General features: G+C 61.1%; 111 protein-coding genes (2 of these 111 cut by a window edge). 57 read left to right on the top strand and 54 right to left on the bottom strand.

The window, feature by feature from the left end; all coding sequences use genetic code 11:
* The 5 genes in view from CKA81_RS01370 to CKA81_RS01350 are tightly spaced (at most 43 nt apart) and all read left to right on the top strand, a layout consistent with a single transcriptional unit that may run on beyond the window.
* Positions 1–33 carry the 3' end of a DUF2946 family protein gene (locus tag CKA81_RS01370; RefSeq protein ID WP_128353693.1) on the top strand. The gene continues 603 nt to the left of window position 1, outside the view, so 33 of the gene's 636 nt are visible here — the last part of the coding sequence; its start codon lies beyond the left edge, outside the window; it ends in the stop codon at positions 31–33.
* Positions 33–620: an NUDIX hydrolase gene (locus CKA81_RS01365; RefSeq protein WP_128353692.1), complete on the top strand. Its 588-nt coding sequence runs from the start codon at positions 33–35 to the stop codon at positions 618–620. The genes CKA81_RS01370 and CKA81_RS01365 overlap by 1 nt, the downstream gene beginning before the upstream one ends.
* A gap of 12 nt (positions 621–632) precedes the next feature.
* Positions 633–1,373 carry a leucyl/phenylalanyl-tRNA--protein transferase gene (aat, locus tag CKA81_RS01360; protein ID WP_128353691.1) on the top strand — a complete coding sequence of 247 codons (741 nt, stop codon included), beginning with the start codon at positions 633–635 and terminating at the stop codon, positions 1,371–1,373.
* A gap of 43 nt (positions 1,374–1,416) precedes the next feature.
* Entirely contained in the window at positions 1,417–2,145 is a 729-nt protein-coding gene (locus CKA81_RS01355; protein ID WP_128353690.1) for an arginyltransferase, read from the top strand.
* Positions 2,146–2,148: 3 nt separating this feature from the next.
* On the top strand, positions 2,149–3,192 hold the full coding sequence (locus CKA81_RS01350) for a quinone-dependent dihydroorotate dehydrogenase (RefSeq protein ID WP_128353689.1): 1,044 nt from the start codon (positions 2,149–2,151) through the stop codon (positions 3,190–3,192).
* A gap of 88 nt (positions 3,193–3,280) precedes the next feature.
* Here CKA81_RS01350 and CKA81_RS01345 read toward each other — a convergent pair whose 3' ends face one another.
* From CKA81_RS01345 to CKA81_RS01330, 4 genes are all read right to left on the bottom strand, one after another.
* The gene (locus tag CKA81_RS01345) at positions 3,281–3,862 is read right to left on the bottom strand and encodes a phasin family protein (protein WP_128353688.1); all 582 of its coding nucleotides are present in this window, start codon (positions 3,860–3,862) and stop codon (positions 3,281–3,283) included.
* 187 nt (positions 3,863–4,049) lie between these two features.
* The gene (locus tag CKA81_RS01340) at positions 4,050–4,853 is read right to left on the bottom strand and encodes an IclR family transcriptional regulator (protein WP_228255819.1); all 804 of its coding nucleotides are present in this window, start codon (positions 4,851–4,853) and stop codon (positions 4,050–4,052) included.
* A gap of 72 nt (positions 4,854–4,925) precedes the next feature.
* A complete protein-coding gene (locus CKA81_RS01335; protein ID WP_128353686.1) occupies positions 4,926–5,732 on the bottom strand; it encodes a competence/damage-inducible protein A in 807 nt (268 codons plus the stop codon).
* Between the two features lie 14 nt (positions 5,733–5,746).
* Positions 5,747–6,541 carry an EI24 domain-containing protein gene (locus CKA81_RS01330; RefSeq protein WP_128353685.1) on the bottom strand — a complete coding sequence of 265 codons (795 nt, stop codon included), beginning with the start codon at positions 6,539–6,541 and terminating at the stop codon, positions 5,747–5,749.
* Positions 6,542–6,607: 66 nt separating this feature from the next.
* Between CKA81_RS01330 and CKA81_RS01325 the strand changes: the two genes are divergently transcribed.
* Complete coding sequence (locus CKA81_RS01325) at positions 6,608–6,994, top strand: thioredoxin family protein (RefSeq protein ID WP_128353684.1); 387 nt, start codon at positions 6,608–6,610, stop codon at positions 6,992–6,994.
* On the opposite strand, the gene CKA81_RS01320 is transcribed toward CKA81_RS01325, so the two are convergent.
* The 3 genes from CKA81_RS01320 to CKA81_RS01310 all read right to left on the bottom strand — a co-directional run bounded on the left by CKA81_RS01320 (position 6,991) and on the right by CKA81_RS01310 (position 9,541).
* Positions 6,991–8,370, bottom strand: coding sequence for a DEAD/DEAH box helicase (locus CKA81_RS01320; RefSeq protein WP_128353683.1), 1,380 nt, complete (start codon positions 8,368–8,370; stop codon positions 6,991–6,993). The genes CKA81_RS01325 and CKA81_RS01320 overlap by 4 nt on opposite strands.
* 140 nt (positions 8,371–8,510) lie before the next feature.
* On the bottom strand, positions 8,511–8,852 hold the full coding sequence (locus CKA81_RS01315) for an AzlD domain-containing protein (RefSeq protein WP_128353682.1): 342 nt from the start codon (positions 8,850–8,852) through the stop codon (positions 8,511–8,513).
* A complete protein-coding gene (locus CKA81_RS01310) occupies positions 8,849–9,541 on the bottom strand; it encodes an AzlC family ABC transporter permease (RefSeq protein ID WP_128356446.1) in 693 nt (230 codons plus the stop codon). Before CKA81_RS01310 ends, CKA81_RS01315 begins: the two co-directional genes overlap by 4 nt.
* A gap of 137 nt (positions 9,542–9,678) precedes the next feature.
* Here CKA81_RS01310 and CKA81_RS01305 point away from each other — a divergent pair, with 137 nt between their 5' ends.
* The 4 genes from CKA81_RS01305 to CKA81_RS01290 are packed head-to-tail and all read left to right on the top strand — an operon-like array spanning position 9,679 to position 12,394.
* Positions 9,679–10,599, top strand: a complete 921-nt coding sequence (locus tag CKA81_RS01305) for a branched-chain amino acid transaminase (RefSeq protein ID WP_128353681.1) — start codon at positions 9,679–9,681, stop codon at positions 10,597–10,599.
* A 10-nt stretch (positions 10,600–10,609) separates the two neighbouring features.
* A complete protein-coding gene (locus CKA81_RS01300; protein ID WP_128353680.1) occupies positions 10,610–10,822 on the top strand; it encodes a zinc-finger domain-containing protein in 213 nt (70 codons plus the stop codon).
* Positions 10,823–10,870: 48 nt separating this feature from the next.
* On the top strand, positions 10,871–11,293 hold the full coding sequence (locus CKA81_RS01295; protein WP_128353679.1) for a YybH family protein: 423 nt from the start codon (positions 10,871–10,873) through the stop codon (positions 11,291–11,293).
* A gap of 9 nt (positions 11,294–11,302) precedes the next feature.
* Positions 11,303–12,394, top strand: a complete 1,092-nt coding sequence (locus tag CKA81_RS01290) for a YheT family hydrolase (protein ID WP_128353678.1) — start codon at positions 11,303–11,305, stop codon at positions 12,392–12,394.
* A gap of 33 nt (positions 12,395–12,427) precedes the next feature.
* Here the strand turns inward: CKA81_RS01290 and CKA81_RS01285 are convergent, their stop codons facing one another.
* The 4 genes from CKA81_RS01285 to CKA81_RS01270 form a co-directional block, all read right to left on the bottom strand.
* Entirely contained in the window at positions 12,428–13,936 is a 1,509-nt protein-coding gene (locus tag CKA81_RS01285) for a M48 family metalloprotease (RefSeq protein WP_394342524.1), read from the bottom strand.
* Between the two features lie 21 nt (positions 13,937–13,957).
* A complete protein-coding gene (locus tag CKA81_RS01280; RefSeq protein WP_180013730.1) occupies positions 13,958–14,830 on the bottom strand; it encodes a cytochrome c oxidase assembly protein in 873 nt (290 codons plus the stop codon).
* Positions 14,831–14,851: 21 nt separating this feature from the next.
* Entirely contained in the window at positions 14,852–15,187 is a 336-nt protein-coding gene (locus CKA81_RS01275) for a hypothetical protein (protein WP_128353676.1), read from the bottom strand.
* Between the two features lie 312 nt (positions 15,188–15,499).
* Positions 15,500–15,937 (bottom strand): NINE protein, encoded by a 438-nt coding sequence (locus CKA81_RS01270; RefSeq protein ID WP_128353675.1) that lies wholly within the window; start codon positions 15,935–15,937, stop codon positions 15,500–15,502.
* Between the two features lie 91 nt (positions 15,938–16,028).
* Between CKA81_RS01270 and CKA81_RS01265 the strand changes: the two genes are divergently transcribed.
* Genes CKA81_RS01265 through ruvA form a run of 6 tightly spaced genes read left to right on the top strand, consistent with a single transcriptional unit; the run spans position 16,029 to position 21,274 of the window.
* Positions 16,029–17,189 carry an FAD-dependent monooxygenase gene (locus tag CKA81_RS01265; protein ID WP_128353674.1) on the top strand — a complete coding sequence of 387 codons (1,161 nt, stop codon included), beginning with the start codon at positions 16,029–16,031 and terminating at the stop codon, positions 17,187–17,189.
* A 40-nt stretch (positions 17,190–17,229) separates the two neighbouring features.
* Positions 17,230–18,240 carry a tRNA dihydrouridine synthase DusB gene (gene dusB, locus CKA81_RS01260; protein WP_128353673.1) on the top strand — a complete coding sequence of 337 codons (1,011 nt, stop codon included), beginning with the start codon at positions 17,230–17,232 and terminating at the stop codon, positions 18,238–18,240.
* A 34-nt stretch (positions 18,241–18,274) separates the two neighbouring features.
* Complete coding sequence (locus tag CKA81_RS01255) at positions 18,275–18,514, top strand: helix-turn-helix domain-containing protein (protein WP_128353672.1); 240 nt, start codon at positions 18,275–18,277, stop codon at positions 18,512–18,514.
* A 23-nt stretch (positions 18,515–18,537) separates the two neighbouring features.
* On the top strand, positions 18,538–20,130 hold the full coding sequence (purH, locus tag CKA81_RS01250) for a bifunctional phosphoribosylaminoimidazolecarboxamide formyltransferase/IMP cyclohydrolase (protein WP_128353671.1): 1,593 nt from the start codon (positions 18,538–18,540) through the stop codon (positions 20,128–20,130).
* Positions 20,130–20,675, top strand: a complete 546-nt coding sequence (ruvC, locus tag CKA81_RS01245) for a crossover junction endodeoxyribonuclease RuvC (protein ID WP_128353670.1) — start codon at positions 20,130–20,132, stop codon at positions 20,673–20,675. Before purH ends, ruvC begins: the two co-directional genes overlap by 1 nt.
* A gap of 23 nt (positions 20,676–20,698) precedes the next feature.
* Positions 20,699–21,274 (top strand): Holliday junction branch migration protein RuvA, encoded by a 576-nt coding sequence (gene ruvA, locus CKA81_RS01240; RefSeq protein WP_128353669.1) that lies wholly within the window; start codon positions 20,699–20,701, stop codon positions 21,272–21,274.
* Here the strand turns inward: ruvA and CKA81_RS01235 are convergent.
* Positions 21,271–22,239, bottom strand: a complete 969-nt coding sequence (locus tag CKA81_RS01235; RefSeq protein ID WP_128353668.1) for a threo-3-hydroxy-L-aspartate ammonia-lyase — start codon at positions 22,237–22,239, stop codon at positions 21,271–21,273. The two genes, ruvA and CKA81_RS01235, sit on opposite strands and share 4 nt — an antisense overlap.
* 138 nt (positions 22,240–22,377) lie before the next feature.
* Here CKA81_RS01235 and ruvB point away from each other — a divergent pair, with 138 nt between their 5' ends.
* The gene (gene ruvB / locus CKA81_RS01230) at positions 22,378–23,442 is read left to right on the top strand and encodes a Holliday junction branch migration DNA helicase RuvB (protein ID WP_128353667.1); all 1,065 of its coding nucleotides are present in this window, start codon (positions 22,378–22,380) and stop codon (positions 23,440–23,442) included.
* 20 nt (positions 23,443–23,462) lie between these two features.
* On the opposite strand, the gene recQ is transcribed toward ruvB, so the two are convergent.
* Both recQ and CKA81_RS01220 read right to left on the bottom strand, forming a co-directional pair.
* The gene (recQ, locus tag CKA81_RS01225; protein WP_128353666.1) at positions 23,463–25,280 is read right to left on the bottom strand and encodes a DNA helicase RecQ; all 1,818 of its coding nucleotides are present in this window, start codon (positions 25,278–25,280) and stop codon (positions 23,463–23,465) included.
* Between the two features lie 2 nt (positions 25,281–25,282).
* Entirely contained in the window at positions 25,283–26,428 is a 1,146-nt protein-coding gene (locus tag CKA81_RS01220) for a fimbria/pilus outer membrane usher protein (RefSeq protein WP_128353665.1), read from the bottom strand.
* Positions 26,429–26,734: 306 nt separating this feature from the next.
* Between CKA81_RS01220 and CKA81_RS01215 the strand changes: the two genes are divergently transcribed.
* A complete protein-coding gene (locus tag CKA81_RS01215; protein WP_128353664.1) occupies positions 26,735–27,436 on the top strand; it encodes a response regulator in 702 nt (233 codons plus the stop codon).
* Positions 27,436–28,827, top strand: coding sequence for a HAMP domain-containing sensor histidine kinase (locus tag CKA81_RS01210; RefSeq protein WP_228255817.1), 1,392 nt, complete (start codon positions 27,436–27,438; stop codon positions 28,825–28,827). The genes CKA81_RS01215 and CKA81_RS01210 overlap by 1 nt, the downstream gene beginning before the upstream one ends.
* Here the strand turns inward: CKA81_RS01210 and CKA81_RS01205 are convergent.
* Together CKA81_RS01205 and CKA81_RS01200 are read right to left on the bottom strand one after the other, a co-directional pair.
* The gene (locus CKA81_RS01205) at positions 28,824–29,891 is read right to left on the bottom strand and encodes a cytochrome d ubiquinol oxidase subunit II (RefSeq protein WP_128353663.1); all 1,068 of its coding nucleotides are present in this window, start codon (positions 29,889–29,891) and stop codon (positions 28,824–28,826) included. The genes CKA81_RS01210 and CKA81_RS01205 overlap by 4 nt on opposite strands.
* Positions 29,888–31,228 carry a cytochrome ubiquinol oxidase subunit I gene (locus CKA81_RS01200; RefSeq protein WP_128353662.1) on the bottom strand — a complete coding sequence of 447 codons (1,341 nt, stop codon included), beginning with the start codon at positions 31,226–31,228 and terminating at the stop codon, positions 29,888–29,890. Before CKA81_RS01200 ends, CKA81_RS01205 begins: the two co-directional genes overlap by 4 nt.
* Positions 31,229–31,340: 112 nt before the next feature.
* On the opposite strand from CKA81_RS01200, the gene CKA81_RS01195 reads away from it, so the two are divergent.
* The 4 genes from CKA81_RS01195 to minE all read left to right on the top strand — a co-directional run bounded on the left by CKA81_RS01195 (position 31,341) and on the right by minE (position 35,114).
* Positions 31,341–33,107 carry a glutamine--tRNA ligase/YqeY domain fusion protein gene (locus tag CKA81_RS01195; protein WP_128353661.1) on the top strand — a complete coding sequence of 589 codons (1,767 nt, stop codon included), beginning with the start codon at positions 31,341–31,343 and terminating at the stop codon, positions 33,105–33,107.
* Positions 33,108–33,119: 12 nt separating this feature from the next.
* Positions 33,120–33,920 (top strand): septum site-determining protein MinC, encoded by an 801-nt coding sequence (minC, locus tag CKA81_RS01190; protein WP_128353660.1) that lies wholly within the window; start codon positions 33,120–33,122, stop codon positions 33,918–33,920.
* A gap of 116 nt (positions 33,921–34,036) precedes the next feature.
* Positions 34,037–34,852: a septum site-determining protein MinD gene (gene minD / locus CKA81_RS01185; RefSeq protein WP_128353659.1), complete on the top strand. Its 816-nt coding sequence runs from the start codon at positions 34,037–34,039 to the stop codon at positions 34,850–34,852.
* A gap of 1 nt (position 34,853) precedes the next feature.
* Positions 34,854–35,114 carry a cell division topological specificity factor MinE gene (gene minE / locus CKA81_RS01180; protein ID WP_128353658.1) on the top strand — a complete coding sequence of 87 codons (261 nt, stop codon included), beginning with the start codon at positions 34,854–34,856 and terminating at the stop codon, positions 35,112–35,114.
* Positions 35,115–35,194: 80 nt separating this feature from the next.
* Here minE and CKA81_RS01175 read toward each other — a convergent pair whose 3' ends face one another.
* The 3 genes from CKA81_RS01175 to ettA all read right to left on the bottom strand — a co-directional run bounded on the left by CKA81_RS01175 (position 35,195) and on the right by ettA (position 37,775).
* Complete coding sequence (locus CKA81_RS01175; RefSeq protein WP_128356440.1) at positions 35,195–35,416, bottom strand: glycine zipper 2TM domain-containing protein; 222 nt, start codon at positions 35,414–35,416, stop codon at positions 35,195–35,197.
* 121 nt (positions 35,417–35,537) lie between these two features.
* Complete coding sequence (locus CKA81_RS01170) at positions 35,538–36,080, bottom strand: isochorismatase family protein (RefSeq protein WP_128353657.1); 543 nt, start codon at positions 36,078–36,080, stop codon at positions 35,538–35,540.
* 21 nt (positions 36,081–36,101) lie between these two features.
* On the bottom strand, positions 36,102–37,775 hold the full coding sequence (gene ettA, locus CKA81_RS01165) for an energy-dependent translational throttle protein EttA (protein WP_128353656.1): 1,674 nt from the start codon (positions 37,773–37,775) through the stop codon (positions 36,102–36,104).
* 112 nt (positions 37,776–37,887) lie between these two features.
* Between ettA and CKA81_RS01160 the strand changes: the two genes are divergently transcribed.
* Positions 37,888–38,391 carry a hypothetical protein gene (locus tag CKA81_RS01160; RefSeq protein ID WP_128353655.1) on the top strand — a complete coding sequence of 168 codons (504 nt, stop codon included), beginning with the start codon at positions 37,888–37,890 and terminating at the stop codon, positions 38,389–38,391.
* Positions 38,392–38,416: 25 nt separating this feature from the next.
* On the opposite strand, the gene CKA81_RS01155 is transcribed toward CKA81_RS01160, so the two are convergent.
* Complete coding sequence (locus tag CKA81_RS01155) at positions 38,417–39,352, bottom strand: glycosyltransferase family 2 protein (protein ID WP_128353654.1); 936 nt, start codon at positions 39,350–39,352, stop codon at positions 38,417–38,419.
* A 149-nt stretch (positions 39,353–39,501) separates the two neighbouring features.
* Positions 39,502–39,630 carry a hypothetical protein gene (locus CKA81_RS17405; protein WP_257791477.1) on the bottom strand — a complete coding sequence of 43 codons (129 nt, stop codon included), beginning with the start codon at positions 39,628–39,630 and terminating at the stop codon, positions 39,502–39,504.
* Positions 39,631–39,777: 147 nt separating this feature from the next.
* Between CKA81_RS17405 and uvrA the strand changes: the two genes are divergently transcribed.
* The 3 genes from uvrA to CKA81_RS01140 are packed head-to-tail and all read left to right on the top strand — an operon-like array spanning position 39,778 to position 46,883.
* Positions 39,778–45,513 (top strand): excinuclease ABC subunit UvrA, encoded by a 5,736-nt coding sequence (gene uvrA / locus CKA81_RS01150; protein WP_128353653.1) that lies wholly within the window; start codon positions 39,778–39,780, stop codon positions 45,511–45,513.
* A 10-nt stretch (positions 45,514–45,523) separates the two neighbouring features.
* Positions 45,524–46,207, top strand: a complete 684-nt coding sequence (locus tag CKA81_RS01145) for an aminotransferase class IV (RefSeq protein WP_128353652.1) — start codon at positions 45,524–45,526, stop codon at positions 46,205–46,207.
* Positions 46,179–46,883: a glutathione S-transferase N-terminal domain-containing protein gene (locus CKA81_RS01140; RefSeq protein ID WP_128353651.1), complete on the top strand. Its 705-nt coding sequence runs from the start codon at positions 46,179–46,181 to the stop codon at positions 46,881–46,883. The genes CKA81_RS01145 and CKA81_RS01140 overlap by 29 nt, the downstream gene beginning before the upstream one ends.
* On the opposite strand, the gene CKA81_RS01135 is transcribed toward CKA81_RS01140, so the two are convergent.
* Together CKA81_RS01135 and CKA81_RS01130 are read right to left on the bottom strand one after the other, a co-directional pair.
* Positions 46,884–48,287 carry a PepSY-associated TM helix domain-containing protein gene (locus CKA81_RS01135; RefSeq protein ID WP_128353650.1) on the bottom strand — a complete coding sequence of 468 codons (1,404 nt, stop codon included), beginning with the start codon at positions 48,285–48,287 and terminating at the stop codon, positions 46,884–46,886.
* 39 nt (positions 48,288–48,326) lie between these two features.
* Entirely contained in the window at positions 48,327–48,746 is a 420-nt protein-coding gene (locus CKA81_RS01130) for a DUF2946 domain-containing protein (RefSeq protein WP_128353649.1), read from the bottom strand.
* Between the two features lie 114 nt (positions 48,747–48,860).
* Here CKA81_RS01130 and CKA81_RS01125 point away from each other — a divergent pair, with 114 nt between their 5' ends.
* Complete coding sequence (locus CKA81_RS01125) at positions 48,861–49,505, top strand: VOC family protein (RefSeq protein WP_199287558.1); 645 nt, start codon at positions 48,861–48,863, stop codon at positions 49,503–49,505.
* Here the strand turns inward: CKA81_RS01125 and CKA81_RS01120 are convergent.
* A complete protein-coding gene (locus tag CKA81_RS01120) occupies positions 49,502–50,326 on the bottom strand; it encodes a tRNA threonylcarbamoyladenosine dehydratase (protein WP_128353648.1) in 825 nt (274 codons plus the stop codon). The genes CKA81_RS01125 and CKA81_RS01120 overlap by 4 nt on opposite strands.
* 164 nt (positions 50,327–50,490) lie before the next feature.
* Here CKA81_RS01120 and CKA81_RS01115 point away from each other — a divergent pair, with 164 nt between their 5' ends.
* From CKA81_RS01115 to purU, 4 genes are read left to right on the top strand one after another with little or no spacing between them, the layout of a single operon-like run.
* Positions 50,491–51,132 (top strand): gamma-glutamylcyclotransferase, encoded by a 642-nt coding sequence (locus CKA81_RS01115; RefSeq protein WP_394342523.1) that lies wholly within the window; start codon positions 50,491–50,493, stop codon positions 51,130–51,132.
* A 35-nt stretch (positions 51,133–51,167) separates the two neighbouring features.
* Positions 51,168–51,797, top strand: coding sequence for a pyridoxamine 5'-phosphate oxidase (gene pdxH / locus CKA81_RS01110; protein WP_128353647.1), 630 nt, complete (start codon positions 51,168–51,170; stop codon positions 51,795–51,797).
* Positions 51,798–51,812: 15 nt separating this feature from the next.
* A complete protein-coding gene (locus CKA81_RS01105; RefSeq protein WP_128353646.1) occupies positions 51,813–52,334 on the top strand; it encodes a flavin reductase family protein in 522 nt (173 codons plus the stop codon).
* 23 nt (positions 52,335–52,357) lie between these two features.
* Entirely contained in the window at positions 52,358–53,212 is an 855-nt protein-coding gene (purU, locus tag CKA81_RS01100; RefSeq protein ID WP_128353645.1) for a formyltetrahydrofolate deformylase, read from the top strand.
* A gap of 22 nt (positions 53,213–53,234) precedes the next feature.
* Here the strand turns inward: purU and ggt are convergent, their stop codons facing one another.
* Together ggt and CKA81_RS01090 are read right to left on the bottom strand one after the other, a co-directional pair.
* On the bottom strand, positions 53,235–55,037 hold the full coding sequence (gene ggt, locus CKA81_RS01095; protein ID WP_128353644.1) for a gamma-glutamyltransferase: 1,803 nt from the start codon (positions 55,035–55,037) through the stop codon (positions 53,235–53,237).
* Positions 55,034–55,933, bottom strand: a complete 900-nt coding sequence (locus CKA81_RS01090; RefSeq protein ID WP_128353643.1) for a LysR substrate-binding domain-containing protein — start codon at positions 55,931–55,933, stop codon at positions 55,034–55,036. Before CKA81_RS01090 ends, ggt begins: the two co-directional genes overlap by 4 nt.
* A 127-nt stretch (positions 55,934–56,060) precedes the next feature.
* Between CKA81_RS01090 and CKA81_RS01085 the strand changes: the two genes are divergently transcribed.
* Both CKA81_RS01085 and CKA81_RS01080 read left to right on the top strand, forming a co-directional pair.
* Positions 56,061–57,758, top strand: coding sequence for a thiamine pyrophosphate-binding protein (locus CKA81_RS01085; RefSeq protein WP_128353642.1), 1,698 nt, complete (start codon positions 56,061–56,063; stop codon positions 57,756–57,758).
* A gap of 65 nt (positions 57,759–57,823) precedes the next feature.
* Complete coding sequence (locus tag CKA81_RS01080) at positions 57,824–59,017, top strand: acyl-CoA dehydrogenase (protein ID WP_128353641.1); 1,194 nt, start codon at positions 57,824–57,826, stop codon at positions 59,015–59,017.
* A gap of 61 nt (positions 59,018–59,078) precedes the next feature.
* On the opposite strand, the gene CKA81_RS01075 is transcribed toward CKA81_RS01080, so the two are convergent.
* The 5 genes from CKA81_RS01075 to CKA81_RS01055 all read right to left on the bottom strand — a co-directional run bounded on the left by CKA81_RS01075 (position 59,079) and on the right by CKA81_RS01055 (position 65,038).
* On the bottom strand, positions 59,079–59,528 hold the full coding sequence (locus CKA81_RS01075) for a MaoC family dehydratase (RefSeq protein WP_128353640.1): 450 nt from the start codon (positions 59,526–59,528) through the stop codon (positions 59,079–59,081).
* A gap of 88 nt (positions 59,529–59,616) precedes the next feature.
* Positions 59,617–60,882 (bottom strand): benzoyl-CoA 2,3-epoxidase subunit BoxA, encoded by a 1,266-nt coding sequence (boxA, locus tag CKA81_RS01070; RefSeq protein WP_128353639.1) that lies wholly within the window; start codon positions 60,880–60,882, stop codon positions 59,617–59,619.
* Between the two features lie 15 nt (positions 60,883–60,897).
* The gene (boxB, locus tag CKA81_RS01065; protein WP_128353638.1) at positions 60,898–62,325 is read right to left on the bottom strand and encodes a benzoyl-CoA 2,3-epoxidase subunit BoxB; all 1,428 of its coding nucleotides are present in this window, start codon (positions 62,323–62,325) and stop codon (positions 60,898–60,900) included.
* Positions 62,326–62,366: 41 nt separating this feature from the next.
* On the bottom strand, positions 62,367–64,025 hold the full coding sequence (boxC, locus tag CKA81_RS01060; RefSeq protein ID WP_128353637.1) for a 2,3-epoxybenzoyl-CoA dihydrolase: 1,659 nt from the start codon (positions 64,023–64,025) through the stop codon (positions 62,367–62,369).
* Positions 64,026–64,147: 122 nt separating this feature from the next.
* Positions 64,148–65,038 carry a helix-turn-helix transcriptional regulator gene (locus CKA81_RS01055; RefSeq protein WP_128356434.1) on the bottom strand — a complete coding sequence of 297 codons (891 nt, stop codon included), beginning with the start codon at positions 65,036–65,038 and terminating at the stop codon, positions 64,148–64,150.
* Positions 65,039–65,235: 197 nt separating this feature from the next.
* Here CKA81_RS01055 and CKA81_RS01050 point away from each other — a divergent pair, with 197 nt between their 5' ends.
* From CKA81_RS01050 to CKA81_RS01020, 7 genes are all read left to right on the top strand, one after another.
* The gene (locus CKA81_RS01050; RefSeq protein ID WP_128353636.1) at positions 65,236–66,795 is read left to right on the top strand and encodes a benzoate-CoA ligase family protein; all 1,560 of its coding nucleotides are present in this window, start codon (positions 65,236–65,238) and stop codon (positions 66,793–66,795) included.
* A complete protein-coding gene (locus CKA81_RS01045) occupies positions 66,792–67,613 on the top strand; it encodes an alpha/beta fold hydrolase (protein ID WP_128353635.1) in 822 nt (273 codons plus the stop codon). The genes CKA81_RS01050 and CKA81_RS01045 overlap by 4 nt, the downstream gene beginning before the upstream one ends.
* A gap of 75 nt (positions 67,614–67,688) precedes the next feature.
* Positions 67,689–68,846, top strand: a complete 1,158-nt coding sequence (locus CKA81_RS01040; protein ID WP_128353634.1) for an ABC transporter substrate-binding protein — start codon at positions 67,689–67,691, stop codon at positions 68,844–68,846.
* A 21-nt stretch (positions 68,847–68,867) separates the two neighbouring features.
* Positions 68,868–69,749, top strand: coding sequence for a branched-chain amino acid ABC transporter permease (locus CKA81_RS01035; RefSeq protein ID WP_128353633.1), 882 nt, complete (start codon positions 68,868–68,870; stop codon positions 69,747–69,749).
* Between the two features lie 7 nt (positions 69,750–69,756).
* Positions 69,757–70,752 (top strand): branched-chain amino acid ABC transporter permease, encoded by a 996-nt coding sequence (locus tag CKA81_RS01030; protein ID WP_128353632.1) that lies wholly within the window; start codon positions 69,757–69,759, stop codon positions 70,750–70,752.
* A 2-nt stretch (positions 70,753–70,754) separates the two neighbouring features.
* On the top strand, positions 70,755–71,504 hold the full coding sequence (locus CKA81_RS01025) for an ABC transporter ATP-binding protein (protein WP_128353631.1): 750 nt from the start codon (positions 70,755–70,757) through the stop codon (positions 71,502–71,504).
* Positions 71,501–72,211, top strand: coding sequence for an ABC transporter ATP-binding protein (locus CKA81_RS01020; protein ID WP_128353630.1), 711 nt, complete (start codon positions 71,501–71,503; stop codon positions 72,209–72,211). The genes CKA81_RS01025 and CKA81_RS01020 overlap by 4 nt, the downstream gene beginning before the upstream one ends.
* Before the next feature lie 27 nt (positions 72,212–72,238).
* On the opposite strand, the gene CKA81_RS01015 is transcribed toward CKA81_RS01020, so the two are convergent.
* The 10 genes from CKA81_RS01015 to tkt form a co-directional block, all read right to left on the bottom strand.
* Positions 72,239–73,258 (bottom strand): L-threonylcarbamoyladenylate synthase, encoded by a 1,020-nt coding sequence (locus tag CKA81_RS01015; protein WP_128353629.1) that lies wholly within the window; start codon positions 73,256–73,258, stop codon positions 72,239–72,241.
* Entirely contained in the window at positions 73,255–74,433 is a 1,179-nt protein-coding gene (locus CKA81_RS01010; protein WP_128353628.1) for a 5-(carboxyamino)imidazole ribonucleotide synthase, read from the bottom strand. Before CKA81_RS01010 ends, CKA81_RS01015 begins: the two co-directional genes overlap by 4 nt.
* A gap of 12 nt (positions 74,434–74,445) precedes the next feature.
* A complete protein-coding gene (gene purE, locus CKA81_RS01005; RefSeq protein ID WP_164878311.1) occupies positions 74,446–74,970 on the bottom strand; it encodes a 5-(carboxyamino)imidazole ribonucleotide mutase in 525 nt (174 codons plus the stop codon).
* Between the two features lie 7 nt (positions 74,971–74,977).
* On the bottom strand, positions 74,978–75,859 hold the full coding sequence (locus tag CKA81_RS01000) for a phosphoribosylaminoimidazolesuccinocarboxamide synthase (RefSeq protein ID WP_128353627.1): 882 nt from the start codon (positions 75,857–75,859) through the stop codon (positions 74,978–74,980).
* On the bottom strand, positions 75,860–76,924 hold the full coding sequence (gene fba / locus CKA81_RS00995; RefSeq protein ID WP_128353626.1) for a class II fructose-bisphosphate aldolase: 1,065 nt from the start codon (positions 76,922–76,924) through the stop codon (positions 75,860–75,862).
* A 35-nt stretch (positions 76,925–76,959) separates the two neighbouring features.
* Positions 76,960–77,595: a molybdopterin adenylyltransferase gene (gene mog, locus CKA81_RS00990; RefSeq protein ID WP_128353625.1), complete on the bottom strand. Its 636-nt coding sequence runs from the start codon at positions 77,593–77,595 to the stop codon at positions 76,960–76,962.
* A gap of 26 nt (positions 77,596–77,621) precedes the next feature.
* Positions 77,622–79,055 (bottom strand): aldehyde dehydrogenase family protein, encoded by a 1,434-nt coding sequence (locus CKA81_RS00985; RefSeq protein WP_128353624.1) that lies wholly within the window; start codon positions 79,053–79,055, stop codon positions 77,622–77,624.
* Positions 79,056–79,118: 63 nt separating this feature from the next.
* Positions 79,119–80,312 carry a phosphoglycerate kinase gene (locus tag CKA81_RS00980; protein ID WP_128353623.1) on the bottom strand — a complete coding sequence of 398 codons (1,194 nt, stop codon included), beginning with the start codon at positions 80,310–80,312 and terminating at the stop codon, positions 79,119–79,121.
* Between the two features lie 94 nt (positions 80,313–80,406).
* A complete protein-coding gene (gap, locus tag CKA81_RS00975) occupies positions 80,407–81,420 on the bottom strand; it encodes a type I glyceraldehyde-3-phosphate dehydrogenase (protein WP_128353622.1) in 1,014 nt (337 codons plus the stop codon).
* Positions 81,421–81,435: 15 nt separating this feature from the next.
* Positions 81,436–83,481, bottom strand: coding sequence for a transketolase (tkt, locus tag CKA81_RS00970; protein ID WP_128353621.1), 2,046 nt, complete (start codon positions 83,479–83,481; stop codon positions 81,436–81,438).
* Between the two features lie 87 nt (positions 83,482–83,568).
* On the opposite strand from tkt, the gene CKA81_RS00965 reads away from it, so the two are divergent.
* Positions 83,569–84,303, top strand: coding sequence for a 16S rRNA (uracil(1498)-N(3))-methyltransferase (locus tag CKA81_RS00965; protein ID WP_128353620.1), 735 nt, complete (start codon positions 83,569–83,571; stop codon positions 84,301–84,303).
* Between the two features lie 23 nt (positions 84,304–84,326).
* Here CKA81_RS00965 and CKA81_RS00960 read toward each other — a convergent pair whose 3' ends face one another.
* The 4 genes from CKA81_RS00960 to CKA81_RS00945 form a co-directional block, all read right to left on the bottom strand.
* Positions 84,327–84,782: a barstar family protein gene (locus CKA81_RS00960; RefSeq protein ID WP_128353619.1), complete on the bottom strand. Its 456-nt coding sequence runs from the start codon at positions 84,780–84,782 to the stop codon at positions 84,327–84,329.
* Entirely contained in the window at positions 84,779–86,008 is a 1,230-nt protein-coding gene (locus CKA81_RS00955) for a patatin-like phospholipase family protein (protein ID WP_128353618.1), read from the bottom strand. Before CKA81_RS00955 ends, CKA81_RS00960 begins: the two co-directional genes overlap by 4 nt.
* Positions 85,983–88,277: an NADP-dependent malic enzyme gene (locus CKA81_RS00950; RefSeq protein WP_128353617.1), complete on the bottom strand. Its 2,295-nt coding sequence runs from the start codon at positions 88,275–88,277 to the stop codon at positions 85,983–85,985. Before CKA81_RS00950 ends, CKA81_RS00955 begins: the two co-directional genes overlap by 26 nt.
* A gap of 86 nt (positions 88,278–88,363) precedes the next feature.
* On the bottom strand, positions 88,364–89,290 hold the full coding sequence (locus CKA81_RS00945) for a hypothetical protein (protein WP_128353616.1): 927 nt from the start codon (positions 89,288–89,290) through the stop codon (positions 88,364–88,366).
* Positions 89,291–89,378: 88 nt separating this feature from the next.
* Here CKA81_RS00945 and CKA81_RS00940 point away from each other — a divergent pair, with 88 nt between their 5' ends.
* A complete protein-coding gene (locus CKA81_RS00940) occupies positions 89,379–90,539 on the top strand; it encodes a pyridoxal phosphate-dependent aminotransferase (RefSeq protein ID WP_128353615.1) in 1,161 nt (386 codons plus the stop codon).
* A 9-nt stretch (positions 90,540–90,548) separates the two neighbouring features.
* Here the strand turns inward: CKA81_RS00940 and CKA81_RS00935 are convergent, their stop codons facing one another.
* On the bottom strand, positions 90,549–91,343 hold the full coding sequence (locus CKA81_RS00935) for a lytic transglycosylase domain-containing protein (RefSeq protein WP_128353614.1): 795 nt from the start codon (positions 91,341–91,343) through the stop codon (positions 90,549–90,551).
* 80 nt (positions 91,344–91,423) lie between these two features.
* Between CKA81_RS00935 and ubiD the strand changes: the two genes are divergently transcribed.
* A complete protein-coding gene (gene ubiD / locus CKA81_RS00930; RefSeq protein ID WP_128353613.1) occupies positions 91,424–92,968 on the top strand; it encodes a 4-hydroxy-3-polyprenylbenzoate decarboxylase in 1,545 nt (514 codons plus the stop codon).
* On the opposite strand, the gene CKA81_RS00925 is transcribed toward ubiD, so the two are convergent.
* The 6 genes from CKA81_RS00925 to dacB form a co-directional block, all read right to left on the bottom strand.
* Entirely contained in the window at positions 92,969–93,292 is a 324-nt protein-coding gene (locus CKA81_RS00925; RefSeq protein WP_228255760.1) for a hypothetical protein, read from the bottom strand.
* 8 nt (positions 93,293–93,300) lie between these two features.
* Positions 93,301–93,717, bottom strand: a complete 417-nt coding sequence (locus CKA81_RS00920; RefSeq protein ID WP_128353611.1) for a phage holin family protein — start codon at positions 93,715–93,717, stop codon at positions 93,301–93,303.
* 12 nt (positions 93,718–93,729) lie between these two features.
* A complete protein-coding gene (locus CKA81_RS00915; RefSeq protein ID WP_128353610.1) occupies positions 93,730–94,047 on the bottom strand; it encodes a DUF883 family protein in 318 nt (105 codons plus the stop codon).
* A gap of 62 nt (positions 94,048–94,109) precedes the next feature.
* Positions 94,110–94,832, bottom strand: coding sequence for a hypothetical protein (locus tag CKA81_RS00910; RefSeq protein ID WP_128353609.1), 723 nt, complete (start codon positions 94,830–94,832; stop codon positions 94,110–94,112).
* Between the two features lie 119 nt (positions 94,833–94,951).
* Entirely contained in the window at positions 94,952–95,590 is a 639-nt protein-coding gene (upp, locus tag CKA81_RS00905; RefSeq protein ID WP_128353608.1) for a uracil phosphoribosyltransferase, read from the bottom strand.
* 13 nt (positions 95,591–95,603) lie between these two features.
* Entirely contained in the window at positions 95,604–97,001 is a 1,398-nt protein-coding gene (gene dacB / locus CKA81_RS00900; protein WP_228255816.1) for a D-alanyl-D-alanine carboxypeptidase/D-alanyl-D-alanine endopeptidase, read from the bottom strand.
* Between the two features lie 200 nt (positions 97,002–97,201).
* On the opposite strand from dacB, the gene queA reads away from it, so the two are divergent.
* The 5 genes from queA to secF all read left to right on the top strand — a co-directional run bounded on the left by queA (position 97,202) and on the right by secF (position 102,705).
* Positions 97,202–98,239 carry a tRNA preQ1(34) S-adenosylmethionine ribosyltransferase-isomerase QueA gene (queA, locus tag CKA81_RS00895; RefSeq protein ID WP_128353607.1) on the top strand — a complete coding sequence of 346 codons (1,038 nt, stop codon included), beginning with the start codon at positions 97,202–97,204 and terminating at the stop codon, positions 98,237–98,239.
* On the top strand, positions 98,236–99,372 hold the full coding sequence (tgt, locus tag CKA81_RS00890) for a tRNA guanosine(34) transglycosylase Tgt (RefSeq protein ID WP_128353606.1): 1,137 nt from the start codon (positions 98,236–98,238) through the stop codon (positions 99,370–99,372). The genes queA and tgt overlap by 4 nt, the downstream gene beginning before the upstream one ends.
* 55 nt (positions 99,373–99,427) lie before the next feature.
* Complete coding sequence (gene yajC / locus CKA81_RS00885; RefSeq protein WP_128353605.1) at positions 99,428–99,769, top strand: preprotein translocase subunit YajC; 342 nt, start codon at positions 99,428–99,430, stop codon at positions 99,767–99,769.
* 62 nt (positions 99,770–99,831) lie between these two features.
* Positions 99,832–101,709, top strand: coding sequence for a protein translocase subunit SecD (secD, locus tag CKA81_RS00880; RefSeq protein WP_128353604.1), 1,878 nt, complete (start codon positions 99,832–99,834; stop codon positions 101,707–101,709).
* A gap of 60 nt (positions 101,710–101,769) precedes the next feature.
* Positions 101,770–102,705 carry a protein translocase subunit SecF gene (secF, locus tag CKA81_RS00875; RefSeq protein WP_128353603.1) on the top strand — a complete coding sequence of 312 codons (936 nt, stop codon included), beginning with the start codon at positions 101,770–101,772 and terminating at the stop codon, positions 102,703–102,705.
* Between the two features lie 710 nt (positions 102,706–103,415).
* On the opposite strand, the gene sorU is transcribed toward secF, so the two are convergent.
* Positions 103,416–103,751: a SorU family sulfite dehydrogenase c-type cytochrome subunit gene (sorU, locus tag CKA81_RS00870; RefSeq protein ID WP_128353602.1), complete on the bottom strand. Its 336-nt coding sequence runs from the start codon at positions 103,749–103,751 to the stop codon at positions 103,416–103,418.
* Positions 103,752–103,851: 100 nt separating this feature from the next.
* Positions 103,852–105,066, bottom strand: a complete 1,215-nt coding sequence (sorT, locus tag CKA81_RS00865) for a SorT family sulfite dehydrogenase catalytic subunit (protein ID WP_128353601.1) — start codon at positions 105,064–105,066, stop codon at positions 103,852–103,854.
* Positions 105,067–105,273: 207 nt separating this feature from the next.
* Between sorT and miaB the strand changes: the two genes are divergently transcribed.
* From miaB to CKA81_RS00825, 8 genes are all read left to right on the top strand, one after another.
* Positions 105,274–106,689 (top strand): tRNA (N6-isopentenyl adenosine(37)-C2)-methylthiotransferase MiaB, encoded by a 1,416-nt coding sequence (gene miaB, locus CKA81_RS00860; RefSeq protein ID WP_128353600.1) that lies wholly within the window; start codon positions 105,274–105,276, stop codon positions 106,687–106,689.
* Positions 106,686–107,705: a PhoH family protein gene (locus CKA81_RS00855; protein WP_128353599.1), complete on the top strand. Its 1,020-nt coding sequence runs from the start codon at positions 106,686–106,688 to the stop codon at positions 107,703–107,705. The genes miaB and CKA81_RS00855 overlap by 4 nt, the downstream gene beginning before the upstream one ends.
* Positions 107,695–108,189 carry an rRNA maturation RNase YbeY gene (gene ybeY, locus CKA81_RS00850; protein WP_128353598.1) on the top strand — a complete coding sequence of 165 codons (495 nt, stop codon included), beginning with the start codon at positions 107,695–107,697 and terminating at the stop codon, positions 108,187–108,189. The genes CKA81_RS00855 and ybeY overlap by 11 nt, the downstream gene beginning before the upstream one ends.
* 60 nt (positions 108,190–108,249) lie before the next feature.
* The gene (locus CKA81_RS00845) at positions 108,250–109,134 is read left to right on the top strand and encodes an HlyC/CorC family transporter (RefSeq protein WP_128353597.1); all 885 of its coding nucleotides are present in this window, start codon (positions 108,250–108,252) and stop codon (positions 109,132–109,134) included.
* Positions 109,127–110,758, top strand: a complete 1,632-nt coding sequence (lnt, locus tag CKA81_RS00840) for an apolipoprotein N-acyltransferase (RefSeq protein ID WP_164878310.1) — start codon at positions 109,127–109,129, stop codon at positions 110,756–110,758. Before CKA81_RS00845 ends, lnt begins: the two co-directional genes overlap by 8 nt.
* A 9-nt stretch (positions 110,759–110,767) precedes the next feature.
* Complete coding sequence (locus tag CKA81_RS00835; RefSeq protein ID WP_128353596.1) at positions 110,768–111,481, top strand: GntR family transcriptional regulator; 714 nt, start codon at positions 110,768–110,770, stop codon at positions 111,479–111,481.
* Positions 111,482–111,603: 122 nt separating this feature from the next.
* On the top strand, positions 111,604–112,572 hold the full coding sequence (locus tag CKA81_RS00830) for a Bug family tripartite tricarboxylate transporter substrate binding protein (RefSeq protein WP_128353595.1): 969 nt from the start codon (positions 111,604–111,606) through the stop codon (positions 112,570–112,572).
* A 3-nt stretch (positions 112,573–112,575) separates the two neighbouring features.
* Positions 112,576–113,403: the 5' portion of a sulfatase gene (locus CKA81_RS00825; protein WP_128353594.1), read on the top strand. 720 nt of this gene lie beyond the right edge of the window; the window shows 828 of its 1,548 coding nt (coding positions 1–828); it begins with the start codon at positions 112,576–112,578; the stop codon falls past the right edge of the window.

Here is a 113,403-nt window from a genome sequence, read left to right as displayed (position 1 = left end):
GTCCGGCATCCCGCATTGAGTAGAATCGCTTAATGACCACGCCCGCACCCAGCTTTTACTTTCCCGCTCCTCGCGCTCAACGGTACTGCAGCCAGTGCGGAAAACCCATTACACAGCGCATCCCGCCGGACGATAATCGGCTGCGCGCAGTGTGTGAGCATTGCGGCGCCGTGCATTACCAGAACCCGCGCAATGTGGTGGGCGTGCTACCCGTATGGCAAGACAAGATCTTGCTGTGCCGTCGGGCCATCGAGCCGCGCTACGACAAATGGACACTTCCGGCGGGCTTTATGGAGCTGGGCGAGACAACGGCCCAGGGCGCCATGCGCGAAACCCAGGAGGAAGCCGGCGCACAAATCGAGCTTGGCCCCCTCTATACCATCATTGATGTGCCGCACGCCGAACAGGTGCATTTCTTTTATTTGGCCAAGGTGCTCAGCGAGAAGCTGTATCCTGGCCCCGAAAGCATAGAGGCGGGCTTCTTCAGCGTAGAGGACATCCCCTGGCAAGAGCTGGCTTTCCGCACGGTAAGCACCACGCTGGAACACTATATCGCCGACCGCGCCACCGGCGTGTTTCCCATGCATCATTACGATATCCCGTATCCGCCGCCGCGCTAGGCAGGAGCAACCGTGAGTGGTTTGATCTGGCTTGACGACACGGACCCGTTTCCGGATCCCGCTGCGGCGCTGCCGGAGGGTTTGGTGGCTGCGGGCGGTCGCCTGTCCATAGAAAGGCTGACCGAAGCCTATGCGCGCGGTATCTTCCCATGGTTCAACGACGGCGATCCGATATTGTGGTGGAGCCCCGATCCGCGCATGGTGCTGGCCTGTGCAGACTTGAAGATTTCGCATTCGCTGGCCAAGAAACGTCGACAAGTAGCGCGAACCGAACAATACGCCGATGCCCGGGTAAAAGTCACGACGGACATCGCATTTGCTTCTGTCATTGCGGGTTGCGCAGGCAGACGCCAAACGCAAGACGGCACATGGATTTCTCCGGCCATACAGGCCGCCTATACGGCCTGGCACCGCGCCGGTGTCGCGCACAGCATAGAAACCTGGGTTGATGGCGAACTGGCCGGCGGGCTGTATGGCGTATGCATGGGTCGCTTCTTCTTCGGAGAATCCATGTTCGCGCGGGTGTCGGACGCCAGCAAGCTGGCATTGACCTACCTGGTGGACTTTCTGTCTATTCGTGGCATTACACATATAGATTGTCAGCAGCAAACCGCGCACTTGGCCAGCATGGGAGCACGACCCGTGGGCCGCAGCGATTTCCTGGCTCTGTTGAAGCGCACGGTGCATGGCGAAAGTCCACCCTGGCAGCCGGGCCAGATACTTGCAGGCGGTCGGCTTGCACCCCTGGCATGAATAACGCCATAATGAAATCGCATAGCAACATCGAGCCTGAGTCATGAGCCACCCCACCGAACCCGGCTTTAAAACACTGCAGTTTTATTCCACTGCAATCTACCCGTGCAGCTACCTGCCGGGCCACGATGCGCGTTCTCAGGTGGCGGCGCCCACGCACCTGATCGATGCCGACACTTATTCGCAGCTGGTGGAACAAGGCTTTCGGCGTAGTGGCTTATTTACTTACCGCCCTCATTGCGATGCCTGCCGGGCCTGCCTGCCCATACGCGTCGATGCGCGCCGATTCCAGAAGAATCGCACGCAGCGCAAGGTGTGGCGTCATCACGAAGACCTGGTCACGCACATCATGCCCTTGCATTGGGACGCCGAGCATTTCGAACTTTACGATCGTTATCAGCATGGACGCCACCCGGGCGCCGGCATGGATGAGGACAGCCAGGCGCAATACACGCAATTCCTGCTGACCAGTCGGGTGGATTCACGCCTGGTGGAGTTTCGCCTGCCATCGGGTGAACTCCAGATGGTGTGCATGATAGACATTCTGCAAACCGGCTTTTCATCGGTCTACACCTTCTTCGAGCCGGACGCAGCCGGCAGCCTGGGCACCTACGGTGTACTGTGGCAATTGGAGCAATGCCGCAAGGTGGGACTTCCCTGGGTATATCTGGGATACTGGATACAGCAAAGCCGTAAAATGTCTTATAAATCTCGCTACAAACCCTTCCAGCTCCTGCAGGACGGCGTCTGGGCCGAACCTGATCCTTCATAAAACATGACTCTCCTGTTCCAAGCTTATCCGCTGGCCCGTTCAGCGCTGTTCACCATGGACGCCGAAGCGGCCCACGAGTTGACCCTCAAGTCGCTGCAAAAGGCCTACGACTGCGGGCTTACACGCAGGTTGATGGGTGCCCGTCCGCAAGCACCGCTTACCCTCATGGGCATGTCGCTGCGCAACCCCGTGGGCCTTGCAGCCGGACTGGACAAGAACGGGGCCCACATCGACGCCCTGGGCAACCTGGGCTTCGGCTTTGTGGAAGTCGGCACCGTAACGCCCCGCCCCCAAGCTGGCAACCCGAAGCCGCGCATGTTCCGCCTTCCGCGTGCCGAGGCCTTGATAAACCGCCTGGGGTTCAACAACCAGGGCCTGCAATCGTTCATTAACAATGTGCGCGCCAGCACGTGGCGACAGGATGGCGGGATACTGGGATTGAACATCGGCAAGAACGCCGACACTCCCATCGAACGCGCCGTCGACGACTACCTTATCGGACTTGAAGGCGTGTATGCCCATGCCGATTATGTGACGGTCAATATTTCTTCCCCCAATACCCAGAACCTGCGCGCCTTGCAAGGGCAAGACGAACTGGCCGCCCTGCTGCTGCCCTTGCAGGAGAAGCGCAAGGCACTGGCCGACCAGCACGGACGGCATGTGCCTATGGTCGTCAAGATCGCACCCGATCTGGAATTGGAACAAATCGATGCCATTGCCGAGTTACTGCCACGCTATGGCGTAGACGGCGTCATCGCGAGCAACACCACACTCTCGCGCGAATCAGTGCAAGGACTGCCTCATGCAAAGGAGGCTGGAGGCTTGTCCGGCCCACCCGTGCACGAATTGTCGCTGCGCGTTATTCAACGGCTACGCGGCCAACTGGGCGCGGGCTACGCCATCATCGGCGTTGGCGGAATCGCCTCGGCCCGCCAGGCGCGCGAAAAAATCGCTGCGGGGGCCAACGCCATCCAGTTGTACACGGGTCTGATCTATCGCGGCCCGGCCCTGATTGCCGATTGCGTGCGCGCCATACCGACGCGCTGAAAAAGAAACGCCCCGCAGAGAATTTTCTCTTTGCGGGGCGCTGAACTGCTGCAAGGCTTATGACCTTGCGGCTAGCGGTACAACTAATTTAGCTGGCGTTGCGACGTGCGCGAGGAGCCGATTTATTGGCAGCCTCGGCGGCGTCGTTCGCTGCCTTGAACGTGGCCGAGGTGGCCGCGTTGATGTTGGATTCAGCAGCGTCGGCGGCCTGGCGGGCAGCTTTGGCAACCGATTCGTAAGCACTGTTGGCCGTGGCAAGCGAAGACTTGAGCAAAGCAACAGCGCCTTCAGAGCCGGTAGGCGCGTTTTTCGCGATCTGGTCCAGCGCTTCAGTGACTTGTTGCTGGCCTTCAGCGATTTGCGCTTCGGTCAGCTTGGAAAGATCGCCTTGCACACCGGCAACGATGTCATAGACATGCTTGCTGTAGGCCAGCGTTTTCTCGGCATTGGGGCGAACCAGGGCCGTGGTGAATGCCAGGGCTTCCTGGGGATCTTTCACTTCAATGGCTTGCTGCGACGTCTGGGCAACTTCGTCCATCGTCGCTTTGATGACTTTCAGGTTCAGGTCGACCAGTTTTTCGAAACCGCCGAAAAAGGCGCCTTGGATGGCCAGCAGGTTGTCCAGCGAAGTCTTTTGGCTCGCCAGAATGTTTTGAGGGATTGCGCTCATGATGTGTCCTTTATAAGTGGACCGGTGTGGTCCGCGATACCTGGGATCAATCCAGGCGTAAAAATAAAGAAGGCTAAACAAATCACCATCACACCGCGTGAAAACCTTCTATGCTGCATCGCACAATTGCAATTCTACGCTGTTTATCAACGCAGTCAAGCATTATTTGTTGCGACGCAACAAATAGCTATTGCATCGCCTCGTAGCCCAGGGCTTCGGAGATTTGCGCTGCAGTACGAAGCAGAATGGGTATCCATTCGTCGCGCAGGCGTTCGGCGGGCGCCGATATGGAAAGCCCTGCCTGCAGCTTGCCGGTATCGTCGTAGACGCCGGCCGCGATGCAACGCACACCCAGTTCCAGTTCTTCGTTGTCGCGGGAATACCCGTGGCGGCGCACCAGAGCGAGATCGCGTTCAAGCTGGTCCGCCTGGGTGATGCTGTTGCGGGTCGTGCCAGCCAGACCGGTACGCATGGCGTACGCCCTGACCTGGCGTGGGTCGATTACCGATAAAAACAGTTTGCCGGTGGACGTCAGGTGTAGCGGCGCGCGACCACCTATGGCGCGTACCACCTGCATGCCGGAGCGTTCGCTCCACGCACGTTCGATATAGACGATTTCGTCGCCCTGCTGCAAGGACAAGTTGACGGTCTGACCCGTGATCTTGTGCAACTCGCGCATGGGTTCAAGCGCCACTTGGCGTACATTAAGCCGGCCCTTGACCAGCGAACCCAGCTCCAGCAGGCGCATGCCCAACTGGTATAAGCCGCTATCGACCCGCTCCACATATCGCCCCACCACCAGATCGTTCAAGATGCGGTGCGCGGTGGATGTGTGCAAGCCGGTGGCGGCGGCCAGGTCTTTAAGAGGTACGGGGTCGGAACGCTTTGCCAGCACGTCCAGTAATAGCATGGCTCGCTCCAGTACCTGGATGGTAATGGGCGATGGGCTGACGGGGTAAGCCCATTGGGTGTGGCGGTTACAAGAGCGGATCGGGACATAGTCTTCGTTTTGACGCAACGCAACAATTCCATAATATGAAATAAGTGCCTCTGCTGGCAAGACTTATTTTTCGGGGGGAGTCAGCTCTCCTCCGAGGCGCAGCGCTTCGGCGCGCAGATAGGCCAGGGCCTCGGCGGCCGCCGCGGGCTCGCCCTTGACGCCCAGATCGATATGCGGATGGCCGGTCTCGCCCATGCTGGGCAAGCTGAAAGCTTTGATGCCGGGCCAACGTTGCTCCAGTTCTTCCAGTGCCGGGGTAATCCGGGATTCGGGAAGCCGAAACACCAGGAAGGAGTGCTCTACATGCACGACCTGGTGCTGGAAATGCCGGTAGCGGGTGTCCAGCGTCCACGCCATCATGGGCCAGGCGATCACAGGAAAGCCCGGCATGAAAGTGTGTTCGCGGATAAAGAAGCCAGGGATCTTGTTGTAGGGATTCGGGACGATCTCGGACCCAACCGGAAAGACGCCCATCTGCAGGCGCTGCTGATTCTCGGGTATGGACATATCGGCACTGCCCTGCCCGCGTTGCGCGCTATCGGCGCAGCGCTCGGCAATAAGGCGCTCTGCTTCGGGATGCAGCGCGAGTTCGACCCCCAGCGCCTGCGCCGCCGCCTGGCGGGTTTGATCGTCCGGGGTGGCGCCTATGCCGCCGCAACAAAAGACGATGTCGGGTGTGGCGAAGCTGCGCGCCAAGGCCTCGGCCAGTGTGTCGCGATCATCGGGCAGGAACTCTGCGCCGCCCAGATGCATGCCGCGTTGCGACAGCAAGTCCACAAAATGGGCAAAGTGCTTGTCTTGCCGGCGTCCGGAAAGAATCTCGTCGCCGATTATCATCAAGCGTATCTTTGGTATGGCCTTGCCTGTCATGCCTTGTTCCTGTGTTAAGCCTCGATAACCGTCTGCCCGCGCAATTGACGCAGCGCCTCGAGACTGAAGTGAGCATATACCAGTGCGGAGAACACCGGCAAGACCAGCCACGCGGGCGGAAACAGATTGAGCAGGGCCAGCACCACACCGATCAGCCACAGTTGGCGGTTATGGCGTCGCCACAGCAGTCGCCGCTCTTGCGGACTGGCGTGTTCGACGATGGCATCCACGCGCAGCATGCGGGTAAAGGCAAAGGCCCACCAGAAAATCGGGAGCAGTAGCGCAAAGGGAGGGATAAGCCACAAAGGCATGGTGACGACCCAGCCAATCGCAAACAGTACGCCGACCACAATGGCGTTCCAGGCGCCCACAGTCGTCGAAAACTTACCCTGGCGGCGGATACCGGCATATTCGCGCTGCTCGAGATGCCGCAAGGCAATAGGCATCACGAATATGGCGGCAATAACCAGCCCCAGGATGCCCGACAAGGGCAGCAGTATGACAACCGCCAGCATGGGAATCAAATACAGCTTGATGGAGAACAAGCCGATCGCCACCAGCCACTGATCGACCTGGTTGACGAACTCCCAGTCGGCGGCCTGCATGTTCAACCACGCAGTAAGCGGCGTCCAGAAGGCCCAAAGCAATACGATGGCACCTAGCAACGCAATAATAAAAGGCAGGAAAAGAGCCGCCAGCATCTTGGGGTGGCACTGCGAGGCCAGGGCTCGCTTGAATGCCACCGCAACGGCGGCCAGTCCGGTGACGCCCAGTGCACGCGGGCGGACTGCGAGGTTGGATTCGCTCATCGAGAAAACCTTAAGTTCAAGACACGACTATCATAGTCAAACCTGAACACATACGCTTTGTATTTTATGCCCGTATTCGACCCGCAAAACGACATGGGGGCCTTGCAGGCCCGCCTGGAAAAATCGTCGGAACTAACCATAGTATGCTATTGCGCCGCCTGGTGTGACACCTGCACCCAGTATCGGCCCGGCTACGAAGCGCTGGCTGCACAGTATGAGCAGCACACCTTTGTTTGGGTTGATATCGAAGAGCATCCCGAGTTGCTCGAGGATGAGGACGTAGAAAACTTTCCGACCGTACTGATCCAGGCGCCGCGAGGCAATCTTTTCTACGGCGTGCTGCAACCCCATGCGGTACATCTGGATCGCCTGATCAGCCGCTGCGATGCTGACGCCGCCGTGACAACGGCCGGGCCCTCAGCATTGCTGCAGTTATTGCGGCAAGGCGCCTAGCGCCCGCCACCCAGTAATACGCCGATGGACTTCTTGCCTGATTCGGCCGCGGGCTTGCTGCGCTCGGGCGTCGCCGGGCTGCTGACCGTGTTTGAGGGCACGTAAGGCTTATCGAAGAAATCGTCGACGGCGCGTGTCGGTGCACTGCCGGGCGTATAAGCGCGCCGCTCGCCGCGGACCGGCGCTGCGGGCCGACGCGACACTGCGGGCAGTGCCAGGTGTCCACGGGGTATCTTGCTCTTGATGAGCTTTTCGATGTCCTGCAGATAACGCTCTTCTTCGGGTGCGTAAAAGGCAATCGCCTCGCCCGACTTCCCTGCTCGCCCGGTACGGCCTATGCGATGGACATAATCTTCGGCACTGTGAGGCAGGTCGTAATTGATGACGCAAGGCACGCCGGCAACGTCCAGCCCCCGAGCGGCCACGTCAGTGGCGACCAGCACTTCCAGTTCGCCCGCCTTGAAGGCGTCCAGCGCTTTCATGCGATCCAGTTGGCTCTTGTCGCCATGGATGGACTCGGCCTTGACACCGTCACGCACCAGCTCGCGAGCGAGCCGGCTGGTACCGATCTTGGTATTTGAAAATACGATGACTTGATTGAAGCCTCGCGACTTGACCAAATGCACCACAGCGGCACGCTTCTCGCTGCCCGCCAATGGGTAGGCAATCTGGGTGACGTTCTCTGCAGTCGCGTTGCGCGCGGCAACTTCGACTTCAGCCGGATTGGTCAGGTAGCTGCGGCCCAACTTGCGGATTTCATTGCTGAAGGTCGCTGAAAACAACAGACCCTGGCGTTTGGCCGGCAGCAGGCGCACGATACGATCGAGGTCGGGAAGGAAGCCCATGTCCAGCATGCGATCGGCTTCGTCCAGCACCAATATGCCGACCTGACCCAGGTTGACGTTCTTTTGCTCGACATGATCGAGCAGTCGTCCCGGCGTGGCGATCAGGACCTCGCAACCACGACGCAAAGCCTCGCGTTGCGGGCCGATATCGACCCCACCGAATACCACGGTCGACCGTAATGGAGTCGACTTGCTATAGGTGATGACACTGTCTGACACCTGATCGGCCAGCTCACGCGTGGGCGTGAGGATCAGTGCGCGCACCGGGTGGCGGGCAGGAGACGCGCTGGTATTGGCATACTGCATCAGGCGATGCAGTATGGGCAGCGTAAACGCCGCCGTCTTGCCCGTACCCGTTTGCGCCGCGCCCATCACATCGCGCCCGTCCATAACCAAAGGCATGGCTTCGGCCTGGATGGGGGTAGGAGTGGTGTATCCGGTTTCGGCGACCGCTTGAAGGATGCTGGGATGCAGGCCGAAATCAGTAAAAGTCGCGGCGGGGGTATCGGGAGTTTGTATAGTGTCTGTCATTGAAGGTGGGTGGCGCCGGGCGCGGGAAGATCCCGTGAGTGGCATTTATAACCGGCTTATTTTACAGCACGCAGTCCATGCAGCCGCCATTGGTGGCGCCACACGACCCGCCACGGCCCGTATCATGGCGCTAAGTGTCGTTAAAAGCCGACGCTTTGTGCCAGGGCGCGCAGCACCCAGTATCCCACCATGCCACCGACGATCACCATCACCGTGCTGCGTGTGCGCCAGAATACCAGTATGGCGACCAAGACGGCGCCCACACGCAAATCCAGCAAACCGCCGATGCCTGACTGCCATGGCAGCAGCTCGGGAACGATGATCGCCGCCAGAGCGGCGGTAGGCGCGTAGCGCAATGCGCGTAGCAAAGAGTCGCTGAGCGGCAGATAGTCCCCAAAGAGGAAATAGCCGGCGCGGGTCAGAAAGCTGGACACTACCAGGACCGCGATAACCCCCAGAATATAGAGTTCGTGCTCTGTCATGCCCTCCCGCCCCTTCGCTTCGCTAACGCGCGTTCGGCCAGCACGCCGGCCGCCACACCGCCGATGACGGCCGCAATCAAGCCCAGGCGCAAGGGCAAGGGCTGTCCTATCCAGGCAATGCTCGAGGCGACCAGCAGACACAGGACCATGGGCCGCGTCTTCACAATCGGGATAAGTACCGCCAGCAGAGCCAGGATGGCGGCAAAGTTCAGCGACCAGCTCTCGGGAACGAAAGACCCCAGGTAGATGCCCAGTAAAGAGGAACTGTTCCAGACGATCCAGCCGGGCACGATGATGCCCAGGTAGTACCAAAGCTGTCCCGAGGTACCCTTGCGTCGGGATTCTCCGTAGCGGCTCATGAAAAGCACGAAGGAAAAGTCACTGGACAAGAAGCCCAACACCAGTCGCTTGGGCCAGGCCATGTGCCTGAAAAATGGCTGCAAGGCCGCGCCAAAGATCAGAAATCGGATATTCACAACCATGCCCGCCGCAAAGATCAGCCATATCGGCGCACCCGATTCGATCAATGGCAAGGCGGTCAATTGTGCCGAACCGGCATACACGGTCAGCGTCATCAGGACCGCCATATTCTCGGTGAGCCCGGAATTGATCAGTGCGATGCCCGTCACGAAACCCCAGGTCCCCGTGGCAACGAAGGCCGAAATAGCGTCCTTGAAGCCCGTCAGCAACAAGCCTCTTTGACTGCGATCCGGCCACCACGAGCGTATTATCGACTGCACGGCTGCCCCACGCTCCCGACGAAAAAGCGGCTATTGTAAGGCTTGTGCCCTTGGTACAATCGGGGCCTCATCTTCAGGAGACCTTTATGTCAATGTCTGATCGCGACGGATTCATCTGGTATGACGGCAAACTTGTGCCGTGGCGCGATGCCACCACCCACGTCCTGACTCATTCATTGCATTACGGCCTGGCGGTCTTCGAGGGCCTGCGCGCCTACAACACCAGCCTGGGCACTGCCATATTTCGGCTGCAGGACCACACCAAGCGCTTGTTCAACTCGGCGCACATCTACCAAATGGAGATACCGTTCGACCAGGACGCCATCAACGCCGCCCACTTGCAAGTGGTGCGCGAGAACAAGCTGGAATCCTGCTATATACGTCCGCTGGTATTTTACGGCTCGGAAAAAATGGGCGTATCGCCCAAAGGGGCGCAGGTTCATGTGGCCATCGCTGCCTGGCCCTGGGGTGCCTACCTGGGCGAAGAAGCGCTGCAACAAGGCATACGGGTAAAGATCTCATCCTATGCCCGCCAGCACGTCAATGTGACCATGCCGCGCGCCAAAGTGGCCAGCACGTATGCCAACTCCATCATCGCCAACGCCGAGGCGCTGGACCATGGCTACGATGAGGCCATTTTGCTGGACACTGACGGTTTCGTGGCGGAGGGCTCTGGCGAGAATATCTTCATCGTCAAGGATGGCGTCATTCTCGAACCCGAAATCGCATCGGCCCTGACCGGCATCACGCGTTCGACGCTGCATGCACTGGCCGCCGACCTGGGCCTGCAGGTGGTCACCAAGCGCCTCACGCGCGACGATCTCTACATTGCCGACGAAGCCTTCTTTACCGGCACGGCGGCCGAAGTCACCCCCATCCGCGAGGTCGATCGCCGCATCATCGGCCAGGGCAGCCGCGGGCCCATCACACAGAAACTGCAGCAAGCCTTCTTCGACGTCGTCAACGGCAAGAACGCCAAATATCATCACTGGTTAAGCAAAGTCTAAAGGATCTACCATGAGCAGTGCCTCCGCACCCGCCGCCCCACAGGGCGACACCGTCTTTATCGGCGCCGACGACCTCCCGCTGTTTTGCCCCGGCCCCAAAGCGCCACTCTGGAGCATGCATCCACGCGTGTATATTGAAGTGGTCAAGACCGGCAAGGCCATTTGTCCCTACTGCAGCACGTCCTACCAACTGAAGGAAGGCACGAAGATTCACGGCCACTGATCCGGCGTCCTGGCCGCATACGGCGGCCATCCACAGGGTTCTCTGTTTATGTTTACAACGCCACAAGAAGCCGAGCAGGCTTTTTACCAAGCGCTAAGGCAAGCCGACCTGGGACTCATGATGCGCGTATGGGCCGACGACGAGGACGTCGTGTGTGTCCATCCCGGCGGCATGCGTACCGTGGGGCACGACGCCTTGCAAAGCGCGTGGCACCAAATATTTGCCAACGGCCCAGTTACCATACAACCCATAAGGCCCCTGATCATGACCACCGTCATGAGTTCGGTGCATGTGCTCATCGAGCAGATCACTGTCAGTACCGCGAAGGGCGAACAATCAGCCCACTGCTACACCACCAATATTTTCCATAAGGGGCGCGCAGGCTGGAGGATGGTCTTGCACCATGCTTCGCACGCGCCGCAAGATGCGGGGCTCTTCGATCTCCAAGACCGACCCGATATTTTGCACTGAAGGCGGTCCGTGACTGCACAGATCGACACCTCACCCTGCCCCACGCCTGCCTGGTTGCCTGGCAGCCACCTGCAGACCCTTTACGGTGCGCTGGCGGCCAGTCACCACCATATCGCTTTCGTACGTGAACGCGTCGATACGCCGGACGGCGACTTCCTGGATTTCGACTGGACGGGGCCCGGGCTGTTTTCGGATCGCCTGGCAGGCGGGCAGGCCTTCACGCCCGAGCCCCAGCTTGCCAGGACAGCCGCGCGCCGCTGGATGCAGGACGATGACTGGGCGTGCCTGCCCACTACCCCCGACACCCCCGCCCTGGTGCTGTTTCATGGTCTGGAAGGCAGCAGCCGCAGCCGCTACGCCCAGGCCATCGCACAGCATTTCCGTGCACGGGGTTGGGTTGTCGTGATCGCCCACTTTCGCAGTTGCTCCGGATTTCCGAACCGCATGGCCCGCGCCTATTACTCGGGCGACTCGGAAGACATCTCCTTCATCCTGGCTACCGTACGCCAGCGACTGCCGAATGCGCGCTGGCACGCGGTTGGCGTGTCGCTGGGCGGCAATGCGATGCTGAAGTATGTCGGAGAACAAGGCGATGCCCTATCGTGGCTGGCGGCTTGTGCTGCCGTATCCGTACCGATGGATCTGGTCGCTTGCGGTACGCGCCTGTCCGAGACCCGTTTGGGCAAGCATTTGTATTCGCGCTACTTTCTGCGCACCATGAAGCCCAAGCTGCAGGAAAAAGCACGGCGCTATCCTGCCAATATTGACTTGCTGCGGTTGGGCCAGGTTAAAAGCCTGCGCGAATTCGACGACCTGTATACCGCCCCCATGCATGGCTACAAGCATGCGCTCGACTACTGGACCCGTGCGTCCAGCAAGCCTCACCTGAAAACCATTACCGTGCCCACGCTGGTGCTGAACGCCAGGAATGATCCCTTCATTCCCGAGCCCTCCTTACCGGGCTCGCAAGAATGTTCATCCAGCGTATTGCTTCATCAGCCAGCGCAAGGGGGGCATGTTGGATTCGTCACCGGTCCATTCCCCGGAAATATCGGCTGGCTGCCGATACGGCTCGCACGGTTTTTTGAACTGCGCAGCTAACGCCCCGCAGGCTTCAAGCCCCGGCCGCAAACTTCACGATTTAAATCGTTCGAGCAGTGCGCGATCGGCCTTGAGACGTTCCTTCAGCATGCGTATGCGCACATCCAGCTCGGACTGCACATAGAAGTCTTTGGACATGCTGCGCGCCTGCTGCAATACCTCCACGGCGGTCGGCAAGGCACCCGTCAGCTCGTAATAAGTAGCCATGCTGCGGCGCGCATCGACACGGTTGGTCAGGCGCTCGTAGCTTTGTGCCTGCAACTGATGCAGGCGAGGCAGCTCGGGCCATTGCGCAATAAGTTGCGTCAAGAACGCCACTGCCTGCTGGTCCTGTCCGGTTTTTTGCAGCGCCTCGGCGCGGGCCAGGGCTATGCCTTGGCTGTCCGGCCAGCGCTGCCATGCTGCATCGGCCAATTCGCGGGCTCGTACGGCCTCACCCTGATCCAGCGCAAGGGAGATCGTCAGACTGGCCAGTTGAGCGGAGTCGCGTCCACCTTCACGCGCACTGTTCAACGCCCGTCCGGCACCCGCGTAATCCTTACGCTGCCAGGCCGCGTAGGCCAGGCCATACCAGGCGGCGGACTGTTCCACGCCCGTAGCGCGTTGCGCGTCCAGCTGCAGTTTGTCGATGGCATTGCGCAAGGCCTGGCTGTCTCGTGCCTGGGCCACCCGCAACTTGGCGCGTATATACCAAAAGTCATCGGCGTCCCGGCGCGGAGCCGTCGCGACCTCGCGTACCCGATTCTGGATGTCCGACATGCGCTGGATGGACAGGGGGTGAGTGCTGGCGTAGCCGCCATCGCCCATGCCCTCATTCAGCCGCGAGGCGTTGCCCAGCTGTTCAAACATACGGACCATGCCGCGCGGGTCGTAGCCGGCGTGGCGCATCATCTCGAAGCCCGAACGATCGGCCTCTTGTTCGGCCTGACGGGAAAAGCCCAATTGCCGGTCAATGGCCGCCGCCTGACCAAACGCGGCGACGCCCATGGCCAGGTCGCCACTGCCTGCCAGCGCGGCCAGCAAGGCACCAGCCAGCGCGGCCATCATCACGCCGCTGCTTTGCGAGCGCTGGGTCATTCCTCTTGCAATGTGACGCTGCACCACGTGACCGATTTCGTGCGCAACCACAGAGGCCAGTTCGGACTCGCTGCGGGCGCTGACGACCAGACCGCTATTGATGCCGATGTAGCCCCCGGGCAAGGCAAAGGCGTTGATCTGCGCGTCTTTGATGGCGAACACAGAAATATGCTGGCCAGTTGCGCTGGGAGCATGCTCGACCAGTTGGCGCCCCATATCGGTAAGGTACTGGTTTACGTCCGGATCGGAAATATAGGTTGGGTCGCGCCGGCCCTGCTCCATGATGGCATCGCCCAGCGTGCGCTCGAGCGCCGGGGAAAGCTCGGCTGAAGAGGCCGAGCCCATGCTGGGGATGCCGGTGGGCTGGGCCTGCGGCGCTGTAGCCGTGCACATGAGCGCGGCAAGACCAGTACAAATCAACTTGCGCAGTACGCTAGCGCGAAAACCAGGTTGCTTGTGTGTCATGTATGGGCCGTACCACCCTTTCTAGGAAATAGGCGCCGCGAGCGACGTTCGTCCCCGCAATTTATCCTGTTTATTGGGCAAGCGGTTCTTGGCCGACAGTCGCATCAGGGTAGCCAGCGCAAACAACAGGCCGAACACCTCGATGAAACCGGCGAGCACCCACATGGTAAGCCCCCCAATAGCCTGGTCTGTTACTGCCGTCATGCCCGGTATGGCGCGACCGCAAAGATCGAAAATGGGATAGAGGTCGCGCTCGGTAAAGGTAATGATGGCGCCGACGATCATTTGCGGCACCATGGTCACCACGGGCGAAATGATGCGCCCTCCTGGTGAGAGCACCGCCGGCGGGCTGGGGCGGCGATCCAGGATGAGATTCCAGTACATGAAGCCGCTGATCACCACCGACCAGTTCATGAGACGGTACAGACGCCAGTCGAGCATGGAGTAGAACTGCACCGTGGGGATCAGGAAGCCAATGACCAGAACGACAAAGAGAACCGGGACGAGGATCTTATTGGTAAGGACTGCCTGAGTGATTTGGCCACTGCGGCTGTTGCGGAAGTCGCGCAAGCGCAGCCGCCATGACATGGGCAGGCCGGCGCGCAACACTTGGCCCGGATAGGCACCCATGATAAACAGCGGTCCCAGGTGGTGCAGCACCAAGTGCTGCAACCTGTGTATGAAGAACATGCGCTCGGCGTAATAATCTACCCGCGTGTGCAGGGACAGATAAAGAAAGACGATGCCGATCCAAAAAAAAGCCTGGCGGACCTTGCTTACGCGATGCACCCGGGTACCGCGCACGAACAGGACAATACCCACGAAGAACACAAACAACAGCGTCGGTGAGAACTCCCAGGGCGTAAGCCAGTCGATCAAAAGCATGGATGAAATGTCCGGTAAGCGCCAACCCGCTTAGTTTAAAGCAATATGCCGCCGGTCACCCCACTGCACCTGATGCACACCCGGGTAGGCACTAAGCCGTCGCGCTTGCGTCATCAGTACCGAGCGCAGCTCTGGCGGACAGTTGACGCTGATGCAGGCGCGCGCCAGATCGTGCTGGCTGGCCTGGTCGACCATCAGTGCGGCTACGCTCAGGCCGGCGGCTTCGAAGTCCAAGTAAATTTGCTTGCGGACATCAGCCAGAATATTGCGAGGGCAAACCACGGTAAGCCGCGATATCGAACGCGGCTTGCGCACGGGTGCTGCTTGCACACCAGCGCGGCGGAGGAATAGATTGAATAAACGCATAAAACCCCCTTTTATGCGCGCCGGCAACGCGGCGCTACCACCTGCTGTCCGGCATGGACAACAGGCTTGCACTAAAAATACGACGGGAGTTTGAATACGAAGGTATTCGTAAAAACTGCCACGCCCTTGAAACAACCAGGGCGTGACGTAAGCTGTGCTGAAAGCTTAAGCCTGAACGCGCCTGGTGACTGAAAAGCCGATATAAGATCGACTGCAACTATCGCCGGGGTCGGGATTCACCGCACAGCTCCTGTAAAATTATCAACAAGTATTGTAGCCCTGATGCCCACTAGGGACAACCCTTATCGCGCTCTAATAGACGTAACCGTCCAGCCAGCCCATGGCCGTGTAGACGTGCATCACGATCAGGGCAATGCCGAACACCATCGCGGTACCGCCCATGAAGGTCGTGAAGATGGCAGCCAGGACGGCACCCCAGCCGGTGCGAGTTTGCCGACCCGAGTTCGGGTTGTAACGGGCATCGAAGGCTTCGTCGGAACGCAGGGCAAAGACCAGGGCCTCGATGAAGCCTTCAGTCATGGGAATAATAAGGACGAGAAAAGCCGGATTGTCCCACCACACCGGATATAGCTGCGCCATCAGCAGCATCAACACCGAGAAAGCGGTGAACAGCCAGGCGTAGCGCCGTTCCATATACCACCAGTGGGCCCCAAAGACGCCCAAAAGGCAGGCTAGCCAGGCAGCCGCCACTTTGCTTTTATGCCGGGCGGGGGTGGTAAATTGCGTCATGCGGGATCTCGGTTTGCGCGCCACAGATACGGCAGGCGCTGAAGCCGTAAAATTCTTATGCGCCATTGTAGTAGCACAGCCTGGAACATGCATGGACACGCCCACATACGACATCACCATCAGCGGAGCCGGCCCCGTAGGCAGCGCGCTCGCCCTGATGCTGGCAGCCAAAGCGCCCCAGCCGGAACGAATTGCGCTGGTGGGTGGGACATTCGCTGACTCGCCCACACCGCCTGCGGGCGCCGCACGGCCCGATCCACGCACCTTGGCGATGAACCACGGCAGCCGCGTGCTGCTGGAGCGCCTGGGCGCCTGGCCCCGCGTCTCGGCCGATATCTGCACGGTGCACGTGTCGCAACAAGGACGACTGGGCCGCACGCTTATCGAGCATGCAGACCTGGGCGTTCCGCGCCTGGGCAACGTCGTCCTTTACGATGTGCTGCTGGCGAGCCTGCACTCGGCCCTGCGCGACAGCGGCGTGACGCTCAAGCAAGGCCTGCCGACCCGAAACGCGGCGTCCGGACGCATCGAGTGGGCCCTGGGCAACGAGCAATACTCCAGCGCCTTGTGGGTCCAATCCGATGGCGCCCGACCGCAGGGCATCACCCGCGAGTATGGGCAGCGTGCCGTGCTGTCGACCGTGCGCGCGACCCGCCCTCTTCCGGGCTGGGCCTTCGAACGCTTTACTCGACATGGGCCCTTGGCATTGCTGCCGCATCCCCAAGCACCGGATCTGTATGCGCTGGTCTGGTGCAACACTACCAACCGTGCCGACGAACTCATGCAATACCATGACGAGGCCTTTGCCGATGCCTTGCACAAGGCCTTTGGCGACAGGCTGGGCAAGTTTGTAACGGCCACCGAGCGGCATGTTTACCCGCTCAGCATGCACGCCGGGCCCACACGCCTGGATGGTCGCAGTGTTGCCATCGGCAATGCGGCCCAAACGCTGCACCCAGTGGCCGGACAAGGCCTGAACCTTGGGCTGCGCGATGCAGCGCAACTGACCCATACCCTGGCCCCCTGGCTGGCACAGGGGGGCGACGCCACCCACGCGCTTGCCGCTTTCGCGCGGCAGCGACGCCCCGACCGCTGGCTGACTGGCGCTATCACCGATTTTTTGCCGCGTGCGTTCACGACCGGTAATCCACTGGTGGAACATGCCGCTGGCCTTGCTCTGATGACCCTGGACGCCGTGCCCGCGTTGCGCAAGCCCCTGGCCCGGCAGTTGCTCCAGGGCCTGCGCAACTGAGCCGCGACCAGCTTGCTGACAAGGGGGTTAAAATCCTCCGATGCGCATCGGCCCCTGGACTCTACCCAACCCCGTTTTTGTTGCGCCCATGGCGGGCGTGACGGACAGACCGTATCGCAAACTATGCAAGGCACTGGGTGCCGGCTACGCCGTATCCGAAATGGCCGCCAGCAACCCGCGGCTCTGGGACAGCGTCAAGACCTCACGGCGCCTGGACCACGAAGGCGAGATCGATCCGGTGGCCGTGCAAATCGCCGGCTCCGATCCCGAAATGATGGCCGAGGCAGCCGTCTTCAACGTCGGCAAGGGCGCACGCATCATCGACATCAATATGGGCTGTCCCGTCAAGAAGGTGTGCAATGTGGCGTCTGGCTCGGCACTGCTGCGCGACGAGGCCCGGGTCGCGGAAATTCTGCGCCGCGTGGTCGACGCATGCAGGCCGCTGGGCGTGCCGGTAACGCTGAAAACCCGTACCGGCTGGGATCACGCGTCGCGCAACGCCGTTCGGGTGGCGCGCCTCGCACAAGACCTGGGGGTGGCGGCCATTACCCTGCATGGCCGGACGCGCTGCGATTTATATCAGGGCCAGGCCGAGTACGATACGATACGGCAGGTGAAGCAGGAAGTGGAAATCCCCGTGATTGCAAATGGGGATATCGATAGTCCCGAAAAGGCCAGATACGTACTAGAGTATACGGGCGCCGACGCGGTGATGGTCGGACGCGCAGCCCAAGGACGGCCCTGGATTTTCCGCGAGATCAGCCATTACCTGGCCAGCGGCCAGCACATGGCGCCCCCCACGTATGGCGAACTGCGCGGTTGCCTGCTGGACCATCTGGAAGAGCATTACCGTTTCTACGGCGAATTCATCGGAGTGCGCTCGGCGCGCAAGCACATCGGCTGGTACTTGGCCGACATGCCCGAAGCAACACAGTTTTTGCCGCGTATCAACGCCATCAGCAACACCGGCGATCAAACCCGCGCCATCGAGCAATGGTTTGATCGGCACCCCCCTAACGAGCCGATTACGGCCACGGCGGCCAGGGCCTGAGCCCTTGCGCGCCACTATTCAACCACCAAGGATCATGAGCAAAATCAATCCCCTGGAGCAATGCGTGCGAGATCAACTCGATCGCTACTTTCTGGACTTGGGCGATTCCGAGCCGCGCGACATGCTGGCCATGGTTATCGACTGCGTAGAGCGCCCCGTATTGCAGATTGCGCTCGAGCGCTGCGAGGGCAATCAATCCAAAGCGGCTCAGATGCTGGGGATCACCCGCAGCACCTTGCGCAAGAAACTGCTGGCTCACAATCTGCAACCCTGATTCCAACTCTAGAAGTGACTCCGATGAAAATCCAGACTGCCCTACTTTCGGTTTCCGACAAAACCGGTATTGTCGACTTTGCGCAGGCACTGTCCCAGCGCGGCGTCCGCCTGCTGTCGACTGGCGGCACCGCCAAGCTGCTGGCCGAAGCCGGCCTGCCGGTTACCGAAGTGGCCAGCCATACCGGCTCGCCCGAAATCCTGGACGGCCGCGTCAAGACCCTGCATCCGAAGATTCATGGCGGCCTGCTGGCACGTCGCGACAGCGCTGAGCATCTGAAAACCCTGGAAGAACACGGCATTGACCGGATCGACTTGCTGGTGGTCAATCTGTACCCCTTTCGTGAAACCATAGCCAAGCCCGGTTGCACGTTCGCTGACGCCGTCGAGAACATCGATATCGGCGGCCCGGCCATGCTGCGCGCAGCCGCCAAGAACCATGGCACGCCGACGGGCGGTGTAACGGTAGTCATTGACCCGGCCGACTACTCGCGCGTGCTGGCCGACATGGACGGCCCCAACGGCGGCCCTTCATACGCCCTGCGACTGGAACTGGCCACCAAAACCTACGGCCACACCGCCGCCTACGATGGCGCGATCGCCGCCTACCTCAGCAGCCTTGCCACTGCCGAGCCCGTGCAAGACGCCGCGCCCGAGCTACATCCGTGGCCGCAGGTACTGACGGTTCAGGTCACCCAGCAACAAGTGCTTCGCTACGGCGAGAACCCGCATCAGGCGGCGGCCTTCTATGTCGACCGGCCGGTCAAGGCAGGGCTACTGGGCAGCTATCGCCAGTTGCAGGGCAAAGAGCTCTCTTACAACAACATCGCCGACGCCGACGCGGCCTGGGAATGCGTGCGCAGCTTCCAGGGCAGTGCCTGCGTGATCGTCAAGCATGCCAATCCCTGCGGGGTTGCACTGGGCGATGGCCCCTTACAGGCCTACCAACAGGCCCTCAAGACCGACCCGACCTCGGCGTTTGGCGGCATCATCGCCTTTAACCGTCCCGTGGACGAAGCCACCGCGCAGGCAGTCAGCGCACAGTTCGTCGAAGTCCTGTTGGCACCGGGATACTCATCCGAGGCCCTGGCCGTCTTTGCCGCCAAGAAAAACCTGCGGGTGCTGGAAGTACCCCAGGGTGATGGCCGCAACGATTTCGACATCAAGCGCGTAGGGGGTGGTTGGCTGGTACAGAACCCGGACGACTATCAGGTACCGCAAGAAGACTTCAAGATCGTTACCAAGCTCGCGCCTACTGAACAACAGACGAAGGATTTGCTGTTTGCCTGGAAAGTCGCCAAGTACGTCAAATCCAACGCCATAGTCTTCGTCGGCGATGGCATGACACTGGGTGTGGGCGCCGGGCAAATGAGCCGCATCGATTCGGCCAGGATAGCGTCCATCAAGGCACACAACGCTGGCCTGACGCTGGCCGGCTCGGCTGTCGCCTCGGATGCCTTCTTTCCGTTCCGTGATGGCCTGGACGTCGTTGCCGAGGCGGGTGCGCTGTGCGTCATTCAGCCCGGGGGCAGTGTGCGCGACGACGAAGTCATTGCTGCCGCCAACGAGCGCGGCATCGCAATGATTTTTACCGGCGCACGGCATTTCCGCCACTGATGCGCATCCTGGGTATTGATCCTGGCCTGCGGCGCACGGGCTTCGGCGTCATCGACGTCGATGGCCCGCGCCTGCGGTATGTCAGCAGCGGGACCATCGTGGTGCCGACGGACCAACCATTGGCAGGCCGTCTGAAGGTCATACTGGACAATATCCGCGAGATCGTACAAACCACCAACCCTACGGTGTCGGCGCTGGAGAAGGTGTTTGTGAACACTAACCCGGCCTCCACCCTGCTGCTGGGCCAGGCGCGCGGCGCCGCCATGTGCGCCCTGGCCGACAGTTTGCTGGAAGTGCACGAGTACACGGCCTTGCAGGTCAAGAAATCAGTGGTGGGCAACGGCCACGCCGCCAAAGAACAAGTGCAGAAAATGGTGCAGCATCTGCTGGGCCTTAGCGGCGTCCCGACGGCCGACTCCGCCGATGCCCTGGCTTGCGCCATTTGCCATGCACACTTCCATCCGCTGACTCAGCGCCTGAAAGACACGGGCCAGTTGCCCGCCAGCCAGGCCAGCCGCGTACGGGGCGGCCGGCTGGTAGGCTAGCTCGCCAGAACTAGGACACACCCATGATTGGACGCATCACCGGCACTCTGCTTGAGAAAACACCCCCTGTCGTCTGCATAGACGTCGGCGGCGTAGGCTATGAAATCGACGTGCCCATGAGCACCCTGTACAAGCTGCCCGAGACCGGTGCCACCGTCAGCCTATATACGCATCTGGCCGTGCGCGAAGACGCCCACACCCTGTACGGCTTCTCGTCGGCGGGCGAGCGCAGCGCGTTCAGGGCACTGATCAAGGTCACCGGCATCGGTGCGCGCACTGCCTTGTCGCTGCTGTCGGGCATGTCGGTGGACGAGCTTGCCGCTGCCATCACCCAACAAGAAACCAGCCGTCTGACCCGCGTGCCAGGCATCGGCAAGAAAACCGCCGAGCGCCTGCTGCTGGAGTTGCGCGGCAAACTCGGCGCCGACATACAGCCCGCCCCGGGCACGCCAGCCGCCGGCCGCGACGACATCATGAACGCACTGCTGGCTTTGGGGTATTCCGCCAACGAATCGCAAGCTGCACTTAAAAAAGTACCGGAAGGAACGGAAGTGGCCGAGGGCATACGCCTGGCGCTGAAGTCGCTGTCGCGCGTTTAGGCCGACTGAAGAAAGCCGGCGTAGCCGGCCAGATCGACATTGCCGCCGCTTAGCACCACACCGATGCGCCGGCCCTTGACCGGCACCAGTTCATTGAGTACCGCGGCTGCGCCCAGGCAACCGGTGGGCTCGACCACAATCTTCATGCGCTCCGCAAAGAAACGCAAGGCGTCAATAAGCTGCGCGTCGCTGACTGCCAGGATATCGCGCACATGCTGCCTGATGATGGGAAAAGTGATCTGGCCCAGCGCCTGCGTGAGGGCGCCGTCGGCGATGGACTGCGGCTGATCTATGCGAACAATGCTGCCCTTGCGCAAGGACTGTTGTCCGTCGTTGCCGGCCGTCGGCTCTACACCATAGACTTCACAGTCGGGCGCGATGGCGTGGGCAGCCAGTAAAGAACCGGCCAGCAGGCCGCCACCGCCCAAAGGCACGAACAAGGCATCCAGCCCGCCGATATCTTCCAGTAGCTCTTTCACCGCCGTTCCCTGGCCCGCAATGACATCCGGATAATCGAATGGCGGGATCAGGGTTTTGCCTTCTCGTTCGACGAGGTCCCGCGCGATCTGTTCGCGATCCTGGGTAAGCCGATCATAAGAAATCAGGCGCGCACCGTAGCCGACTGTGGCGGCTTTCTTGGCCTGCGGTGCATCGGTCGGCATCACGATGGTCGCGCTGGTGCCCAGCATACTGGCCGCCAGGGCCACTGCCTGCGCATGGTTGCCTGACGAGAAAGCGACAACGCCGGCCTTGCGCTGTTGCGCGCTCAGCCGCGACACCGCGTTGTAGCCGCCCCGAAACTTGAAGGCACCGATGCGCTGCAGGTTCTCGCACTTGAAGAAGACTTGTGCGCCCAGCCGGGCGTTAAGCGTACGGGACACCAGCACGGGCGTACGATGCGCAGCCGCGCTGATGCGTGCTGCAGCCTGGACGACATCGTCGTAAGTCGGGACGGGAATACTCATATTGCACTCACAATGAACCGGAGAGAAGACAAAAGGCGACACAAGCGCCATGGATGGAATTATGCTGCATGGATGCGCGGCTGGGACGAGCTGCGTGGTGTAAAGTAGCTGCTACTGTAAATATACTCAGCAAAAACCATGGCCATCCACTCCGATTCGCTGTCCAGCATACCGGCACCCGAGCGCATAGTCGCGCCGCAAAGCGCATCGCCCAACGAAGATTCCATCGAACGGGCCCTGCGCCCACGCGCCCTGGACGAGTATATCGGCCAACACCGGGTACGCGAACAACTGGAGATCTTCATCGCCGCGGCGCGCAATCGCAACGAGGCGCTGGACCACGTTTTGCTGTTCGGCCCTCCGGGGCTGGGCAAGACGACTCTGGCTCATATCGTGGCGCACGAAATGGGCGTGCAATTACGCCAGACCTCCGGCCCCGTGCTCGAGCGCCCCGGCGACCTGGCCGCGCTGCTTACCAACCTGGAGCGCAACGATGTCTTGTTCATCGACGAAATACACCGCCTGTCGCCGGTCGTTGAAGAAATCCTCTACCCGGCCCTGGAAGACTTCCAGATCGATATCCTGATCGGCGAAGGCCCCGGCGCGCGTAGCGTGAAGATCGATTTGCAGCCTTTCACCCTGGTGGGCGCCACCACCCGCGCGGGCATGTTGACCAATCCGCTGCGCGACCGTTTTGGCATTGTCTCGCGGCTGGAGTTCTACAATGTGGAAGACCTAACGCATATCGTCACGCGCAGTTCGCAATTGCTCAAGGCCAACACCTCGCCGCAAGGCGCCAGCGAAATCGCCAAGCGCGCGCGCGGTACGCCGCGCATCGCCAACCGCCTGCTAAGACGGGTGCGCGACTATGCCCAGGTTCGGGCCGACGGAAAAATAGACGCCGATGTGGCCGCTGCCGCCTTGTCCATGCTGGAAGTGGACCCACAAGGATTGGATGTCATGGACAGAAAGCTGCTCGAAGCCATCGTCCACAAATTTGACGGCGGCCCGGTGGGCGTGGACAGCCTAGCCGCCGCCATAGGCGAAGAGCGCGACACCATAGAAGACGTCATCGAGCCCTTCCTGATACAGCAGGGATATTTGCAGCGCACTCCTCGCGGCCGAATCGCCACCCAAACCACGTGGCGCCATCTGGGCCTGACTCCACCCGGCGGCCCCGACCTGTTCAGCGCGGCGGGTTAATCGGTTAGTCCGCTAGGCCGCTACTGACTGACGCAACGCAATAGCTCTTCGCCGTAAGCCTCGCGCTTGCGCGCACCGACACCGCTAATGCCATCCAGATCGTCCAGCGTCTGGGGACGCGACAGCGCGACCTCGCGCAGCGTGGCGTCATGGAAAATCACATAAGCCGGCACACCATGGCTGCGCGCCACCTCGGCGCGCCAGGTACGCAGGCTCTCGAACAGGGCTTGCGCCTCTGCCGGCAGCTCGATGCCCGGCGTCTTGCTGCGACTGGCACTGCTGCGGGAACTGCGTGGTTTCTTCTCGGGCTCGCGCCGAAACATCAAGGTGCGCTCGCCTTTGAGCACATCGCGGCTGGTTTCAGTCAAGGCCAGCGTTCCGTAGCCTTCGTGATCTACCGCCAGATAACTTTGCGCCAGCAACTGACGCAAGACACCGCGCCATGCCTGGTCGGACAGATCAGCGCCTATGCCGAACACCGTGAGGGTTTCGTGCTCGTACTGCTTGATCCGGTCTGTCAGCTTGCCGCGCAATATGTCGATCAGGTGACCGGCGCCAAAGCGCTGACCACGCTCACGCCACAACCGGTAGACGGCCGACAGGATCTTCTGGGCCGCGATGGTGCCGTCCCAGGCCTGGGGCGGTTCAAGACAAGTGTCGCAGTTGCCACAAGGGGCGATGGTCTGATCGAAATAATTCAGCAGCCGCTGACGGCGGCATGACACGGTTTCACACAGCCCCAGCATGGCGTCCAGTTGAGCACCCAGGCGTCGCCGGAAGGCATCGTCGCCGGCCGACTCATTGATCATGCGTCGCTGCTGGACCACATCCTGCAAGCCATACGCCAGCCAGGCCGTCGCAGGCAAGCCATCGCGGCCGGCTCTACCGGTTTCCTGGTAGTAGCCTTCCACGGATTTGGGTAAATCAATGTGAGCGACAAAGCGGACATCCGGTTTATTGACCCCCATGCCGAAGGCAATGGTGGCAACCATGACGATGCCTTCTTCGCGCAGGAAGCGCGACTGGTTGGCGCTGCGCACGCTGGCATTCAAGCCCGCGTGATAAGGCAAGGCCGGCACGCCGTTGTCACACAGAAACTGGGCGGTTTCTTCCACTCGCGCCCGCGACAGGCAATAGACAATGCCGCAATCGCCGTCATGCTCGGTCTGGATGAAGTCCAGCAACTGCCGGCGCACCTCGTTCTTTTCGATGATGCGGTAACGAATATTGGGCCGATCGAAGCTCGCCACATAATGGGGGGCATCATCCAGCTGCAAGCGCTCTGCGATTTCGCGTCGCGTAACCGCGGTGGCAGTCGCCGTCAAGGCCAGGCGCGGCACATCCGGCCAACGCTCATGCAGCATGGACAGGCCCAGGTATTCCGGCCGGAAGTCATGGCCCCACTGCGACACGCAGTGCGCCTCGTCGATTGCAAAAAGCGCTATCTTGCCATCGGACAGCAGATCCAGGCAGCGCTCGGTCAGCAGGCGTTCCGGCGCGACATACAGCAGATCGAGCTCGCCGGCCAAGAATGCTTGCTCCACCTGCCTGGCTGTACGCCAGTCCTGCGACGAATTCAGATAGGCCGCCCGTACACCCAGCTCGAGCAAGGCATCGACCTGGTCCTGCATCAGGGCGATCAGCGGCGAAACAATGATGCCTGTGCCAGGTCGGACCAGAGCGGGAATCTGATAGCAAAGCGATTTGCCGCCGCCGGTAGGCATGAGCACCAGGGCGTCGCCGCCCTGAACGACGTGCTCGATGATGGCTGCCTGGTCACCGCGAAAAGAGTCGTAGCCAAAGACGCGCTGCAGGGTCTGCAGGGGGGAGGAGGTCATGCTTAGAAAATGGGTACAGAGAAATGAATGCCTATATCATAGTCGCCCGTGACGAACTCCCGCTCCGCGCGCAAACCCACACGCAGGTTGGGGCTGTACCAAAACTGTTGCCCGAAGCCGAAACTGTGCTTTTTTGAGCCTAGCGCAGAGCGCTCAGTCTCGTAGACGCCGCTGACGTCGCCCCAGCGTCCCAGGGGCACTGTCGCGGACCACTGCTGTCGAATCCCGCCGGGTGCAATGCCCCCGCCCTGGTATCGGCTCAGGTCGGTAAAGCCCGCGGTGTGCCGCTCGTTCTTCCACGAGAGCTGCAAGTCGTCCAGTACGTTCACGGTGTACCCGGTTTGATAGCGCCAACCTTTATACAGGCCGTAGCTGGCACGCGCCACGCCGGCACTCCAGACGCCCCACTCGCCTTCGTATTCTCCACCCAGGCCAGAAGTGACCAGGTCGGAAGCCAGCTCCAGTTGCGACTCGAGCGTGAATTCGGGGCTGATGCCGTAACGCAGCACGGTATTGCTGGCCGTGGGGCCGTAATCCAGATCGCCTTGATCCTGGCCGGAGGTAGCGTCCAGTACTCCCACCGACATGGCGTATTCCCAGGAGCCGAGGGCATTCGCGTTGCTTAAGGACGACTGCGAAATGCTGACGCCGCCCAGCCTTGCGGCGTTGCTCCAGGTCGGCACAGCGATCTCTTCCGCCCCCAGGGTAAGGGACCAGCCATCCTCGCCAGCATAACGCCAATTGCTGGTCCCAAACTGCCAAGGCAGGCTGCTGCCTGCAGATACCGGCGACTTCAAGCGCGGCGAACGGCGCCATCCGCGCGCGCCGCGCAGTCCCGGCGAGGTGTCGGCAACTTTACCGCGGCGCCATTGGCGGCCATCGCCGGGACGCCAGAGATAGGAGTCGATGTCGCGGCCAGTGTCCGGCAAGCCCAGCGGTTCCAGGAACATGGCCTCTGGCGCTACGGGGTCTGGCAGAGGTGTAGGGGGCGAAACAGAGATCTGCGGGGCGGCATAGACCTGCACCGGCGAAAGATTTTCGAACCGGGGCGCTTCGGCATTTGCGGTGGGCCCGGGCAGGGAGCATGCCAGTGCCAACACTGGCATGGCCGCCTTGCAACCCCTGCGAACCACAGCAAAACTATTCATAAACTCAGGAGACCGTGCCCTCTGGAGCACAGCAGATTCATGCACGACGCCCGACAAACCGGGGGAGTCGTCGAAGATGACAGCGTGCAACCGCGCTCGTGCGAGCGCGTCAGCCGCTTCAGCGTCAACCATAAACCGGCCGGCACCTGTCGAGCAATGATGGCCTGGTAAACATTGGTTTCATCGTCAGGTCGCGGCACTGCGGAATGCGCGCAGGCGCCGTTCGCCATCGGCCATGCTTCGCAGCCATTTCAATTCATTTCCATCGCTTGCATGCCCAGGCGCCAGGGGGCACACTTGGCTCCTATGGAAAATGCTCTCGTGAAAGTGCTGGTGGTCGACGATGATCCCGCCTTGCGGCAACTATTGGCCGATTATCTGAACCGTCATCACTACGACACCCTGCTGGCGCCGGATGCCAGTGATCTGCCGGCGCGCATTCAGCGCTACGCGCCGGATCTCGTCGTACTGGATCGTATGATGCCCGACGGCGATGGTGCCGAAGCCTGCCGCAGACTGCGCCAGCAAGGCGAAGACATCCCCGTCATTTTACTGACCGGCCGCGACGAAACCGTAGACCGCGTCATTGGTCTGGAGGCAGGTGCCGACGATTACCTGGGCAAGCCTTTCGATCCGCGCGAACTATTGGCCCGCATCGAGGCCGTCCTGCGTCGCAAGAAAGGCGCATCTGCACTGACCAAAGACCGGCCAGTGGCCTTCGGACCCTTTGTTTTCGACCCGGCCACCCGGCAACTGCATAAAGACCAGGAACCCATCCGGCTTACCGGCGGCGAGGTCAACCTGCTGGAGGCTTTGGTCAACAACCCCGGCAAGCCCCTGTCGCGCGAGCGCCTGCTGGCTTTGGCCCGGGACGACGACGAAGGCGAACGCAATGATCGCGCCATCGACATCGCCGTACTCAGATTGCGCCGTGCCATCGAAGACGACCCCAAGCAGCCGCGCTGGATACAGACCGTATGGGGCGTGGGCTACCGTTTCTCTCCCTGATGACCGCCATGCTGCGTTCCCTGCTGCCCCGCTCACTGCGGGCGCGCATGCTGCTACTGACCTTGGGCACCATACTGCTGGTTCAGGCTGCCACCTTTGCCACCGTTACCTATTACCGCAACCAGTACACCCAAGAGGTGGCCGTCGGCTTCACCGCCACCACCATCCGTACCCTGCGCGCCTCTCTTGCACAGATACCCGCCGACGAGCGTCCCGCTTTTCTTCGCGAGGCCTCCCAGAACGAATGGCGCTTGTGGTCGCGCAGCCTGCCGTCCAACACCAGCATGGAGCGCTCACAGTCAGCCCGCAAGGCCAAGCAGGATCGAGAGCCGCCACCCAACGACATTCGCGAAGACTTGCGCAGCTTCGTCAAGGCGCTGAACCGGCGGCTCGATGACGGTACACGCGTCGCCTTGTCGCGCGGGCCCGAGCCCCGGCTGTATATTTCCCTGTTGCCCGACGTACAAAGCGAGGACAGCAACGCGGGGCGCGAATGGCTGGTGATACCGCTGGACCAGATTGCCCCGCCCGTTGCTACGCCGGTTGTACTGGTGTGGCTGGGCGGGATGGGCCTGGTGCTGCTGCTGACCGCAGCGTTCTCCTGGCACATCACCCGACCGCTTACCCGCCTGGCCAAAGCGGCTGACCAGCTTGCCGCCGGCCAGCCACAACGCGTCACACCGGCCGGCCCCACCGAGACCCGCATACTGGGCGAACGTTTCAATGCCATGCTCGACACGCTGGCCGAATCCAATGCCGTCCAGCGCACCCTGCTGGCCGGGCTGCCTCACGACCTGAAAGGCCCGTTGTCTCGCATGTGGCTGCGCATCGAGATGATGGACGACGCAAGCTTCAAGGAAGGCATGCGCAAAGACGTGCAGGACATGCAACGCATGGTCAATCAGTTCATTGGGTTCGTACGTGGCTCCGATCCGGGCTCATATCAGTTCGCACCGCTGGTCCTTAACGGCTGGCTGGAAGAGCAGGTGTCCGCCTGGGAAACCGCAGGCAGCCCGGTAAGCCTGGTCTACAGCACGCCCACTGCGCTACATTTGAGCGCAGATCGGGGCGCCTTGGGCCGACTGCTGGATAACCTGATCACCAATGCCCTGAACCACGGAGAACCGCCTGTTGAAGTGCGGCTGGAACTGGACGGCACCGACGCCCTGATCACCGTATCCGACCATGGATCCGGCATCAGCATAGAGCGGCGTAACGAAGCGCTGCGCCCTTTCTCGCGGCTGGACGACGCCCGTACCTTGACGGGCTCCGTAGGGCTGGGGCTGGCGCTTGCCGATTCCATTGTCCGGGCGCACGACGGCAACCTTGCCCTGGACGCGGCGCCTTGGGGTGGCCTGGCCGTAAAGATACGCCTGCCTACCCAGACTTAAGACGCATCAACGGCGGTGCCATCGAAATCCGGCGGCTGGGGCGCCTTGGACAAGCCGAACATCCGCCAGTACACCCAGATATTGAAGATCAGGGCCACCGGCAGCGCCACAATCGAACCCGCCAGCACCAGCCGCAGCGAATCCGCCGAGGCGGCACCGTCCCAGATGGTGATGTCGTCCAGCACAAGGAAGGGAAAAAAGCTGTAGCCCAGGCCGCCAAGCACAATCAAAAAGACGATTAAAGTCATCATGAAAGGCAAGGCCGTGGTTCGGTAGCTACGATTGATCATGCGCTGCAGGCACATTTCGATGGACACGAAACAAAGCAGCAGCAATATCCACAACCCCGCCACTACCGGCCAGTGGGGGCCGTCGCTCCATTTAAGGAAAACGCCCGAATTGGCAAAGGCCAACACCACAGAAACGCCCACGGCGCCTGCCGCCGACCAGCGTACCGCCCGCCGCCCCCACATGACGGCGCGCGCGCGCAGTTCGCCCGCCTCGCGCATGATCAGCCAGGCGGCGCCCAGCAGGCAATAAGCAGCCAACCCACAGAGCCCGACGAAAACCGAGAACCATACATAGGGCAAGCCCGGTTCGTACGACACCACGAGCCGCGCCAGCAAGACGCCATGGGACAACGCGGTCAGCACGGATCCGATAGCAAAACCGAATAGCCAGCGCGCCTGCAATTCATGCGGAGCCCGCAGACGCATTTCGAAGGACACCGAGCGAAGAAACACACCCAAGGCCAGCATGGTCAAGGGCAGGTATAAACGGCCCAGCACGCTGCCCCATGCATTGGGAAAAGCCGTGACAAACAGCCCCAGCCCGAGAAAAAGCCAGAACTCGTTGGCATCGCGCCAGGGACTGAGCAGCGACAGCATGCGGGGCCGTAGCGCAGCCGGTGCGAACAGCGCCAGACAACCCACGCCCACATCGAATCCGTCCAGCACGGTACCGGCTACGATGATCGCAAAGAGCAGCGCCATGAATGCCAGAGGCATCCAGAAACCTGGATCACTTGCGGACAATCCCAGCGAGACGGCCAGTGCTGCGATCATGCCCGTCCCCGCCGCCTGGCAACCGGTACGACGCCATAGCGGCCTATGTGCCGCAGCATCTGGAAGAAACCCGCCATCACGACGCCGTAAATCAGCAAGTAGGCCGCATAGGCACCGAGCAAGGTATGGAAAGTTGTTTCGCCCGCCACCTCGCTTACGGTGATAGTCCCCGTAACGGCATATGGGAATGCGCCCAACAGCAGGTGGGCCATGCCGGGCAGCAACAACAGCCAGCCGGAAAAGGTCAAGGCAACGAGCACATGCAGCCAGCGTCGCGAGAAGGCACTGGGATCGTAATGCTTGCGGCGAGCGCGCCATAAGGTGACGGCGGCCACCACGGCCATGCCCAAGCCCATCAATACCGCCAGGCGGAAAGACCAGAAGGTCAGCGCCACCGGCGGCGCCATCCCGGAGAATTGATCCAGGCCGCGCAATTTGCCGCTTTCATCTCGTGCGAGCCAGGCCCGCCCTGCGCCTTGCCAGGACCATGCGGCGCGATTTTTGGCGGCCGCTTCGTCGGGCCAGGCAAAAATCACCATGGCAGGAGGCTCGCCACTGCGCCAATAGGCGGCTGTTGCCGCCGCCTTGGCCGGATGGTGGGCGGCTGTCATGGCATTGCTGCCGGCCGCCACGCCAGCCAGACTAAGAACGCCGACCGCCGCCAGCCAGGCGGCCGACTGAAATACCAGGCGGCCACTGTCGTCCGCCGGCCGACGCAGGCTCTGGGCCGCGACGATGCCCAGCATCAGGAAAGCAACAGTTACGGCACTGCTGAATACCAACAGGCCTGCATACCAGGGCAGTGCGGGACTGGACAGGATGGCAAGCCAATCCAGTACCCGATAGCTGCCGTCCACCAGCAAGGCTCCGACAGGCGTGTGCATCCAGGCAAGCAGGACCAGCAACCAGAAGGTCGATACCGTCACGCCGAACGCCACCATGAACACCAGGATCGCATGCACCCTTTCGGACACATGACGTTGACCGAACAGCATGGCACCGAGAAAACATGATTTAAAAATAAAGGCGGAGAGGATGCCGGCAGCCAGCAAGGGGCTGGCGACATCGCCGATTTTCTCCATCAAGTGCGGCCACAAGGTGCCCAACTGGATCAAGACCGGCATGCTTGCGGCAAAACTCAGGACGAATGCCAGCGCAAAGACCCGGACCCAAAAACGATAGGCCTGCGTCCAGGCGGCATGTTCAGCGCCGAACGCGCGTAGCTTGAAGTACAACAAGACCCATGCCAGGCCCAGTTCCACGACAAGAAACAGCAGCATGAAGCCCAGGCTGGAGAAGAACTGGATCTGCGCCAACCATAATGTCGAGTGCGTCATAATGTGCGCTAGTTTAGAGCCTGATTGCGGTTTGTAAACCCGATAGGCAAGCAAACCACGCCGAACGTGGCAAAATGCTTACTTCCCTTGATTTTTCCTGTGCTTATCCCGTATGACTTCTGTGCCCCCCGTCGCGCCTGCTTCCAATTTTCTGCGCACCATCATCGAAAATGACCTCGCCGCCGGCCGATACGACGGCAAGCTGTGGGCAGGCAAGCCGGGGCCCGCCTCTGTGCAACAGCAAGGCAGCGTCGATCCGGCACGCGTACGCACGCGCTTCCCGCCCGAACCCAACGGCTACCTGCATATCGGCCACGCCAAGAGCATTTGCCTGAATTTCGGGCTGGCGCGCGACTACCAGGGCGCCTGCCATTTGCGCTTTGACGATACCAATCCTGAAAAGGAAGAAGACGAATACGTACACGCCATCATCGACATGGTCAGTTGGCTGGGCTTCGACTGGAACTACGGCGACGAGCATAACGAGTATTTCGCCAGCGATTACTTCGACTACATGTATCAGTTCGCCCAAGCACTGATACAAGCCGGACTGGCTTATGTAGACGAGCAAAGTGCCGATGAAATGCGGGCAACGCGGGGCACCCTGACCGAGAAAGGCACGGATTCGCCCTGGCGCAACCGCCCCGTCGCAGAATCGTCGACCTTGCTTGAGGAAATGCGTGACGGCAAACATCCGGACGGCAGCATGGCGCTGCGCGCGAAAATCGATATGGGCTCGCCCAATATCAACCTTCGCGACCCGGTTCTTTATCGTATCCGCCACGTAGCGCACCATCGTACGGGCACGAAGTGGTGCATTTACCCCATGTATTCGTGGGCCCATCCGGTGGAAGACGCCCTGGAAGGCATCACACACAGCATCTGTACGCTTGAATTCGAAGATCAGCGTCCTTTCTACGACTGGATACTGAACCACCTTGCCGACCTGGGCCAGTTGGCACGACCGCTGCCGCATCAGTATGAGTTCGCTCGACTGAACCTCAGCTATGTCGTCACGAGCAAGCGCAAGCTGCTGGAACTGGTACGCGAAGGCCACGTGGATGGGTGGGACGACCCCAGGCTGCCCACCCTGGCCGGTCTGCGCCGACGAGGCTACACGCCTGCGTCCATACGGCTGTTTTGCGAACGCCTGGGCGTATCGAAGGCGGATTCCCGCATCGACTACAGCGTGCTGGAGCAAGCCCTGCGCGACGACCTGGACCCCATTGCCGATCGCCTGGTTGCAGTGTTAGACCCACTGCGGCTAACAATAACCAATTATCCGGAGGGGCAGAGCGAGCCCTGCGAGGCCCCTCGCAACCCGCATGATCCCGCCGCCGGGACACGCCACTTTCCGTTCTCGCGCGAGTTATGGATAGAGCGCGACGATTTCCGCGAAGATCCGCCCAAGAAGTACTTTCGCTTGTTCCCGGGCAACACGGTGCGCCTGAAGTACGGCTACATCATCAAGTGCACGGGCTGCGTCAAAGACGCCGACGGCAACATCGTCGAAGTGCAGGCCGAATACCTGCCGGACACCAAAAGCGGCACGCCGGGCGCGGACGCCGTCAAGGTCAAGGGCAATATTACGTGGGTCAGCGCTGCGCATGCCATCTCTGCGGAAGTACGGCTTTATGACCGCTTGTTCACCGAAGCGCACCCCGACGCCGGAGACAAGAACTTCCTGGAAGCCATCAATCCCGAATCGTGCCGCGTGGTCCAGGCCTGGCTCGAGCCGGGCGCCACGGCAGCCCCCGATACACGCTGGCAGTTCGAGCGCCTGGGCTATTTTGTGGCCGACCGCGAAACATCCACCATAGACCGTCCCATCATCAACCGTGCCGCGACCCTGCGCGACACCTGGGCACAGAAGCAGTAAGGCGATACATACGTGAGCGATACCCCCTCCCCCCGTAAAGGTCAACTGGCACTCGATTTCAAAAGCGCCACCCTGTATGCCTTGCGCGTGGTGCTACAAGACCACAATACCGATGCACTGCTGGCCGCGCTGGAGCGTCGCATGACGGACGCGGGCTCTTTCTTCGAGGACGAGCCCGTGGTCGTGGATGCCAGCCAACTGGAACAAGCCACCGATTGGGCAGCGCTGATCGCCGCCCTGCGTTCGCACAGCCTACACCCTGTGGGTGTAGTCGCCGAGGGCGAAAACCTGTCGGCCGCAAAAGCGGCTGGGCTCGCAGCCGTCGACCTGGCCAACCCCGTGCAGCGGCCAGTCAGCACGCCGGCTCCGGACAAAGATGTCCCCGTGGTCGCACCGCCCGCCCCGGGCGAAGGCTCCCGGGCAATCCCGGAACCCGCGGAAGCACCCGCCCCTGCAGCCGCCCTGCCCGAACTGGCCCCTGCTGCCATGGTCATTAACCGGCCCTTGCGATCCGGGCAACGCATCTACGCCCGCAACACCGACTTGATCGTCATCGGCGTCGTGAGCCAGGGTGCCGAGGTGATCGCCGACGGCAATATCCATGTGTACGGGCCACTGCGCGGCAAGGCCATGGCCGGCGCGCGCGGCGACACCAGCGCGCGTATCTTTACGACGCAACTCGACCCCGAGCTGCTCGCCATCGCGGGCGTGTATCGTGTCATAGAAACGCAGCTGGACGATAAACTGCACAATAAGCCTACCATCGTGCAACTGGATGGCGATGTGCTGCGCATTACGGCGCTGGGCAACTAGCCGCCGATATCTTTTGTTGCGAAGCAATGCATCGAAACCCGCCACTTTGGGCGATGTTCCGGTGGTTATGCTTTACGATTACGTGATTTACAAAACCTATAAGGAATTCTGACGTCATGGCGCGAATTGTTGTGGTGACTTCCGGCAAAGGCGGGGTGGGCAAAACGACCACCAGTGCAAGCTTCTCCTCCGGACTGGCAATGCGAGGCCACAAGACCGTGGTCATCGACTTCGACGTCGGCTTGCGCAACCTGGACCTCATCATGGGCTGCGAACGCCGCGTGGTATACGATTTTGTCAACGTGATCCAGGGCGAAGCCACCCTGAACCAGGCGCTGATACGGGACAAGCAACTGGAAAACCTGTTCATCCTGCCGGCTTCCCAGACACGCGACAAAGATGCGCTGACCCGGGAAGGGGTGGAAAAAGCGCTGAAAGATCTGGGCGACATGGGCTTCGAATACATTGTCTGCGACTCGCCCGCAGGTATCGAAACCGGCGCACTGATGGCTTCGTACTTTGCCGACGACGCCTTGGTTGTGACCAATCCAGAGGTGTCGTCGGTGCGCGATTCGGATCGCATCCTGGGTATTCTTTCCGCCAAGTCGCGGCGCGCCGAAAAGGGCGAGGACCCCATCAAGGAATATCTGCTGCTTACGCGCTACAACCCCAAGCGCGTTGCCGAGGGCGAAATGCTGTCGCTCAAGGACATCGAGGACATCCTGCGCATCAAGCTGCTGGGCGTGGTGCCTGAATCGGAATCCGTGCTGCAGGCATCCAATCAGGGCATACCGGCCATACATCTGCGCGATAGCGATGTAGCCACCGCCTACCAGGACATCGTTGCGCGCTATCTGGGCGAGGAAAAGCCGCTGCGTTTCGTCGACTACGAGAAACCAGGCATATTCAAGCGCCTGTTCGGAGGAAAATAATATGTCTTTCCTGTCTTTCCTCCGGGGTCAGAAGAAAACCTCCGCCAGCGTGGCGCGGGACCGTCTTCAACTGATCCTGATCAATGAACGGGGCGACGGCGTTACGCCCGACTATCTGCCCCGTCTGCAAAAAGAGCTCGTCGAGGTCATCTCGCGCTACGTGAAGATCAATCCCGACGACATCAAGGTCAACCTGGATCGCCAGGACTCGCTAGAGATCCTCGAGGTCAAGATCGAGATGCCACAGCCCGAGGGCCGCTAGGCCCAATACAACAAAGCCCCCGGAAAACAGTCCGTTTTCCGGGGGCTTTGTTGTTCTGCAACGGCCCGCAGGCCGGAGGCCTAACGGTTTTTGCCGACCTGGTCGCCGATGACGCCGCCGATGGCTGCACCGCCCACTGTACCCAGGACGCCGCCACCCGTGATGACTGCACCCGCCACGCCGCCTATGCCGGCGCCTGTTACTGCGCCCTTCTGACGACTGCTCATGGTGTCCCAGGACGAGCAGCCCGCCATGGCGAGAGCAAGAATACCGATAGCGCTGAATTTACCGACTGTTGTCATTTTCAATTTGATCTCCAAGAATGCGAGCAACGACCCACAGTACCCGATTCAATTTAAAAGTGGCAAGTTTTACAAAGCCCCGAGTGTGAAGTCGGGAAACAGTTGTATCCGGCCCTCGATTTCACTCGGCCTTGACCAGCGCAAGCACCTCTTTGAAGTGTGGATGCGCTGGGGTTTCCAGCCATTCGAACATGGCCATTTCGGCGGTGATCTGCTCAAGACCATAGTGTTCCCAGCGTTTGCAGGCCGCCGCACGGTCGGCTTCGCGGCGCGAGCCGATACAGTCAGTGACCAGGATGGGAGCGTAGCCCAGGCGGGCCAGGCCCAGGCCGGTTTGTAACACGCACACATGGGCTTCCGTGCCGATTAACAACACATGGTTGCGCCCCACCGGCAGCTCGGGCTGGAACTGCGCTTCGCGCGTGGCATCAAAATGAGTCTTGTGGATGACATGGTCGATGGCAGGCAGCAGTGCGTGGTCCGTTCCGCCTATTTTCTCGGCCCAATGCTCGGTCGCAATAACGGGGACACCCAGCAGCCGTGCTGCGGCCAGCAGGCGACCCGCCCTGGCCCGTAGTTGCTCGTGGTCGGCTACGGCCGGCAATAGCCGAGCCTGCATGTCGACCACAAGAACCATGGTGTCGTGCGTACTGAGTATCGGCATTTGGCGCTCCTGTTGAGTGGGTTATTTCAGGGCTTTATAGCGCAAACGCCTGGGCTTGGCACCTTCTTCGCCCAGACGACGCTTCTTGTCGACTTCGTACTCTTGATAGTTGCCGTCAAAGAACACCACTTCAGAGTCGCCCTCGAAAGCCAGTATGTGCGTTGCGATGCGGTCCAGGAACCACCGATCGTGGCTGATCACCATGACACTGCCGGCGAACTCGAGCAAGGCATCTTCGAGCGCGCGCAAGGTCTCCACATCCAGGTCGTTGGAGGGCTCGTCCAGCAGCAGTACGTTGCCCCCTTCGATGAGGGTTTTGGCCAGGTGCAGGCGCCCGCGCTCGCCGCCCGAAAGCTTGCCGACCATCTTGTTCTGGTCCGCTCCCTTGAAGTTGAAGCGTCCCAGGTAGGCGCGCGAAGGCATTTCGAAGCGCCCGATGGTGAGCAAGTCAGCCCCGTCGGAAATCGTGTCGAACACGGACTTATCGTCCGGCAGCGACTCGCGGGACTGATCCACAAAGGCCAGCTTGACCGTCTTGCCGATGTTGACGGTGCCCGTATCGGGCTGCTCGCGTCCGGCGATCATTCGGAACAGCGTCGACTTGCCGGCCCCGTTAGGGCCGATAATGCCGACGATCGCGCCGGCGGGCACCTTGAAGCTGAGCTTGTCGATCAGCAATCGATCGCCGTAGGCCTTGCTGACATTGTCGAATTCGATCACATCGTTGCCCAGCCGCTCTGCGACAGGGATGAAGATCTCCTGAGTCTCGTTGCGCTTTTGGTAGTCGTGTGACGACAGTTCCTCGAAACGTGACAGTCGGGCCTTGGCCTTGGCCTGGCGACCCTTGGGGTTCTGCCGCACCCATTCGAGCTCTTTTCTGATGGTGCGCTGGCGGGCGGACTCGGAGGCTTCCTCTTGCTTGAGCCTATCGTCTTTTTGCTCCAGCCACGAACTGTAGTTGCCCTTCCAGGGAATGCCATGACCGCGATCCAGCTCGAGTATCCATTCGGCGGCGTTGTCCAGGAAATAGCGATCGTGGGTCACACCCACCACGGTACCGGGGAACTTGCGCAGGAACTGTTCCAGCCACTCGACGCTTTCAGCATCCAGGTGGTTGGTGGGCTCGTCCAGCAGCAGCATGTCGGGCTTGGACAACAGCAAACGGCACAAGGCCACGCGGCGCTTTTCTCCGCCTGACAGCGTGCCGATGGCGGCATCCCAAGGCGGCAGGCGCAAGGCGTCGGCTGCGATTTCCATTTGGTGTTCGATGTCGTCCGACCCGGTGCTGGCCGCAGCCGCAATAATGGCTTCGAGTTCGGCCTGTTCACTGGCCAGGGCGTCGAAATCCGCATCGGGTTCGGCGTAGGCTGTGTAGACCTCGTCGAGCCGCTTGCGGGCACTGAAGAGGTCACCCAGCCCCTCTTCGACCGACTGGCGCACGGTATGGTCAGGATCGAGCACGGGCTCTTGCGGCAGGTAGCCGATCTTGATGCCCGGCATGGGGATTGCCTCGCCCTCGATCTCGCGGTCGATGCCGGCCATGATCTTGAGCAAGGTTGACTTGCCCGAACCGTTCAGGCCCAGCACGCCGATCTTGGCCCCGGGAAAAAAGGACAGAGAGATGTCGCGCAGGATCTGCCGTTTTGGCGGCACGATCTTGCCGACACGATTCATCGTATATACGTATTGAGCCATGGCAAGCAAAAAACCGGGAATTGATAAAGGCCTGATTGTAGGCCGTTGCCAGCAGTTCCGGGAAAGCGCGCCATGCCTTAAAATAACAGTCTTAATCACAGCCTGAACGCTCATGCCGACGCCCAACGACACCAACCTTGTCTTTACCGCCGACGAACTCGACCTTCTGGGACGCACCGCCGACTCCCTTAGCGCCTACATGGGCAAGCCGGTGCTGGCCGAAATCATGGACGCCGACGAAACCGGCTTTGAATGGGTCATATTCGGCGTGCCGCTCGACATCGAAGATCAGCCCGACGACTACGTAGTGGTCCAGATTGGCGGACCGGGCGCACGCCTGCTGGGCAGCACCGGCGGCCTGAATGTCGCCGATGGCGACGTCTACGAATGCGAGTATCTATGGGCGATCCAGCTGTCCGACCTGGAGGGCGTGCGCTACATCAAGGTAGACCAGGATGGCGACGAAGTGGCCTGGACGGATAACCTGGCCGAGGTCCTGCCGTTTGTCATGGCCGAAGACGCCATGGACGACGACGACGGCAACGACCTGGACGATGAAGATGACGACGACCCATACGATCTGGACGATCGGAACGAACCGCGCACCTTGCACTAAAGATATTGCCAGGTATGGTCGGGGTTCAGGCGCCCGCGGCGCGGGCCCTGTCACGCACATACAGCAAAGCACCGACTGGCCACATTAGCCCCACCAAGGTGCGCGCGGCGGTGCCTTTCAGGCGTCTGCCCTTGGGCAGCGGCTGCTTGCTGTGGCGCAAATGCAGCGAGAACCGGGTATAGCGCGCTGCAGCCATCAAAAAGGCCTGCGGCCGGTAACGGAACCAGGGCAGGCACTCGACCACGGTATCCTGGGCCAGCAGCCACAAGCCCATGGCGTGCTGCTGGCTTTCCTTACCTTGGCGCGACAACGAGTCCGCGCTGTCGTGGTACACGCGGAACACCTGGTTGACGAAGCGGGTCAGGTATCCCGCCCGGGCAATGGCGCGCCATACGAGGCTTTCGGGTACAAAACCGGCCACCTCTTCGGGGAAGGGGAAGGCCAGCAACACATCGGTGCGCAGGCAGCCGAACTTTTCGCCCCGGACATGATATTTGAAGGTCATGTCGAGGGCCGTGGCATCGAAGATATCGCGCGGATACATATCGCCCACGATGCTGCCATCCGGCCGGGCGCAGAGCCCGGTAATCGCTACGAAGTGCGCGCGCTCGGCGACGGGAATTTCGCGCCAGGCGCTTGCCATGGCATAAAGGGCGTTGGTGTCCAGACTGTCGTCGCTATCCAGAGCGACGACCAGTTCGCCACTGGCCTTGCGCACGCCTCGATTGAAGGCGGTTTTCTTGTGCTGGTTGCGCTGCCACATGTAGTGGATCGGAAAGCTGGCTTCCTGTTGCCAGCCCATGACCATGGCCCGGGTGTTGTCTGTTGAGCCGTCATCAACGATCACCCACTCGAAGTCCTGGAAGGACTGCTCGGTTAACGATGCATACACCCTTTCCAGTGTGTGGGCCCGATTATAGGTGGGCGTTACAACCGTAAAAAGATGGCGCCAACAGGACATGGTCGTTTCTTTTCTATCGTTATAGTTTGGCTCAGGCCGTCCATCATAGGACAAAAAAAATCCACAGACCGTGGATCTGTGGATTTCTTGCCAACCTTACTTACGGATACAACCGCGAGGCTTCCAGGGTTGTATCGACCGCGCGATAATCAGGCGCGTTTCACTTTTTCGAGCATCTTGAAAACGCCCTTGGGTGAACGAACGAAAAGGCGCTTGAAAGCTTTGCCCAAGCACCGGCGTTCCAGGGTATTACGACGCGTACGTTTGATTTCTGCCATGATGATCTCCGTGTTTCTACCATGCAAGGCTCGCTAAACGTGCGGGCCCTTTGAATTTAGTTAACCAGTAATTGTACTCCAATACTGACGCACCGCACAAAACCGGCCTGGCCGCACGCGCTGGATCATAACGATTATCATAAACGCATGAGCTCTCAAATTCGCATCTTTGGCGCCCGCCAGAACAATCTCAAGAATCTCAACCTAGACATCAACACCGGTGAGCTGCTGGTCATTACCGGCGTCTCGGGGTCAGGCAAAAGCTCCTTGGCTTTCGACACGCTGTATGCGGAAGGCCAGCGTCGTTACGTGGAAACCTTCTCGCCGTATGCGCGGCAGTTTCTCGATCGGATGGACAAGCCGCAAGTCGACCGCATTGAAGGCATCTTGCCGGCCATTGCCATCGATCAGGTCAACCCGGTGCGCAATTCACGCAGCACCGTGGGCACCATGACAGAGCTGAACGACCATCTGAAGCTGCTGTACGCCCGCCTGGGGCGTTTATATTGCCAGGGCTGCGGCACGCGCGTGCAGCGGGACAACCCAGAATCCATACAACAGCAACTGGCGGCGCGGGTCGGTCCCGAAGATCCGCGCCTGGTCATTACCTTTCCGGTAATCATCCCCGCCAACTATACCGAAGAAGAAGTACGCGGCTTTCTCGACCAACAGGGCTACACCCGTGTCCATCATGAAGAAACACGCCTGCATACGCCGCCGCAGCGAGCCACCAAAGGCAAGGGCAAGCGCGCCGCCAAAGCGGAGAAGCTCCGTGTGCTTCATGTGGTCCAGGACCGTTTCCGCTTCGGGTCGGCAGAACCACAACGCGTCATGGAGGCCCTGGATGCCGCCTTGAAGCAAGGCGATGGACACATCACCGTCTATGCAATGCCTGACACAGCCGAGCAAGGCGCGGAAGAAACCGCATGGCGCTTCAGCAAGCATCTGCACTGCGCGCACTGCGACATCGAGTACAGCACACCGCTGCCCAGCACCTTTTCGTTCAATTCTCCCTTGGGGGCCTGCGAGTCATGCCGCGGCTTCGGCCGGGTGATGGGCATCGATTATGGCCTGGTCGTTCCCGACGAAACCAAATCCCTGCGCGAAGGTGCCATCAAGCCGTGGCAAACGGCCAGCTATAAAGAATGCCAGGCCGAAATGGAGCAGTACGCCCCTGCGGCGCGCGTCCGTCTGGATACGCCATGGAAAGATCTGGACGAGACCGAGCAGCGCTGGGTGATCGATGGCACGCCCGACTGGAAAGGCGGCCCCAGCGCATGGAAGACACAGTGGTACGGCGCGCAGCGCTTCTTTGACTGGCTGGAATCACGCGCCTACAAGATGCATGTGCGGGTGTTGCTGTCGAAGTACCGCAGTTATACCCCCTGCCCCGCTTGCGGCGGCGCCCGTCTCAAGCCGGACGCGACGCTTTGGCGGCTGGGCAGCGACACGGCGCCGGAGCATGACGGCGGATACCCGCGCTTCATGCCGGTACACGCACGCTGGAGTCGCGAGCAGCTGGATGCCTTGCCGGGCCTGGGCATACACGACTTGATGCGGCTGCCCATCAGCCGCGTGCGCGACATGTTCGTGGATATCAGTTTCGGCACCGGCATAGACGCAGCCATAGACCTGCTGCTGGACGAGGTGCGCACCCGACTGAAGTTCCTGTGCGATGTTGGCCTGGGGTATTTATCGCTGGACCGCCAAAGCCGGACTTTATCCGGCGGCGAAGTGCAACGCATCAACCTGACGACTGCGCTGGGCACGTCTCTGGTCAACACCTTGTTTGTCCTGGACGAACCCTCCATCGGCCTGCACCCGCGCGACATGCACCGCGTCGTGCAGGTCATGCATCGGCTGCGCGCCAACGGCAACACCCTGGTCGTGGTGGAACACGACCCGCAGGTCATGATTGCGGCCGACCGCATCATGGATATCGGACCCGGCCCCGGCGAGCGCGGCGGCCAGATCGTCTTTGATGGCACGCCAACCCGACTACGCAACGCCCAGACGGTGACCGGAAACTATTTAAGCGGCCGCCTCCGCGTCGAAGCGCCACGCCCCATGCCAGTAGCCGACAGCACCCCCCGGCTGCTGCTGGAAGGCGTGCGTGCCAACAACCTGAAAAATGTGTCGGCCTCAATTCCCCTGGGACGGCTGGTCTGCATCACCGGCGTATCCGGCTCTGGCAAGTCCACCCTTATCCAGGACGTCCTGTATCCGGCCATCCTCAAACAGAAGGGTAGGCCCACCGAAGCCCCGGGCGAACATGATCGCCTGCTGGGCGCCGAACAACTGGCCGATGTGGTGATGGTGGACCAGACGCCCATCGGCAAGACGGCCCGATCGAATCCGGCCAGCTACGTGGGCGCTTTCGAGCCCATCCGCAAGCTTTTTGCCCAGGCCCCACTGGCGCGCGAACGCGGCTACACCACCGGCACCTTCAGCTTCAACACCGGCGATGGCCGTTGCCCCACGTGTGGCGGCACCGGCTTTGAGCATGTCGAGATGCAGTTCCTGTCGGACGTCTACCTGCGTTGCCCGGACTGCGACGGCAAGCGCTTCCGCCCGGAGATCCTCGAGGTGCGGGTCGAGCACCTGGGGCGCAGCGCCTCAATAGACGAAGTACTGGAAATGACGATCAGCGAGGCACTGGGCTTCTTTGCCGGCCTGCGCGATGTGCAATGGGGCTTGGCCCCGCTGGCCGACGTGGGGCTGGAGTATGTGAGGCTGGGCCAGCCCGTGCCTACCCTGTCGGGCGGAGAAGCGCAGCGCCTGAAGCTGGCGGGCCACCTTGCGGGCGCCGCGCGCAGCGGCATTTCCAGCGCCAAGGTCGCCAAGAAAGGCAGTCTTTTTCTTTTCGATGAGCCCACCACCGGCTTGCACTTTGATGACGTCGCCAGATTGATGCGCGCGTTTCGCAAGCTGCTGGCTGCCGGCCATTCCTTGCTGATCATCGAACATAATCTGGATGTCATCCGTGCGGCCGACTGGCTGATCGACCTGGGACCGGAGGGCGGCGACGCGGGCGGAGAAATCGTCGGTGTCGGCTCGCCTGAAGAGCTGATGCGCAACACTGCCTCGCACACCGGCCAGGCACTGACCGACTACACCAGCGCCATCGTTTACGAAGACAAATCGCAGCAGGCCCGGGTGCTGGCCGAGCCCACGACGCCGTATCTGGATCAGCCAGGCACGCCGTTGCAGACAGCGCTGCGACGCAAGCGCGGCACAACGCAAAGCATAGACATCGTCAACGCGCGCGAACACAACCTGAAAGGCATCAACGTCAGCATTCCTCGCGATACCTTCACTGTCATAACGGGGGTGTCCGGATCGGGCAAATCTACGCTGGCTTTCGATATTTTGTTCAATGAAGGGCAGCGCCGCTATCTGGAATCGCTGAATGCCTACGCCCGGGCCATCGTCCAGCCCGCCGGCAAACCCGACGTAGACGCCATCTATGGCATACCCCCAACAGTCGCCATCGAACAACGCACCAGCCGCGGCGGCCGCAAGTCCACCGTAGCGACCATGACGGAGATCCATCATTTCCTGCGCTTGCTGTATGTGAAGCTGGGAACACAGATGTGCCCGACTTGCCACGTTGCGGTCGAGCCGCAAACCACCGAACAGATCACCGCGCAGATCGCCACCCGCTGCAAGGGGCAGCACATAGGCATCCTGGCGCCCTTGGTGAGTGCGCGCAAGGGCTATTACACAGACCTGGCGAAATGGGCGGCGGGGCATGGTCACAGCCATTTACGGGTGGACGGCGAGTTCATTCCGGTTGCGCCCTGGCCGCGCCTGGACCGGTACAAGGAACACACCATAGAACTGCCCGTGGCCGACCTGGTGGTCGACCCCAAGGACGAGCCGGCATTGCGAACCGCAATACGCAGCGCCTTGCAGCATGGCCAGGGCAGCATGAGCATCCTGGTTGGCCTGACCGACAAGCAGGATGCATCCATCGACGAGCGGCGCGACGGCGCACCGAGCGCCACTGCACAACAATTGCATTTTTCGGTCAAGCGCGCCTGCCCCAGTTGCGGCACCAGCTTCCCCGAGCCGGATCCCCGCATGTTCTCGTACAACTCCAAGCACGGCTGGTGCACGGCCTGCTTTGGCACCGGCTTGCAGCTGGCCGGCTTCGATGCCGAACAAACGGGTGAGGAAACCGCCTGGAACGCCTGGTACGAAGGCAAGACGGAGACCTGCAGCAGTTGCCATGGCGAACGGCTGAACCCGGTCTCGCGCGCCTTCCTGTGGCGCGACCGCTCTATCGCCGAGCTGGCCGCCTTGCCCGTGTCGGATGCGCAAACCTTCTTTACCGGCGTGGTCAGCCGCGGACGCGAAGTGGAAATCGCCCGCGACATACTGACCGAAATTCGCGGGCGCCTGGACTTCATGCTGGAAGTGGGCCTGGGCTATCTGGCCCTGGACCGCGCGGCACCCACCTTGTCCGGCGGCGAGGCCCAGCGCATCCGCCTGGCCGCGCAACTTGGATCCAACCTGCAAGGCGTCTGCTATGTGCTGGACGAACCCACCATAGGGCTGCATCCGCGCGACAACCAGATTCTGCTGAACGCGCTCGCTGCGCTGGAAGGCAATGGCAATACATTGGTCGTCGTAGAGCACGATGAGGACACCATACGACGTGCCAGCCACATTATTGACATCGGTCCCGGCGCCGGTGTGCGCGGCGGCATGGTGGTGGCCCAGGGCACTGCACAAGACTTAATGGACAGCGCGGCATCGGTTACGGGCCGCTATCTGAAGCATCCGCTGCAACATCCGCTGCAGCCGCGCCGCCCGGTTCCAGCCGATACCCCCATGATTACCGTTCGGGGCGCGCATCTGCATAATCTGCACAATGTCGACGCCAGCCTGCCGGTCGGCCGGCTAACCGTCGTGACCGGCGTCTCGGGATCAGGCAAGTCCACCCTGGCCCGCGAAGTATTGCTCGACAACCTGGCGCCGGCCGTGTCAACACGAGCTGCACCAGTCTGGCGCGGCTGCGTGGACATAGCCGGATGGGAGCATATCGACCGTGTGCTCGAAGTGGACCAAACACCCATCGGCAAGACGCCCCGCTCCTGCCCTGCCACCTATGTGGGTTTTTGGGATGACGTGCGCAAGCTGTTTGCCGACACGCGTGATGCGCGCGTACGCGGATGGACTGCGGCGCGCTTCTCCTTCAACACCGGCGAGGGCCGCTGCCCGGTCTGCGAAGGCCAGGGCATGCGCACCATCGAAATGAGCTTCCTGCCTGACGTCAAAGTCCTGTGCGACGCCTGCCATGGAGAGCGATTCAATCGCGACACCCTCAACGTGACCTGGCGCGGCAAGAGCGCCGGCGAGGTTCTGCGTATGGAAGTCGACGAGGCCGTGGAGTTCTTTGCCGCGCACTCGCGCATCTCGCGCATCCTGCAACTGATGCAGGACGTAGGCCTGGGCTACCTGACACTGGGTCAGCCGTCGCCCACGCTGTCGGGCGGCGAAGCGCAACGCATCAAGCTGGTTACCGAGCTGGCCAAGGCAAGGCTCACGGACGGGGTGATCAAGACCGGCCGCGCCTCGCGTATTCCGCACACGCTCTACGTATTGGATGAACCTACCGTGGGCCTGTCCATTGCCGACGTCGAGAAGCTGATTCATGTCCTGCATCGGCTGGTCGCTGCTGGCAACACCGTCGTCGTCATCGAGCACAATCTGGACATCATTGCCGAGGCGGACTGGCTGCTGGACCTGGGCCCCGAAGGCGGCAATGGCGGCGGCAAGCTGGTGGCGCAGGGTTCGCCAGAACATGTCATCAGCAGGAAAGGCCAGTCGCACACCGGTACGGTGCTGGCCGACTTCATGAACTTTACTGCCAGATAAGGATGCCCGCGTGACGCCCGATGCCGTGCAACTGATCGAGACCCTAAGGGTCGACCCGGGCGGCGCCATGCCCTTGCTGGCCGGGCATCGCGAACGCCTCCGGGCTTCGTGCCAGGCCCTGGGTTTCCGGTGGCCCGCTGATTTGTTCGGTCAACACCTGCCGCAGTTGGCCAGTACGCTGGACCGCAATACCGGGCATCGTGTACGTGTGCTGGTCAGCCCCGACGGTTCCTACGACGTGCGATCCGGTCCGCTGGCCGCCACACCACAGCCCGTCAGCGTACGCCTGGCAACGACCCCCTTGCTCGCCAATCCATTCTGGCTACGGCACAAAAGCACGCATAGGCCCTGGTACCGTGCCGCGCAGGCTTGGCTGGAAGCGCAAGGCACGGTATTTGATGTGATTTACTGCAACGCCGAACACCAACTCTGTGAAGGCAGCCGCAGCAATATCTATGTGCAGGATGGCGCCGGGCAATGGTTGACGCCGGCACTGTCTTGCGGGCTGCTGCCCGGCGTGCAGCGCCAGGCCTTGCTGGAACAGGGCCTGGTCCGCGAAGCAACACTTACTAAAGTCGATCTGATCAGTTCCCCCGCCCTGCGTGTATCCAACGCCCTACGCGGCTGGCTGGACGCGCGCCTTTCTTCCTCCGAGGATTTTCCGCATGAACGACCTGCAAGCATTTCCCATTAGCGCCAAGTGGCCGGCCCGCCACCCCGACCGCATCCAACTGTATTCCTTGCCGACACCCAATGGGGTGAAGGTGTCGATAATGCTCGAAGAAACCGGGCTGCCCTACGAACCACACCTGGTCAGCTTTGAAACCGACGATCAGATGACACCCGAGTTTCTGTCGCTTAATCCCAATAACAAGATCCCGGCGATCATCGATCCGAACGGACCTGACGGCAAGCCCCTGCCCTTGTTCGAGTCGGGTGCCATATTGGTCTACCTGGCCGGGAAGTCCGGGCAGTTCTTGCCGCAAGATACGGCGGGCCGATACGAGACCCTGCAGTGGCTGATGTTCCAGATGGGCGGCATCGGCCCCATGTTCGGGCAGTTGGGCTTCTTCCATAAGTTTGCCGGCAAAGACTATGAAGACAAGCGTCCACGCGATCGCTATGTCGCTGAATCCCGGCGACTGTTGGGCGTGCTGGAAGAACGGCTGGCCGAGCGCGAATGGATCATGGGCGACGCCTATACGATTGCCGACATCGCGACCTTCCCCTGGGTACGAAACCTGGTTGGCTTCTACGAAGCCGGCGAGCTCGTCGGCTTTGAGGACTTCCGGAATGTCGCCCGCGCGCTCGATGCGTTCGTGAACCGGCCGGCAGTCGTCAAAGGCTTGAACATACCGGCACGGCCCTGATCAAGGCCTGGACATCACGACGGCGTCCACGATCAGGAAGGCCAACAGACTGATACCCAGCAAAGGAAGAAACCAGCCCAGCGACGCCGCCACGATCAACAAGGGCAGCCATACCCGCGCAGGCATATCGCGCAGCAATGCCAATACCCCTCGGGGTGCAGGCATTGCTGCGCGCTTCTGCGTGGGCCGCTTGCGCCACCACATGGCGTAGCCCCACACGATCATGACGATCAGGCACACCGCGAAGACAATCAGTATCAATTGATTCGCCACGCCGAACAAGGCGCCCATGTGCGCATCTATGCCCCAACGCGTTAACTTGGCCGCCAGCGGAAATTCATTGAAATAGGTCTGGTCGACCACCGACAGGTCGCGCGGGTCTATGGCCACGGCGTCTACCTGTGTAGGCCAGCTGCGGTCGATCTCCGTCACCGTCCATGCCTTGCCTGCGGCCGCAGGAGGACGGATCTCCAGCTTGTCGGCATCGATGCCGGCCTGGCGCGCCGCCAGCAATACCGTATCGAACATGGCTGGATCGGCACCAACCGACAGGGCGGCCTTGGCACCATGACCATGATGGGCATGCTCGTCGACCGGCATGGACGGCTTCTGATCGAGGGCGGTGGAGACGGAGGGCGTGCCCCAACCGTAATGGGCGCGCAGCACGGAAATATTGCCGCCTGCATGCTGCGACCAGGTGAGCCCCGTAACCGAGAAGAACAGGAAGCCGATCAAGGCCCAGGCACCCAGCGTACCGTGACGACGGCGCAGTGTGGCGCCGACTGCCGGTCGAACACCGGCAGCAGCACGCGCGCGGCGCCGTGCCGACCACCACAACACCAGTCCGCCCAGGGCCACGATCCATAGCCAGGATGCCGCCAGCTCGCTGTACAGGCGGCCTGTATCGCCCAGGTGCAATCCGCGGTGAAATTGATCGATCCAGCTGCGTATAGGCAGCACGCCGCTGGTGCCGTACACGCCCAGGTCGCCGCGCACCTCCGCCGTAGCGGGGTCGATGAAAATCGCCCGGCTTTCGGACGGCCCGGTATTTCTGGACACAAACATTACTCGCGTTGTCGTGCCGGGTCCGGCCGCTGGGCGGACCGCAAACAGGGTGCCATCGCCACCCACGATCTCGCTGGCTACCGCGACCTGCTCGGCCAAGGGCAAGGCTGTTCCGCTATTGGGGGTGTAAAGCGCGTGGCGATAGACGACATCCTCGATCTGAGGCGTCAAGGCATACAGCACGCCACTGGCGGCGGCAACCAGAATGAAAGGGCCGACCAGCAGCCCGATGTAGAAGTGCAGCCGGCGCAGCAAAGGCAACCAGCCGGGCTGCGCAAGATGTGCCCGCGCAGCATTGATGCCGTCGGCGTCCAGCGCCGGATTGGAGTTATTGGTCATACGTCACCTGAAAATGCAGAATTACGAAAAAGATCGGATTCAGGCAAGAACAGGTGGGGCGCGGGTAAGCGCATGGGGATAAACAGCGGCAGAAGGCGGGACTGCGTCATCGGCGCTGGGGACCGGCAGGGTCGGCGCCTGGGCCATCGCCAGCACGCTGGCGCAGACGACCAGCACCATGGGACAGGCCGACGCCAAGGTGCAGTATCCGCAAGCATCATGCCAGGCCGTCTGGCCGGAGCTTGATGATGTATCGTCCTCGTCCAACATCAGTGCAGGCACACCGCCCAAGCCCATTTCGGCATTCGGGGCCTGCCCGCAATACTGCGCTTCAGCCACCAAAGATGTATTGCCATGCGTCGCAGCCAGTGATTGGGAAATCACTGGCGTGATGCTCGACAGCAGCATGGCAAACAGCGCCAGCCAGGCTGCAAGGGATCGATATCGACGGCGGATCAAGGCAGGTCCTGCATGATTGCGTACGCAAAGGCGCCCATACTACTGCCGGCTCATCGCAGGCGTCAATGTTAATGCACACCAGCGATATACTGCCTTGTCATTCAAAGGAAGCCCATGTTGCCTACCCACCTCGATCATCTGGTCATCACGGCGCCCACGCTGCAAGCGGGGGCACGATGGGTAGAGGACGCATTGGGCGTTCCGCTGCAGGCGGGCGGCAAGCATCCCCGCATGGGCACACACAACCTCTTGCTAAGACTGGGCCACAACGTCTATCTTGAAGTCATTGCCATCGATCCCGATGCGCACGTACCCGACAGGCCCCGCTGGTTCGGCCTGGATGCCCACGCCGGCACCCGCCTGGCAACATGGGTGCTGCGCAGCAGCGACATCGATGCGACAGCGCAAGCCATGCACGCTGTTGCCGATGGCGTCGAACTCGGCGCTATCGAAACGATGACCCGGGGCGACCTGGAATGGCGCATCACCATCCCCAGCGACGGACAACCCGCAATGCAAGGCATTGCGCCTTCCTTGATCCAATGGGGCAAAGGCCCGCATCCGGCCAGCCGCCTGCAGGAAGCGGGATGCTCGCTGCTTGGGCTGCAGGCCTATCATCAGGATGCCGGGCGCGCGCGCAGCATGCTTGCATCGGCGGGCTTCGAGGGCGCTGTGGAACTCATTGAAATAGGGCCCAACGACACACCCCGACTGCAGGCCCGCATCCAGACACCATCAGGAATACGCGTGTTGGGTTAAGGGTAGCGCCCTGTCAATAGATATTGAATTGCCAGGTCGGCGGCCGCCATTCCCATGCTGGCGGTCACGGTAACCGCAGAGCCGTATCCGGCACACGACAAGCCCTGCAGGGCATCGCCAGCCCCGGGCTCGGCGCTGGCCGCTTGCCACTGTGTCGGCAGCACGACAGGCTGATCAAACCATAAGGCCCGGACATTCAATCGCGGAATACGCTTGCGGGGCTTGCCCGCCTGATCCGACGCGCGCGGATATCCGTGCTGGCGCCGCAGCGTGTTGCGCAGCTTGGATAAGAGCGCATCGTTGACGGCCAGGGAAAGGTCGCCCGACCGCAATGCCAGCGGCTTGGTCTTGCCGCCCGCACCGCCACAGACCACGATGGGCAACTTGCGGCGCCGCGATTCCAGGATCATTGCTATCTTTGCCGCCGCTTGATCCGTACAGTCGATGAGCAGGCTGGCGTCCGCTGCGAACAGCGCCTGCACATTGTCCGGTCCGACGAAGTCGTCGATCATGCCGACGCGGCAGGCGGGATTGATGCCGCGCAGGCGCTGGGCCATGGCAACGACTTTGGCCTGGCCTATGGTTTCGGTCAGGGCATGTAGTTGCCGATTGATATTCGATTCGGAAATGTGATCAAGATCGATAAGGCTCAAGGCCCCAACCCCGGACCTGGCCAACGCTTCCGCGCACCAGGAACCGACCCCGCCTATGCCTGCAACGATGACGTGCGCCCCGCCCAGGCGCGACAGGGCGTCGGCGCCATAAAGGCGTTCCATGCCACCGAAGCGGCGCAGGCTATCGATAGACAAGACATCGGACATTCTGTGGGGGTCTCAATAAGGCAGCGGTTGCGAACGGAAAGTGTACACGGCGCAGCGAACGCAGCACCGCCAAAAAACGACACTCTCATCAGGAGGGACCGCGGCGACGGGGACTGCCTTAAAATACACGCAGTCGCAACGCCTCATCCGGAACCGCTCCCAACGTGAACACCGTCTTCTCCCCCGACCCGCATTCCATGCCCGCTCCGGGCAGCTTCCGCCTGTTGACCGAAGCCGAGCGCCACGCATCGTTGCAGCAGTCGCTGGCCGGCTGGAAGCGCGACGAGGACGTCTGGGTATACGGATACGGCTCGCTGATATGGCGGCCCGAATTCGATTTCATCGAAAAGCAGCAAGCCTTGCTGCACGGATACCATCGCGCGCTATGCTTGTGGTCCCGGGTAAATCGCGGCACACCCGACCAGCCAGGACTGGTGTTTGGGCTGGACGCGGGGGGCTCGTGCCGCGGCGTCGCCTTTCGCATACCGGCGACCGAGGTTCCCACCACGATGGAAGCCTTGTGGCGCAGGGAGATGCCCAGCGGCGCGTATTTGCCCAAATGGCTTAGTTGCCGCACCGAAAACGGATCCATCACGGCCCTGGTCTTCACCATGAACCGCAACACCGACGCCTATGTTCGCGGATTGCCCACCGATCGGCTGCTGCACATCGTGCGCAACGCCCATGGCAGTTACGGCCCTTGCGTCGAGTATGTGCTTGAAACAGCACGCGCACTAAAGCAGTCAAATATTCACGACAAACGCCTGCAGGCGCTGGTTGGAGAGCTGGTCGCAAGCAACGGGTAAACTATTGTTTGTATCTCTTTAGCCTGCCGATCATCATGTCCGTTGCCGATTTGCGCCAAAATTACCAAAAGTACGAACTGCTGGAAGCGTCGATGGCCTCCACGCCGCACGAACAGTTCACGCTGTGGTTCAGTGAAGCCATCAAGGCCGGCGTGCCCGAACCCAATGCCATGACGCTGGCGACCAGCACGCTGGCCGGGCGGCCTTCCGCCCGCATCGTATTGCTGAAGGGCTATGACGAACAAGGCTACACCTTCTTTACCAATTACCTGTCGCGCAAGGGGCACGAGCTGGCAGAGAACCCGCATGCCAGCCTGCTGTTCTTCTGGCCCTCGCTGGAGCGGCAGGTGCGCATCGAGGGGCATATCGAGAAGCTGCCTGCTGCCGATTCTGACGCGTATTTTCAAAGCCGGCCTCTGGGCTCGCGTATCGGTGCATGGGTATCGCCGCAAAGCCAGCCCATCACGCGCGAAGAACTGGAAGCGCGAAATGTGGCGCTGACCGAATCACTTGGTGCAGCGCCACCCCGCCCTGAACACTGGGGCGGATATCGGCTAAGACCCAACTATGTCGAGTTCTGGCAGGGGCGGCCGTCGCGCCTGCACGACAGGCTGGTCTTCGCCCGGGAAGATGCTTCCTGGTCCCGCATGCGCCTGGCGCCTTGACCCGCCCAGGCCCCGATGACTGCAATACCACCCGACTTCGACGCCCGCTTTTTCCGCTCTGCCCTGGGCCGGTTTGCAACCGGCGTGACCATCGTTACGACGGAAGCGGCACCTGGTCAGCCACTGGGCCTGACCATCAGCTCGTTCAATTCGGTATCGCTTGATCCTCCCCTGGTACTCTGGACCTTATCGAAAAAGGCATCTTCCTTGCCGTACTTCCAGAAGGCAGAGCGCTATGTGGTCCATGTGCTGGCCGCTACCCAGCTGCATCTGGCCAAACGCTTCGCGCAAGGCGCGCAGGCGACCCGTTTCGCAGGCCTGGCTTTGGGCCGTGCACCCGGCGGAACACTCATGCTGGACGATCCCGACTGCGCCGCCTGGTTCGAGTGCTTCAACGTGACGCAGCACGAGGCGGGTGACCACCTGATTTTCATTGGACAAGTCGAGCGCTGTCACCGCAGCTTCCATCAGCCCCTGGTCTATCATGCGGGCGACTTTGACCTCACACCTTCTACCGAGCCGCTGTCCAGCAACTAGCCGTCAGCGGCCGCTTCAACCCCATTGCTATGAACGACTACATACTTACCTTGTCCTGTCCGGACCGCATCGGCATTGTCCATAACGTAACGGGATGGCTGCTGGACCAGGGCGGCAACATCATCGACGCACAGCAGTTTGGCGATCTTGAGACGCAGCGCTTTTTCCTGCGTGTGCATTTCGCCCTGCCGGGCCCAGCCGATATCGCCGCGCTGCAGGCCAGCTTCGCCTCGGTGGCCGAAGACTTCGGCATGGATGCGCACATCTATGACGCGGCACGCAAGGCGCGCCTGCTGATACTGGTCAGCCGCCAGGGCCACTGCCTGAATGACCTGCTGTTCCGCCAGCACAGCGGCCAGTTGCCGGTGGAAATCGCCGGCATTGCGTCCAACCACAACGATTACGCCGGCATGGCGCATTCCTACGGCATACCGTTTCACCATTTGCCGGTCAACGCGGACACCCGCGAGGCGCAGGAACAGCAAATACTGAATATCGTCTCGCGCGAGAACATCGATCTGGTCGTGCTGGCCCGCTACATGCAGATTCTAAGCAGCACTTTGTGCAAGGCGCTGTCGGGCAAGGCCATCAATATTCACCACAGCTTCCTGCCCAGCTTCAAGGGTGCGCGCCCTTACCATCAGGCGCATGCGCGCGGCGTGAAGATCATAGGCGCGACGGCGCATTATGTGACGGCCGACCTGGACGAAGGCCCCATCATCGAACAAGATATCGAGAGGGTGGACCACGCCATGAGCACCACCGACCTGACCCAGGTGGGCAGCGACGTCGAGTCGCAGGTGTTGGCGCGTGCGGTGCGCTGGCATGTGGAACACCGCATCTTGCTGAACGGACAAAGAACGGTGGTGTTCCGCTAAGGTCGCAAGAAAGCCAGGGCCTTCACTCGCCCATCGCCAGGCCTTCGCGGCGAGGATCCGCGCCGCCCTCCAGCCCTGACGGCGTCAGTACGATGCCATGCAGGCCGCTGGTGGCGTCGACTTCGCGAACCTCGTGGCCCATGGCTTGCAAACCTGCTGCCAAGCTGTGCAAAGAGGTGCCCCGCTCCAGCTCTGTATGGCGATTGCGACTGCCAAAATTAGGCAGGCTGATGGCTGCTTGAATATCCAGCCCCCAGTCCAGCACGCCAAGGATGGTCTTGGCCACATAATTGATGATGGCGGCTCCGCCCGGCGCGCCTATGGCCATCACCGGCTGCCCCTGATGCATGACGATCATGGGCGCCATCGAACTGCGCGGCCGCTTTCCCGCTTCGATGCGATTGGCAACCGGCCGGCCTTGCGCATCGACACTGGCAAATGAAAAGTCCGTCAGCTGGTTGTTGAGCAAAAAGCCGTCAACAAAGATCTTGCTGCCGAAAGCGGTCTCGATTGAGCTGGTCATGGAAACCACATTACCGGCTCGGTCGACCGCAACGACATGTGTGGTGGATGGCAGCTCGGCAGAGTTGTCCCGGCCGCGGACCGCCCGCATGCCCGCAGGATCGCCGGGCGGCATAGAGCCCTGCGATTTGGTCGGGTTTATTAATGCGGCTCGCAAGGCCAAGTAAGAGGGACTGATCATCGCCTCTACCGGCACATCGACATAGGCGGGATCGGCCACATAGTAATCGCGGTCAGCGAAGGCCAGCCTTCCGGCTTCCGAGAACAAGTGGACGGCCGCAAGCGACTGAGGGGCCAAACTGGAAATAGGCGTATGCGACAGGATGTTCAACATCTGTATTACCGCCAGAGGACCCGAACTGGGCGGCGGCATGCCGCAGACCTCATAGACTTTGTAGGGTGCACACAGGGGCTCCCGGCGCAGCGCCCGATAGCCCGCCATGTCCGCGACCGTGAGGTCGCCGGGGACGGCATGCCGGGCGACAGCGGCCACGATGTCCTCCGCAATGCGGCCGCGATAAAACGCTTGCGGCCCATCTTGGGCGATGAGGCGCAAGGTCTGGGCCAGCGCCGGATTTCGCAGCCAATGACCAACAGGCCAGGCCCGCCCAGCCGGATCATAAAAATAGGCAGCCGCGTCGGGCTGGTCACGCAAGGCGTGGTTGGCCTCCAGCGACGTATGCAGGCGCGGCGTGACGGCGAAACCCTCTTCGGCCAGAGTGATGGCTGGCGCAAACAGCGATGCCCAGTCCATCCGCCCGTGATCGGCATGCGCGAGCGCCAGCGCATGCAACACGCCCGGTACGCCCACTGACAGACCGCTATGGACGGCGTCCCAGAATTCGATAGGCGCGCCCTCCTGCATGTAACGGTCCGCACGGGCGGCGGCAGGCGCTGTTTCGCGCCCGTCGTAAGTTTGCATGGTCTGACTGGCCTTGTCGTAACTCACAATGAATGCGCCGCCGCCTATGCCGGAGGACTGCGGCTCGACCAGGGTCAGTACCATTTGCGACGCGATGACGGCGTCTATGGCCGTACCGCCGTCGGCCAGGATCCGGGCGCCTGCCCGCGTGGCCAAGGGATGGGCGCTGACCAGCATGTAGTCCTTTGCGCGGACTACATGCCGAGCTACGCGCCCGCTCGCTGCTTCGGGAGCAATATCTTCCTTGAAGGCGGCAGTTGCGGCAGGCGCCTCCTGCGGCGCGCTGGCCTGGCCGTCAACGATCGGCCAGCCTGTACAGCCGGCAAGCACTAAAACGGCCAGCCATGCCGTCAGTGCGGTACCTTTGCCTATCAGCTTCATGCAGGACTTCCTATGGTGGGTATGATCTCGACCAGCCATGCTTCAAACGCCAACAGCGCTTCGGACCGCTCGCTGCTTGATGGATAACCAAAATAATAACTTTCTTGTACCGCAAGAATGGCTTGCGAGGGCATCACCAGCTTACCGGCCTGCAGGTCCGGCTGGACAATGAATCGAGGGATCAGGGCCACACCCAGGCCTGCCTTGACGGCCGCCAGCGTCATGGTGAAAAGTTCGTAGCGCGGGCCTGCGCTGATGGCGGGCAGGTAATCACGTTGCTGGGCCCGATACCACTCGCGCCAGGCGTCCGGCCGGGACGACATGTGCAAGTGGGTGAGCCCGTCCATGGCGTCCAGCCCCTGCTCCGCCAATAGCGACGGGCTGCATACCGGAACCATTTCATGCTCGTCGAATAACTTGATGCCTGCCGTCTGCGGCCAACGTTGGGGCGCATGATAGATCGCAGCATCGAAGGGTTGGTCCTTGAACTGGAACGGGAGCGTGCGCACGGACAAACTGACGGCGATATCGCCGTGCCGGCGCTTGAAGTCTGCCAGGCGCGGGATCAGCCAGGTTGTGGCCAGCGTCGGCAGCACCGCAATGTGCAGGCTGCGTCCTATGCCCGAGCGCGAGACCAGCCCAAAGGTGTCCTTCTCGAGCTGTTCCAGATGATGCCGCACTCTGCCCGCGTATTCGGCTCCGGCATCCGTGAGCGCCACGCGTCGCCGCACCCGTGTCAGCAACTGCACCCCCAAGCGCTCTTCAAGGCCGGTGACCTGCCGATAGACGGCGCTATGCGTCAGCGCCAGTTCTTCGGCAGCCCGGGAGAACGAGCCCAGCCGGGCGGTTGCCTCGAAAGCCTGTAGCGCCCCCAGATTCGGAATACCATGTCTCATGTAGCTTTGCCTTTGACCTGTGAACGGTAGAATACTTCTTCGCCTGCAATATCTTGCGCTTTAGGCAAGACATTGTGCAATTTTATCAATTGCGTTGTGCAGTCAACGCACACTATGCTGACCTCTTATGAAACCCGAACACGATTCCGTACTGTCCCAACGTCTGGGCGGACATATTCTTGTCGACCAGTTGCTGGCGCACGGCGTCGAGCACGTATTCTGTGTGCCGGGGGAAAGCTATCTGGCAGTACTCGACGGCTTGCATGACGCCGCCATCGAAGTAACAGTATGCCGTCAGGAAGGCGGAGCCGCCATGATGGCCGATGCGCACGGCAAGCTTACTGGCCGCCCTGGCATCTGTATGGTTACGCGCGGACCCGGTGCCGCCAATGCCATGGCAGGCGTGCACATCGCCTCGCAAGACTCCACTCCCCTGATACTCTTTGTCGGCCAGATCGAGCGTGGCGTGCGTGATCGCGAAGCTTTCCAAGAGATGGACTACCGCGCCGTCTTCGGTACGCAAGCCAAATGGGTGACCGAGATCGACCAGGTCGAGCGCATCCCCGAGATCGTGTCCCGGGCTTTTCATGTTGCCACATCCGGCCGACCCGGGCCTGTGGTCATCGCCTTGCCTGAAGACATGCTGATAGAACATGCACAGGTCGCCGATGCCCCCGCCTACGAGGTGGTGGAATCTGCTGCAACGGCCGGACAACTGGAATCGCTGGCCGACCACTTGGCTGGCGCTGCGCGGCCGATCGCCATATTGGGCGGCACGCGCTGGGACCAGACCGCTGTCGATCAGTTCGCCGCTTTCGCGACCCGCCACAAGCTGCCAGTGGCTGTGCAGTTCCGGCGTCAAATGCTGTTCTCCACCGCGCACCCCTGCTTTGTGGGCGATGTCGGGCTGGGCAGCAATCCGACGCTCATGGCGAGCATCAAAGAGGCAGACCTCGTGTTGCTGGTCGGTGGTCGCATGTCCGAGATCGCCAGCCAAAGCTATACCTTGTTCGACATTCCCGTGCCCCGACAAACCCTCGTCCACGTTCATCCCGACATCAAAGAGCTGAACCGCGTCTACCGCGCGGACTTGGCCATCAATGTCTCGCCCAAGGCATTCGCGGCCAGCCTGGACACCCTGGCAGCGGTGCCCTCGCCCGACAGGCAGGCACGGCTGCAAGCCATGCGCGACAGCTATCTGGGCTGGACCGATCCGCAAGCCATCACGCACCCTGGCGCCTTACAAATGGGGCAGGTAATGAGCTATCTGCGCGACGTCCTGCCCAACGACGCCATCATGTGCAACGGCGCGGGCAATTACGCCACCTGGCTGCATCGTTTTCATCCGTTTACCCGCTATGGCACCCAACTGGCACCCACGTCCGGGTCCATGGGCTATGGCTTGCCAGCCGCGGTAAGCGCGAAGCGCCTGCATCCTGACCGCACTGTGGTGTGCTTTGCAGGCGACGGTTGCTTCATGATGCACGGGCAGGAATTCGCCACGGCCGTGCAATATCAGCTACCCATTATTGTGCTGTTGATTGATAACGGCATGTACGGCACCATACGCATGCACCAAGAACGCCACTACCCCGCAAGACCGTCGGCGACTGCCCTGCGCAATCCGGACTTCGCCGCGTATGCCCAGGCATTCGGCGGTCACGGCGAACGGATCGAGAGCACCGAACAGTTCGGTCCGGCATTCGAGCGGGCACTGGCCAGCGGCAAGCCGGCCATCCTGCACTGCCTGATCGATCCGGAAACCATCTCGCCAACGACTACATTACAGAAAATTCGCGATCACGCCTTGGCCCACCCTTCCTGATACACCGAGTCCTGCGTGGACCGCGTGAATACTTAACAATCCCTATCTTCTCCGGAGCTTTAATCATGTCGTCTAACCCCTCTTTCCATTGGCAGGATCCCTTATTGCTGGACGCCCAGTTAAGCGACGAAGAGCGCATGGTGCGTGATGCGGCTTTGGCCTATGCACAAGACAAGCTTGCCCCCCGCGTGCTTGACGCCTTCCGTAACGAGCAAACCGATCCAGCCATTTTCGGCGAGATGGGCGAGCTGGGCCTGCTGGGGGCCACCATTCCCGAAGTCTACGGCGGCGCCGGCCTGAACTATGTCAGCTACGGCTTGATCGCGCGGGAAGTCGAGCGCATCGATTCAGGCTATCGGTCCATGATGAGCGTTCAGTCTTCCCTGGTCATGGTGCCGATCAACGAATTCGGCAGCGAAGAACAGAAACACAAGTACCTGCCCAAGCTGGCGCGCGGTGAATGGATAGGGTGCTTCGGCCTCACGGAACCCAACCACGGCTCTGACCCCGGCAGCATGGAAACCCGCGCGGTCAAAACTGCCGACGGTTACAAGGTCAGCGGCACAAAAATGTGGATTACCAACTCTCCCATCGCCGACGTGTTCGTCGTCTGGGCAAAGGTGGTCGGCGGTGACGACGATGGCAAGATCCGTGGCTTCATTCTCGACAAGGGCATGAAGGGTCTGTCGACCCCGACCATACACGGCAAGGTGGGGCTGCGTGCATCCATTACCGGCGAGATCGTCATGGACGAAGTCGAAATTTCAGCCGACCAGATGCTGCCCAAGGTCAGCGGCTTGCGCGGTCCTTTCACCTGCCTGAACTCCGCACGCTACGGCATTGCCTGGGGCGCCTTGGGTGCGGCGGAAGCCTGCTGGCACACGGCACGTCAGTACACCATGGACCGCAAGCAATTTGGCCGGCCGCTGGCAGCCAACCAGTTAATCCAGAAGAAGCTCGCAGATATGCAAACCGAGATCACTCTGGGCCTGCAAGGCTGCTTGCGCCTGGGACGCATGAAAGACGAAGGCACGGCCGCTGTCGAAATCACGTCCATCATGAAACGCAATTCTTGCGGCAAGGCGCTGGACGTCGCCCGCCTGGCGCGCGACATGCTTGGTGGCAACGGTATCTCTGATGAGTTCGGCGTGGCACGCCACCTGGTCAATCTGGAGGTCGTCAATACCTACGAAGGCACTCACGACGTCCACGCATTGATACTGGGGCGTGCCCAGACTGGCCTTCAGGCTTTTTTCTAACAAAAAAGCGGGCCATGCCCGCTTGATGTTGTGCTGTCGGCGCCCCCCGGGGCGCCGCTGGTCATTCTGGCGCGTGCGCCGCCAGGTCGAACAGGCTGGTTGCCTCGACGTCCAGCACCTGCTCGTCGCGTTGGTTGTAGACGCGCCACGACCAACGCATGATGCCAAGATCGTCGCGCGAGGACGAGGTACGCACGGAATCGACGGTTGCCTCAAGACGCAGGGCATCGCCTGGGCGTACCGGCAGCAGCCAGCGTAGCCGCTCCAGGCCCGGCGATCCGAAGGACTCCGAACCGGCCAGCGCCGAATCGACCGCCATCCGCATGGCCAGGCTGCAGGTCAGCCAGCCACTGGCGATCAGGCCGCCCCAGCGGCCCTTCTTGGCACCCTCAGCATCCACATGGAACCACTGCGGGTCGTACGATTTCGCAAAACCAAGCATCTCTCCTTCGGTGACGACGACCGGCGGATGCTTGATCACCATTCCTACTTCGAACTCGCTGAATTTCATGACAATACTCGACTATTTTTTGACGGTGCTAAGCGAGGCAGTGTACCGCAACGGGGGCTACGCCGCCGCCCGCGCCGGGGGTCGTAGTTCAGTAGGTTTCGAAGTGCAGGCGGCCTTGCGCCTTAAGCTGGGCATGGACATCCGGCCATTGCAGCCCCGCCCCAGAGACCACGGACTCGAGCGCTTGCAAGACACCGTCTTCCATGCCCTTGAGGCCGCAAACATAAATGCAGGTCTTGTCGCTGTCGAGTAGGGTCCGAATATCCGCCGCACGCTCGACAAGCAGGTCTTGCACATAGCGCTTGGGCTGCCCGACCTCGCGCGAGAGCGCCAGGTTGATGTCGATGAAATCCTTGGGCAGGTTCATGAGCGGACCGAAATACGGCAGTTCGCGCTCGGTACGCGCGCCGAAGAACAGCATCAGCTTGCCCTGGAATGCGGACTCTTTACGCAGGCGACGACAGCGCTCGGTCATGGCTCGCATGGGTGCAGAGCCTGTACCCGTGCAGATCATGATGATATTGGCGTCGGCATGGTTGGGCATCAGGAAGGTATTGCCGTAGGGGCCTATGACCCTGACCGTGTCGTTCTTCTTGAGGTCGCAAAGGTAGTTGGAACATACGCCTAGCGCCGGCTTGGCGTCATAGTCGGTCGTTACCCGCTTTACGGTCAACGACAAGTTGTTATAGCGGGGCCGTTCGCCGTCACGCGGACTGGCGATGGAGTACTGGCGAGCATGATACGGCCGTCCGTTCTCATCCACCCCGGGCGGGAAGATGGCGATGGACTGCCCTTCAAGCACCGGAAAAGGCGCGGTTCCGAAGTCCAGCACAATGTGGCGGATATCGCTTTCGGTGTCATCGGCGGTCACGCGGTAGTTGCCGACCACCGTGGCGGTGATCGGGTTCTTGTGCGTGTAAAGATTGACATAAGGATGAGCCGCCGACCAGGGAGGAATACTGGCGCCCGCGCCCGTCGAGGGGTAGCCATCCAGCGACGGATGGCGGTCTTCGTCCGCCACGACGGGCGGCGCTTCCGTGGTCTGCGCTGCAACGTCGTCGATCGGCGCCTCCGGCAGGGGCTGCTCGGCTGGCAGAGCTTCCCACGAAAACTGCTCTTCCAGCGTGTAAGGCTTGTCGGCCAGCACCGTTAACCAGTTATCGATCGAACCCGTCGGACATGGCGGCACACAGGCCATGCAATGGTTGCAGATGCTGGCATCGACCACATAATTATTCGAGTCGTGCGTGATCGCATCGATCGGACAGGTCTCTTCGCACGTGTTGCAACGTATGCAGACTTCGGGGTCGATCAGGTGCTGCTTGAGCACACCTGCAGGTAGTGGCGCATTCATGGCATTTGGCCAGTGTCAGTTGAAACGGACGTAATCGAAGTTGAGTGGCTGACGGTTCACACCGATGACGGGCGGCGCAATCCAGTTGGCGAACTTGCCGGGTTCGACCACACGTCCCATCAGGGAAGCGACAAAGGCGCGGTCCTCGGCGGTTGGCAGCCATTCGCGCTCATGCGCCTTCCATTGTTCGTCTGTCAGCACTTCACCCTGCGGCGAAACCTTGATGCCCGCCAGCGTTCCTATCTGTCGGTTGAATGCCTTGTGCGGCACTTGCAGACGGAAGGCAATGCCGTTCTTTTCGAGCACTTTGTTCCAGCGGCCGACGCCTGCCATCGAATCCTTGATGAAATCGTCGCGCAGCACTTCGTTAAGCGCGTTCAGCATGGGCACCTCGATGTCGCGCATCTGCCCATTGGCCACCTCCAGCACGGTGTAGGTGTCGTTCTTGAGCATGTGGTCGTCGGTGCGTTTGCCTTCTTCGTAGCGCCCCTTCAGTCCAGAGCTATAGAAGATGGCGGCATTGGATGATTGGTCGGCGCCGAAAAGATCGATCGTCACGCTGTAATGGAAGTTCAGGTAGCGCTGGATGGTTGGCAGGTCGATAACGCCGGCCGCGCGCACGGCTGCCGGGTTGTCGGTCTTGAGTTCGTTCATGACTTCGGCGGTGCGCTGCAGAACGCGCGACACACCGGATTCGCCCACGAACATGTGATGCGCTTCTTCGGTCAGCATGAACTTCGTGGTGCGTGCCAGCGGATCGAAGGCCGACTCGGCCAGCGCGCAAAGCTGGAACTTGCCGTCGCGGTCGGTAAAGTAGGTGAACATAAAGAAGGCCAGCCAATCGGGCGTCTTTTCATTGAAGGCACCCAGAATGCGCGGGCTGTCTTCATCGCCGGAATTGCGCTGCAGCAAGGCGTCGGCCTCTTCGCGACCGTCGCGCCCGAAGTAGCGGTGCAACAAATAAACCATGGCCCACAGGTGGCGACCCTCTTCGACGTTGACCTGGAACAGGTTGCGCAAGTCGTATTGTGAAGGGGCGGTCAGGCCCAGGTGGCGCTGTTGCTCTACCGAAGCGGGCTCGGTATCGCCCTGCGTCACGATAATGCGGCGCAGGTTGGCGCGGTATTCGCCGGGCGCTTCCTGCCAGACATCCTTGCCGATGTTTTCGCCGAAGTGCACCTTGCGGTTGCCGTCTTGCGGCGCCAGGAAAATGCCCCAGCGGTAATCGGGCATCTTCACATGATCGAAATGGGCCCAGCCATCCGGCTGCACGCTGACGGCGGTACGCAGGTAGACGTCAAAGTTCTGCGAGCTTTCAGGACCCATCTCTTGCCACCACTTCAGATAATTGGGCTGCCAGTGCTCCAGCGCGCGCTGCAAGGCGCGGTCGCTCGATAGATTGACGTTATTCGGGATTTTTTCTGAGTAATTGATGCCGGACATTAGTGGCTCCTGGTGGATGGTTCGTTGCGTTGGGACCAGCGCTATACGCGGTTCCAGTCGAATGCTGCCTGTTCGCCCTTGCCATACAGCTTGAGCGCTCCCTTGTCTCCTGCCGCGTTGGGTCGGTTGAATATCCAGTTTTGCCAGGCGGTCAGCCGCCCGAAAATACGTGTTTCCATGGTCTCGACGCCGCCGAATCGCAGGTTGGCCTCCAGGCCCGTCAAGGCGTCGGGCGACAGCGCACGGCGCTCTTCCAGTGCGATGCGTATCTCGTCGTCCCAATCGATGCTGTCGGGCGCGAAGGTCACCAGCCCCAGGCTCTCGGCCTGCTCTGCGCTGACGGTATCGCCTATCGTGGCCCGGGCTGCCGCAATGGGTTCGGTTTCTTCGCAGAATCGGCGCGCGAGGCGGCTTTGACCGTTGACCATGGGGTAATGCCCAAAATTCAGTTCGTTCAGGGCGATGCCGGCCGGGCGCGCGACTTCGGGATCGTCCAACATATAAGAGCGGTCGCAGGCCAGCGCCACTTCGAACAGCGTGCCCACGAAGCAGGAGTCGGGCTCGATCAAGGCAAACAAAGAGCGCGAGGTGACATCAAGACGCGCCAGCGTACGACGTAGCATGCCCAGTGTTTCGCGAACCAGCCAATGGTCGGCGTGCTGCGCCAACACGGCGTCGGCGCCCAGCACCAGAGCAGGGTCGCCCTCGGTGCGCAGCACCCAGGTACCGATATCAAGTTCGTTGGTGCGCAAATGAAGGATGGCATCGTCGAGCTCGCGGGCAAACTGCAAGGGCCACCAGGCTGCGCCCTGCGCGAGTATGCCGGCAAGGTCTTGCGGTGTCGCAGCGGCCGGCGCCTTCAAGGTCCAGGAGGCCTGGCGCTTTTCGCGGTCGATGTCTACCTTGACATAGGTGTATTCGATGCCGGCCTCGCTGTCGATGCGCTGCAGTGGCGTAAGCGACACGCCTTTTGCATCGGCCGGTCGATCGCTTTGCGCTGCCAGGTCGAGTGCGCGCTGGCGTACCTCTTCAGCGAAGCGGGCGGGCTTGATGACCTCGTCGACCAGGCGCCAGTCTTTGGCCCGCTGCCCTCGTACCCCTTCCACCAGTGTGCAAAAGATATCGGCGTAATCGTGACGCACCTTGCGCTTGTCGGTCACCCGGGTAAGACCGCCGGTACCCGGCAGCACGCCCAACAATGGCACCTCGGGCAAGGACACGGCCGAAGAGCGATCGTCGATCAGCAGGATCTCGTCGCAGGCCAATGCCAATTCGTAGCCACCGCCAGCGCAGGCGCCGTTCAGGGCGGCTACGAACTTCAGGCCGCTGTGGCGACTGGAGTCTTCGATGCCATTACGCGTTTCGTTGGTGAACTTGCAGAAGTTGACCTTCCAGGCGTGCGAGGACAGGCCCAGCATGAAAATATTGGCGCCGGAACAGAAAATGCGATCTTTCAGACTGGTGACGACAACAGTGCGCACCTGAGGGTGCTCGAAGCGTATGCGTTGCAGCGCGTCGTGCAGTTCTATGTCGACACCGAGGTCGTAGGAATTAAGCTTGAGCTTGTAGCCGGGACGGATGCCCTCGTCTTCGGCGACGTCCATGGCGAGGGTGGCGATGGCGCCGTCCACGGATAGCGCCCAATGCTTGTACTGGGACGGATCGGTGCGAAAGTCTACGCGCTGGCTGGAGTCGGTCATATCGGTTTCCTGGACATATCTGAAAAATAATGCCTGCACCCAGGCGTTTTATGCATAATAATGCAGCATAATTCCAGTGTCAATAAAACATGCATAAAAATGCATGCTGTCCGGGTATGTCCTTACAGCGGCATCCCGGCGGCTTGACGGATATGCGTGCGCAAGCCCTCGAAACAGGCTTCCAGGGTGGTATCGCTGGTGGAGCACACCCAATCTGCCTTCGAGTAGAAGTCTTCGCGGCTGGCCAGGATGCGTTTCAAATCGGCCATGGCCTCGTTGTTGCCGGCCATGGGCCGGAAGTCGCCCTGCGCCATGACCCGCTGCATGTGATCTTCAGGCGTGGCCTTGACCCAGACGGTATAGCAGTGGGCCAGCATTGTGTTCATGCTGGCCGGCTCGGATACCAGCCCACCAGGCGTGGCCAGCACCATCTCGGGATACAACTGCAAGGCCTCTTCCAGTGCCCGTTTCTCGTAGCGCCGGTAGGCCGTCGGCCCGTAAAGACTGTGGATTTCCAGTATGCCGCAGCCGGCGACGCGCTCGATCTCGGCACTGAGTTCGACGAAGGGGTAGTTGATGTCGGCAGCCAGCATGCGTCCCAGCGTGGACTTGCCCGCCCCGCGCAAACCGGTCAGGGCGATCCGCTGCAGGCGGTTGCGCTTGCCAGCCAGCAAGGGATCATCGAACAAGGCGGTAAGGACTTCGCGGGCTTTCTGCAGCTCGGCCTCGGAGCGGCGTTCGAGCAGGCCGCGGATCAATAGCCACTCTGGCGTGCTGGTGGTGACGTCGCCCACCAGCTCGGCCGGTGCGCAGTTGAAGGCATGTGCAATTTGCCGCAGCACCAGTATGGAGACGTTGCCCACGCCCAATTCCAGATTGGCCAGATGGCGTTCGGAAACGCCTGCTGCGGAGGCCAGCTCTTTGCGCGTCATGCCGCGTATGGCCCGCATGCGGCGCACCCGCTCGCCCAGCGAGCTGAGATAGGGGTCGCCACCGTTGCGGGCATCCAGCAGGGCAACGGCGGCCTTCCGGTCTAGTTTTTTAGTTTTCACCCAGAATAACCCTTAGCTGATGGCGAACATGCATTATAGTGCTTGACTTCAGGGAATAAAAGCCCTAATTTGCATTCTGTATTGTAAAAATTCCCTGGTAGGCGCATTGCATGTCGGACCAGGCGACAGCACCATAAAAAGATTTCGGAGACCACGCCATGCCCACCTGCCCCGTTGAGCTGAATTATGCCGCTCAACTTGTCGAATCGAACGCCGCAAGACCCGACAAACCGGCTTTCATCGACGACCACCGCAGCCTGACGTACGCCGAGCTAGCCAGCCGTATCGCCCGCTTTGCCGGGCTGCTGCAGAAGCTGGGCTTGCGACGCGAAGAGCGCATCTTGCTGGTCATGCACGACACGATCGACTGGCCGGTGGCCTTCCTGGGCGCCCTGCATGCCGGCGTCGTGCCGGTTGCAGTCAACACCTTGCTGACAGTCGCCGACTATGCCTACATGCTGGGCCATAGTCGCAGTCAAGCTGTATTCGTGTCGGCACCCCTGCTGCCCACATTGCAAGAGGCCATGAACCAGGGCAACCATCAGGTCCAGCATGTTGTCGTGTCGCAGTCGCCGTCCCCGCTGGCAGCGCCCCTGCTGGACTTTGAAGCTCTGATGTCGCAGGCGGACGAGGTACCGGCCTGTAAGACATTGGCCGACGAAATCGCCTTCTGGCTGTATTCGTCGGGCTCCACAGGACAACCCAAGGGGGTAGTGCATACCCACGCCAATCTTTGGTACACCGCCGAACTCTATGGCAAGCCCATATTGGGCCTGCGCGAAAGCGATGTGGTGTTTTCGGCTGCCAAATTGTTTTTTGCCTATGGGTTGGGCAACGGGCTGACCTTCCCCTTGTCGGTAGGAGCCACCACGCTGCTGATGGCCGAGCGCCCTACTCCCGATGCCGTCTTCAAGCGCCTGACCACGGGCCAACCGACTGTTTTCTGTGGCGTCCCCACCCTTTACGCCAGCATGCTGGCATCGCCTTCGCTGCCTGCCGCCGACCAGGTGCGGTTGCGCGTCTGCGCCTCCGCCGGCGAAGCGCTGCCCAAAGACCTGGGCTTGCGCTTCCGCGAGCACTTCGGCTGCGACATCCTGGACGGCATCGGCTCCACCGAGATGCTGCACATTTTCCTTTCGAACCAGCCGGGCGACATCCACTACGGCACCACAGGCAAGCCTGTGCCCGGGTATGAAGTCGACCTGCGCGACGAGCATGGGCACAGCGTACCCGTGGGCACCATAGGCGACCTTTACATCAAGGGCCCCAGCGCCGCGCTCATGTACTGGAACAATCGGCCTAAAACCATAGACACCTATCAGGGCCCGTGGCTTAAAAGCGGCGATAAGTATGTCTGCGATGCCGACGGCTACTATACTTACGCCGGACGCAGCGACGACATGATCAAGGTCAGCGGCCAGTATGTTTCTCCCATCGAGGTCGAGAACACGCTGGTCCAGCACGAAGCCGTGCTGGAGGCCGCCGTCATCGGTGTCGAGGACGACGCCGGCCTGACCAAGACCATGGCTTACGTGGTACTCCGTGATGGACGCAGCGGCGACGACGCCACCGAGCACGATCTCCAGGCTTTCGTGAAAGAGCATCTGGCGCCGTTCAAGTACCCTCGCACCATACATTTTCTGGATGACCTGCCCAAGACGGCCACGGGCAAGATCCAGCGCTTCAAATTGCGACAACTTCACAGCCACAACCGATGAACCAGCCCACCGACCACGCCTGCACAACACAACTCGTCCCGGTCCACGCCCTGGGACGCGACTTGGTCATCGAATGTCTGTGGATAGCGCCCGAAAAAACCAGCAGCGACCTGATCGTCTTCCTGCACGAAGGGCTGGGTTCCGCATCGATGTGGAAAGACTGGCCGGCCCAGCTTTGCGAGGCGACCGGTTGCCGAGGCCTGGTGTTCTCGCGCTATGGCTACGGCAACAGCACGCCGCGCCCCGCCGACGAGAAATGGCCGGTGGATTTCATGCATGACCAGGCTCGCGAGGCGCTGCCTGCCCTCTTTGCGGCCCTGGGCCTGGAGCACGAACGCCCCATTCTCTTTGGCCACAGCGACGGCGGGTCGATATCGCTGCTGTTTGCCGCCATGTACCCAGACCGCGTCAAGGCTATTGCCGTGGCGGCGCCTCACATCTTCGTCGAAGACGTGACCATCTCGAACATCCAGGACGCCCGCCAGGCCTACCTGGCGACGGATCTGCCGGAAAAGCTCGGCCGCTATCACCAGGACGTGGATTCCGCTTTCTGGGGGTGGAACGACATCTGGCTGAACCCGGCGTTCCGCGCCTGGAACATCGAGTCCTATCTCGACAAAATCACTTGCCCCATCCTTGCCATACAAGGCGAGGACGACGAATACGGCACGCTGGAACAGGTCTACGGCATCAAACGCCTTGCCAGTCAGACTCAACTCTGTATCATCGCGGATTGTCGGCATTCGCCCCACCGCGACCAGCCGACTGCGGTCATTCAAGCAGTCACTGCCTTCATCGATGGGCTGGACGGCTCATAATCACTGTTTAGATTACACCGCGCGGGCTTCGCGCATCACCACGCAGTCACTCTTAGAAGAACCAAGGAGACAACTATGAAACGAGTATTGACAGGTACCGCGCTGGCGACGGTATTGGCGCTGGGCGCGGGCAATGCCTCCGCCGTCGTGAAGGTCGGATTTATGCTGCCTTACAGCGGCACCTACGCCGCACTGGGCCAGGCCATCGAAAACGGCTTCAAGCTGTATGTACAGGAACAAGGCGGGAAACTCGGCGGCCAGGAACTGCAATACTTCCAGGTCGACGACGAGTCCAATCCATCCAAAGGACCAGACAACGCCAACCGCCTGATCAAACGCGACCAGGTCGACGTGCTGGTAGGAACGGTGCACTCGGGCGTTGCCATGGCGCTGGCCAAGGCCGCCAACGATTCCGACACCACTCTCATCATTCCGAATGCCGGTGCCGACGCCATCACCGGCCCACTGTGCAGCAAGAACGTCTTCCGCAGTTCGTTCTCCAACTGGCAACCCTCGTACGCCATGGGCCCTGTCGCGGTCGAGAAAGGCTACAAGACTGCCGTCACCATTACCTGGAACTACGCAGCGGGCAAGGAAGCCATTGCGGGCTTCAAGGAATCTTTCGAAAAGGAAGGCGGCAAAGTGGTCAAGGAACTGACGCTGCCTTTCCCGCAAGTGGAATTCCAGCCGCTGCTTACCGAAGTCGCATCGATCAAGCCTGACGCTGTGTTCACCTTCTTTGCCGGTGGCGGTGCCGTCAAGTTCGTACAGGACTACGCGGCTGCAGGCCTGAAAGACACCGTGCCGTTGCTCAGCAGCGGCTTCATGACGGACGGTACGCTGAAAGCACAAGGCGAGTCGGCCCAAGGCCTGTTCACCACCCTGCACTATGCCGACGGCCTCGACACACCTCGCGATAACGCTTTCCGCGAAAACTACACCAAGAACTTCCCTTCCATGCAGCCCGACGTTTATGCCGTACAAGGCTACGACGCCGCCCAGTTGCTTGCAGCAGGCCTGGAAGCCGTCAAGGGTGATGTTTCCAAGAAAGACGACATGCGCACTGCCATGCGCAGCGCCACCATCGACAGCCCGCGCGGCCAGTTCACGCTGTCCAGCGCCGGTAATCCCGTGCAGGACATCTATCTGCGCAAAGTCGTGGGTGAACAGAACCTGACCCAAGGCGTCGCGATCAAGGCGCTGGCCGACCCCGCACGAGGCTGCAAGCTGTAAACCAAGCAACAAGGAGCTCTTGTGGACCCGGTCATATTCCTGATTCAGTGCCTGAACGCGGTGCAGTACGGCCTGTTGTTGTTTCTTGTGGCCAGCGGCCTGACACTGATCTTCGGCATCATGGGCATTATCAATCTCGCCCATGGCAGCTTTTATATGATCGGGGCCTACATGGCCTTCGCGCTTCAGCCTATGGTGGCCGATTACCTGGGCGGTGGATTCCTGATCACCGTCCTGCTGTGTGTTGGGCTGGCCGCCTTGCTGGGCTACTTTCTGGAATGGGCTTTTTTCAGTTTTCTGTACTACCGGGACCACCTGCAGCAGGTGCTGATGACCTATGGCCTGATCCTGGTGTTTGAAGAACTGCGCAGTCTGGCGGTCGGTAACGATGTTCATGGCGTCACCGCCCCCGCCTGGCTGGCAGAGTCCATCTCTTTGGGCGGGGTCATGACCTACCCGGTATATCGGCTGTTCATCTCGTGCGTGTGCTTGGTGGTCGCAGCCGGGCTTTACTGGGTGCTGGCCCACACCAGGCTGGGCATGATGATCCGTGCCGGCGCCAGCAATCGGGAAATGATCAGCTCCCTGGGCATAGACATCAATCGGCTCTATCGCATTGTGTTCGCCATTGGGGTCGCACTGGCGGCGCTGGCAGGCGCCATCGCGGCACCGGTATCGTCCGTGTATCCCGGCATGGGCAACAGCGTGCTTATTATTTGCTTCGTCGTCGTCGTTATCGGCGGCATCGGCTCCATCAAGGGAGCCTTCCTCGCAGCGATGCTGGTCGGCTTCGTCGATACTTTCGGCCAGGTTTTCTTTCCTGGCATCGCCGGTGTTCTGGTCTACGTACTGATGGCCGGTATTCTTTTGTTCCGGCCCGAAGGGCTATTCAAGCAAGGCTAACTTACCCATGCAAGCCACATTTCGCAACCTGTGCCTGCTCGGTCTGCTTGGTCTGGCCGTTCTGTTTCCGCTGCTCGCCAGCGACTACTACATCAGCCTGGCCGTCAAGATCATGATCTATTCGATCTTCGCGCTAAGCCTGCAATTATTGGTCGGAGGCACCGGGTTGGTCAGCCTGGGCCATGCCGCCTTCTTTGGCATTGCCGCTTACACCACCACGCTGTACTCGCCAGAGTCGGGGCCCGGCAACCTGTTCGTACTGTTGCCTATCGCCATGTGCGCCGCCCTGCTCTATGCCTTGGTTACCGGTGCGCTTTCGTTGCGTACCAAGGGTGTGTATTTCATTATGGTCACCCTGGCTTTTTCGCAGATGGCCTACTACGTCTTCCATGATACCGACGTGGGCGGTGGCAGCGACGGCATCTACCTGTACTTTCGCCCCGAGCTGCGGCTTGGCGATACGGTACTGCTCAATATCGACAGCCCGCTGCATTTTTATCTGTTCACGCTGGCTTGCCTGCTGCTGACATGGGCCTTCCTGGCCATGTTGATGCGCTCGCGCTTCGGCGCCGCATTGACCGGCATCCGGGTCAACGAACAACGCATGCGCAGCGCCGGCTATTCCACCTTCAATTACAAGCTCGTGGCCTACGGCCTGGCTGGCGCGCTGGCCGGAATCAGCGGCTTGCTCTATGCCGCCAAAGACGGCTTTGTAAACCCGGAACTGCTGGCTTGGGAACAATCAGGCCTGGTGCTGCTCATGGTTATCCTGGGCGGCAGCAGCCGGCTTTGGGGCGCCGTGCTGGGGGCTGCCGCCCTGACGCTGCTTCAAGAGGCATTCCAATCGCAAGCGCTCTTTGGCGACTGGGCCACCCATTGGCATCTTACCTTTGGCCTGTCGATTATCGCGCTGGTCGCTTTCATGCCCAACGGGCTGATCGGACTGGCCGCGCAACGGCGCGCCCGTCGCTCCGCCGCGTCTCCAGCGTCCACGCAAGGATAGAAATGACAAACGAACTTCTGTCCGCCCGCAATATCACGCGTCGCTTTCGTGGACTGACCGCGCTGGACCAGGTGTCGGTCAGCCTGTCGCGCGGCGCAGTCCATGCCGTGATCGGCACCAATGGTGCGGGCAAGTCCACCTTGGTCAGCGTATTGGCTGGCGAACTCGCCCCCGACGAGGGCAGTATTTTCCTGCACCAGCAAGAGGTCACCACCTGGCCACAGCCGCGTCGAGCCCGAGCCGGCCTGGGACGCAGCTATCAACGCACCACCATATTTCCAAGCCTGACTGTGCACGAAAACTGCCGACTGGCTGCGCAAGCCAGGCAACAACATTTCTGGAACTGGGCCGCGCCGGCGGGCAAGTGCCGCTACAGTACCGATGCAGCGCAACACGCGCTTGAATTGGCCGGCCTGAAAGACGATGCATCGCACATCGCCGGCCTGCTCTCGCACGGACGCAAGCGCCAGTTGGAAATCGCCATGAGCCTGGCCACCGCCCCCACCGTGCTGTTGCTGGACGAACCGCTCGCGGGCATGGGCTCGGAAGAGACGGACCGCATGCTTGCGCTGCTTTCGTCGCTCAAGACCCAACACGCCATCCTGCTGGTTGAACACGACATGGACGCCGTCTTCAGAATCGCCGACGAAATCACCGTCATGGTCAACGGCCGCGTGATCGCCCATGGTGACCCCCAATCCATCCGCGATAATCCCGAGGTGCAAACCGCCTATCTGGGGGAAGGCGAATGACAACGCTCATCGAGGCGCGCGACATCCACGCGCACTATGGCGCAAGCCACGTACTGCAGGGCATCGACCTGACCATCCATGCCGGCGAGTCCATCGGCTTGCTGGGGCGTAACGGCATGGGCAAGACAACGCTGATCCGCAGCATCATGGGGCATGTGCCGGCCAGTGGCGGCAGCATCACCATACGCGGCAGGAACTGCACGCGGGCCGCGCCTTACCAGGTGTCCCGACTGGGGGTGGCTTATGTCCCCGAAGGCCGCGGCATATTTCCCAACCTGAATGTGCGCGAAAATCTGCAGGTCGCGGCGCGACCCGGCTTTGACGGGCGCAACGACTGGACCTACGAGCGGGTGCTGCAGACCTTCCCGCGTCTGTCTGAAAGACTGGATCATGGCGGACAGCAGTTGTCGGGTGGCGAACAACAGATGTTGGCCATCGGGCGCGCCCTGATGACCAACCCCGACGTGCTCATACTGGACGAAGCCACCGAAGGCCTGGCCCCGCTGATCATCGCCGAGATCTGGCGCATTATTGCGGCAGTGCGCGAGACCGGCATGTCGGCGCTTATTGTGGACCGCAACTACCGCAAAGTACTGGCGCACACGGATCGCTGCATCGTGCTGGAAAAAGGTTGTCTGGTCGAGTCGGAAGCCAGCCCGGTGCTTGCGAAAAGCCCCGACGTCCTGACGCGCTACCTGGGCGTGTAGCAAACCATGGCGCCGTAGCGCCTTGGTTTACAGGAAGGCGGCCGCCGCGCGACCAATGCGGTCGTTCACAGCCTGCCAGGCAGCGGTACGCGGCGGTTGTTCCATCAATATGCCGCTATAACCCTGCTTGTCCAGGCGCCGCAACAAGGCGTAAAGCTCGCGCGCATATCGCACGGGGTCTGATGGACATGCCAGCCAGTCCACCAGCGGATTCGCATCGACGGGCGGCTCGGCAAACAGGACGGCAACCAGGCGATCCGACGCGGCGGCGGCATGGGCTAGCAGTGCTTCGCGAGGCAGAACGCTCAGCGGCGTCATGGGGGCGTAGTGCGCTTTCAAGGATCCTGACACCCGTGGCGCCGCCTCGTCGGGCGCCAGGGGCATCACACCGAGCACCTCGGCAATCTGGACTGCCGTGATATGGCCCGGCCTTAACAAGACCGGACCGACTTCTTCCAGCCGCGACACATCGAGTATGGTGGACTCGATGCCCACGTCGGCCTGCCCACCTTCCAGTATGGTCATCCCGCCGGCTACCAGCTCGGGAAATTCGGCGCGTACGTGCTCGGCCTGAGTCGGCGAAACATGACCGTACCGGTTTGCCGAAGGCGCTGCCACGCCGCCCTGGCCATTGCGCTTGCAGGCAGCGAAGGCGGTCAGCAATGCCTGGGCCACCGGGTGCGAGGGGCAACGCAAGCCTATGCTGGCCTGTCCGCCACTGACGGCCGCCGGTATGTGATCAGCTCGCTTCAAAATCAAGGTCAAGGGGCCCGGCCAGAAGGCGCCGATCAATAGCCGCGCCTCCGGTGGAACCTGCTGCGCCCAATAATCGATATCGGCGCCCGGCGCCAGGTGCACAATGACAGGGTGCTTGGCAGGCCTGCCTTTCGCTTGATAGATACGGGCGACGGCCAGCGGATTCTCGGCGTCCGCGCCCAGGCCATAAACCGTTTCGGTGGGAAACGCGACCAGTTCGCCGGCATCCAGCTGCGCCGCGGCCAGCGCGAGAGCCGTCGCGTCGATATCGATCGGAGCGGGAGCGCTCATGGCGCGTAGGCGATGTTCAAAGCGTGTGCAACTTGCGCAGCACGGCTTTGCGCTTCGTGCAGCGTGGCACCCAGGATGTTCACATGTCCCATCTTGCGACCCCGGCGGGCTTCGGCCTTGCCATACAAATGGAGTTTCGCACCCGGAACAGCCAGCACGGCAACCCAATCAGGCTCGCGCTTTGTGCCGTCCTGGCCAAACCACACATCACCCAAAATATTGAGCATGACCGCCGGACACAAAATCGCCGTACTGCCCAAGGGCAGGCCGGACATGGCCCGGGCCTGCTGTTCGAACTGGCTGCTGATGCAGGCGTCCATGGTGTAGTGACCGCTATTGTGCGGACGCGGCGCGATCTCGTTGGCCACCACGCTGCCATCCCTCAAGACGAAAAACTCCACGCACAGCACGCCCACATAATCGAGGGCGCGGGCAATTTTGTCGGCTGCGGCCGCGCCCTGGTCGGCGGCGGCAATAGCCACCAGCGCGGCATCGACCGACGAAACGGCCAGGATGCCGTCACGGTGTTCGTTCTGGGCCAGCGGATAGCTGACCGTGTCACCGTCCGCGCCGCGCGCAATGACTATGGAAAATTCGCTTTGCAAAGGCAGCATCGCTTCCAGCACGCAAGGTACGCGGCCAAACTGCTCGAAGGCGGCCAGCGCCTCTTCACGCGTCTTGACCCTGGCCTGCCCCTTGCCGTCGTAACCTAGGCGGGCGGCTTTCAGGATGCCGGGAAAGAGCCCATCGGGCGCCGTAGCGATGGCGCTGGCCTGAGTGACCGCCACATAAGGCGCCACGGCCACGCCGGCATCGTCGATAAAGGCTTTCTCGCGAATGCGGTCCTGCACGATCGCCACCGCATCGGCCGAGGGGCTTACCCTTGCGCTTTCTGACAAGGTGCGCAGGCTTTGCGCCGGTACGTTCTCGAACTCGGTGGTGATGGCCTCGCAACGCGCGGACAAGGCCGCCAGCGCTGTGGCATCGTCGTAGGCCGCACAAAAATGATGATCGGCCACAGCGCCGGCCGGACTATTTTCGTCGGGATCCAGCACTGCCACCTTGTAACCCAGCGCTTGCGCCGCATGGCAAAACATGCGGCCCAGTTGTCCGCCGCCTATCATGCCCAGCCAGGCACCGGGCATCACAGGCCCGGATGTGGAAACTTTATTCATTGAGACGTAACCCTAAAACGTAGGCGGCGGTGGCACGACCATGCCGCGCGCGGCATCGGTCTGGCGGGCGCGGTAATCGGCCAGCTTGCGCTGCAACGATGGGTCGGTGGTTGCCAGGCCGGCCACGACATGCAAAGCCGCGTTGGCGGCGCCCGCCTCGCCGATGGCGAAGGTCGCCACAGGAACGCCCTTGGGCATTTGAACGATGGACAGCAAGGAGTCTTCGCCGCGCAGATACCTGGATGGTACGGGTACGCCGTACACCGGCACGGCGGTGAGTGCCGCCATCATGCCGGGCAGGTGGGCGGCGCCACCTGCGCCGGCAATAATGGCCCGCAAGCCGCGGTCGTGCGCCTGGGCGCCGTAATCGACCATGTCCAGCGGCATGCGGTGCGCCGACACCACGCGAATGTCGTGCGCGACGCCGAACTCGTCAAGGATATCAGCGGCATGCTTCATGGTGTCCCAGTCGCTGGAAGAACCCATGATGATGCCCACTGTCGGCAAGGGGGCCTGCTTGTCGGTCACATCGCTCATGTGATAGTTAGCCAGTCGTCGTCAGACGCGTTAGTGCCTCTTGGTATTTGGCGCCGGTCTTGGCGGCGACTTCGGCCGGGAGTCGGGGCGCCGGCGGTGTTTTGTCCCAATCCTGGGTTTCGAGCCAGTCGCGAACGAACTGCTTGTCGAACGATGGCGGGCTGATGCCGACGGCATAGCTGTCTGCCGGCCAGAACCGCGACGAATCGGGCGTAAGGACTTCGTCCATGAGATGCAGGCGCCCATCGTCGTCCAGGCCGAACTCGAACTTGGTGTCGGCGATGATGATGCCCTTGGTTGCGGCGTACTGAGCCGCCTCGGTATACAGCCGCAAGGTGATGTCGCGCACTTGCTCGGCCAGCGCCGGACCGATTTCCCGAACCACGTAGTCGAAGTCAACGTTCTCGTCATGCTGGCCGAACTCGGCCTTGGCCGCCGGGGTAAAGATGGGCTGAGGCAGCTTGTCGGCCTGCCGCAGGCCTTCGGGCAGGGCAATGCCGCAAACCGCGCCGGTCCGTTGGTAGTCGTTCCAGCCAGAGCCTATCAGGTAGCCACGCGCCACAGCCTCGACCAGTATAGGTTTTAGCCGCTTGACGACCACCGCGCGACCGGCGACCTGAACCCGCTCGGCCGCCGTGACGACCTCTTCGGGAAGAATGCCGGTGGCATGGTTGGGCACGATATGCGCAAGCTTTTTCAACCAGAACTCGGTAAGTTCGGTCAACACCCGGCCCTTGCCCGGTATGGGATCGTCCAAAATGACGTCAAAGGCAGAGATGCGATCGCTAGCCACAATAAGCAGCTTGTCGTCACCCACCGCATACATGTCGCGGACCTTGCCGCGACCCAGCAGGGGCAACGACGTCAAGCTCGATTCGTGCAAACCCATTTACTGTACGACCTGGGCCAGCTCGCCGGCGGCGTAACGACGCGCCATTTCGTCCAAGGGAATGACCTTGATCTTGCTGGCATTGCCCGCCGTACCGAACTGCTCGTAACGCTGCAGGCAGATCTTCTTGGCAGCTTCGCGAGCGGGTTTCAGGTATTCGCGCGGGTCGAACTTGCTGGGGTTTTCGCCCATAAAACGACGGATGGCGCCGGTCATGGCCAGGCGGATGTCGGTATCGATGTTGATCTTGCGTACGCCGAACTTGATGGCCTCTTGGATTTCTTCCACAGGCACACCGTAGGTTTCCTTCATGTCGCCGCCGAACTCGCGGATTTCAGCAAGAAGGTCCTGGGGCACGCTGGAGCTGCCGTGCATGACCAAGTGCGTATTGGGCAGGCGGTGGTGGATTTCCTTGATGCGCGAAATGGACAGGATATCGCCCGTGGGCTTGCGCGTGAACTTATAGGCGCCATGGCTGGTGCCAATGGCAATGGCCAGGGCGTCCAGTTGGGTCTGGCGCACGAAGTCGGCCGCCTGCTCGGGATCGGTAAGCAGTTGCTCCATGGTCATGGTGCCTTCGGCACCGTGACCGTCTTCTTTGTCGCCCATCATGGTTTCCAGCGAGCCCAGGCAACCGAGTTCGCCTTCGACCGTGACGCCCAGCTTGTGGGCCATTTCGACCACCCGGCGGGTAACATCGACGTTGTAATCGTAGTCGGCGACGGATTTTCCGTCTTCCATTAAGGAGCCGTCCATCATGACACTGGTAAAGCCCAGGTCGATGGCGCCCTTGCACACTGCGGGCGACTGCCCGTGGTCTTGGTGCATGACGACCGGAATATGGGGATAGGTTTCGACGGCAGCCTGGATAAGGTACTTCAGGAAGCCTTCGCCGGCGTACTTGCGCGCGCCAGCCGAGGCCTGCATGATCACGGGGCTATCGGTTTCAGCGGCCGCTTCCATGATCGCCTGAACTTGTTCAAGGTTGTTGACGTTGAATGCGGGGATGCCATAGCTATTCTCGGCTGCATGGTCGAGCAGCTGGCGCATGGAAACAAGGGCCATGAAAAGACTCCTGAAATCAATTGAAGGGGTTGGCCCTATTTTACCCCATCGCCCCGAATGGCGGACTTAGGCCGAAATGCCTTGACGATGTGATCGTGGGTTTCGACATATGGCCCACCGATCAGGTCTATGCAGTAAGGCACAGCGGCGAAAATTCCCGGTGTCAGTACCTTGCCGTCGGCCTCTTTCAAGCCTTCCAGGGTTTCCTGGATGGCGCGCGGCTGCCCCGGCAAGTTGATGATCAAGGCGGCATGGCCTGGTTTCTCGCGGATAACCGCCACCTGGCGCGACAGAATGGCTGTAGGCACGAACTGCAGGCTGATCTGGCGCATCTGCTCGCCAAAGCCTGGCATTTCGCGGCTGCCTACGGCCAGGGTCGCCTCCGGCGTTACATCGCGTCGCGCCGGCCCGGTGCCTCCGGTGGTAAGAATCAGATCGCAGCCCAGACGATCCACCAAATGGATGAGGGTGGCCGATATCTGGCCGACATCATCGGGAATCAGCCGGGACACGCACTGCGGCGGCCGGGTCAGGGCGCCCGTCAGCCACGACTGCAGCGCCGGGATGCCCTGGTCTTCATAGGTGCCGCTAGCGGCCCGGTCGGAAATCGAAACCAATCCGACCAATAGCTGGTCGGGATGCTCGCGTACGAGCGGCTGAAATACAGACATGTTGCTCCTGCAATCGCCTGATAACGTCAATGACGGATGGCGATGGTTTTAAGGGTGGTGAATCCGTATAAGGCCTCAAAGCCTTTTTCACGGCCATAACCGGACTGGCCGGTACCGCCAAACGGCAGTTCGACGCCGCCGCCCGCGCCGTAATTGTTGATGAAGACCTGACCGGACCGAATGGCGCGAGCCATGCGCAGCTGCCGCGCACCGTCGCTCGTCCAGATACCGGCCACCAGGCCGAAGGGGGTGTTGTTGGCGATATGCAGCGCCTGCGCTTCGGTCTCGAAAGGGATCGCCGACAGCACCGGACCGAAAATTTCTTCCTGCGCCAAGCGGTGATCGGGCGGCACATCGGCCAGCAGCACCGGTGCCTGGTAGTAGCCACCGCCAGGCGCGTTAGCATCCAGGACGCCCCGCGCAGCCACCAGGATGCCTGCCTCGTCTGCCGACCCCAGGAAGGACCGCACCCTTTCCAGTTGGCGGGCGTTGATCAGGGGGCCGCAATCCGGGTCGTCGCTGGCGGCGCCCGTGCGGGTAGCCTGAAAAAGCTCGGACAGGCGTGCGATGACATCAGCATAGATGGCACGCTGCACCAACAGGCGGCTGCCGGCCGAACAGGTCTGCCCCGCGTTTTGGATGATGGCGTTCAGGACCACCGGCAACGCTGCCTCGATATCGGCGTCAGAAAACAAGATTTGCGGAGATTTACCGCCCAGTTCAAGCGTGACCGGCGCAAAGTGCGCAGCGGCAGCTATGGCCACTTGCTGCCCGGCTTGCGGCGAACCGGTAAATGAAATGTGATCGATGCCGGCGTGGGCCGACAAGGCGGCGCCGGCCTCAGCGCCCAACCCGGTGCAAATATTAAGCGCACCGGCAGGCAGCCCGACGTCGGCCGCGATCTCGGCCACCTTCAGCAGCGACAGACAGGCGTCCTCGGCCGGCTTGACCACGCAAGCGTTGCCTGCGGCCAGCGACGCGAAGACGCTACGACCGAATATCTGCAGCGGGTAATTCCAGGGAACGATATGGCCGGTGACACCGTGCGGCTCGCGCACTGTCATGACGGTATAGTCGCGCGGATAGGGAATGGTCGCGCCATGCAGCTTGTCGGCCGCACCCGCGTAGAACTCGGCGTAGCGCGCCACCGCAGCGGCGTCGGCGCGCGCCTGCTTCATGGGCTTGCCGGTATCGCGGGATTCGATCTGCGCCAAGACTTCCAGTTGGTCTTGCAGTGCCACACTGAGGCGCAGCAGCAAGCGACTGCGCTCGGCCGGGCTGGTTTTGCCCCATGCCCCTTCGTAAGCCGTTCGGGCCGCCCGTACCGCGGCATCGATATCCGAGGCTCCCGACCGCGCGATCTCGGCGTATTCCTGGCCCGTCGAGGGATCGTAGACCGCTATCGTCTCGCCGGTGAGCGCACTGAACCACTGGTTGCCAATGAAGTTTTGGTAGATCATATTGCGCTCCCAAATTTTGCCGGCGACAAGCGCGCCGGCATTGCGACACCACGGCCCGGGTACTTAGCCCTGCGCGCGCTGCTCCAACACTTGGACGGCGGGCAAGGTCTTGCCTTCCAGGAACTCGAGGAAGGCCCCGCCACCTGTGGAAATATAGCCGACGCGATCGCCAATATGGTATTTGGCAATTGCGGCCAAGGTATCGCCGCCGCCCGCGATCGAGAAACCTTCGGCGTCGGCAATGGCCTTGGAGACCACCTCGGTGCCGTTTGCAAAGGCGTCGAACTCGAACACGCCCACCGGTCCATTCCAGACGATAGTGCCGGCCTGTTTGATGATGGCGGCCAATTGTTCAGCGGTTTCAGGACCGATATCGAGAATCTGGTCGTCAGTATCGACCTGGTCGGCGGCCTTGACCGTTGCGGCTGCGTCGGCGCTGAAGGCCTTGGCACACACCACGTCCACCGGTATGGGCACGGCGGCACCGCGTTGTTTCATCATGTCGATGACGGCACGCGCCTGATCCACCTGGTCGTGTTCGGCCAGCGACTTGCCGACGGGCAGTCCGGCAGCCAGCATGAAGGTATTGGCAATACCCCCGCCCACCACCAGTTGATCGACCTTCTCGGCCAGCGACTTGAGGATGGAAAGTTTGGTTGACACCTTGGACCCGCCCACGATGGCTACCAGCGGGCGCTGGGGATTCTGCAGCGCGCGGCCCAGCGCGTCCAGTTCGGCGGCAAGCAGCGGGCCGGCACAGGCGACCGGCGCAAACTGCGCAATGCCATGGGTAGTGGCCTCGGCGCGATGCGCTGTGCCGAAGGCATCGTTGACGTAGACATCGCACAGGGCCGCCATCTTGCGTGCCAGTTCAGGATCGTTTTTTTTCTCGCCTACGTTGCAACGGCAGTTCTCGAGCAGGAGCACCCGGCCGACTTCGGCATTGACGCCGTCCACCCAGTCGGAGATCAGGTCGACGGGCTGTCCGAGCACTTCGGACAAGCGACGCGCCACCGGCGCCAGGGTGTCGTCCGGACCCACGGTACCTTCGGTCGGCCGTCCAAGGTGCGAGGTGACCATGACGGCGGCGCCGGCATCCAGCGCCATGCGTATGGCCGGAACCGAAGCCCGTATGCGGGTATCTTCAGTGACCTGGCCATCCTTCAGGGGCACATTGAGGTCAGAACGGATGAAGACACGCTTGCCGGCAAGCGCGCCCGACTGGGCAAGAGACTTCAGGGTATTGATGGTGGGCATGATGGTTGAATCCTGAGGCAACATGACAGATATGGCAAGCGGATATGGCAAGGGCGGGTTGCCCCGCCCTTCAATGTACCGGTGGTGCGGCCGATTACTTGGCGGCCATCAGTGCCACCGTGGTATCGAGCATACGATTGGAGAAACCCCACTCGTTGTCGTACCAGGAGCCTACCTTGACCAGGGTGCCGGAGACCTTGGTCAGGCCGGCATCGACGGTGCTCGAAGCGGGGTCGTGATTGAAGTCGATCGACACCAGCGGCTCTTCCGTGTAGTTCAAAATACCCTTCAGCGGACCTTCGCTGGCCGCAGCCTTCAGGATGCCGTTGACCTCTTCGACCGAAGTTTCACGCGCCGCAACGAAAGACAGATCGACAATGGACACGTTAAGCGTAGGCACGCGGATGGCATAACCGTCCAGCTTGCCGTTCAGCTCGGGCAGCACCAGACCCACAGCCGATGCCGCGCCAGTCTTGGTCGGGATCATGCTGGTCGTGGCCGAACGCGCGCGGCGCAGGTCTTCGTGATAGACGTCGGTAAGAACCTGGTCGTTGGTATAGGCATGCACCGTCGTCATCAAGCCATTGACGATGCCCAGCTTCTGGTGCAGCGGATGAACCAGCGGAGCCAGGCAGTTGGTGGTGCACGATGCATTCGAAATAACGGTATCGCTGGCCTTGAGGACCGAGTGATTGACGCCGTACACGATGGTGGCGTCGACATCCTTGCCACCAGGCGCCGAGATAATCACCTTTTTGGCGCCGCCGCGCAGGTGGGCGCTGGCTTTTTCTTTGCTGGTGAAGAAACCGGTGCACTCGAGCACCACATCGACATTCAGCTCGCCCCAGGGCAAAGCGGCCGGGTCGCGGTTGGCCAGCACGCGAATACGATCGCCATTGACGACCATGTAGTCGCCGTCGACCTCGACCGTGCCTGGGAATTTGCCATGAGCCGTGTCAAAACGCGTCAGGTGCGCGTTGGTCTTGGGGTCGCCCAGGTCGTTGATGGCCACGATCTGGATGTCGTGTTTCTTGCCGCTTTCGTAAAGGGCCCGCAAAATATTACGGCCGATACGGCCGTAACCGTTGATCGCCACACGTATGGTCATTGATGCTCTCCTGTTTTATAAAACCTGTTCGACGGCCGCAGCAACGCGCTCGGCAGTCAAGCCAAAATACGTGAACAAATCGCCAGCCGGGGCCGATTCGCCATAAGTGTCCAGACCAACCACTGCACCGTCCAGACCAACATACTTGTACCAGCCGGCAGTTACGCCGGCCTCCACCGCTACACGCGGCAGGCCCTTGGGCAAGACGGCTTCGCGCCACTGAGCGTCCTGCGCGTCGAAGACATTGGTGCAAGGCATGGACACGACCCGCACCGCCACGCCCTGTTGCGCCAGTTGTTCTTGTGCAGCCAGGGCCAAGCCGACTTCCGAGCCGGTGGCAATGATTACCGCCTTGGCATCTTTGGCGTCGCGCAATACATAGCCGCCACGCTGGATGGCTGCGATCGTATCGGCGTCGCGGTCAACAAATGGCAGATTTTGCCGCGACAGCAGCAATGCCGATGGGCCACCGTCGCGCACGGTCATGCCCACGCTGACGGGCCGCTGGATGGCGCAAACCCATGCGACGGCGGTTTCGGTCGTATCGCAAGGGCGCCACACATGCAGGTTGGGTATCAGGCGCAAGCTGGCGGCATGCTCGACCGACTGGTGGGTGGGGCCGTCTTCGCCCAGGCCGATGGAGTCGTGCGTGAATACATGCACCACCCGTTGCTTCATAAGCGCCGCCATGCGCAGGGCATTGCGCGAGTAGTCGGAAAAGGTCAGGAAGGTGCCGCCGAAAGGCAGGTAGCCGCCATGCAGCGCCACGCCGTTCATGATGGCAGCCATGCCGAACTCGCGCACGCCGTAGTTGATGTGGCGCCCAAACTGCAGTTGCGGCTGTCCCGCACGAACGGCCTGCGCCCCCTTCCAGTCGGTAAGGTTTGATCCGGTCAGGTCGGCCGATCCGCCCAGCATTTCGGGCAGCATCTCGACCAAGGCGGTGATGGCCAACTGGGAAGCCTTGCGGCTGGCGACGGTTTCGGCCTTTTGGCTGGTGGCCTCGATGAAGGCGACGCTACGCTCGGCAAAGTCAGCGGGCAAGTCGCCGGCCATGCGGCGTTGCAGTTCGGCGGCTTCGGTCGGGAAGGCCTGCGCGTAGGCGTCGAAGCGCGTTTGCCATTCGGCTTGCTGTTGCTGCCCTTGCTGTTTGGCGTCCCAGTGTGCATAGATGTCGGCCGGGATCTCGAAGGCTGCATGAGGCCAGTTCAGCGCTACACGGGTAGCCTCGATTTCCGCGGCGCCCAAGGCGGCGCCATGGACCTTCTCGCTGCCGGCGGCATTGGGCGCGCCCTTGCCGATCACGGTGCGACAGCAGATCAGTGTGGGGCCCTTGCCCTGGGCTGCCAGGTCTTTCGCCTGAGCGATGGCGCGATCCACAGCCTGGCTATCGTGACCGTCCACGCCGGGCAGGACGTTCCAGCCATAGCTCTTGAAGCGCGTGGGCGTATCGTCGCCGAACCAGTTCTCGACGCGGCCGTCAATGGAAATGCCGTTGTCGTCGTAAAACACGATCAGCTTGGACAGCTTGAGCGTACCGGCCAGCGAGCAAACTTCGTGCGAAATGCCTTCCATCAGGCAACCATCGCCCACGAAGGCATAGGTGTAGTGGTCGACCACGGCGTGGCCCTGGCGATTGAACTCTTCCGCCAGCAAGGCTTCGCTCAAGGCCATGCCCACCGCATTGGCCAGCCCCTGGCCCAGCGGCCCGGTGGTGGTCTCTACACCTGCGGTAATACCCACCTCGGGGTGCCCGGGGGTACGTGAATGCAATTTGCGGAAATTGCGGAGCTCTTCGATAGGCAGGTCGTAGCCGGTAAGATGCAGCAAGGCGTAGATCAGCATGGATCCGTGGCCGTTGGACAACACGAAGCGGTCGCGGTTGGCCCATGCGGGGTCGGACGGATTGTGCCGCAGATGCCGGGTCCAGAGGACCTCGGCGATGTCTGCCATGCCCATGGGCGCCCCGGGATGCCCCGAGTTGGCTTGTTGAACTGCGTCCATGGAAAGCGCACGTATGGCGTTGGCCATGGACGAATCTTGGGCAGGCGTAAGGCTCATTGAAGACTCGCACGAGGCGTCAGGCCCTAAAATGGGCCCAACCCCTTCATTATGGTTTACAAAGCCTACGATTTTACCACCTACCCCATGGCAACTTCCCGCTTCTACATTCCCGAGCCGTTGGCTCCAAATACCACGATCGCCCTGCCGGTCGCGCTGGCGCACCATGCCTTGCGGGTGTTGCGTCTGCCGGCCGGCGCGCCCATCGTGTTATTCGATGGTCGGGGCGGGCAATACCCCGCTCGCCTCCTCATCGACGGCAAGCGCGGTTACGCCGAGCTGGGGGCTCACGACCCCGTGGAAGCAGAGCTGCCCGGGCGCATCACCCTCGCGCAAGGCATCGCGGCCAGCGACAAAATGGATTGGGTGATCGAGAAGGCGGTTGAACTGGGAGCCGCCTGCGTCGCTCCCATTGCCGCGCAACGCAGCGTGCTGCAGCTATCGGGCGAGCGTCTGCAGAAGCGTCTGGCGCACTGGCAGCGCATTGCCCAGGCGGCAAGCGAACAAAGTGGCCGCAACCGCATCATGGAAGTGCTGGCGCCGCAGACGCTCGCCGGCTGGCTGGAAGCCCGTCCGGACGCAGCGACTTCCATGTTGTTCTGTCATCCGGGCAGTGCCCAAACACTCGAACAGGCCTTGTCGACCGCAGGTGACGAATTGACGCTGTTGGTGGGGCCTGAAGGCGGGTGGTCGGAAGCGGAGCTGGCGCTGGTGGAGCGTCACGGCCTGACCGGCGTACGCTTCGGCCAGCGCGTCTTGCGAACAGAAACCGCCGGTCTGGCCCTGATCGCCGCCGTCAGTGCCTTGCGCGGCTGGCAATAAGCGCCAGGCCATGCGACAAGACGCTAGCCCGAGTACGGCGTAGGGACGACACCAGGCTCAGGATCGGGGTGCTTGCCGGCATGCTCGACGGCAAAGGCAAAGCGCCTGTCGTTATTGGCTGCAAACTCGGCGACGTCGACGCATACGGCAACAATGGCCTTGGCATCTTCGGTCAGTGCCGGATCGCCCGAATGAAGTTTGTCGAACCACAGGAACAGGCCGTTCTTGTGATCCAGCAGCGTGTCGCACAAGCAGTCATAGAGCGCATCGAGATTGCCACCGAAGAATTCGGGGAAATCCACAGCCTTCACCACGGCACGCAACACCGCCGAGCGGCTGCGAGCCCGATCACAATGCACGATCAGGCCGGTCATGCCAGCCGCTTGCGCGGCATCGATCGCTTCCTCGCGAGAGACGGCGGACGCATCGATCAAACCGCCTTTTTGCAATTTCTTTTGCAATGACTGCGCTTGGCTCATTCGGGCGCCTCCTTGAAAAACGCTTTGACTTCTTCAACACGGTTCATGCTGTCCGCCCGCCCCAGGCGAACGAGCTCCCGCGTATAACCGGACTCAAACAACAGGTACGAAATCAGGGCACCATCACCGCCAGCTGCAAGCCGGGAAGTTGACGATACACCAAGGACGCGGAAAAGGGTACGGGCAGCCCGAGGCATCTCTTCTATATGAGCCAGGGCCATTTCATCGAGTGAGCGGCTAGGCGTGACGACAAAAGTGCTCACCGGGCGCAACGACTGGCTTTGTAATCCATTTGCTGGCACTTGGGCAAGCAAGTCGTTGATGCGTTGCATCCGTTCCACATCCATGGACAGGCTGTCCAGAAAAATATTGGACAAGGCATGACCGCCAATCTGGGCCAGCGACGGGTAAGGAGGATCGATCTTGCGGTATTCGGGATGGGTGTCGTCCTTGTAGCCGGTGCCTATCACGACTATCTTTTCCGCACCAAGATGGATGGCCGGGCTCATGGGAGCCAACTGCCGCATGGAGCCATCACCGCACCATAGGGTCTGGCCCTGTACCAACATGGCCTGGGCCGGAAAAATAAATGGGATGGCACTGGAAGCCAGCAGATGGTCTATGCCAATGTTGCAAGGGACTGCTTCGCGCAAGGAACGCTGCCACGGCTTGATGGTGGCATGCGATTGATAGAAGGTCAGATGCTCGCCGGTGGTATAGGCGGTAGCGGTAATGGCCAGCGCATGCAGCAGGCCGTCGGCCAGGTTATGCCGCAGGCTGTCGAAATCCAGGGTGGCCTTCAGCAGTTCGCCCAGCGGCGCATTATCCAGAAAGGACCGCGGCTGCCGCTCGCGCAAGCCCGGAAACAGCCAGCCCGTGGTCAACATGCCGAACCAGCGCAAGCCGGTGCGCAGCAGGCGCGGCCCATCCGCGTGGTAGATCATGCCGGTGTGCAGGTTGCTCCAGAGCTGCTCCAGCCTGTCCATGGCGCGATGCGGGTTGTGCGCATGGCAGGCCAGCGTTCCTGCGTTGATCGCGCCCGCAGAGGTGCCACAGATAATATCGAAGGGGTTGCTAAAGTCTGGCGAGCGATGCGGATCAAGGATCTCCATAATGCCCGCCAGCACGCCAACCTGATAGGCCGCACGTGCGCCGCCACCTGTCAAGATCAGGCCAACGGCGTTGTCGCGAACAGCCGCGTCAGACAGGGCGCGGCGTGTTGGCATCGAGCACCGTCAGCGCAGCCATGTTGACTATCCGGCGCACTGTCGAACTTGAGGTCAGGATATGCACTGGCGCATTCACGCCCAGCAAGAAAGGCCCCACCGCCACATTGCCGCCGGCGGCTGTCTTGAGCAAGTTGTAGGCAATGTTGCCTGAATCGACATTTGGACAAATCAACAGATTGGCCTCGCCATGCAGACTGGTGGTGGGCAGTATGCGCTGCCGCAAGGCTTCGTCCAGGGCACAGTCGCCATGCATTTCGCCATCGATCTGCAGCTCGGGCTCTCGCGCCCGCACCAGGGCTAGCGCCTCTTGCATCTTCGCGCCGGAGGCCGAGCTGCCGCTGCCGAAATTGGATCGCGACAACAAGGCCACCCGTGGCTCGAGGTTCAAACGGCGCATTTCCGCCGCAGCGGCCATCGTGATCTCGGCAATCTGTTCGGCGTCGGGGTCGTCGTTGATATGAGTGTCGGCAAGTGCAATAGTGCGCTCGGTAAGCAAAAGGATGTTCATGGCGGCATAGGTCTTGGCACCGGGAGCCTTGCCGATGACCTCGTCGATGAAGCGCAAGTGATCTGCATAGGCGCCTACGGTTCCGCACACCAGCCCGTCGGCATCGCCCAAATGCACCATCATGGCCCCGATCAAGGTCAGGCGGCGGCGCATCTCGACACGCGCCATCTCTTTGCTGATGCCGCGACGACACATGATTTCCCAGTAGGTCGTCCAGTAGCGATGAAAGCGTTCGTCGTAATCGGGATTGGTGACTTCAACGTCCTGACCCAGGCGCAGCCGCAGGCCAAAGCGTTCGATGCGGTCGGCCAACACCGATGGCCGACCCACCAAAATGGGCTTGGCCAGTTTCTCGTCAACCACGATCTGAACGGCACGCAAGACCCGTTCATCTTCGCCTTCGGTAAAGACGATGCGCGCCTTGCCGCCATCACGCACCAGTTTGCGCACTGTCGAGAACAAGGGCTTCATGAACGAACCCGAGCGATAAACAAAGCGCTGCAACTGCTCGGCATAGCTATCGATGTCGGCCAGAGGCCGGGTCGCGACACCGTCTTCCATGGCGGCGGTGGCCACCGCGACGGCAATCCGCACGATCAGGCGCGGATCAAAAGGCTTGGGGATGAAATACTCGCGACCGAAAGACACTCCATAAGTGCCATAGGCGGCGGCCACGACATCGTTTTGCTCTTCCCTGGCGAGCTTGCAGATGGCCAACACAGCGGCCTTCTCCATGCCCCGGGTAATCGTCCTGGCGCCGACATCCAGTGCGCCACGGAAAATATACGGAAAGCACAGAACGTTGTTGACCTGATTGGGATAGTCGGAGCGGCCGGTGGCCATGACGACATCGTCGCGCACCGCATGGGCGTCTTCCGGGAGGATCTCCGGGTTGGGATTGGCCAGCGCAAGGATCAAGGGCTTGTCAGCCATGCGGGCCACCATGTCGGGCTTCAGCACACCACCAGCGGAAAGGCCCAGGAACACATCCGCCCCTTCGATAACTTCAGCCAGGCTGCGGGCCGGGGTATCTTGCGCAAAACGCGCCTTGTCCGGATCCATCAGCGTCGTGCGCCCCGTGTAGACCACGCCCTCGATATCAGTCACCCAGATGTGCTCAATCGGCACACCGAAATCCACCAGCAAGTCCAGACAGGCCAGCGCGGCCGCGCCCGCGCCGGATACGACCACCTTGATGTCAGCAATGTCTTTGCCCACCACCTTCAGGCCGTTGATGAAGGCAGCCGAGACCGTGATGGCCGTGCCGTGCTGGTCGTCGTGGAATACGGGGATGTTCAGCCGCTCGCGCAGCTTGCGCTCGACCGTAAAGCACTCGGGCGCCTTGATGTCTTCCAGGTTGATGCCGCCGAAAGTGGGCTCCAGCCCGGCAATGATCTCGACCAGCTTGTCCGGATCGGTTTCATTGATCTCGATGTCGAACACATCGATGCCGGCAAACTTCTTGAACAGCACGGCCTTGCCTTCCATCACCGGCTTGGAAGCCAGCGCGCCGATATTGCCCAAGCCCAACACCGCCGTGCCGTTGGTGATCACCCCAACCAGATTGCCTCGGCTGGTGTAGCGGAAAGCATTCTGCTCATCGGCCACGATCTCTTCGCAAGCTGCCGCCACACCCGGGGAATAAGCCAGGGCCAAGTCACGCTGATTCGACAACTGCTTGGTGGGTGTGACCGAAATTTTGCCGGGGCCGCCGTGCTCGTGGTATTCCAGAGCCGCCTTGCGAAGAGTTTCTTCCATGGTTGTTGCGCCGATTTATTAATGTAAGAGACGCTCATTCTAGCGCCATGACAGCGGCTGGAAACAGCGGCCGCCATGGCTGCCACTTACAGGTCTTGCCCCGGGTGCGGGAACAGGCCCTCTGCATCAAACAGGGCCTTCACCTGCGTGTCCAGTTCGCTGGCAGGCAGCTCCAGGCCCAGGCCGGTGGCGCGACTGGCGGTAAAGCGCTGCGAATAAGGGGGCTCGGACTGCGGCTGGACTTCTTGCTCGTCAATGACCAACCAGTCCACCCAACCCAGATCGCCGCCATGCCCCAGCAATAGATGGGCGAGGTTGGGCGTCTGCCCCGAAGCGGGCTTCAGTGCGTCCAGCCTGTAGCGTCCAGGCCATGAGCTTGAAGCGGCGCATTGAGCGGCATGGTCTCCGGCGGCCAGTTGGAACAAGGCTGGCACCATGCGCTGCAAGCGGGCGCCTTCCAGCGGCTTGGCATTGGCCTCGCCAAACGGGCCCAGCCCGGCAACGGTGCCATCAGCCAGCAATACCGAGGCGTATACCAATCCGGAATCCGCGGTGGCGCCGGTCTCCCAGTCGCACAGCGTGCGGTCGGCAAGCCACGCGGCCACGCTGATGTGGCAGGGGAGATCCTGAAACTGCGTCAATCCGGCGTCCACCAGATCGCCCAGCAGGCAGCCAGGCTGGACAAACCACCGTGTACTGCCCTCTTCCAGGCGCTGGCAACGGCCCAAGTCTTTGCCAGGTTCGACCCACAACACCAGTTGGTCGTCCATACGCGCAGGGTGGGACATGCCGTCCAACGCGAACACCACGCCGTATTCGGCGCAAAGGGCGCGAGCGTGGTGCACGTCGGACGCCTGCTTGGGCATCAGGCGCGCACTGTCGCCACCGCCCGGCATCTCGAACTGATAGAAAGTGCCTGTGGCGACGTTGCGCAAGCGCTGGCAGAAGGCTTCCCAGGGTGTCTGGGAAGATCGCCGGCCTGTCAGGAATGCGCGACGCGAGTTTGATTGCATGGTGATATCCTTTACTGCGGCTTTGAATCAGAGCGCTGGCCGCAAGCGCCCCTTACAATCGTTGCTTTTTATCCCGGATGATAGCCTTATGCCGCGCCTTGCCAAGCGTATTGAACAAGTTATGCCATTTTACGCTGTGGAGCTCTTCAAACAGGCCGTTGCCTTGAACGCACAAGGTCGAGACATTATCAGCCTCGGTATCGGCGAACCCGATTTTACGGCGCCGCCCCAGGTCGTCGAGACCTTGAACCGCGCGGCACAGGCCGGGCTCAGCGGGTACACCTCGCCAGCCGGCATCATGCCCTTGCGCGCCGCCATCGCCGACTATTACGCAGCCCAGTTCGGCGCAACGGTGTCCCCGGACCGCGTCATCATTACCTCCGGCGCTTCTGGCGCCTTGCTGCTGGCCTGCATGACGTTGGTCAATCCGGGCGACGAAGTGCTGATGCCGGATCCCTCCTACCCTGCCAACCAGAACTTCGTTACGGCGGCCGGCGGCATACCGCGGCTGATCCCGGCCTCGGCCGAGCAACGCTTCCAGCTCGATGCCGCCGACATCCGCGAACACTGGGGCCCGGCTACGCGCGGCGTACTGATTGCTTCGCCCAGCAATCCCACCGGCGCCTCCATCGACCGCGAGGCCTTGCGGGCACTGGTTGCAGAGGTGAAGCAGCGCGACGGCTTCGTCATCATGGACGAAATCTACCTGGGCCTGTATTACGAAGACCAACCCGAAAGCGCGCTGACCCTGGATGACAGCATTGTCATCATCAACAGTTTCTCCAAGTACTTTCACATGACGGGTTGGAGGCTGGGGTGGCTGATCGTGCCGCCTCATTTGGAAGCTCCAGTGGAAAAACTGGCGGCCAGCCTGGCGATTTGTGCGCCCTCGCTTGCCCAGCATGCGGCACTGACCTGCTTCGAGCCCGAGGTACTGCGCCTATACGAGACCCGCCGCCTGTCTTTCAAGCAGCGCCGCGACTACCTGCTGCCTGAGTTTGAGCGACTTGGTTTGCGGGTACCTGTGGTGCCCGACGGCGCTTTCTACATCTATGCCGATATCACCGAGCACAGCGCTGACAGCAGGGATTTCTCGCACCGCTTGTTGCACGAGGCCGGAGTGGCTGCCGTGCCAGGAATGGACTTCGGCCCGGCCCACGCCACATCGATGCTGCGCTTCTCGTATGCCACGGGCCTGGACCGGCTGGAAGAGGCGATAGCCCGGATGGGCCGTTTCCTGCAGGGCTAGGCCAACGGCTCAAGGCTCCACCGGTATGCCGGAGGCGAGCGCTATGCGCCGCCGTTCCGCGAGTACCTTGGCCCCGTAACCGCCATCGCTCGGCCCCGTAGCGCCCACATAACAGTACAGACCACCTTGCACTGATCCGCGCCGCTTGATGCAGTCATAAAGAATCTGCACGCCTACCTTGATATTGGCCAACGGGTTCAAGGCGGCGATCGGATCTTCATTCAGCGCCTCGAACTTGTCTTTGTGAACCCGGGTCATGACCTGCATCAGGCCCTGCGCACCCACATGACTTTCAGCATAGGGGTTGTAACGGGACTCGATGGCGATGACCGCCAGCACCAGTTGCGGATCCAGGCCGCGCGCTCTGGCCTCGGTGAAGGCTGTGTTGATCAATGCACCCGCCACGCTGTGGGCGATTCTGTACTTGCGCGCAATATAGCTGCGCAATGCCTGGTTTTGCGCGCTGGTGATGCCGGCTACGTGCCGTCCCGCCATCGAGTCAACCAATGCCGACCGGAAATCAAAAGCGGGCGTCGGCGATCGCCCTTGGCCCGCTGACCCGGTGTGGGCGCCGTAAGATGCCAGCATGTCTTGCTTGAGCCCGTCGGGCTGCAAGGCGATCAGCAGGGCTTCATGGATCTGCTTGGCCTGCTCGCGCAGCGACGGAACCGTTGCGCCCAGCACCATGGTCACCAGCACGGCAATACCAAGGTAAATGGCACACACGTGCACGAACTCGCTTAGCCGGTTCATGGCCCCACGAGCGGAGCGACTCAACAGCCCGTCGGCATCCATTACCGCCATTGCGCGTGACCTCCTGAAATTTGGAACGTCGATGTTAACCTTGCAGCGTCGACCGCAATGTAACCCGACTGGCCCCTACTGTGAAATATCGCGACTTAAGAGACTTTATCGCTCAGCTTGAACGCGCTGGCGAACTGCAACGCATCACCCACCCCGTATCCACCGATCTCGAGATGACAGAGATCAGCGATCGCGTGCTCCGCGCCGAAGGCCCGGCCCTGCTGTTCGAGCGGCCTATGCACAACGGCGCGCCGGCTGCCATGCCGGTGCTGACCAACCTGTTTGGCACCACCAAGCGGGTGGCCTGGGGCATGGGCGCGGACGATATCACCGCCCTGCGCGACACGGGCGAGTTGCTGGCCTCGTTGCGCGAACCGGAGGCGCCGCAAGGGCTGCGCGATGCGCTGGCCAAGGTGTCGATGCTGAAGTCGGCGCTCTGGGACATGAGCCCCAAGATGATCAAGGGCGCACCCTGCCAGGATGTCGTCCTGGAAGGCGACGATGTGGATTTGTCCCGCATTCCCCTGCAGCGCTGCTGGCCTGGCGATGTCGCCCCCCTGCTGACCTGGGGCCTGGTCATTACGAAGGGCCCGAACGCGCGCCGTCAGAACCTGGGCATTTATCGCCAGCAGGTTCTGGGACGCAACAAGCTGATCATGCGCTGGCTGTCGCATCGCGGCGGTGCGCTGGATTTCCGCGATCACGCCATCGCCCATCCTGGAACGCCTTTTCCGATAGCGGTTGCCCTGGGCGCCGACCCGGCCACTATCCTGGGCGCGGTCACGCCCGTGCCGGACAGCCTGTCCGAGTATCAATTTGCCGGGCTGCTGCGTGGCTCGCGCACGGAAGTCACCAAGGCGCTGGGCAGCACCCTGTCGGTGCCGGCCTATGCCGAAATCGTGCTGGAAGGCCATCTGCTGCCCTCGTCCGATCCGCGCGCCCAGACCCCTGTGGTGCCCGAGGGCATACCAGGCCCGGCTGATACTGACTACGAAATGGCCCTGGAAGGACCTTACGGCGACCATACCGGCTACTACAACGAGCAGGACTGGTTCCCGGTGTTTACCGTAGAGCGCATCACCATGCGCCGAAAGCCCATCTATCACAGCACCTATACGGGCAAGCCGCCCGACGAGCCGGCCGTGCTGGGCGTAGCCTTGAACGAGGTGTTCGTCCCGCTGCTGAAGCGCCAACTGCCCGAGATCGTGGACTTCTACCTGCCGCCCGAAGGCTGCAGCTACCGCCTGGCGGTCGTGTCCATGCGCAAGCAATATCCGGGACACGCCAAGCGCGTCATGTTCGGACTATGGAGCGTGCTGCGCCAGTTCATGTACACAAAATTCATTGTGGTCGTGGACGAAGACATCAACCCGCGCGACTGGAAAGAGGTGGTGTGGGCCATGACCACCCGCATGGACCCGGTTCGGGACACCGTGCTGGTCGAGAACACACCTATCGATTACCTGGATTTTGCGTCGCCGGTATCCGGGCTGGGCGGCAAGATGGGTCTGGACGCCACCAACAAATGGCCCGGAGAGACCCAACGCGAATGGGGCACACCCATCCAGATGGACCCGGACGTCAAGGCGAGAGTCGACGCCATGTGGGGCGATCTGGGTCTGTGATTACTTCCGGCTTGCGTGCCGGGCAAGCTGCCAGCTAAGCAGCAGGCCGATACCGATACGCCACCAGTTCTTGCGCCTTGCCGCGCCGGTTACCACAGCCGAGACGCTGGATGTAAGCAGAGGATAGCGGCGGGCAAGCGTCAGTACCTTGAAGATCCAGTCGGTCATGGACAAACCGGAACCCTTGGGCATCATGCCGCGCAGCAAGGCCCGAGGGTGCAGCGAGCCGACAAGTTCATGCGTGCTGCGCGCCATGGTTTGGCGCTCTAGCGCAGCGCGGGCTCGCACCAGCTCGATACGCAGCGCCCTTTCCTTGGGAGTCATGCCATGTTTCATGGGTAGTCCCTCTGTGGCCGTACGGGTTCGTCAGCTGTTGGATGCTCGCGCAGTCGCTCGACCAAGGCCAGGTCGCGCCTCAGCTCGTCGATGGTAGCCGCGAACGGCATAGGCTCGAACAACAGCTTGCGCCTAACACCCCACAGCAGTCCGACGCCCAGCACCAGGTAAACCAGCGCCAGTATGCCCAAGGCCATATAGCGGGCATCAGTGGGCCAGAAATACAGCGCCACTGCTATGGAAAACACCAGGACCGCCAGCGTCAGAAAAAGCAGCGCACCGAAAGCCATCCCAAGAGCGGCAATCAGGTGCGCCTTCTGGTCGGAGGCTTCCAGCGCAAAAAGTTCCAGCCGTGTCCGCACGATGGAAAGCAAGGTGCAGGCCATATCGGCCACTGACTGTCGTAGCGCCATGATTTGATCCGTTTAACGACGGCACATAAGGGCGCCTATCAGCACGCCCACAAGACCGGCGACGCCTATGGCTTGCCAAGGGTTGTCATGAACGTACTCGTCCGTAACGCGGGCCGCCTTGCGGCCGCGCTCGAGAAGCTCGTCCTGTGCATCGTATAGCGCTTCACGCGTGCGCCTTAGGGACCGCATGGCGTCTTCACGCAACTCTGCCGCCTTGTCACCGGTGGCCTCGGCTGCCTCGCGCAGACGCCGCTCCGCATCATCCAGGCTTTCTTTTACGCTCTCGATGAATTCTTCTTCGCTAGCCTGCGTTGTCTTCTTTGTTGCCATGATCAGCTCCTAATCAAGAGTCGGTTGAAACGAAAAACGCCCTGCAGGATTCGTGCCTGACGTTACTGCAGTTTGGTGACTTCCACTGTGGAGACCACCCCATTTTGATCGCTTTCTTGCTTCATTACCATGTTAAGCGCTGGGCAGAACCAGTCTGTAACAGAAGATGTCGTCGCAGGAATGGGTAAGACCAGCCCGCTGAATGAGGCCTGAGTGGGTGCCGTGCGGCGCGTGTACTGGATCGGCCAGCACGTCTGTTGCCCCGCCGCAGTCGGTATGGTTTGGCGTTCGCCCACTGTTTTGTCGCCGGTTTCGATGACAATGGGTGCCGTCTCCACTGCCTTTTTGTCCAGATTGATCTGGAAGCGCAGAGGGGGAAAGGTCTGACCCGCGCGGGTTATGGGTTCGCCGTAGGCGAACAGCCCCAACATCCGCAGGTCGAACTTGCCATCCACCGACTCGCGGCCACCCTGCTCGTTGCGGCGCTGGAATGTGGCTTTGCCGTTCTCGACTGACATCCAGTAGTCGAGCGAAGATTTCCCCGGCGGAAGTCCGGCCAAGCCATAGGTGGCCACACCTTGGACCCGCGCCTCGCAGGCGTCCTTGCCTTGATGAGAGACGTCGGAGAAAGATAAATCTGCCCCCAACTGCATGCCGCCGGAGCCTTGCAACTGGGCGACTCCGCCATCATGCATGAAGGGCGCTTCGCACACGCCCGCCAGTGCCGGCGTTGCGCTTATCGTGAATGCCAGGCTCGAAAGAGCCGCTTTCCATCGTAATTGCATATGGCCTTACCCGATGAACTAACAAGGATTCATACTAACGCAAAAGGCCGTGGCGCCCGCGGCTTTGCGCCACAGGCGGTTAGCGAATGTGTGCTGCCGTTACCGGCGGGCCACCAGGCTCAGGCGTCTTTCTGGCGAGTACCAAAGATGCGGTCGCCCGCGTCGCCGAGCCCAGGGATGATGTAGCCGTCCTCGTTCAAATGGCTGTCTATCGAGGCGGTATAAATGTGAACGTCGGGATGATGCTCTTCCACAGCACGTATGCCTTCAGGCGCGGCAACCAGCACCAGCGCCCGCACGTTGCGACAGCCAGCCTTCTTCAGCAGGTCTATGGTTGCCACCATAGAGCCCCCTGTTGCGAGCATCGGATCCACAATGAGGGCCAGCCGCTGGTCCAGTTGGCCAACAAGACGCTCCAGGTAGGTTTGGGCTTGCAAGGTTTCTTCATTGCGTGCAATGCCTACCGCGCTGACCTTGGCCCCCGGAATCAGACTAAGCACGCCGTCCAGCATGCCGATGCCCGCGCGCAAGATAGGAACCACGGTAACCTTCTTGCCCGCCAGCTTCTCGACATTCAGCGAACCGCTCCACCCCTCGATGGTGGCGGGCTCGAGCGGCAGATCCTTGGAAGCTTCGTAGGTGAGCAGGGCCGCGATCTCTTGGGCCATCTCGCGAAAGTTCTTGGTGCTTAAATCCGCCCGCCGCATCAGTCCGAGCTTGTGGCGGATAAGGGGATGGCGAATTTCGTGTATGGGCATACTGATTCCTTGCTTAGCGAGCCGCCAGCCAACTGACCAGGGCATCGTCGAAACGGCGCACAGCGCCTGATTGATCGTCGTTCACGACGCTGACCAGAATATAACGCTTGCCGCTGGCGCCCAGGACATATCCAGCCAAAGCGCGCGCATCGCGCAAGGTGCCCGTCTTGAGGTGCGCCATGCCCTTGACCTCGTCGTTGCGCAGACGGCGCCTTACCGTGCCGTCGACACCCGCGATTGCGAGAGACGACATGAATTCGGGCATCAGCGGCGAGCGCCACGCCACAGCCAGCATATCCGCCAGCCCTTTTGCAGTCAGCCGCCCGCCACGAGACAGGCCCGATCCGTTGTCGATGACCCAGCCTTGGGTATCCACCCCCTGCCCTTGCAGCACCCCCAAGGCGGCCCGCGCTCCGGTTTCCGCTGTGGCGCCCGGGCCTATCAGCTCGGCGCCCAGTGTCAGCAACAGGGTTCTGGCCATGACGTTGTTGCTTTTCTTGTTGATGACACGGATGGTGTCTGCCAGCGTTTCCGAATCGCGCCAGACGACGGGCAGTACATTGCCCGGCACCTTGCCCGCCTTCAAGCCACGGGCCAGGGTGCCGCCCAGCTCCTTCCACAGCATCTGGAACAATGACGAAAAGTATTCAGGCTGCGACAAGGCAAGCCGGTAGACGGTGAACTCGCCGCAAGAACCTGCCGCTGTGCCACTGACGCGAACAACCACGTCGCGGCCGGCAGACTGGACATTTGTGCTGACGGCAGGCGAGCCCGGGCAGGCCGCATTGCTCCACTGGATATCGCCTTCCACCCGTACGCCCTGCAATGGCGGATCAATGATGGGCACCCACTTGCGCGCGACTCTATCGGGTTGGAACACCAGCCGCAGGGCGCCCAGGCTGACCATCATGGCATCCGGGCTGGCGTTATAAGGTCGATTGGGCGCGCCATCAAATGCACCGGGGTCCTCCGCAACCTGACCAAACAAAGAGCGGTCCACGATGACTTCGCCAAGGTTCTTTATGCCCCGCAGCCGCAATTCGCGCAGCAGGCCCCACATCTCTTCCACGGTAAGCAGCGGATCCCCGCCCGCCTTCAAGTACAGAGGGCCTTGCAAAGTGCCCTGTGCATCCACCACACCGCCATCCTTTGCCAAAAAGCTGGTGCGCCAGGCGTACTCGGGACCGAGGCCTGACAACGCCGTCCACGTTGTCACCATCTTCATGACTGAAGCCGGGTTGCGCGGCGTCGTGGCATTGATGGCGATCAGGGGCGGCCCGCCTATTTCCTGCACATACAAGGACAAGGCGTTGGTGGACAGGCGTGTGGCCTTCCATGCCGACTGCAGTTCGGGAGGCAGGCCTTGCGCCCCAGCGGCTCCGGCACACAAAGCCAGGGCCAGACAGGCCATCAGCCGTTGCGCCGTACGCACGCCGGCGCCCACACTTCGCCACCGCAATAAAGACATGAAACGCCCGCCCACAAAAAGCACCAGCATAACTAAAGAATTCCGCGCAGCGGCGGCTCCCAAGCAGAAAACTGGCGCTAGCGCTTAAAATACCGGCACAAATCATTCAAGATGCCCGCGACAGCCGACATCCAAGACCCCACGTGAACCCTGATCTGCACCTTTCACAGTTCGATTACGAACTGCCACAGGAACTTATTGCCCAGTCTCCTGCTGCCCATCGCATCGACAGCCGCTTGCTGCATCTGGATGCCGGCGGCGCCCTGCACGACAGGCAGTTCGTCGACCTGCCCACGCTGCTGCGCAAGGGCGATCTGCTGGTCTTCAATGATACCCGCGTCATCAAGGCCCGGCTGCGGGGCCACAAGGAAACCGGAGGCCGGGTCGAGGTCCTGATAGAGCGGGTTACCGGCCCCGACACCGCGCTGGCGCATATCAAGGCCAGCAAGTCGCCACGTCCGGGGAGCAAGCTGATACTTGCCGACGCCTTCATCGCCGTAGTGGCTGGACGTCAGGGAGAGCTCTTCGAGCTGACTTTTCCCGAACGCGTGCTGGATCTCCTGGACCGTCACGGGGCCACGCCGCTGCCGCCCTATATTGAGCACGCCGCACAGCCGGAAGATGACGAGCGCTATCAGACCGTCTATGCCCGCGAGCCAGGCGCCGTCGCGGCGCCGACTGCCGGCCTGCATTTCGACCAGGACATGCTCGCCGGTTTGGCGGCACAAGGCATCGCCCAGGCATTCGTCACCCTGCACGTGGGCGCGGGCACCTTCCAGCCGGTGCGCGTCGAGAATCTCAGCCAGCACATCATGCACGCGGAGCACTACTCCGTGCCGCGCGAGACCATAGAGCAAGTGCTGGCCACCCGCGCGGCGGGCGGGCGCGTGATCGCCGTGGGCACCACCAGCGTCCGGGCCCTGGAGTCGGCCGCCCTGCATGCCGATACGCAGCACATCGCCGAAGGCGACACCCGATTGTTCATTACGCCCGGCTACCGTTATGCCTGGGTCGACGCCCTGATCACCAACTTCCACCTGCCCCAGTCCACCCTGCTGATGCTCGTGTCTGCCCTGGCGGGCATGGAAGCCATCCAGCGCGCCTATGCGCATGCTGTCCAATCCCGGTATCGCTTTTTCAGTTACGGCGATGCCATGTTCATAGAATCTCCCACTACATGACCGGTTTACAGTTCAAGCTACTGGCTACCGATGGCGCCGCGCGCCGCGGTGAAGTCACGCTTAATCATGGGCGAGTCCAGACGCCTATCTTCATGCCCGTGGGCACCTATGGCAGCGTCAAGGCCATGCTGCCGCATGAGCTCGATGAGGTCGGCGCCCAGATCGTACTGGGTAACACTTTCCACCTTTGGTTGCGCCCGGGCACCGAAGTCATGCAAAAGCATGGCGGCCTGCACGGCTTCATGCAATGGAACAGGCCCATACTGACCGACTCGGGCGGTTTCCAGGTGTTCAGCCTGCATGGCATGCGCAAGATCACCGAGGAAGGCGTGAAGTTTGCTTCACCCATCGACGGCTCGCGCTTGTTTCTGACTCCTGAAGAGTCCATGCGCATTCAGTACGCGCTGAACTCCGACATCGCCATGGTCTTTGACGAATGCACGCCCTACTCCATCGAGGGCCGCCCGGCTACCGCCGAAGAGGCTGCCCTGTCCATGCGGATGTCGCTGCGCTGGGCACAGCGTTCACGCAGCGCCTTTAACGAGATGGAAAATCCCAATGCATTGTTTGGCATTGTGCAGGGCGGGATGTACGAGTCGCTACGAGACGAATCGCTGGACGGCCTGGTCGACATTGGCTTCGAAGGCTATGCCATTGGCGGCCTGTCGGTGGGCGAGCCCAAGGAGGACATGATGCGCGTACTGGCCCATGTCACGCCACGCCTGCCGGCCAACGCCCCGCGCTACCTGATGGGGGTGGGCACGCCTGAAGATATCGTTGAAGGCGTAAGCCGCGGCGTCGACATGTTCGACTGCGTCATGCCCACTCGCAACGCGCGCAACGGCTGGCTGTTCACGCGCTATGGCGATATCAAGATACGCAACGCCCGCTACCGGGACGACACCCGCCCACTGGATCCTTCGTGCCAATGCCATACTTGCCAGAATTTTTCGCGGTCCTACTTGCATCATTTGCAGCGGGCGAACGAAATTACCGGCTCACGCCTGAATACGATGCATAATCTGCATTTTTATCTCGCGCTGATGCAAGAAATGCGGGACGCCATCGAGGCCGGACAATTCACAGCCTGGCAGGAGCAGTTTGCCAGGGATCGGGCAAATGGCATCGAATAAGCGAGATATCGCTACAATACCGAGTTAACCAAAAAACATTACCGGAGAACATCTCATGGCCGTACTTGACATACTGACCCTCATCCCCGCCCAGGCCGCGGGCGGCGAGAATGCACTGATGGGCATGCTGCCCATCATCCTGATGTTCGTGATTCTTTACTTCCTGATGATACGCCCCCAAATGAAGCGTCAGAAAGAACACCGCAACATGGTTGCGGCGCTGGCCAAGGGCGACGAAGTGATCACGACCGGCGGCTTGCTGGGCAAGGTCACGAAAGTCAGCGACAGCTACATTACCGTGGAAATCAGCATGCTGGGCGACAAGCCAGTAGAAACCGTGGTGCAACGCACTGCCGTGACGTCGATTCTGCCCAAAGGCACGATCAAGGCGCTCTGATCAGACGTGTGCGCCCTGGAATGCTTCCGGGGGTTTTTACCGCTTAAGCCAGTTGACCCACAATGAACCGCTATCCTCTCTGGAAATATATCATCGTATTCGCAGCCCTGATCGTAGGCCTGCTTTATACGCTACCAAATTTTTTCGGGGAGTCGCCCGCCGTTCAAATCGCTGGCGCGAAGTCCACGGTAAAAGTCGACGCGAATGTACTCACCCGCGTCGAAGACATCCTGAAACGCAACGACATTAGCTACACCGGCGCCTACTTCGAGATGAACGGCCCGGTCGGTGCTGTTCGGGTGCGATTCGCCACGACCGATGTCCAGCTCAGGGCTAAAGACCTCATCGAACAATCGCTCAACCCGGATCCTGCCAATCCGGACTACACCGTAGCGCTTAACCTGTTGCCGGCCTCGCCCGACTGGTTGTCTTCGCTAGGCGCCAACCCGATGTATCTGGGGCTGGACTTGCGCGGCGGCGTGCACTTCCTGTTGCAAGTAGATATGCAGGGCGCTATTACTGGCCGCTACGACTCCATCGCCAGCGATGTACGCAACACCCTGCGCGAAGCCAAAGTCGCCGTGGCGGGTGTCGAGCGCAACGACATGTCCATCGTCAGCAGCTTCGACAGCGCCGAAGCCCGTGACAACGCCGCAACGGAACTGCGCCGCGCCATGCCCGACATGGTGTTTTCCAATAGTGGCGAGAGCGGCGGCAAGTTCCTGCTGACGGGCAGGCTTACCGACGCTGCGGTGACGCAAGTGCAATCCCACGCGCTTAGGCAGAACATCACCACACTGCACAACCGAATAAACGAATTGGGCGTTGCCGAACCCATCATCCAGCAACAGGGCGCGGACCGCATCGTCGTGCAACTGCCAGGGGTCCAGGACGTTGCCAAGGCCAAGGAAATCCTGGGGCGCACCGCCACCCTGGAAATCCGCATGGTCGACGACTCGCCCACGGCCCTGGCAGCGCTAGGCAGCGGCACCGTGCCGTTCGGGCTGGAGCGCTACACCGACCGCGACGGCCGACCCTTGCTGCTGCGCCGCCAGGTCATCCTGACAGGTGAAAACCTGCAGGACGCCCAACCGGGCCGCGACCAGCAAACGCAACAGCCGTCCGTCAACCTCACGCTGGATTCAAAAGGCTCACGCATCTTCCGCGACGTCACGCGCAACAACATCAACAAGCGCATGGCCATCGTCCTCTTTGAAAAAGGCCAGGGCGAAGTGGTGACGGCACCCGTCATACGCAGCGAGATCCCCGGCGGCCAGGTGCAGATCACAGGCAGCATGTCGGCCCAGGAAGCCGCCGACACCGCGCTGCTGCTACGCGCCGGAGCATTGGCCGCGCCGATGGAAATCATCGAAGAACGCACCATCGGACCCAGCCTGGGCGCCGACAATATCAAACAGGGTTTTGACGCGACGCTCTATGGCTTCCTGGCCATCGTCGTATTCATTATTCTTTACTACCATTTGATGGGTCTGTTCTCGGCACTGGGCCTGACATTCAACGTCTTGCTGCTGCTGGCTGTCCTGTCCATGCTGCAAGCCACACTGACGCTGCCCGGCATCGCCGCCATCGCGCTGACGCTGGGTATGGCTATCGATGCCAACGTGCTGATCAACGAACGCATACGCGAAGAGCTGCGCAATGGGGCAACGCCTCAGCAGGCCATCAACCTGGGTTTTGATCGCGCGTGGGGAACGATTTTCGACTCCAACCTGACGAGCCTGATAGTTGGGGTGGCCTTGCTGGCTTTCGGCAGCGGCCCCATACGCGGCTTCGCGGTGGTTCACTGCATCGGCATCCTGACCTCCATGTTCTCGTCGGTTGTCGGCGTACGCGCGTTGGTTAACTTCTGGTATGGCAGCAAACGCCGTCTGGAGACCATCTCGATCGGACAGGTCTGGAAGCCTACAGACAAGAAATAAGCTGCTGCCATGGCATGGCGCGCGGCGCCTGCCCTCACCTTCTTTACGCTGGAAAGCAACATGGAATTTTTCCGAATTCATCGCACCATCCCCTTCATGCGGCATGCGCTGCTGCTCAATCTGATCAGCTTGCTTACCTTCGTCGCGGCGGTGGTGTTCATTGTGTTGCGCGGCTTCCATCTGTCCATCGAGTTCACGGGCGGCACGGTCATGGAGGTCCATTATCAGCAATCGATAGAGGTGAACGAGGTTCGCGACTCGCTGCAGGAACTCGGCTATACCGACTTCCAGGTACAGAACTTCGGCACCTCGCGAGACATCATCATCCGCCTGCCCACGCGTGAAGGGCAGGATGCCAGCCAGCAAAGTGAGGTCGTGCTGCAGGCGCTCCAACAAACGCATAGCGACGCCACGCTGCGCCGTATCGAATACGTGGGGCCGCAGGTGGGTCAGGAGCTGTTGCACAACGGCTTGATGGCCTTGCTTTTCGTGGTCGCAGGTATTCTGATTTATTTGGGCTTCCGCTTTGAATGGAAGCTTGCCCTGGCGTGCGCGATCGCCAACTTGCACGACGTGGTGATCATCCTGGGCTTTTTCGCCTTCTTCCAGTGGGAGTTCTCGCTGGCCGTGCTGGCAGGGGTACTGGCGGTGCTGGGCTATTCGGTAAACGAGTCGGTCGTGGTGATGGACCGGATCCGGGAAAACTTCCGCAAGCAGCGCAAAATGCCGGTCTCGGAGATTATCGATCTGTCGATCACACAGAACATTTCACGGACCATCATCACGCACGGTTCGACTCAGATGGTGGTGTTGTCGATGTTCTTCTTCGGCGGTCCTACGCTGCATAATTTTTCGCTGGCCCTGACCATCGGGATCTGGTTCGGGATCTATTCGTCGGTGTTCGTGGCAGCTGCAATTGCAATGTGGCTGGGAATCAAGCGGGAAGACCTCGTCAAGCCAGTCAAGAAGGACGATCCGAGCGCCGAACTGGGCTGATTTCCACTGTTGAATGTTTGACGGCCGACCCGAGGTATATGGGTCGGCCGTTTTTTTTGGTCCTTCCTTATGGTGCTGTTTTTGACAGCAGTTCATTGAGTTCTTGACCGGCGACGCGGGTGGGGTGGGGCTATGAGGTTTCTATGCCACAGGAAGTTGCTGTCCCGCTATGAAGTTGCTGTGCCGCGATGGAGTTGCTGCGCCGCTCTGAAGCGTTAGAGCAGGATAACGACCACGAGCAACGCGGCGCAATATCGGCCTCATGTACAGAGAAAGGAAGACTCCGTTGCCAAGACAGCGCCCCGGAAGCCAGAGCAGCCCCGCGTCAGCAGCAGACGCCAACCTTTCACAAAAGATGTGGCCGAGCACGCCCCTGCTAAAGAAAGCAGTCCGCGACTGCGAGCTTCTATACAAAATGGTCAATAAGCCGTCCTATAAAGACGGTGTGGCGGGTGCTGGGTTGGCGAAGGTTGAGCACGCCGGGCGTTTGGCCGGTTTCGGGGAGGCAAGGACGCGATGTTTGAGGCGGGCGCTTTGGATAGCCCGGGGGGCTATCCATCCGCCGAGTTTCGCGTCCGCCCCGAAACTGGTCAAACGCCCGGGTAACCCTGGCGTAGCCAGGGTCGTGCGATCTGAGACCAACCCAGCACCCGCCACACCGTCTCTTAAGAACTCAAATAGCGACTTAAATTAAAAAGGTCCAGCTGAGTTTATTTACCAGCGACCTCGGCCACATAAGCCGACACTGCATCCATTTCTTCAGCACTCATGGTAGAGGCAAAGGAAGGCATCGCCCCAGAGCCTTCTTCCACGAATTTACGCACGACCGCAAAATCCGGTTTCTGCTCGTCAAGATTCGGCCCTATCGTGCCTTCGGCTTCCGCGTCCTTCAGCGTATGGCAGATCGCACAGGCGGGCACGGCGCCGCTTTTAAATAGCGCCTTGCCGATCTCCAGTTGAGCCGCATCAGGGCCGCCGGCAGTCGCGGCGCCGGCGAAACACAACATCATCACCCCCGCCAACTTCGAGATTCCGGAATATTTCATTTTTCTCCCTTCAAGATAAAAAACATGCCCCAGAACCGGGGCATGAATAAATAACTATAAACCCGGCGGGTCACGCTTATGCAGCCCGCCGCCTGGCGCTTCAAGCCACCGTGACCTTGACCATATGGTCGCGCCAGCCATTGTTCACATAGCCTCGGTTGTTTTCCGCGCGCTCTTCGGGTTGCGTCTGGCCTGCCTCGTTGGCCGTACGGCTGGCCAGCTCGTGAGTGCCGGGCGCAAGCTTCGCGGACAATACAAACTCGCGCCAGGCGTACGGGCCGAGATCCGGGCCGACGAACTGCGCGGCTTGCCAATCCTTGCCGCCATTAAGCGACACTTCTATTTTCGTGGCAGCCGACATCCCGCCCATTGCTACGCCGCTGATCTGCACCTGCCCGGCCTTGACCGTTTGGTCGGGGTCGGAAGGATAATTGATCCATGACTTCGGAGGCATTTCCCAGATGGAATCGTGCTGCGGGCCGCCCGGCGTGCCCACCGGCGAGAACCGGTAGCTGGTTTGCTGGATCTTGGCCGGCGACTGTTCTTTAGTGAAGGCCAAGTGCTTGATGTACTTGACGGAGTTCACGCCGGTATAGCCCGGCACAATAATGCGCAAGGGGCCGCCGTGAGCCAATGGCAGTTGCTCGCCGTTAAGCTCCCAGGCCAGGATCGCGTCCTTGATGGCCGACAGGGGTACAGAGCGCTCTACCATGACAGTGGTGGGATCGATGCCTGCGGGGATTTCTTCGCCACCCGTGCTGGTCATGTAGACCATGCCGTCTTCCATGCCGCCGACGGCATCAAGCACCGCCTGTACTGGCACACCGGTAAAGATCACGCAGCCGGCGGCGCCCACGGTCCATTGGGTACCGCTGGGCTTGTGGGGAAACCATGCCCGGCCGTTGCCGGAGCACTGCAGCACCATAGGCACGGCGTTCAGACCCAGTGTCTTCAGTTCGGCTACGGTAAAACTGCGCGGCTTCTTGACACCGCTGACTTCCATCTTCCAGCCGTCCGGATCCTTCATGATGTCGGCGGAGGGCGGGGTAAGGTTGTTGCGAACAAACAGGCGGTCAGAGGGTGTGACTACGCCCGAGCCAAAAGCCGTGCGCTTGGTCTCGATGGTATTGGCGCTGTGCACGATGACGCTGTCCGCGTCTTTCCAGTCGGTATACGGCGGCAGTGGTTTCGCATCCGCTGCGGCGGCGGTGCCGGCGGCATTGGCGCGCGCCATGCTGCCTAGTCCGGCCAGGGCGACTACGCCGCCCGTTGTCGCCAACATGCGTCGACGACCAATATTGCTTACTTCTTCCATGGGATCTCCTCCGATACCAACGAGCACGCCCCTCGACCGCGGGGCTCCATATCGAGCCGGGTATCCGGCTCGACGTCATACCCATTATATATACTGCCCAAATAAGGTTATATCAATGAGATATAAGCTTCAGAATCAAGCCTATAACGTACAATTGATCTTTTTTCTACCCTGCCCGCGGGATATACACCCGTTACGGCGACCATCATGCAAGAAACCACTATAAAACGTGCTGCCGCAGCCGCCGCACAAACTGCGTCTTCGCCCCGACAGCGCAAGGTGTTTATCCGGACCTTTGGGTGTCAGATGAACGAATACGACTCAGACAAGATGGTCGATGTCCTGCGCGAGTCCCAAGGCGTCGAACTGACGCAGAATCCCGACGAAGCAGACATCATTCTGTTCAACACCTGTTCGGTACGCGAGAAAGCGCAAGAAAAAGTGTTTTCCGATCTCGGACGGGTACAGCACCTGAAGCAAAGCAATCCCGACCTGATCATCGGTGTAGGCGGCTGCGTGGCCAGCCAGGAAGGCGACGCCATCGTCAAGCGCGCGCCCTATGTCGATGTCGTCTTCGGACCGCAAACCCTGCACCGCTTGCCCGAACTGATCGCCAAGCGACGCACACAGGGGCGTTCCCAGGTCGATATCAGCTTTCCCGAAATCGAAAAATTCGACGCGATGCCCCCCGCTCGCGTAGATGGGCCCACCGCCTTTGTCTCCATCATGGAAGGCTGCAGCAAGTACTGCAGCTTCTGTGTCGTACCGTACACGCGCGGCGCCGAGGTTTCCCGGCCCTTCGATGACGTGCTGGTAGAGGTCGCCGACCTGGCCGATCAGGGCGTCAAAGAGGTCACACTGCTGGGGCAGAACGTGAATGCCTATCGTGGCCCCATGGGCGACAGTCACGACATCGCCGACTTCGCCATGCTGCTGGAGTACGTCCACGACATACCCGGCATAGAGCGCATACGCTACACCACCTCGCATCCCAAGGAGATGACGACCCGGCTTATCGAGGCGCATGGCGCCCTGCCCAAGCTGGTGCCGTTTCTTCATTTACCGGTGCAAGCAGGCAGCGACGCGGTGCTGGCCGCCATGAAGCGCGGCTACACCACGCTGGAGTTCAAGTCCATAGTGCGCCGCTTGCGCGCCGCGCGGCCGGGCTTGACGCTGTCGTCCGACTTCATCATCGGGTTTCCGGGCGAGACCGAAGCCGATTTCGAGAAAACCATGTCGCTGATACGCGACGTGGGCTTTGATACGTCGTTCTCGTTTATTTATTCGCGGCGTCCCGGCACACCTGCGGCCGACCTGCAGGACGACACGCCCAAGGACGTGAAGCTTGCGCGTCTGCATCGCCTTCAAGCCTTGATCAACGAACAGGCTGCTGCGATCAGCACGTCCATGGTCGGCAGCATCCAGCGGGTGCTGGTCGAGAAACCCTCACGCCGCGACCCCAAGGAGCTATCCGGGCGTTGCGAGAACAACCGCATCGTCAACTTCGCCGGGCAACCGCGCCTGATAGGACAGATGGTGGACGTGCGCATTACGCAGACCATGACCAATTCACTGAAAGGCGAGATCGTCATCAACGAACCCTCTGCCCGGGGCAGCGCATGAACAAAGCCGTCAGGCGTAAACAAGCTGTGCTGGTTCACCTGGATGGCGACAACACGCAGTTGGCCAATCTATGCGGCCCGTTGGACGAAAACCTGCGGCAGATTGCCGACGGCTGGAACGTCACGCTGCAGCGCCGCGGCGACAACGTCAACATCAGCGGCGACCAGGCGGAAGCGGCAGCGAGGGCGCTGACGTGGTTTCACGACAGGGCCGTGCACAAAGCCTTGTCGATCGATGACATTCAACTGGGCCTGGTCGAACTGGGCGCCGGGCGTACGGATCCTGATGCCGAGCCGCCGCCCGCCCCCGAGCCTGTTCCCGTAGCCGAGACTGCTCCAGCAAACGATCCTACCCTTCAGTTGCGCACGCGGCGCTCGGACCTGCGTCCGCGTACGCCGCGCCAGCGCGAGTATCTCCATCATATTCTCAAGCACGACATCACCTTCGGTGTTGGGCCCGCCGGCACCGGCAAGACCTGGTTGGCCGTGGCTTGCGCCATTGATGCGCTCGAGCGCGAAACCGTACAGCGCCTGGTGCTGACGCGTCCCGCCGTCGAGGCCGGTGAGCGCCTGGGCTTTCTGCCCGGCGACCTGGTGCAGAAAGTAGACCCCTATCTGCGGCCCCTGTATGACGCACTGTACGACCTGATGGGCATAGAGCGGGTGCAGCGGCTATTCGAAAAGCAAACCATCGAGATCGCGCCACTGGCCTATATGCGCGGCCGCACCTTGAACAATGCATTCGTCATTCTGGACGAGGCGCAAAACACCACGCCCGAGCAGATGAAGATGTTCCTGACGCGGATAGGCTTCGGGAGCAAGGCCGTCATCAATGGCGACCCCTCTCAGGTGGACCTGCCGCGCGGACAGGCCAGCGGCCTGACCCATGCCGTCGATGTGCTCGAATCCGTACAGGGCATCGCCACCACGCGCTTCACGAGCCGCGATGTGGTGCGCCACCCCCTGGTTGCACGCATAGTGGATGCCTACGAGAAAGCAGGCGACCATGTCGCCTGAGGTATCGCTGACCATCCAGTATGGCCAGCCTGCCCCCGAGCTGCCGCGGTGGCGCCTGCGTCGGTGGGTGCAGCGTGCCGTGGCAGCGGTAGCGCAGGCGCGGCAAGCCACTCCAGATGCAGCGCTGCCGGCCTTTTCCGCGGTTGAACTCACCTTGCGACTGGTGGACGAAGCCGAAGGCCGACAACTGAACCACGCCTTTCGCGAAAGAGACTACGCCACCAACGTGCTGACTTTCGAGTACGGCACAGATCCGGACGGCACGGCGCGCGGCGACGTCGTGTTGTGCCTGCCGGTACTCCATCGCGAGGCGGCCGACCAGCACAAGACCGTGCAGGCACACGCCGCGCACCTGACCATACACGGGGTGCTGCACGCGCTGGGCTATGACCACATCGAAGCGGACCAGGCCGTGGCCATGGAGGCGCTCGAGGTGCAAATACTGCATACAATGGGCATAGACAACCCCTACAGCCCCGAATAGCCCGAATCCATCAGGCAATTTCGGTTATGCTAAAACTCCTTCCATACAGTCCATTGGACAATGTCAGAACCTAGCTCAGACGCCGAGCCTCGCCCGGCAAAAAACACATCCAGATCCTTGTTCGTACGCCTGACGGCGTTTATGAGACCGTCGGAACCCGAAGACCGCGAAGATATCAAGGCAGTACTCGAAGCGGCGCACGACCGACAGGTTCTGGACGGCGATTCGTACGCCATGATTTCCGGCGCACTCGAAGTCGCCAACCAGACGGTGGCCGACATCATGGTGCCACGCTCTAAAATGGATATGCTGGACATCAGCAAACCCCTGGCCGAGGTCCTGCCCGAGATCATCGAAACCGGGCACTCCCGCTTTCCTGTTTACGAAGACGACAAAGACAATATTGTCGGCATCCTGCTTGCCAAAGACCTGTTGCTGTCCATCACTAACCCGGCCATCGATCTGCGCCCGCTGGTCCGCCCCGCGGTCTTCATCCCCGAAACCAAGCGCCTGAACGTCTTGCTGCACGACTTTCGCAGCAGCCGCAACCACCTGGCCATTGTCGTTGACGAGCATGGCGGCATCTCGGGGCTGGTGTCCATGGAAGATGTGCTGGAACAGATAGTCGGCGAGATCGAAGACGAATACGACGAAGATGCCGAGAAGACCATCTTCCAGACCGGCACCAACAGTTGGCGCGCCATGGGCATTACCGAGATCGACGTCTTCAATCGCAGCTTCAATACCGATCTGGAAAATGACGACTACGACACGCTGGGCGGCTGGCTTGCTGCCGAGCTCGGGCGCATCCCGCGGCGCGGCGACAGCATCAGCCATCAAGGCCTGAACATCACCGTGGTCGGCGCCGACGCCAAGCGCGCGCTGTGGCTTCATATACAACACGACAACCCCGACCCCCTGGCCCCTGCCGCTACTGATGAATAATCCGATCAATCGCTTACGCGGGTTCAGCCGTTGGCATGCCCGCCTGCTGGGCCTGGGCGCCATTCACGCGTTGTCGTTCTCCGCCGGCCCCCTGCCCCATTGGTCCTTGCCTTTTGTGCAGGTATTCAGCCTGGCTATTTTGGCCTTTCATGTTTTCCGATCAACCGGCCTGCAGCAGGCCGCAGTGGCCGGCTTTCTGTTCGGCTTGTCGAATTTCGGGCTGGGGCTTTACTGGCTGTACATCAGCATGCACGAGTATGGCGGCATGTTCGCGCCGCTGGCGGCCACCGCAGTGCTATTGCTGGCGGCCGGGCTGGCACTGTTCATTGCGTTTGCCTGCGCGCTCACACGCTGGTTGTCAGCCGCGCATCTTACGCTGCACACCGATTACCGCCGGCAACTGCTGATAGCCACCACTTGGGCATCAGCCTGGATGCTGACCGAGTGGCTGCGCGGCACGATGTTTACCGGCTTTCCGTGGATGAACATCGGCTACGCGCACGTAGAAGGCGTATTGGCCGGGTGGGCGCCTCTTACAGGCGTTTATGGCGTGGCATGGCTGGCCGCCTTCGCCGCGGCCGCCATCGCGCTGCTGGCCTGCGCCAAAGACACCGAGAACGATGCCAAGGCGGCAATAGGCGTGGGCCTGACCATACTGGCCGGCCTGGCAGGCATCGCCCTTACCCATGTCGGCTGGTCCCGCCCGCTGGGCGAGCCCATGATCATCCGCCTGGTGCAGGGCAACGTCCCGCAGTCCGAGAAGTTCGATCCACAACTGGTACAGCAAGGTATCGCGACCTATATGAAGCTGGCCGCCCTGCCTCCCAAGGAAGCATCCGGAGAGCCCGACCTGATCGTCCTGCCTGAAACCGTCATGCCGATGTTCCAGGACCGCATCCCGCCTGCCACATGGCGCCAGTGGCTGGATATCGCCAACGCGCGCGATGCCAGCCTGATCATGGGTATCCCCTTGCATGACGCCGCAGGTGGCAACGATCGCTACACCAATAGCGCAATAGGCTTCGATGCCGCGACACCATTGAACGAGCTGATGACTGGCCAGACGGCCATGCGCTACGACAAACAACATCTGGTGCCTTTCGGCGAGTTCGTGCCGCCCGGCTTTCGCTGGTTCGTGGACGCCATGAGCATTCCCCTGGGCGACTTTGATCAGGGCGCGGCGCGCCAGCCGGCATTCAAGATAGACGACCAAATGATAGCGCCCGACATCTGCTACGAAGACGTATTCGGCGAAGAAATCATCCTTTCGGTCAGGAACAGTGAAGAACATGGCCCCGGCGCCAGCATCCTGGTCAACATGAGCAACCTTGGCTGGTTCGGAGACTCGTGGGCGCTGCGTCAGCACCTGCAGATCTCACGCATGCGCGCCATTGAAACGGCGCGACCCATGATACGCGCAACCAACACAGGCATGACGGCCGCCATTGGGCCTGACGGCGCCGTACGCGCCGCTATCGAGCCCATGCGCCTGGGCGTACTGGATGTCGAGGTACAGGGCATGCATGGGCAGACGCCTTATGTACGGCTGGGTAATTTGCCGGCCCTGGTTTGGGCGCTGTTGTTCTTGCTGTTGGGGTTCGCGCTTAGAAAGCGCAGCGCGTGAGCAACGACCATGAGCTTTCTTGACAGCAAAGTGCCTCGGTACCTTCAATTGGCTGACCTCATGCGCCAGCGCATCACGCGCGGCGAATGGCCAAAAGATCATAAGCTTCCCACGCTGGAAGATCTGCTGGACGAGTTTGGCGTCGCGCGGGCCACGGTTCGGCAAGCCCTTGACGTGTTGGCGCGCGAGGGGCTCGTGTCCCGACAACGCGGGCGTGGCACCTTCGTAACGAAGCAGCCCAAGACCGATCGGTGGATCAACGTCGTCACATCGCTCCAGGATCTGTCCAATATCTATCGGGACACACAACCATCGATCGTGAATATTGATGAAGCCAGCCGTCTTCCTTTGCTGCACGCCAACGAGGGTACACCTGCACCCCACTATGTCTTCATGAGACGCGTCCACTATCGCGAAAGCGCAGCCTACTGCGTGATCAATATCTATCTTGACGAAGACGTATTCAAGAAAGACCCCGCCCGCTTTCGCCAAGAAACAGTAATACCTTTACTGGCATCTATCGGCAACCTCGCGGATGGACACCAGACGCTCACTATCGGGACAGCCGATATGGAAGTTGCCCGCTTGTTGAATTTGCCGTTCAACGCACCGGTTGCGGAGGTGCGCCGCGTGCTCAGAGACGCCGGAAATCGCATCATTTATCTCGCGGAAGTCACGTATCGGGGTGATGCCATCAGGGTCGAAATGGACCTGAAAACCTGATTTGACCAGTTGCATGGCAGCACGCCCTCTCACCCTTTTTCGGGTGATTTTTTGTTGTCCTAAGGTACAGACTACAGTACTATAGGTTCAATCAAAACACTAGGATCGACAAGGAGAGAGACATGAACTTCAAGAAATTTGCCCTGGTACTGCTTACCCCATGGCTTTTCGTAGGTACTGCGGCCTCAGCGGCCGATTACCCAACCCAACCTTTGAACATCGTCGTCCCGTGGCCCGCAGGCGGCCTGGTCGACTTCCCAGCCAGGGCTATTGCGGAGAAGCTGCAAGCAAGCCTGGGCGTGCCGGTGGTTGTGAGGAACAAGCCCGGGGCCGGCGGCATCATCGGTGCCTCCGAAGTGGCTCGGGCTGCACCAGATGGATACACCATCATGCTGACTACCAGTGCACTGAATATGAATGACGCCATACGATCCGATATGCCCTTCGACGTAAAGAAGGACTTTGAGCCGGTCGGCGTGGCAGCCTATACCTCTCTTATTCTTGTAACGGGCCAGAACGGCCCGGACACTGTGGCCGAACTCATTGCCGAGGCGTCGAAGTCTCCAGGCAAACTGAGTTATGCCTCGGCCGGAGCCGGCACCCCGGGTAACTTTGCCGGAGAGATGCTTAAAACGGCTAAAGATCTCGAGATCGTTCACGTACCGTACAAGGGTGGACCGCCCGCCATGATGGACCAGATCGCGGGCTTGATTGATTTCCACTTTGCAAACGCCGCCGTCGCCCTGCCACAACTGGAGGCGAACAAGATCAAGGCACTAGGCGTGGCCAGCATGAAGCGTATGCCACAACTTCCTGAAGTGCCCACCTTGGTGGAACAAGGCGTCGCCGACTTCGACCTGGACCAATGGATAGGGTTTCTTGCTCCCGCCGGAACGCCCACCGCTATTGTTGAACGACTCAGCCAGGAAATCGGCAACGCGCTGCAAGACCCGGCGCTACAGGACTCCTTGCAGCGCAATGGCATGACTGCGGCTCAAGCCCAAACGCCGGGGGCCTTCAAGGACTATCTGCGGAAAGACCTGGAAAAATGGACGACTGTCGCTAAGACGTCAGCAATCAAACTGGATTAAACGATGCGCACGATTTTTGTAATATTCGACTCTCTGGTCCGTAATGCTTTGGAGAGTTACGGCGGAACCTCCATTGCCACACCGAACTTCAGGCGCTTTTCCGAGCGTGCCATTACTTTCGACAATCATTTTGCCGGCAGCTTGCCGTGCATGCCTGCTCGGCGCGACATGCACACAGGCCGCCTTAATTTCCTGCATCGAAGCTGGGGGCCACTAGAGCCGTTTGATCAATCGTTCTCTGAACTGCTGCGCAGCCAAGGCACTTACACGCACCTGATCTCCGATCATTATCACTATTGGGAAGACGGCGGGGCCACCTATCACAACCGTTACTCCTCCTGGGACTTCATCCGGGGGCAGGAATGGGATAAATGGAAGGCCATGGTCAAGCCGCCCATGGAGCGTTTCAAGACGATGTACCACGCCATGCAGCAGCCCGAAGGCGCCGAAGACGGCCGACTGCAGGCCATGATCAATCGTGAGTATGTTCGAGACGAAAACGACTTCTGCTGCCCCCGCTCGTTCGCTTCGGCGTTTGAGTTTCTCGACACCAACCGAGATGCGGATGACTGGCTGCTGCATCTTGAATGCTTCGACCCCCACGAGCCCTTCTTCGCTCCCGCCCGCTTTCGCGAGCAGTACCCCAGCGGATACACCGGCCCCATCCTCGATTGGCCCAGATACAAGCGGGCAGAAGAGAGCGAAGACGAGATAAAAGAACTGCGCTCGAACTACGCAGCGCTGCTGGCCATGTGCGACGAATATTTCGGCAAGCTAATCGATTACCTCGACGAGCACGACATGTGGAAAGACACGGCGGTAGTGTTGACG

It is taken from the genome of Pollutimonas thiosulfatoxidans, assembly GCF_004022565.1.
In the GTDB taxonomy this organism is placed as follows: Bacteria; Pseudomonadota; Gammaproteobacteria; order Burkholderiales; family Burkholderiaceae_B; genus Pusillimonas_D; species Pusillimonas_D thiosulfatoxidans.
Note: the sequence above shows the minus strand (reverse complement) of the source record. Positions and strands in the feature narration are given on the sequence as shown.

What these genes read in the sequence shown, in the direction of transcription:
- CKA81_RS01365 (WP_128353692.1), top strand. Translation starts at nt 33, where the DNA reads ATGACCACGCCCGCACCCAGCTTTTACTTTCCCGCTCCTCGCGCTCAA.
- CKA81_RS01355 (WP_128353690.1), top strand. Translation starts at nt 1,417, where the DNA reads ATGAGCCACCCCACCGAACCCGGCTTTAAAACACTGCAGTTTTATTCC.
- CKA81_RS01350 (WP_128353689.1), top strand. Translation starts at nt 2,149, where the DNA reads ATGACTCTCCTGTTCCAAGCTTATCCGCTGGCCCGTTCAGCGCTGTTC.
- CKA81_RS01345 (WP_128353688.1), bottom strand. Translation starts at nt 3,862, where the DNA reads ATGAGCGCAATCCCTCAAAACATTCTGGCGAGCCAAAAGACTTCGCTG.
- CKA81_RS01335 (WP_128353686.1), bottom strand. Translation starts at nt 5,732, where the DNA reads ATGACAGGCAAGGCCATACCAAAGATACGCTTGATGATAATCGGCGAC.
- CKA81_RS01330 (WP_128353685.1), bottom strand. Translation starts at nt 6,541, where the DNA reads ATGAGCGAATCCAACCTCGCAGTCCGCCCGCGTGCACTGGGCGTCACC.
- CKA81_RS01325 (WP_128353684.1), top strand. Translation starts at nt 6,608, where the DNA reads ATGCCCGTATTCGACCCGCAAAACGACATGGGGGCCTTGCAGGCCCGC.
- CKA81_RS01320 (WP_128353683.1), bottom strand. Translation starts at nt 8,370, where the DNA reads ATGACAGACACTATACAAACTCCCGATACCCCCGCCGCGACTTTTACT.
- CKA81_RS01315 (WP_128353682.1), bottom strand. Translation starts at nt 8,852, where the DNA reads ATGACAGAGCACGAACTCTATATTCTGGGGGTTATCGCGGTCCTGGTA.
- CKA81_RS01305 (WP_128353681.1), top strand. Translation starts at nt 9,679, where the DNA reads ATGTCAATGTCTGATCGCGACGGATTCATCTGGTATGACGGCAAACTT.
- CKA81_RS01300 (WP_128353680.1), top strand. Translation starts at nt 10,610, where the DNA reads ATGAGCAGTGCCTCCGCACCCGCCGCCCCACAGGGCGACACCGTCTTT.
- CKA81_RS01295 (WP_128353679.1), top strand. Translation starts at nt 10,871, where the DNA reads ATGTTTACAACGCCACAAGAAGCCGAGCAGGCTTTTTACCAAGCGCTA.
- CKA81_RS01285 (WP_394342524.1), bottom strand. Translation starts at nt 13,936, where the DNA reads ATGACACACAAGCAACCTGGTTTTCGCGCTAGCGTACTGCGCAAGTTG.
- CKA81_RS01275 (WP_128353676.1), bottom strand. Translation starts at nt 15,187, where the DNA reads ATGCGTTTATTCAATCTATTCCTCCGCCGCGCTGGTGTGCAAGCAGCA.
- CKA81_RS01270 (WP_128353675.1), bottom strand. Translation starts at nt 15,937, where the DNA reads ATGACGCAATTTACCACCCCCGCCCGGCATAAAAGCAAAGTGGCGGCT.
- CKA81_RS01265 (WP_128353674.1), top strand. Translation starts at nt 16,029, where the DNA reads ATGGACACGCCCACATACGACATCACCATCAGCGGAGCCGGCCCCGTA.
- dusB (WP_128353673.1), top strand. Translation starts at nt 17,230, where the DNA reads ATGCGCATCGGCCCCTGGACTCTACCCAACCCCGTTTTTGTTGCGCCC.
- CKA81_RS01255 (WP_128353672.1), top strand. Translation starts at nt 18,275, where the DNA reads ATGAGCAAAATCAATCCCCTGGAGCAATGCGTGCGAGATCAACTCGAT.
- purH (WP_128353671.1), top strand. Translation starts at nt 18,538, where the DNA reads ATGAAAATCCAGACTGCCCTACTTTCGGTTTCCGACAAAACCGGTATT.
- ruvC (WP_128353670.1), top strand. Translation starts at nt 20,130, where the DNA reads ATGCGCATCCTGGGTATTGATCCTGGCCTGCGGCGCACGGGCTTCGGC.
- ruvA (WP_128353669.1), top strand. Translation starts at nt 20,699, where the DNA reads ATGATTGGACGCATCACCGGCACTCTGCTTGAGAAAACACCCCCTGTC.
- CKA81_RS01235 (WP_128353668.1), bottom strand. Translation starts at nt 22,239, where the DNA reads ATGAGTATTCCCGTCCCGACTTACGACGATGTCGTCCAGGCTGCAGCA.
- ruvB (WP_128353667.1), top strand. Translation starts at nt 22,378, where the DNA reads ATGGCCATCCACTCCGATTCGCTGTCCAGCATACCGGCACCCGAGCGC.
- recQ (WP_128353666.1), bottom strand. Translation starts at nt 25,280, where the DNA reads ATGACCTCCTCCCCCCTGCAGACCCTGCAGCGCGTCTTTGGCTACGAC.
- CKA81_RS01220 (WP_128353665.1), bottom strand. Translation starts at nt 26,428, where the DNA reads ATGAATAGTTTTGCTGTGGTTCGCAGGGGTTGCAAGGCGGCCATGCCA.
- CKA81_RS01215 (WP_128353664.1), top strand. Translation starts at nt 26,735, where the DNA reads ATGGAAAATGCTCTCGTGAAAGTGCTGGTGGTCGACGATGATCCCGCC.
- CKA81_RS01210 (WP_228255817.1), top strand. Translation starts at nt 27,436, where the DNA reads ATGACCGCCATGCTGCGTTCCCTGCTGCCCCGCTCACTGCGGGCGCGC.
- CKA81_RS01205 (WP_128353663.1), bottom strand. Translation starts at nt 29,891, where the DNA reads ATGATCGCAGCACTGGCCGTCTCGCTGGGATTGTCCGCAAGTGATCCA.
- CKA81_RS01200 (WP_128353662.1), bottom strand. Translation starts at nt 31,228, where the DNA reads ATGACGCACTCGACATTATGGTTGGCGCAGATCCAGTTCTTCTCCAGC.
- CKA81_RS01195 (WP_128353661.1), top strand. Translation starts at nt 31,341, where the DNA reads ATGACTTCTGTGCCCCCCGTCGCGCCTGCTTCCAATTTTCTGCGCACC.
- minD (WP_128353659.1), top strand. Translation starts at nt 34,037, where the DNA reads ATGGCGCGAATTGTTGTGGTGACTTCCGGCAAAGGCGGGGTGGGCAAA.
- minE (WP_128353658.1), top strand. Translation starts at nt 34,854, where the DNA reads ATGTCTTTCCTGTCTTTCCTCCGGGGTCAGAAGAAAACCTCCGCCAGC.
- CKA81_RS01175 (WP_128356440.1), bottom strand. Translation starts at nt 35,416, where the DNA reads ATGACAACAGTCGGTAAATTCAGCGCTATCGGTATTCTTGCTCTCGCC.
- CKA81_RS01170 (WP_128353657.1), bottom strand. Translation starts at nt 36,080, where the DNA reads ATGCCGATACTCAGTACGCACGACACCATGGTTCTTGTGGTCGACATG.
- ettA (WP_128353656.1), bottom strand. Translation starts at nt 37,775, where the DNA reads ATGGCTCAATACGTATATACGATGAATCGTGTCGGCAAGATCGTGCCG.
- CKA81_RS01160 (WP_128353655.1), top strand. Translation starts at nt 37,888, where the DNA reads ATGCCGACGCCCAACGACACCAACCTTGTCTTTACCGCCGACGAACTC.
- CKA81_RS01155 (WP_128353654.1), bottom strand. Translation starts at nt 39,352, where the DNA reads ATGTCCTGTTGGCGCCATCTTTTTACGGTTGTAACGCCCACCTATAAT.
- CKA81_RS17405 (WP_257791477.1), bottom strand. Translation starts at nt 39,630, where the DNA reads ATGGCAGAAATCAAACGTACGCGTCGTAATACCCTGGAACGCCGGTGC.
- uvrA (WP_128353653.1), top strand. Translation starts at nt 39,778, where the DNA reads ATGAGCTCTCAAATTCGCATCTTTGGCGCCCGCCAGAACAATCTCAAG.
- CKA81_RS01140 (WP_128353651.1), top strand. Translation starts at nt 46,179, where the DNA reads ATGAACGACCTGCAAGCATTTCCCATTAGCGCCAAGTGGCCGGCCCGC.
- CKA81_RS01135 (WP_128353650.1), bottom strand. Translation starts at nt 48,287, where the DNA reads ATGACCAATAACTCCAATCCGGCGCTGGACGCCGACGGCATCAATGCT.
- CKA81_RS01125 (WP_199287558.1), top strand. Translation starts at nt 48,861, where the DNA reads ATGTTGCCTACCCACCTCGATCATCTGGTCATCACGGCGCCCACGCTG.
- CKA81_RS01120 (WP_128353648.1), bottom strand. Translation starts at nt 50,326, where the DNA reads ATGTCCGATGTCTTGTCTATCGATAGCCTGCGCCGCTTCGGTGGCATG.
- pdxH (WP_128353647.1), top strand. Translation starts at nt 51,168, where the DNA reads ATGTCCGTTGCCGATTTGCGCCAAAATTACCAAAAGTACGAACTGCTG.
- CKA81_RS01105 (WP_128353646.1), top strand. Translation starts at nt 51,813, where the DNA reads ATGACTGCAATACCACCCGACTTCGACGCCCGCTTTTTCCGCTCTGCC.
- ggt (WP_128353644.1), bottom strand. Translation starts at nt 55,037, where the DNA reads ATGAAGCTGATAGGCAAAGGTACCGCACTGACGGCATGGCTGGCCGTT.
- CKA81_RS01090 (WP_128353643.1), bottom strand. Translation starts at nt 55,933, where the DNA reads ATGAGACATGGTATTCCGAATCTGGGGGCGCTACAGGCTTTCGAGGCA.
- CKA81_RS01085 (WP_128353642.1), top strand. Translation starts at nt 56,061, where the DNA reads ATGAAACCCGAACACGATTCCGTACTGTCCCAACGTCTGGGCGGACAT.
- CKA81_RS01080 (WP_128353641.1), top strand. Translation starts at nt 57,824, where the DNA reads ATGTCGTCTAACCCCTCTTTCCATTGGCAGGATCCCTTATTGCTGGAC.
- CKA81_RS01075 (WP_128353640.1), bottom strand. Translation starts at nt 59,528, where the DNA reads ATGAAATTCAGCGAGTTCGAAGTAGGAATGGTGATCAAGCATCCGCCG.
- boxA (WP_128353639.1), bottom strand. Translation starts at nt 60,882, where the DNA reads ATGAATGCGCCACTACCTGCAGGTGTGCTCAAGCAGCACCTGATCGAC.
- boxB (WP_128353638.1), bottom strand. Translation starts at nt 62,325, where the DNA reads ATGTCCGGCATCAATTACTCAGAAAAAATCCCGAATAACGTCAATCTA.
- boxC (WP_128353637.1), bottom strand. Translation starts at nt 64,025, where the DNA reads ATGACCGACTCCAGCCAGCGCGTAGACTTTCGCACCGATCCGTCCCAG.
- CKA81_RS01050 (WP_128353636.1), top strand. Translation starts at nt 65,236, where the DNA reads ATGCCCACCTGCCCCGTTGAGCTGAATTATGCCGCTCAACTTGTCGAA.
- CKA81_RS01045 (WP_128353635.1), top strand. Translation starts at nt 66,792, where the DNA reads ATGAACCAGCCCACCGACCACGCCTGCACAACACAACTCGTCCCGGTC.
- CKA81_RS01040 (WP_128353634.1), top strand. Translation starts at nt 67,689, where the DNA reads ATGAAACGAGTATTGACAGGTACCGCGCTGGCGACGGTATTGGCGCTG.
- CKA81_RS01030 (WP_128353632.1), top strand. Translation starts at nt 69,757, where the DNA reads ATGCAAGCCACATTTCGCAACCTGTGCCTGCTCGGTCTGCTTGGTCTG.
- CKA81_RS01025 (WP_128353631.1), top strand. Translation starts at nt 70,755, where the DNA reads ATGACAAACGAACTTCTGTCCGCCCGCAATATCACGCGTCGCTTTCGT.
- CKA81_RS01020 (WP_128353630.1), top strand. Translation starts at nt 71,501, where the DNA reads ATGACAACGCTCATCGAGGCGCGCGACATCCACGCGCACTATGGCGCA.
- CKA81_RS01015 (WP_128353629.1), bottom strand. Translation starts at nt 73,258, where the DNA reads ATGAGCGCTCCCGCTCCGATCGATATCGACGCGACGGCTCTCGCGCTG.
- CKA81_RS01010 (WP_128353628.1), bottom strand. Translation starts at nt 74,433, where the DNA reads ATGAATAAAGTTTCCACATCCGGGCCTGTGATGCCCGGTGCCTGGCTG.
- purE (WP_164878311.1), bottom strand. Translation starts at nt 74,970, where the DNA reads ATGAGCGATGTGACCGACAAGCAGGCCCCCTTGCCGACAGTGGGCATC.
- CKA81_RS01000 (WP_128353627.1), bottom strand. Translation starts at nt 75,859, where the DNA reads ATGGGTTTGCACGAATCGAGCTTGACGTCGTTGCCCCTGCTGGGTCGC.
- fba (WP_128353626.1), bottom strand. Translation starts at nt 76,924, where the DNA reads ATGGCCCTTGTTTCCATGCGCCAGCTGCTCGACCATGCAGCCGAGAAT.
- mog (WP_128353625.1), bottom strand. Translation starts at nt 77,595, where the DNA reads ATGTCTGTATTTCAGCCGCTCGTACGCGAGCATCCCGACCAGCTATTG.
- CKA81_RS00985 (WP_128353624.1), bottom strand. Translation starts at nt 79,055, where the DNA reads ATGATCTACCAAAACTTCATTGGCAACCAGTGGTTCAGTGCGCTCACC.
- CKA81_RS00980 (WP_128353623.1), bottom strand. Translation starts at nt 80,312, where the DNA reads ATGCCCACCATCAATACCCTGAAGTCTCTTGCCCAGTCGGGCGCGCTT.
- gap (WP_128353622.1), bottom strand. Translation starts at nt 81,420, where the DNA reads ATGACCATACGTGTGGCGATCAACGGTTACGGCCGTATCGGCCGTAAT.
- tkt (WP_128353621.1), bottom strand. Translation starts at nt 83,481, where the DNA reads ATGAGCCTTACGCCTGCCCAAGATTCGTCCATGGCCAACGCCATACGT.
- CKA81_RS00965 (WP_128353620.1), top strand. Translation starts at nt 83,569, where the DNA reads ATGGCAACTTCCCGCTTCTACATTCCCGAGCCGTTGGCTCCAAATACC.
- CKA81_RS00960 (WP_128353619.1), bottom strand. Translation starts at nt 84,782, where the DNA reads ATGAGCCAAGCGCAGTCATTGCAAAAGAAATTGCAAAAAGGCGGTTTG.
- CKA81_RS00955 (WP_128353618.1), bottom strand. Translation starts at nt 86,008, where the DNA reads ATGCCAACACGCCGCGCCCTGTCTGACGCGGCTGTTCGCGACAACGCC.
- CKA81_RS00950 (WP_128353617.1), bottom strand. Translation starts at nt 88,277, where the DNA reads ATGGAAGAAACTCTTCGCAAGGCGGCTCTGGAATACCACGAGCACGGC.
- CKA81_RS00945 (WP_128353616.1), bottom strand. Translation starts at nt 89,290, where the DNA reads ATGCAATCAAACTCGCGTCGCGCATTCCTGACAGGCCGGCGATCTTCC.
- CKA81_RS00940 (WP_128353615.1), top strand. Translation starts at nt 89,379, where the DNA reads ATGCCGCGCCTTGCCAAGCGTATTGAACAAGTTATGCCATTTTACGCT.
- CKA81_RS00935 (WP_128353614.1), bottom strand. Translation starts at nt 91,343, where the DNA reads ATGGCGGTAATGGATGCCGACGGGCTGTTGAGTCGCTCCGCTCGTGGG.
- CKA81_RS00925 (WP_228255760.1), bottom strand. Translation starts at nt 93,292, where the DNA reads ATGACTCCCAAGGAAAGGGCGCTGCGTATCGAGCTGGTGCGAGCCCGC.
- CKA81_RS00920 (WP_128353611.1), bottom strand. Translation starts at nt 93,717, where the DNA reads ATGGCGCTACGACAGTCAGTGGCCGATATGGCCTGCACCTTGCTTTCC.
- CKA81_RS00915 (WP_128353610.1), bottom strand. Translation starts at nt 94,047, where the DNA reads ATGGCAACAAAGAAGACAACGCAGGCTAGCGAAGAAGAATTCATCGAG.
- CKA81_RS00910 (WP_128353609.1), bottom strand. Translation starts at nt 94,832, where the DNA reads ATGCAATTACGATGGAAAGCGGCTCTTTCGAGCCTGGCATTCACGATA.
- upp (WP_128353608.1), bottom strand. Translation starts at nt 95,590, where the DNA reads ATGCCCATACACGAAATTCGCCATCCCCTTATCCGCCACAAGCTCGGA.
- dacB (WP_228255816.1), bottom strand. Translation starts at nt 97,001, where the DNA reads ATGGCCTGTCTGGCCCTGGCTTTGTGTGCCGGAGCCGCTGGGGCGCAA.
- tgt (WP_128353606.1), top strand. Translation starts at nt 98,236, where the DNA reads ATGACCGGTTTACAGTTCAAGCTACTGGCTACCGATGGCGCCGCGCGC.
- yajC (WP_128353605.1), top strand. Translation starts at nt 99,428, where the DNA reads ATGGCCGTACTTGACATACTGACCCTCATCCCCGCCCAGGCCGCGGGC.
- secD (WP_128353604.1), top strand. Translation starts at nt 99,832, where the DNA reads ATGAACCGCTATCCTCTCTGGAAATATATCATCGTATTCGCAGCCCTG.
- secF (WP_128353603.1), top strand. Translation starts at nt 101,770, where the DNA reads ATGGAATTTTTCCGAATTCATCGCACCATCCCCTTCATGCGGCATGCG.
- sorU (WP_128353602.1), bottom strand. Translation starts at nt 103,751, where the DNA reads ATGAAATATTCCGGAATCTCGAAGTTGGCGGGGGTGATGATGTTGTGT.
- sorT (WP_128353601.1), bottom strand. Translation starts at nt 105,066, where the DNA reads ATGGAAGAAGTAAGCAATATTGGTCGTCGACGCATGTTGGCGACAACG.
- miaB (WP_128353600.1), top strand. Translation starts at nt 105,274, where the DNA reads ATGCAAGAAACCACTATAAAACGTGCTGCCGCAGCCGCCGCACAAACT.
- CKA81_RS00855 (WP_128353599.1), top strand. Translation starts at nt 106,686, where the DNA reads ATGAACAAAGCCGTCAGGCGTAAACAAGCTGTGCTGGTTCACCTGGAT.
- ybeY (WP_128353598.1), top strand. Translation starts at nt 107,695, where the DNA reads ATGTCGCCTGAGGTATCGCTGACCATCCAGTATGGCCAGCCTGCCCCC.
- CKA81_RS00845 (WP_128353597.1), top strand. Translation starts at nt 108,250, where the DNA reads ATGTCAGAACCTAGCTCAGACGCCGAGCCTCGCCCGGCAAAAAACACA.
- lnt (WP_164878310.1), top strand. Translation starts at nt 109,127, where the DNA reads ATGAATAATCCGATCAATCGCTTACGCGGGTTCAGCCGTTGGCATGCC.
- CKA81_RS00835 (WP_128353596.1), top strand. Translation starts at nt 110,768, where the DNA reads ATGAGCTTTCTTGACAGCAAAGTGCCTCGGTACCTTCAATTGGCTGAC.
- CKA81_RS00830 (WP_128353595.1), top strand. Translation starts at nt 111,604, where the DNA reads ATGAACTTCAAGAAATTTGCCCTGGTACTGCTTACCCCATGGCTTTTC.